Here is a 115343-nt window from a genome sequence, read left to right as displayed (position 1 = left end):
TCCAAACTTTAAAGGTAGGTTCGTTGGGAACACACAACCTTCTTGGATTGGCAAGGGAAAAAAATGCAAGAATACTTATTGCCTCCACCTCTGAAGTCTACGGAGACCCACTTATACATCCACAAACAGAAGAGTATTATGGAAACGTAAATACTATTGGTCCTCGTGGGGTTTATGACGAAGCAAAACGTTTTCAGGAATCTATTACCATGGCGTATCATAGATTTCATGGAGTAGAAACCCGGATAGCCCGAATTTTTAATACATATGGGCCACGCATGCGCCTTAATGACGGGCGTGTTATACCGGCATTTATTGGACAAGCTTTACGTGGAGAGGATCTCACAGTTTTTGGAGATGGTATGCAAACACGTTCCTTCTGTTATGTAGATGATGAAGTGGAAGGATTATACCGCTTGTTATTAAGCGATTATACGCTTCCAGTAAATATAGGCAACCCAGAGGAAATTACCATTCTTGATTTTGCAAAAGAAATTGTAAAATTAACTGGAACCGAACAAAAGATTGTTTTTAAGCCCCTGCCGCAGGACGATCCCATGCAACGAGAACCAGATATTACAAAAGCCAAAGAAATATTGGGATGGGAACCTAAAATTTCCAGGGAAGAAGGAATGAAGAAAACATTTGAGTATTTTAAAAATCTTTCAAAAGAAGAACTTTTTAAAAGTGAACACAAAGACTTTTCAAAGCATAATAGGTGATAATTAAATGTTTAGAAGTGGAAGATATTCAGGATTTCTTAGGCCTATTTCATACGGAATAGATCTCTTCTTTATCCATTTTTTTGCTTTTGAATTTTTCAACCAACCCTTTCCCTATTTTAATTATGTTGTTTTTTTAACCATTGCTTGGCTGATACTCTCTTTACGTTCAGGATTTTATGAGATTTATCGTTTTACGCACTTATCAAAAATAATATCACTAATAGGCAAGCAGAGCATTGTTTTTCTTTTGATTGTTTTTTCATTTTTCGGTTTTTATAATGAATTGACAACAGCTGCATCCACAATTTTTAAATACATACTTCTAGTAATATTATGCATTACTATTGTAAAACTGGGGATTTATTTTCTTCTTAAAAGATACCGCTTACATTTAGGGGGCAATGTGCGCAGAGTAGTAATTTTAGGTCTAAACCAAAAAACAGATCAGCTACGAAAATTTTTTACTACTAATCCGGTTTATGGCTATAAACTTTATAAAACCTTTGATTTAAAAGGCCCTAATAAAGTTACCATAGAAGAATGTATGGACTATATTCTGAAAGAAGAAATAGATGAGGTATACTCTTCCGTGGCCGAAATCAATAACAAAGATTTATTAAAGCTTATTGATTTTGTTGACAACAACCTCAAGGTCTTAAAATTTCTTCCAGATAATAAGGAAATATATAGTAAAAAACTGGACTTTACATACTACGGAGTACTTCCCATACTTTCAATGCGAAAAATTCCTATGGATGAGCCTTTTAATAAGTTCTTAAAACGAAGTTTTGATATAATGCTTTCGCTCTTTGTTATTGTAGGTCTTTTATCTTGGCTTACGCCAATTCTTGGATTGTTAATTAAATTAGAATCAAAAGGGCCTGTATTCTTCAAACAAAAAAGAAACGGGCTAGATTATAAGGAGTTTTATTGCTATAAATTCCGCTCCATGAGACCAAATCCAATGGCGCATCTGGAACAAATAAGAAAAGGGGATGAACGCGTAACACGGGTAGGAAAAATCATTAGAAAAACGAGTATTGATGAACTGCCACAGTTTATTAACGTGCTAAAAGGCGAAATGTCTGTTGTAGGCCCAAGGCCGCATATGGTGAGCCATACACATATGTACGCTGAGCGCATCGATAAATTTATGGTTCGCCATTTTATCAAACCAGGGATTACGGGATTGGCGCAAGTCAGCGGTTTTAGAGGCGAGGTTGAAGATGACAACCATATTATTAACAGGGTTAAATATGATATTTTTTATCTCGAAAACTGGAGCCTCTTCCTTGATATTAAAATTGTATTCCAAACCATCTACAACGCACTTCGTGGAGAGGAAAAAGCCTATTAAATATTTTCAATTGAAGTAGTAAAGCGCTCAAACTGTTTGTGGAAATCAAAAGCAGAAACCGAATTCCGTTGGACATCCTCTTTCGGAAAAAGTTTTAAGTCCGTTACGGAAACGGTATTTATAAAATCCTGCAACGCCTTCAAATTATTTACTGGAACAACCCAGCCCAAAGATTCCTTTTTTACGATTTCCCCGCCTTCTCCACCCGCTGCATAAAGAACAGGTAACCCCAAGCGTGTATATTCAAATATTTTTGAGGGCACGGAACCGTAAATTCGTTTTATTAAAGGAATAAATGCAATGTCATAATTTTGCAATTCCCTGTGCAGTTCATCTCTGCCCAATTCACCGTAAAAGTGAATATTCTCTTTCTTTAACTTTAGAATTTTTTCCGTTTCGGGCCCTGCACCATAAATATGCAGGCTCACATTTTCGGAAAAAGAGATTCGTTGGCATATTTCAAAAATTCCCTGCGCAACTCCCAATAAACCTGCATAAACGATTTTAATTTCATTGGAAGACTCTATTTTTTTGATTAGCGGAGGATCGAATTTTGGAACATTTCGATATATAAAAGTAGGCTTACCTACATAACTTGAAATATGCTGAAGAATCTCTTCTGATTGACCAACAATTATATTGGCATTTTTGTAACAGAACTTTTCCATCTTTTGCAAAAGGGAATAATAAGCTCCTTTTTCTAAAAGCCCCATTTCCAAACCAGCCAAAGGCCAAAGGTCTGAAACATTCAGGATTATTTTTTTGGAAAACAATTTCCCCAAACAAACCGCGGTAAATCCCACAAATACCGGGGAATATTGGATAAATATTTTTTTAGGGGTTTTTGAAAAAATAAAGAATAAAATCAAGCTGAGCGAAAAAGAAATCATAGAGAGCAACCTCACAAATTTGTTGGCAGAATTGCTGGGCCAAATCCACAATCGTTTTATTTTTCCGAAGGAGGTGTTTTCCGTTGTAAAGATTTTACCTCTGTATTCCTGAAAAACGTTACCAGTTGGATAATTTGGCAAGGGACACACAACTGTAACCTCGAAACCATCGTTTCCCAATGCCTCTGCAAGGCTGGACATCCTATTGGACGCTGCACCCTTTTCAGGAGGAAAATAGTTGGTTATGAGTAAAATTTCATTACGCATAATGAATTTTTAATAAGATGGAAATAATCCTATCTGATGCCATTCCATCCCATAATGGAATAGTTTTGCTGTTTGGCCACTTCAAATTTTTGAGTTTTTGAAATGCTTCGGAAATTTTAATCTTATCATTTCCTACCAGCATATTAGTCCCCAAACTGCAGGTTTCTGGTCGCTCTGTTGAATTTCTAAAAGTTATGCACGGAATATTCAAAATAGAGGCCTCTTCGGTTATACCTCCAGAATCGGTTAAAATAGCGTTGGAATTTTTCAATAAGTAGATGAAATTTAAATACCCTTGCGGTTTAACGAAATGGTAATTTGGAAATTCATTTCTCGTTTCCTGCAAAATTTGTTGTGTTCGCGGATGTACTGGAAAAACAATAGGCACATCACCGGCATGTGCCGATATATCGTTCAATAATTCAATAAATGAACCGGCTTCATCCACATTTGAGGGTCGGTGGAGTGTTAGCAAATAATATTTTTTTGGCGCTAAATTTAAATCGTCCCAAAAAGCTGGTTTTTTAATTCGATTTATATTTTGCAACAGGGTGTCGATCATTACATTTCCCACGAAAAAAATATTCTCTTTTAAATGGCCGGATCTTATTAAATTTTGATTTGCAATTTCCGATGTAGTGAAAAAATAATCCGTAATACTATCGGTTACCATTCTATTTATTTCTTCGGGCATTGTTATATCGCCACTTCGAATTCCAGCTTCAATATGAATTAAAGAAATATTCGCTTTTTTAGCGGCAATTGCACAAGACATTGTAGAGGTTACATCTCCTACAACCATTACAAAGTCAGGTCTATTTTCTACCAACTCTTTTTCAAAAGCTATCATAATACCCGCAGTTTGTTCGGCTTGTGAACCACTTTTTATATTGAAATTTTTATGAGGATGCGGTATTTGTAATTCCTCAAAAAAGGTGTCGCTTAAATTAGGATCATAATGTTGCCCAGTATGTATTAATCTGTAGCTTATAGGTTTATTCGAAGTACTTAGATTTTCTATTGCGCGGATAATTGGAGAGATTTTCATAAAATTGGGTCTTGCGCCTGCAACAATAGTAATTTTCATATTTAATATTTTAACGTTCAACCAACGAAACAAACTGTTTCAATTTACCACTTGCAGTTCTGTCCAACTGTTCTTTTCTTTGGAAGCTAAAAGTTAATCCCGGTTCTAAAAACTGCGTAACTGTTTGTGCTATGGATTGCTTCTTTTCTTCGGTTAACTTTTCTTTGCTCACATAGTTTATTTCAAAAGTATCAATCTTTGTTTGAATTACTTTAAACTCCTGAATATTCCCGCTTTCCTCCATTATTTTTTTGGTAATCACATAAAAAGTCATTCCAGCAGCTTTTTTTCCGCTTGGCAGGATTGCGAAATCATTTGTTCTTCCGGTCAGTTTTTTAAGAATTGGCTTTTTAAAAGTGCTTTTTTCGCTCAGTGAACCGTAATCGCCAATTTCATAACGGATAAACGGATGCGCTTTGTTGTGCAGCGAAGTTATCACAATGCGTCCTTCTTCGCCCAATGGCAACGGCTTATCGGCTTCGTCCAATATCTCCACAAAAAGTGTTTTGGAATCCACTTCCCATTCGCCGTAAGGGTTGGTAAAGGCAATTACTCCGGCTTCCGAGCAGCCGTACTCATTCACAATTGGAACGCCCAACTGGTTTTCAAGCAAAATTTTATCAACCTCAAAAAGCATTTCGGATGTAACGATACACACCTTCAGCGTTGGACAGACATTTTTTAAGATTGTGTTCTTTTCCTTCAAATATTTCGCAAAGAGCACAATGCTACTGGTATAGCCGTTAATGTACTCAAAAGGTTTTTGTTTATAGACTTTCAACATTTCATCGAGAGCCTTTTCCGAAAGGTCATTTATTGAAAACCGATGCCGTTTGGCCAAAAAGTCCTTCATCCGCACCGTTTTATTTTCAACGGTATCCAAAGGAATTCCGTAATAACGCGCCTGCAACGAACTGTTGAAATCTATGCCGTACCACCCAAACCGCTCCATGTGGTAAGCCCACGTAATGGCGTGGCTGTACTTGTCCTTCGCAAAACGGATGGGATTGCCACTGGAGCCCGAGGTTTTGTTTGTGTAAACATTTTTTTCCGAAAAACCCTTTGAAAGTCGCTCCTTCAGCGGAATTTGATAATCTGCTTTTTTCAAAATAGGCAGCGATTCCCAAGTTGAAAAATCGCCCTTCACTTTCTGGCGATAAAAAGAGTTATTTTTTAAATGATAGGTTGCAATTTCAGCCCTTTTCGCTTTCAAAAATGCTTCGTAGTCTGTTTCATTTATTTTGGAAATTTGAAGCAATTCTTCCTTGGCCCTTTTAATAGGGAAACGTTTCAGAAAAAGGGAAATATCGAATAGTCTCAAAAGATGTTTTTCAATTTAAGTTGAAACCTAAAAATTCGCAAAGTCAAATTCGCTTCAAATAAATTAGCGGTTCAAGGTACAAACAATTATTTTTGACACCGAAACAAAACATCTCAATTATGAATATTCTCATCCTTGGTTCCGGTGGCCGCGAACATACTTTTGCATATAAAATTTCAGAAAGCAACCGCTGCGAAAAACTTTTTGTAGCGCCCGGAAATGCCGGAACTGCTTCCATTGCAACAAATGTGGATTTAAAGGTAACCGATTTTGGGGCGGTGAAAAAATGCGTTGTTGAAAATAATATTGAAATGGTTATTGTTGGTCCCGAAGACCCCTTGGTACACGGCATTGCTGATTATTTTACTGAAACTTCGGAATTGCAAAATGTAATGCTTATAGGTCCTTCTAAACGCGGCGCTTTGCTGGAAGGCAGTAAACAGCGCGCTAAGGAATTTATGATGCAGCACAACATCCCCACGGCAGCCTATGAGAGTTTTACTGTGGAATCACTGGAAGCTGGAAAAGCATTTTTGGAAAATTTGAATCCACCCTATGTTTTAAAAGCAGACGGATTGGCCGCTGGAAAAGGAGTTTTGATTTTAAAGGATTTAAGCGAAGCCAAACAGGAGCTCGAAAACATGCTTACGCACAGCAAGTTCGGCGAAGCGAGTTCCAAAGTGGTAATCGAGGAATTTTTGGACGGAATTGAGTTGAGCGTTTTTGTACTTACCGATGGAAAAAATTACAAAATCCTTCCCACGGCAAAAGACTATAAACGCATCGGCGAAGGTGATACGGGCTTGAATACTGGTGGAATGGGCGCCATTTCCCCAGTACCATTTGCAGATGGAGTTTTGATGAAAAAAATTGAGGACCGAATCGTGAAACCAACCGTGGACGGTCTTTCCGAAGAAAAAATAGATTATAAAGGCTTTGTTTTTATAGGTTTAATAAAAGTGGATAACGAACCCTACGTGATAGAATACAACGTGCGGATGGGAGACCCCGAGACGGAGGTTGTTTTACCGCGCATTAAAACCGATTTGGTTGATTTGTTGGAAGCTACCTACTGTCAAAACTTGGGCAATTTCAATATTGAAATTGACGCTCGGGCCGCAACTACCGTCATGCTGGTTTCCGGAGGCTATCCCGAAGCTTACGAAAAAGGAAAGGAAATTTCAGGTTTGGAAAATGTGGAAGGCTCCATTGTATTTCACGCGGGCACAAAGCTTGAAAAAAACGATAAAATTCTTACCAATGGCGGCCGTGTTTTGGCTATAACTTCCTTGGATGATGATTTCAGAAAGGCGCTAAAAAAATCCTATCAAAATATAGAAAAACTATCTTTTGACAGGATGCAATATCGTAGTGATATAGGTTTTGACCTATAATTAAATTACGGATTTTCGTCGTACGTGTAGGTAACCTCAGTATTTTCGTTATAGTCTCGAAGTTTACCTAGCCAATATATGAAGGCTGCCGCACCAATCAACAAAAATATCCACGAAAAAATATTGGCAAGCCACCAGCTGTCAAGCTCAAGCTTCATCAAGGCATCGTAGGGAATAAAAAGAAAATCTTCAAAAAGGGAAGCTATTCCTTCCCAAAAACCTTTCCAAGTCATATCTTTAATCTTTAGAAGGCAAAAATATAAAAATACCCCGTATGCTGACAAGCTTTTTTGGAAAATCTAACCCCATTAACTATTTAATTCTCGGTGTTTTTATAATTGCAGGTTATTTATTGGGTGCAATATCGCACAGCGAAATATTTATCACGCCTTCCCTCTTGCTTACCCATTCTGCTTTCGTCATTTTCAGCGTGCTGATTATGTTGCTGTTGGATTTTATAATCAGAAAAAACCATCTCACCCAAAACAATACCTACGCCATATTTTTCTTCACCTGTTTTCTTACCATGTTGCCGGTAATATTTCTTCAGCATAAAATAATATTGGCAAACGCCTTCCTTTTGTTGGCTTTGCGCCGCTTGATGAGTTTGCGAAGCGATAAGAATTCAGAAAAAAAAATTCTCGACGCCAGCATTTGGATTACCCTGGCTTCCCTGTTTTATTTTTGGAGTCTATTACTCTTCGTTCCACTGTGGATTGCCATCGTGCAGAAGCCCAATTCTACCTATAAACAAATGCTGGTTCCCATCACGGGATTTTTGGCGGTTTTTGTCATAAATACAGCGTACCAAATGCTTGCAACCGATACGTTTTCCTGGTTTTTGAACTGGAAGGATGAGGTTGGTTTTGACTTTTCAGCCTATAATTCGGCTGCCATTTTGGTTCCCGTCACCATTATACTCGCATTTTATATTTGGACCGCTGTATATCGAATTTTAAGAATCTCGAAGTTGTCGTTAAAGGAAAGACCCAACCACCTTTTGCTGCTGTATGTAAGTTTTACCACTCTGTTCATAGCACTGGGAGCTCCTGAAAAGACTGGGGCTGAGCTGTTTTTTATTATGGCGCCCGTTGCGATAGTAAGTGCCAATTATATTGAAAGCCCCGAAAAGGAACAATATCGGGAAAAGGATATGGCCGAATTTTGGTTTAAGGAAATCATGCTGTGGTTGGTTGTGATTTTGCCGTTTGTATTTCTGTTTTTATGATTGCGGTGAATCTCGAAAATATTGAAAAAGAACTAATGCGCAGGCTTCCGTACCATTACAGTTGGGGCCAAAAGCAAAATGATAAATGGGACCGCTATACCAACTTTATTTACAGCACACAGGAGTGGGCGGAGTTAATTTTGAGAATGAAGCAGGCAATTGCAGAACATAAACTCGATAAACGAAGTTTGTTCAATTACGCCGCCAATCGCTGGTACAATTTCTGGAGCGCCGTGGCGGTGGAACATATTTTTTCTGAAACTGAAAATATAAAAATGGTAGCCCAAACCAAAGATTCCGAAAAGGATTTTTATCTCTTCGGAATTCCCTTTGACCATAAAACCTCCGTCTTTCCAAAACACTTCAACAAAACCTTTGAATACGCCCAAAATCATAAAAATGAATTGATAGAATGGCTCTACAAAAATCAAAGCGCCCAAAAGCGGCACCATTTCAAAAACCGTCTATTCATTGTGGTTTATACTGAAAATGGCGAACATTGGAAATTGAAGGCTGAAATCGGTTTGCTAAAAAATGCTATTCAAAAATATATTGCTACTTTCCGGCCGGAACAGTTGCAATCATTTACTTTTGTTGACGGACAGCAAACTTTAAGCGATATTATCTGGGTTTCCAAATGAATTACATAGGCTCCAAACACAAACTCTCCTCCTTCATTTTTGAAACGGTAACCGAAACCTGCGGAAATGACCTTTCGCAAAAAACATTTTGCGACCTTTTTGCAGGAACTGGAATCGTAGGCAGAAACTTTAAACCACACGTAAAACAAGTGATAGCCAATGATGTGGAATATTACAGCTATGTGCTGAACCGAAACTACATCGGTAATCATATTGCTTTTGATTACGAAGAATTCATAAATGAATTGAATTCGCTGAGCGGAAAAAAAGGCTTCATTTTTGAAAATTATTCCGAAGGAGGAAAAGCTGGAAGAAACTATTTTACTTTAGATAACGGACAGAAAATTGATGCGATTCGGATTCAAATTGAAGCTTGGAAAAAAACCTCAAAGATCACGGAAGACCAGTATTTCTTTTTGCTCGCTTCACTTTTGGAAAGTGCCGATAAGGTTGCGAACACGGCTTCGGTTTATGGCGCTTATTTAAAACACATAAAGGCTTCCGCAGCAAAAAAACTTGTCGTAAAACCCGCTGTTTTTCAGCAAACGGAAAATTCGCATCAAGTATTTCAACAGGACAGCAATGTGCTTATAAAGAAAATTAAAGGCGATATTCTCTATCTGGACCCGCCCTACAACGCAAGGCAATATGGCGCCAATTATCATTTACTGAATACTATCGCAAAATATGATACCTTTGTACCTAAGGGCAAAACCGGCCTGCGCGATTATTATAAAAGTGATTGGTGCAGGACCGGGGAAGTCCTTAAAAGTTTTGAGGAATTGATTGAAAATGCACAGTTTCCATACATTTTTCTGAGTTACAACAACGAAGGATTGATGGGCCAAAAGGAAGTGCAAAGGGTAATGGAGCGTTTCGGGAAATACACGTTGAAAACCAAAAAATACCAACGTTTTAAAGCAGATAAAACCGAAAACCGAAACCACAAAGCCACCGAAACTTTTGAGTATTTGCACATTTTAGAAAAGCATTTCGGCTCCGCTCAATGATCGGTGTCTGAGCGGAGCCAAAGACACAAATAAAAAATAACAATAAACAATAGATAATGTTCTCAGACAAAGCCAACAAAATCTTCGCAGAAGTTATAAATAAGTACCACGAGATAAACACTGTGGACCAAGCCTTCAGCAATCCGTACGACAAGGATTCAGAACTTTTAGAACATTTGCTGTATCGCAAATGCTGGATAGACACGGTGCAATGGCATTATGAAGACATCATCCGCGACCCGAATATTGACCCCGTTGCAGCACTGAAACTCAAGCGACAAATAGACGCTTCCAATCAGGACCGCACCGATATGGTGGAATACATTGACAGCTATTTCCTTGAAAAATTCAAGGACGTAAAAGTGAAGGACGATGCGACCATCAACACCGAAAGTCCCGCGTGGGGCATTGACAGGCTTTCAATTTTGGCACTGAAAATCTATCATATGAACGAAGAGGCTACCCGAACCGATGCTTCCCAAGAGCACCAAATGGCTTGTAAAGCAAAATTGAACGTGCTTTTGGAGCAACGCGTGGATTTAAGCACCGCCATCAATCAATTGTTGGATGATATTGCCCACGGCAGAAAGTATATGAAAGTCTATAAGCAGATGAAAATGTACAACGACGACGAGCTAAACCCGGTGCTTCGCGGAAAGAAATAATATTATTTTAAACCTAACAGGTTTTGAAAACCTGTTAGGTTTTTAGAAATAAAATGCCAAAACCCACCCACATACTGGTAATCCGCCTCTCCGCCATGGGAGATGTGGCAATGACCGTTCCCGTACTTCGCGTTTTGGCGCAAACCTATCCCGAACTAAAAATTACGGTGCTTTCCCGCCCATTTTTCAAACCTTTTTTTGAAGAAATTCCCAACCTCGATTTTTTGGAAGCTGATGTATATGGCGAACACAAACGCTTCGGATTGATTAAATTGGCAAACCAAGCAAAGGATTTGGGAATTGACGCCGTAGCAGACCTTCACAACGTAATTCGTTCCAAAATAATAACGAAATATTTAAAGTTTAAGGGAATTGAAACCGCAACTATTGATAAAGGCAGAGCGGAAAAGAAAGCCTTGATTGCTGCCAAAGGCGAAAATATTTCACAATTAAAAACTACACATCAACGCTATGCAGATGTTTTTGAAAAGCTCGGTTTTCCTTTAGATTTAAACACATTTACCGTCCCGCCCCAAAAACGGTTGACGCCAAAACTCAATGGCCTGATTGGCGTAGAACCAAAAAAACTCATCGGCATTGCTCCCTTTGCCGCCCATCAAAGCAAAATGTATCCTTTAAGCTTAATGGCTGAAGTAATCCGCGAATTGGATAAAACCGACAAATACCGTATATTTCTTTTTGGTGGCGGAAAGAAGGAAATAAAGCAACTTCAACAACTTGAAAAGCCTTTCGCCAACGTTACCAATGTGGCCGGAAAACTCACTTTTGAGGAAGAACTCGCGCTGATTTCAAATCTGGATCTAATGCTTTCCATGGATAGCGGCAACGGCCATTTGGCGGCTATGTATGGGGTGCCGGTTGTTACGCTTTGGGGCGTCACGCACCCTTATGCGGGATTTGTCCCTTTTAATCAGCCGGAAAGCAATCAATTAATGGCTGACAGAAAAAAATATCCATTAATTCCAACATCCATTTACGGCATTAAATATCCTCCCAATTATGAGTTAGTGATGAATACGATACCACCTGAAACAGTGGTATCGAAAGTGGAAGAGGTTATATAGTTACCACACTAACTAAACTAATTTGGTCTTCAACTTGACAACGGCTCCTAAATCATTTATATTTACAAGTCTTTAACCCTACCAACTTCTTCTTTTACCTTACTGCTGTGGCTACCCGCCAAAAAAAGAACAAGAAGATATTTTGGAATATTAGCCACACCATTATAACTATATGCCGACTGTATGCTGACTGTATGTCGACTCTATGCCGACCCAACCCCATAGATAACTTATATATACTCCCAAGATTCTTCGTAAAATGCCTTTTCTCAGGTGCCATTATATGTTCGCCTCTCCCTTGAGTTCTTTTCAAAATCAAAATATAGGGATTAACCATTTGAAAAACCTATTTTAGAACCTATAGAAGAAGAAGGTTTGAATGAAATATCAGCTTAGCTATTAAACGACACAGGAACCCTGCCCAAATTTTTTTGGAATTTGGAATTTCAAAAATTTGGAATTTCAACCTTTACACATCATCATAATCCACAACAACTTTCGCAGTTGTAGGATGCGCTTGGCAAGTAAGTATCAAACCATCCGCAATCTCGGCTTCGGTGAGGATTTGGTTTTTGCGCATTTCGGCCTTTCCTTCTTTTAGGCGGGCGATGCAGGTACTGCAAATTCCGCCTTGACAGGAATACGGAGGGTCTAAACCTTCATCCAAAGCAGCTTCGAGAATGGATTTTGTTTGCGGCATTTCAAAAACTTCCTCTTCGTCATCTAGAATTACCGTAATGCTGGTATTGCCGTCGTGTTTTTCAACCAAAAGCCCTTTTTCGGCAGTAGAGAAAAGCTCGTGATGTATTTGTTTTGAATTGATTCCGTTGTGCTTCAAAGTTGCGGAAACTTCGTCAATCATCTGTTCGGGACCGCACAAATAAAAGGCTTCAAAAGTTATCTGCCCGTACTTATTTTTCAGGTAAAAATTAACCAGGGAGCGACCTATTCTTCCAAATTGCGCATCGTCCCACTTTTCTCGACTATAGACAAATTCAACATCAAACCGCTCCGGAAATTTATCCTGCAACTGAACAATTTCGTCATAAAACATGGTTTCCTTTTTATTCTGATTGCCGTAAATAAGTAAAAAAGAACTTTGTGGCATTTCTTCCAAAGTGCTTTTTATCAACGAAATCACGGGGGTTATCCCGCTTCCTGCGGCAAAGGCCACGTAATTTTTAAGGTTTGGCTCCAAAATAAATTTTCCCGTGGGCGGCATCACTTGCAGCGTATCGCCCGCTTTCAGGTCTTTGTTTGCATATTCTGAGAAGGCGCCTTTTTCCACTTTTTTCACGGCAACCTTCAACAGGCCGCTTTTGGGTGAGCTACAAATGGAATACGCCCGGCGCAGCTCCTTGCCGTCTTTTTGATGTTTTATGGTAATATATTGCCCAGCCTTAAATGCAAAGGTATTTTTTAGATTATCGGGAACTTGAAAGCTGATAGAAACTGAATTTGGAGTCTCTTTTTTTACTTCGGAAACGGTAAGCGCATGAAATTCGCCCATAATTGTGAAATTTTTCTGCAAAAGTACAAAGGAAATCAAGGAAACAAAGCTTCAGCGCCCTTAATATGAAGCATTTTTTCGGCGTTTGGGTAAGCAGATATTAAAAAGAAATGTATTTTTACCGCTCTTTAGTGATTCTACATACTAAAATAGAACCTTTTAAGTTTGAATATTATATAAATCGAAACCGTTTTGAAGGGCACATATAAAATTACGCTATTTTTTCTCGCTGTTTTATTTTTCGCAGCGTGTTCACGCAAAAAAAATACATTCCTAAACCGCAACGTTCACGCGGTTACTACTGAATACAATACGCTATACAATGGCGAAATGGCTTTTACGGATGCCAAAGAACAACTTGCCTATGGATTTCGCGATAATTTTTGGGAAATATTACCCGTAGAACGTATTGAAATCAAAGAGGCTGAAACCAAAGCTCCTGGAGCAGCCAAAGGTGAAGGCGCAGGAGGCTTTAACCGCGCCGAGGAAAAGGCGGCAAAGGCCATCCAAAAACACTCCATGTACATTGATGGCAAGGAATACAATCCACAGATAGACGAGGCCTACATGTTGTTGGGGAAAGCACGTTACTACGACGGCCGTTTTATTCCGGCACTGGATGCCTTCAATTTTATTTTGGATCGCTACCCCACCAGTAACAATATAAATGTTGCAAAGGTCTGGAAAGCTAAAACCAACATTCGCCTAAAAAATGAGGAATTTGCTATAGAGAATCTCCAAAAAATGTTTGACCAAGCAGAATTGGAAGAAGAGGAAATCGCAGATGGCGCCGCCATGATGGCGCAGGCTTTTATCAATCTTGATTCGTTGCAGCCAGCGTTGGAATACATTAAAATTGCTACTGAAAATGTAAAGGATAAAGAACTAAAAGGAAGATATACTTTTATAAAGGGTCAAATTTACAACCGCTTAGGAGAAAAGGACAGCGCAAACATTGCTTTTGATGAGGTAATTGATATGAACCGCAAAACTTCGAGGGCTTATTTGATCAATGCCTATTTAGAAAAAGGAAAGAACTTTGACTATGAAAAAGGAGACCGATTAGCATTTTTAGAACTGTTGCAAGACCTTGAAAAAAATCGTGAAAACCGCCCGTTTTTAGATAAAATCTACAACCAGTTTGGCGATTATTACCGCAACAGCGACAGTATAGAAACTGCAGTAAAATATTATAACAAATCTATCAAAGCTTTTAAACAGGATAGAATTCTTCAGTCAGTAAATTATCAAACCCTTGCAGAAATAAACTTTGACAATGCAAAATATAAAACTGCAGGAGCCTATTATGATAGTACGCTTACTTTTCTTGAGGCTAAAAGTCGCCAGTGGAGACGCATTACCAAAAAACGCGAAAACCTGGACGATGTTATCAAATATGAAGACATAGCAACAACAAACGACAGTATCCTGAAATTAACTAAAATGAGCGAGGCAGAACAGCTTGCTTATTTTACAGATTATACAACAAAACTAAAAGAGCAGGCCGTAAAAGATTCTTTGGAAGCGGTTAAAGTTGAACAAAAAATAGCAAATAAGGAGTTTTACGAAAAAGGAAAAACTGCCGCGGGTCCTAACAAAGGAAGCACCTTCTACTTTTATAACACCTCAACCGTTGCTTATGGTAAAGGAGAATTCAGAAAAGTATGGGGAGACAGAAAGCTAGAGGACAATTGGAGACTTTCAAGTAAAAGAACCTCTTTGATTGACAAGGATGATGAGATAGCCAACATTACGCCAATTGCAGAAAACGAACTGTACAAACCACAGACCTATATTGCGAAAATCCCTACTGAACAAAAGGTAATTGACAGTTTGGCAAAGGATAGAAACTTTGCGTATTATCAATTAGGATTGATTTATAAGGAAAAGTTCAAAGAATACAATCTTGCGGCCAATAGACTCGAAAAACTGCTTACCTACAATCCCGAAGAGCGATTGGTAGTGCCCGCAAAATACAATTTGGTAAAGATTTACGAAATTTTGGAGAACCCTTCATCAGCAGACAAATACCGAAATGACGTGTTGACAAACCATGCCGACACGCGTTATGCCGAAATTCTCCGCAACCCAAATTCACAATTGCCCACAGACGAATCCAGCCCTGAGTACAAGTACAAGCAATTGTATAAGGAGTTTGAAGCAGCAAAATATGCCGAAGTTATCCAAAAAGCAGATGAATATATGATGATATATAACGGCAATGAAATTGTTCCAAAATTTGAATTACTAAAAGCAACCGCCATCGGTCGTCAACAAGGTTTTGAAGCCTATAAAAAGGCATTGAATTTTGTTTCCCTTAACTATCCAAGTACCGAAGAAGGAAAACAAGCACAACAAATTTACAGCAACACCTTGCCTCTCCTGGCCGTTAAGGATTTTGTACCGGAAGAAGAAACCGATAACTGGAAATTAGTTTACAAGTTCAATAAAGATGATGCCGAAGGAGCACAACAGTTAAAGGGAAAACTTGATAAAGCAATAGAAGATCTCCGTTATACAAACATGACAACTTCTATGGATTACTACGACCCCCAAACCAGATTTGTGATTGTTCACGGGCTAAACACAAAAATGGGCGCTCGTGGTTTTGGTGATGTGCTAAAAGAAAAGAAAGAATATAAAATCAAACATCCATTCTTTGAAATTTCATCTCCAAATTATAAAATCATTCAAATCCATAAAAACCTGGACGATTATTTACAGCAGGATGTAACCGAATAAACGCTACTAACAAACCGAACGACAGAATAGTAACCTTTTAAACCCACTGCTATGTTTTCAGACAAAAAAGAAAAGCGCATTGCTGCCGAACCCGGCTCTGCCCAGAATAGAATTAATGAAGGTACAAAACTTAAAGGCGATGTATCTTCCACTGGATTTTTCAGAATTGACGGCACGGTGGAAGGTACCGTAAAAACCCCATCAAAAGTAGTTTTGGGCAAATCAGGCGTCATTATAGGTAACCTTACCTGTGAAAATGCCGATATCGAAGGCAGGTTTGAGGGCAATCTTCAAGTTTCGGGAACGCTCTCTTTGAGGTCCACTGCGGTAATTGAGGGCGATGTAACCGTTGGCAAACTGGCCGTGGAACCTGGAGCTACCATGAATGCTTCTTGTGTAATGCAGGATGGCCTTCCGAAGAATACGAAAACGGAACTCAATTCCAGCGTTGATGCTTCCAAAACTCCTTCCTATGACCGAAAGTCGAAGGTCGGGAATGCAGTAGAATCTTAAAACCCGGTCTAAATATTTATTGTAAATGTCGGATAACAAGAACAACCTTCGTAAATGGGCCGTCTTTTCCGGCATTGCAATACAGATGGGCGTAACCATTGGTATTGGGGTATATGCTGGCCGAAAATTGGACGAAAGTTTTCCAAATAAATACTCCGCCTATACTATCATATTTTCGCTTCTCGGTGTTTTTATTGCGCTTTACGCCGTTATCAAACAACTTCAGAATATGAACAAAAATGATTGAAAGTTTTGAAATTGGATAGATTTTATAAAATTCCCGCGCGATTAATTCTTATTACCCTTCCGCTTTTTTTTGTGCATAAACTGGCGGTTGAGAGCCTTTCGGAAAATTTTGTTTTTTATTATGCCGTCTGGAAAATATACCTCTTCCATTTTATAGTGGCGCTTAGTATTCTTTCCGTACTCTTTCTAATAAGCAAAAAAGCTCCAAATTATGTGGGCTACGCTTTTCTCGGGTTTGTTTTGCTGAAGATGGTTGCCGCTGTGGTGTTTTTAATTCCACTCATCAAAATGGAAAATGTTTCAAAAATACCCGATTTCATTTCTTTTTTCATTCCATATTTTATCTACCTCTTTTTGGAGATCGTGCTCACCTTAAGGCTTTTGAAGCAATCTGCAGCTTAAAGACACACAATAATTTTCAGAAAAATAAAACATTTACATCTCCCCTTTTTTTTATGGTTAAAAGTTGTACTTTTGCACAAATTTTAACGAGCACAATATTTTATAGTTATTAACATATGAGGCTTACTCAAACACTTATCGGTAGCTTAGCATTAATGTTCTTTTTATTGATGCCCCTAAAAGGTACCGCCTCGGACCCAAACCAAAATGATGGCGACGGAAAATTTGACCCGAAGGAATTAATTAATAGTCACGTATGGGATTCGCACGAATTTCATATTGCAGACTGGTCCGGACACCCCATAACCTTGGCACTCCCAGTAATCCTTTGGACAGAAAATGGCCTTACTATTTTTCCCTCCTCAGAATTTCATCACGACAATAGCGGAACTACCGTGGTAGAGGCCAACGGACAAGAGTTTGTTAAGTATAGAGAGCATATTTTTTATGCCGATCGTTTTGATAAGGAGAAATTTGAGTCGGCCAGTACTATGGGGCGACCTTTTCTGTATGAGGACAGACCTTTGGATTTCTCCATTACAAAAACGGTGTTTTCTATGATCTTGGTGTCCCTTCTTTTGATTCTTATATTCGGTTTTGCCGCACGGTCTTATAAGAAAAACAAAAAAGCGCCCAAAGGTATTTCTGGACTTTTGGAACCCGTTATTCTTTTTGTTCGTGACGAGATTGCAGTGCCTAATATCGGTACTCACAAATATCAAAAATACATGCCGCTGTTATTGACCATCTTTTTCTTTATTTGGTTGAATAACCTTATCGGCCTTATTCCATTTTTCCCGTTTAGCGGAAACGTGACAGGAAATATTATTTTCACATTGGTGATGGCGGTTATTGTTTTCATAGTTACCATTTTCAGTGGAAACAAATACTACTGGAAACACATTCTTGCGCCAAATGTGCCAAAAGCATTATACCCTATTATGATCCCGATTGAAATTATTGGGATGTTTACAAAACCCTTTGCACTTATGGTTCGTTTATTTGCGAACATTACCGCTGGGCATATTATAATTTTGAGCCTTGTGGGCTTGATTTTTATTTTCGAAACTGCCGCCATTTCGCCGGTGTCAATAGCATTCGTACTTTTCATGAGCGTGCTGGAACTTTTGGTTGCCGCACTACAAGCCTATGTATTTACCTTGCTTGCGGCCCTGTTTATTGGTCAGGCAGTAGAGGAGCATCATTAATTATTGTTTAATTATTTTAAAACGTTTCAATTATGACAGGAACATTAGCAGCAGTAGGAGCAGGACTGGCCGTAATCGGTGCCGGAATTGGTATTGGTAAAATCGGTGGTTCAGCAATGGACGCTATCGCAAGACAGCCAGAAGCTACAGCAAAGATTCAAACCGCAATGATTATTGCAGCGGCCCTTGTAGAGGGTGTTGCACTTTTCGCAGTGGTTGTGGCATTGATTGCCTAATTTTTAAAATACAACATTTCGTGGCGGTTGGCCACGAAATGTTGTTTTAAACAAAGAAGTTTTTAAAAAAAATATCATCAAATGAATATAGTAGCACCAGAGAGTTTAATATTTTGGACCACCATCATATTTTTATTGCTTTTGTTTCTTTTGCGAAAATTTGCGTGGAAACCAATTTTGGGCGCCGTAAGATCTCGTGAAACATCTATAAACGATGCATTGGAAGCCGCCGAAAAGGCCAAGCTTGAAATGCAGAACATGCACGCAGACAATGAAAAACTGCTTCAGGAGGCCCGCGCAGAACGCGAGGCAATGATGAAGGAAGCCCGCGAGCTGAAAGCAAAGATGATTGCTGATGCCAAAGAAGATGCCAAGCTGGAAGCAGACAAAATGGTAGCCCAGGCACAAGCCGCTATCGAAAGCGAAAAGAAAGCCGCCATTGCCGAGTTGAAACAACAGGTAGCGAGCCTTTCTTTGGAAATAGCAGAAAAAGTTGTGAAGCACGAACTTTCTGACAGCGATAAGCAAATGAAGCTTGTAAATGAAATGTTGGGTGAAGCCAAATTAAACTAATTATTCAATGAGCAGAGCAGCGATACGATACGCGAAAGCAATTTTGCAGAAAGCAAACGAAAACAACACAGAAGCCGTTGTTTTTGGCGATATGCAATCTGTTTATAAAACCATTGAAGACAGCCGCGAATTGCAGGCCGTTCTTCAAAGCCCCGTAATTAAAGCCAACGATAAAAAAGATGCGCTTTTGAAAATCTTCAACGGGCAGTCAGAGGCTACGCATTCGCTAATCAATATTTTAATAGCAAACAAGCGCGCTTCCCTGTTGGGCAGTGTGGCAAAAAGCTATGTGGATATTTATAATGACCAGCAAGGAGTAAAAGCCGCAACAGTAATTACGGCCGTACCGCTTACTCCAGAAATAGAAACAAAAGTATTGGCAAAGGTGAAGGAATTAACCGGCAGTGATAAGGTAACACTCAAAAGTGAAATCGATTCTGATATCATCGGAGGTTTTATTCTCCGTATGGGCGATATTCAGTATAACGCGAGTATCGCAAACCAATTAGGAAATTTAAAAAGAGAATTCAGTAAATCAATATAATAAGGAAATTAGGTTTAGTCTAACGTCTAAAATCTAACATCTAATATCTAAAAAAATGGCAGAAGTAAAACCAGCTGAAGTATCAGCAATATTAAAGCAACAACTTACAGGTTTTGAAGCAAACGCTTCCCTAGATGAAGTAGGAACTGTTTTGACCGTGGGTGACGGGATTGTTCGTGCATACGGACTCTCAAACGCCCAGTACGGCGAATTGGTTGCCTTTGAAAGTGGTCTTGAAGGTATTGTATTGAACCTTGAGGAAGACAACGTAGGTATCGTACTTTTAGGACCTTCAAAAGAAATTAAGGAAGGTTCAACCGTAAAGCGTACCCAGCGTATTGCTTCACTTAAGGTAGGTGAAGGTATTGTAGGTCGAGTGGTAAACACCTTGGGCCAGCCTATCGACGGTAAAGGTCCTATCACTGGTGAAACTTACGAAATGCCTTTGGAGCGTAAAGCGCCGGGGGTTATTTATCGTCAGCCGGTAACCGAGCCACTTCAAACTGGTATTAAGTCTATCGATGCAATGATTCCCGTGGGCCGTGGCCAGCGTGAGCTTGTAATTGGTGACCGTCAAACTGGTAAATCTACAGTTTGTATCGATACCATTATAAACCAAAAAGAATTTTACGATGCAGGAAAGCCTGTATATTGTATCTATGTAGCCATTGGGCAAAAAGCTTCAACCGTTGCGAATATCGCGCAGGTTTTGGAAGAAAAGGGAGCTTTGGCCTACACGACCATCGTTGCCGCAAACGCATCAGATCCTGCGCCAATGCAGGTGTATGCTCCTTTCGCAGGTGCTGCAATTGGTGAATATTTCCGCGACACTGGTCGCCCAGCGTTGATTATTTATGATGACCTTTCAAAACAAGCAGTTGCTTACCGTGAAGTGTCGCTTTTGCTTCGTCGTCCACCGGGACGTGAGGCATACCCTGGAGACGTTTTCTTCCTTCACTCAAGATTGTTGGAGCGTGCCGCTAAGGTAATTGCCGATGATGATATTGCAAAGGAAATGAACGACCTTCCAGATTCATTGAAAGGCCTGGTAAAAGGTGGTGGATCATTGACCGCTCTTCCTATTATTGAAACACAGGCGGGTGACGTTTCGGCATACATCCCAACAAACGTAATTTCGATTACCGACGGGCAGATTTTCCTTGATGGAGATTTGTTCAACGCTGGGGTTCGTCCAGCTATTAACGTAGGTATTTCGGTATCGCGTGTGGGTGGTAACGCACAGATTAAATCGATGAAAAAGGTAGCAGGTACCTTGAAACTGGATCAGGCGGCTTTCCGTGAGTTGGAAGCCTTCGCAAAATTCGGTTCCGATCTTGATGCTGCAACCTTGAACGTAATCGAAAAAGGAAAGCGTAACGTAGAAATTTTGAAACAATCTGAAAACGATCCGTACACGGTAGAAGATCAAATTGCAGTTATTTATGCAGGTTCCAAAAACCTGATGCGTAACGTGCCTGTTGAAAAAGTAAAGGAATTTGAAAGAGATTACCTAGAAATGTTGAACGTAAAGCACAGAGATACGCTAAACGATCTTAAAGCGGGTAAACTTACAGATGAAGCAATAGATGTAATGACATCTGTTGCAGCAGATCTTTCAGCAAAGTATAAGAAGTAAAAATCTCCGTGCCCTCTGTGCCTCTGTGGTTTTTTTTACCACAAAGACACAGAGAACACAGAGTAGCTTAATATAAAAACATGGCTAACTTAAAGGAAATTAGAAACAGAATATCAACCGTAAGCTCAACGATGCAGATTACCAGTGCCATGAAAATGGTTTCTGCCGCAAAGTTGAAAAAGGCCCAGGATGCTATTACGGCAATGCGCCCCTATTCTGAAAAACTTACCGAACTTTTGCAAAACCTAAGTGCCACGCTTGATGCCGATACCGGCAGCAAATATTCAGAACAGCGCGAAGTGAACAAAGTCTTGGTGGTTGCCATTACCAGTAACCGTGGTTTGGCAGGAGCTTTCAACTCAAATATAATTAAAGAAGCACGTAACTTAGCTGCCAATACATACGCAGGAAAGCAAGTGGATTTTATGACGCTTGGGAAAAAAGGAAATGATATTCTGAAAAAATCCGGGACCGTTATTGAAAACAACAACGCTATTTTTGACGAACTTTCTTTTGAGAATACTTCAGAAATCGCCGAAAAATTGATGCTTCTTTTTTCCGAAGGGAAATACGACCGTATTATTGTTGTATATAACCATTTCAAAAATGCTGCAACGCAACTTGTAATGACAGAACAGTTTTTGCCAATTTTGCCTCCAAAGCCAATTGAAGGTCAGGAAGCAAAAACAAGTGAAACTTTCTACATTTTTGAACCTTCAAAAGAAGAAATTGTTGAGGCGTTGATTCCAAAGAGTTTGAAAACCCAGTTGTTCAAAGCCCTTCGCGACAGTGTTGCGAGTGAGCACGGCGCACGTATGACGGCTATGCACAAAGCAACAGACAATGCGACTGAACTTCGCGATGCGTTGAAACTACAATACAACAAAGCACGTCAGGCTGCAATTACCAATGAAATCCTTGAGATTGTTGGTGGTGCTGAAGCTTTGGCTGGATAGCATATAAAAATTTCAATTAAAAAAAGCCTTTCGTTTTGCGGAAGGCTTTTTTGTTGTGGAATATTTGTAATTTTAATGAATGATGAAAAATTTAAAAAAAATAGTAGCACTTTTAACTGTGTCTTTGTTTTTACTCAGCTTTTCCAATTGTGGCGGGGCAAAAACAGACGATTCAAAAATGTCTTTTGAACAAAATCCTCCTTTTAAAATTTCCGAAGCATACTACCAAAATTGGGTTGCAGGCGTAAAGGACGGCGGCTCAGGCACCAATATACATATTAACTTCAGCAATATTCAGCAAGATGTTGTGGTGCAAAATATCTACTTTAGAAACCATAAACTAGAGGCAAAAGGCAATGTAAACGAACCAAATCAATTTGTAGGCTATCTTAAAAATGAGGCTCAACGCGATGTTGTGATGGATTCTGACCCGATGAAGGAAGCGCAAAATACACTGTCCAAAAAAAATCCTTTTCAATTGGAGGATAGTGAAGCTGTGGTGGAATATTGGTTCGGCGGAAAAAAGAATTATTACAAAATTTCCGATCTTACACAAAAGGAGATGATTCCCTATCCGCAGGCGAATCCAAACCAACATGAATAGTTATGCAGACTATCAATCTGGAAGAAAAGTTTTCAACCTTTAAAAAACATTGGCACCCGCACCAAATAGCCGTTGTGGACAATATGCAAGTGCTTTTGGCGAAGTTGAAGGACGAATTTGTATGGCACAAGCACGAAGAAGAAGATGAGTTGTTTTTTGTGCAAAAGGGCACTTTGGAAATGCACTTCCGCGATAAAGTTGAAATCGTTTCCGAAGGTGAACTGATCGTGGTTCCAAAAGGTGTGGAACATTGCCCAAAAACGCAGAATGGCGAAGAGGTACACGTGCTTCTTTTTGAAAAACTTTCCACAAAACACACTGGGAATGTAACTTCGGAAAAAACCTTTTCCGAATATCCTAAAATCTAAAAACCACAAATACACGAATTATTAGCCCTAATAATTCGTGTATTCGTGGTAGAAAAATATGAAAATACTTCACTTAGACAAAAACCATCCGCTTCTGCTGGAAAAACTTTCCGAAGCAGGATTTATAAATGATGAAAACTACAAAACTTCAAAACCTGAAGTAGAGGAAATTATTTCCAATTACGAAGGAATCGTGATACGAAGCCGTTTCAACATTGACAAACAATTTCTCGATGCAGCCAAAAACCTGAAATTTATTGCCCGAGTGGGCGCCGGTCTGGAAAGCATCGATACCGAATATGCCGAAAAACTGGGGATTAAATTAATCGCCGCGCCCGAAGGCAATAGAAACGCCGTGGGCGAACATGCGCTCGGGATGCTTCTTTCGCTATTCAACAACCTAAATAAAGCCGACAGCGAAGTTAAAAATGGCCTTTGGAACCGTGAAGCCAACCGCGGGATAGAACTGGACGGAAAAACCGTTGGAATCATCGGTTACGGCAATATGGGCAAAGCGTTCGCAAAAAAACTTCGCGGCTTTGATTGCGAAGTGCTCTGTTTCGACATAAAAGAAAATGTGGGCGATGAAAACGCAAAACAGGTTTCATTGCAGAAACTTCAACAGAACGCAGATGTTTTGAGCCTCCACACCCCGTGGACGCCGTTGACGGACAAAATGATAAATTCAGGTTTTATCAATTCGTTTTCAAAACCGTTTTGGCTCATAAATACCGCTCGCGGTAAAAGTGTGGTCACGGCCGATTTGGTTTCGGCATTAAAAGCTGGAAAAATCCTCGGCGCGGGATTGGATGTTTTGGAATTTGAAAAACTATCTTTTGAAACGCTTTTCGATTCTGATAATCTTCCTAATTCCTTAAAAGAATTGTTCGCGATGGACAATGTAATTTTAAGTCCGCACATTGCCGGCTGGACGGTGGAAAGCAAAGAAAAGTTGGCAACGGTTATTGCGGAAAAAATAATTGATAATTTCAAAAAATAATATAAATGAGAAAAAGAGTCACGGGCATTGGCGGCATATTTTTTAAGACCAAAAATCCCGATAAAACTAAGGAATGGTATAAAAACCATTTGGGACTGAACACCGATAATTACGGCTGTACTTTTTGGTGGCAGGACGAAAACGGCAACAAATGCTCAACGCAATGGAGCCCATTTAATGCAGACACCAACTACTTTTCGCCAAGCGAAAAAGAATTTATGGTTAACTACCGGGTGGAAAACTTGGAAGAATTACTGAAAGTTTTAAAAGAAGAAGGTGTAACAATTGTGGGCGAAATGCAGACCTATGATTACGGAAAATTCGGCTGGATACTTGATCCCGATGGAAATAAAATTGAACTTTGGGAACCTGTTGATAGTGCATTTCTATAATTTTTTATACATTTAAAACACGTTAAAAATCAACTAATTAATATTATGGAAGAACAACAAAACCAAGGGTATGACAGTACCCAACAGCAATCACGAAATACCGCTAACGAAAGCTGGAATCAACCTTCACCTCAATACAATCAAGAAAACAAGAAAGTTTTGGCGGGGATACTTGGTATCGTTTTAGGGGGATTTGGAATTCATAAATTTATTTTGGGATACACTCAGGAAGGCATTATTCAAATAATAATTACGGTTGTTACTTGTGGAATAGGCAGTATCATCGGTTTAATAGAAGGAATTATTTACCTCACAAAAAGTGATGAGGAATTTCACCAAACCTATCAGGTAGGTAAAAAAGGATGGTTTTAAAAAAAATAGGCCTTTGGAATTTTTTTCAAAGGCCTTTTAGTCGTATCACATTAAAGGAAAGATAAATGAGCAACTACGGCGCAATCCCCAATTTAATTTATAGCGATGCCGATGCTGCGGTTTCTTTTTTGAAAAAAGCGTTTGGATTTAAGGAGCATGGGGTTTATAAAGACGATAAAGGCAAAATATTTCACGCACAGCTAATATTGGGCAAGGCTTTGGTAATGATAAATCCATTCAATCCCGACACCGCATTTGGTAAAATGCTGAACCTTCCCAAAAATCTTAAAGGCTACAATACCCAAACGCCTTATTTTATAATCGAGAATGTTGATGAACATTATCAAAAAGCAAAAGCGAATGGTGCCCAAATAGTGATGGACATTAAGGATGAAGACTATGGCGGCCGCGGTTACAGCTGCAAAGATCCCGAAGGAAATATTTGGGGCTTTGGAAGCTATAACGCTTTTTCAGAAAAGTAAAATTTTAAAAAATAAAGCTATGAGAATCACCCTTTCCGTAATTGCCGCAATGTTGCTTTGTATAGGTTGCAAAAATCCAAAAAATGAAGAAATTTCTTCAGAAAATGTGGAAGTTACGACCAAGGAGTTATGCTTCAGAAATGAATATTCTTTCCCAGACAGCGCCGAAAATATCGACGTGCTAAACCTTGACCTGCAAATAAAGGGCGATTCGGTAACGGGCAATTACAATTGGCTGCCTGCATTAAAAGACCAGCGTAATGGAACATTGGAGGGGACAATTCAAAATAAAACCATTAACGCAACGTACCGATACCTGCAAGAAGGTATGGAAGATACAGCCCAAATAACAATCGTGCTTAAAGACGATAAGGCAATTGTAACGGGAGACAATCCCGAATCAGGATTAGATACGGAGGTTGCAAAAATTGATTGTAACTCTAATTAAGGGTTCATGTGATTGTAGAAGATTTTGAATTTTCCTTGGAGCCCGGCCAGCTAATTCTCCTGCTTAAGTACTGCTACAATTTGGGGCACATCTTTCTTTTCAAAGAAATAAATGGTTTTTACCAAATATTTTAAAACCCAGCTTTTTTGATGGATTAATTTGTCGGCAAGCGTTGCAATTATAGTATCACGGGTTTTTAGTTCTTCGTTTTTGTTGTGCGAAAAATGATACTGGTTGGCGAAAAGCCATGCGCCGTCCCGTGCTACATTTATACTGAAACTAACCAGCTTGTCCTCACGACCTTTTCCAAACCTATCCAACAAACCGAACAAGGGCGATACCGAAATAATCTTGGCTTCCACATCTGCGATCATTGAACCGAGAATAGCATTTATTTTATTGAAATCGTTCTCAAAATCCATCAACTCGCCATCATCGCCCACGGTTTCTGCAACGGCAATTCCCAAATCCAGATTGATATGCGCATTGATGCCCAACAGCAGATGCTGCATAATCAACAAATTTCCCTTTTTTGCAGCTTCAAAGGCTTTTTTCCAACTTTTAGTAAAAGGTTTATTATTGCCTAAACATTCGTAAGCCTCAATATATCTGTTCGCGAAGAGCACGTCCAGCTTTTCCATGCGCGGGTTGTTTTCGAATTCATTGTTGAGAATCCCCTCTTTGATGCGAACGGTAACTTTTCTGTAAAGTATGGGGAAATAGGCCATACAGGAACTATTGGCACATTCCAATTCGATAATGTTGTCCAATCGCGCTATAACCTCATCAATAGTTTTTGCAGCCATATCGAACAAATTTTATAATGGATTAATCAGGATTTACTTTTTCGTTTGAAGTTTCCGTATCGGCACCATCGCCATTTTTATCTGAATATTTCTTTTCAAGCTCTGCCTGAAATTCCTCCATCACAGGCTTTACCGTACTTTCGGGCAAGTCTGCTATTCGGATGTACATCAAACCGTCCACCGCATTGTTGAAAAGGGGATCTACGTTAAAGGCCACAACCTTTGCATTCTGTTTGATATATTTTTTGATAAGTACCGGCAACCTGAGGCTTCCCGGCTCCACTTCGTCAATTATTTTATCGAATTTATTGAGGTCGGCCTCGCTTTCGTCAAATATGAAATCCTTGTCAGCATCTTTCAGTTTTACCTTGTATTCCTTCTTTGGGTTGATGTATTGCGCCACATACGGATCGTAATAATTCGATTTCATAAACTCTATCATCAAACTTTTTGAGAATTCCGAAAACTTGTTGCTGATGCTCACACCGCCAATTAAATAACGGTGTTCGGGATAGCGCAGGGTAGTGTGGACAATTCCTTTCCAAAGAAGAAAAAGCGGCATGGGTCGCTGTTGGTATTCCTTTATGATGAAAGCACGGCCCATCTCGATGGATTTGCTCATCATTTCATACAGTTCGGGCTCGAAACGAAACAGATCCTGCAGATAAAAACCATTGATCCCAAAGCGCGGAAAAATCTCCGAACCGAGCCCCATCCGGTAAGCTCCGGCCATTTTCTGGGCATCGTTGTCCCACAAAAACATATGGTGGTAGTAGCTGTCAAACTTATCGAGATCGGTGCTGTTATTAGTACCCTCGCCAACTTCGCGGAAGGTGATTTCACGTAGCCTTCCTATTTCTTGAAGTATATAGGGAATGGTATTGGCACGCGCCAAAAAAACCTCATAATTTTTGCTGATAAGGAGACGTTTGTCGTCCTGCCGAAGCTTTTCTATTTCTGCTTCCATCGCTTTTAGCGGAATGGGTCCGGCAATTTTCTTCGGCGGTTTCGGGAATTTCAAGGTCTTCGGAATGTTGTCCAATAACTTTTTCTTTTGAAATGCATTGGAAAGCATATATGTCTTCTTCCGAAGAAATTCGGTAAACACAGGCAGTGCCTCGTGTTCTTTTTGGTCTTCCATAGAAATAGCGTTCCCAATCCTAACTTTTATCAGGCGCTCTTTCTGCGTGAGCAGTTCCGAAGGCAATTTGGCAGTGCGCAGGGTGTCGCTCATTTTGGCCAAATGATAGAAAAGCTTGCTGTTCTTAGCGTGAAAATAGATAGGCACCACGGGTATTTCGGCTTTTTTTACCAATTTCATCGCGGCTTCTTCCCAAGGCTTGTCAACCAATAATTTTCCGTCTCTGTACGTTGAAACTTCCCCTGCGGGGAAAATTCCCAAGGGGTGGCCTTCCTGCAAATGTTTCAGCGCAGATTTAAAACCGATAATACTCGATTTTACATCCTTTCTCTCCTCAAAAGGATTTACGGGCATTACATAGGGTTTCAGTGGTTCAATACGATGCAAGAGAAAATTGGCAACAATTTTGAAATCGGGACGATGCTCCAGCAGTAATTTTAAAAGAAGAATTCCGTCAATTCCGCCCAATGGGTGGTTTGAAATAGTTATAAAAGCTCCTGTTTTTGGTATTCTTCGCAGGTCTTCCTCCGGAATTTCAAACTTGATTTCAAACTCCTCAATAAGTGCATTGATAAAATCGAGATCTTTTAAATGCTTTTTTTTGTCGTAAATTTTGTTGAGGGTGGTAATGTTTAAAACCTTCATCAATGACCAGCCCATAAAAGTGCCCAGAAAGCCAAATTTATCGACGTTTATTGCTTTTGCAACTTCCTTAGCATTGACTAATCCCATGAAATATTTTGGTTGTTTGTGTTCAACAAATATAACGAATGCAAACGATACTATTCCTTAATAACCAACTGCACCGTCTCCTTACTTTCCTGCTTTAAAAGCACGTTTTTATTTTCTGCAAGTGTCTTTACCTCAGCAGGGTTAAAATGGCGGATGGTGTAAAGCGTCACGTTTTCGTTCCATTTTACGCTGAACTTTTCGCGAAGCTTTGCTAGCAATTCCTCCAAATTGTTGAATTTGTCGTTCACACACACCGAAAAACTGATGGCTGAGTTTTGGATCATTTCAACTTTCATTTTATACTTATGAAGCCATTTAAAAACGTCGCCAATATTGTCTTCCATCATAAATGAAAAGTCCAATGACGACAGTGAAATGAGCACCAAACCCTTTTTCAAAATAAAACACGAAGTCTGCGGATCGAGCGTAACGCCCTTGCCCACGCAGGTTCCGGGAGCGGTTGGGTTTAAAAATGATTTCACAAAAAGTGGAATTTCCTTGCGCTGCAATGGCTGCAGCGTTTTTGGGTGTATTACCGAAGCACCGTAAAATGCAAGTTCAATCGCCTCGCGGTAGCTTATGTGGTTCAACAATTGGGTTTGGGTAAAATAGCGCGGATCGGCATTCAATACCCCGGGAACGTCTTTCCAAATGGTAACATTTTCGGCATTTAGGCAGTATGCAAAAATTGCCGCCGTGTAATCACTGCCTTCGCGACCGAGCGTGGTGGTAAAATTATTGCTGTCCTCGGCGCCCAAAAAACCTTGGGTTACGGTTATTCCTTTGGGGCTGACTTTATCTGAAATTTTCTTTTGCGTCTTTTCCCAAGCCACGTTTGCATCGCGATAGTTGGCATCGGTCTTTATGCACTGTCGCACATCCAGCCAGGTATTTTTGATTCCGTTTTCGGAAAAATATGCTGAAACTATTTTTGAAGAAATAATTTCGCCGAAGGAAACAACTTGGTCATAAACAAAAGCATGGTTTTTGGATTTATTGGTTTCCAAAAAACGCTTCAGTTCTTTAAAGGTCTTGTCCAATTCAGCAAAGGCAGGATGCGAGGTAGCCGAAAATAGACCCGTGAGAATTTTATAGTGAAAATCATATACGGAATGCAAGGCGTTTTTTACGTCGCCCGTTTCAGAAAAGTATGCCTGGACCACCTCTTCCAAGGCATTGGTGGTTTTTCCCATCGCGGAAATAATTATTACCAGATCTTTTTCCCCCGTTTGCGCAATAACGGAAACTACATTTTTAACGCTTTCGGCATCTTTTGTGGACGCTCCGCCAAATTTGAATATTTTCATAGGCATTTCATAAATAAAAAGCTTACCACGAATACACGAATGTTATTATAAAAATTTATTCGTGTATTCGTGGTCAAATTTATTTTACATTTGATTTTTCAATATAATTTTTTAGTCCCTTTTCGTCCATATGTACTACGCGCCAAGTCTTTAAAATATCGGCACCGCTGCGCTCATAAAAACGAATTGCGCCCTTGTTCCAATCCAAAACATCCCAAGCCACGCGCTTTAGACCGCGGTCATAGGCAAACTGCATGACTTCTTTGTAAAGCGCTTCGCCAATGCCTTTGCCCCGTTCGGATTCCTGTACGATTAAATCTTCCAAATGGAGGGTGCGCCCTTTCCAGGTTGAAAAACGAAAATATATCAAAGCTGCGCCAACAATTCCATTTTCCGATTCTGCAACAAAGCACGTAAACAGTGGATTTTTACCAAAACCTTCGCGCTCCAAATCTGCCACTGAAATTTCAACCGCATCGGGTTCTTTTTCAAAAACGGCAAGCTCTTTTATGAGTTCCAAAACTTGCGGCATATCTTCTTTAACGGCTTCTCTAATTTTCATAATCGTTTCAATTTCAACTTCACCTTCGATTTCGATTTCGATTTCGATTTCAGTTTGGTTTTCCCTGCGCAAATATCGGTTCAATTTCTTAAAAATCCCGATATTTGCGTGAAATTCAGGAACCCCTACAATCCCATGGCAAAAATAAATCAATCCCTCGGCGAGTTTATAATTGAAAACCAAAGCGAGTTCAAATACTCTTCAGGCGAACTTTCGCGATTAATCAATTCCATCCGTCTGGCGGCAAAAGTGGTAAACCACAAAGTTAACAAAGCCGGATTGGTCGATATTTTGGGAACCGCGGGAAACAGCAATATACAGGGCGAGGATCAACAAAAGTTGGATGTTTTTGCAAATGAAGTTTTTATAAATACGCTCACTAATCGTGAAATTGTTTGCGGAATTGCCAGCGAGGAAGAGGACGATTTTATCACCATAAAAGGCCGAAACGAAAAGAACGACAATAAATATGTGGTGTTGATGGATCCGTTAGATGGTTCTTCAAACATAGACGTGAATGTTTCCGTAGGAACTATTTTTTCTATTTTCAGAAGAATTACACCTTCGGGAACTCCCGTAACCATTGAGGATTTTCTTCAACCCGGCATAAATCAAGTAGCTGCTGGGTATATAGTTTACGGCACTTCCACAATGATTGTTTACACCACGGGCCACGGCGTTAATGGTTTTACTTTGAATCCTGCTATTGGCACCTACTATCTTTCGCACCCTAATATGAAATTTCCAGAAAATGGAAAAATTTATTCGGTAAACGAAGGCAATTACGTACACTTTCCGCAGGGCGTGAAAGATTACATTAAATACTGCCAGAAAGAGGAGGATGACCGTCCGTACACCTCGCGATATATAGGTTCTTTGGTTTCCGATTTTCACCGGAATATGATAAAGGGAGGAATCTATATTTATCCTAACACTTCAAAAGACCCGAACGGAAAACTTAGGCTGCTGTATGAGTGCAACCCTATGGCAATGATTGCAGAACAGGCCGGTGGAAAGGCCAGTAACGGTTTTGAGAGAATACTCGAAATTAAACCCACCACCTTGCACCAGCGAGTTCCTTTTTTCTGCGGAAGTACAAAAATGGTCGAAAAGGCGGAGGAATTTATGAAAGCCACTTAACTTCAGAGGAGAATTTCCAAAAATGTAAATAACAAAAAAGCTCCATTTGTGGAGCTTTTTTTTGTGTTTGAGAAATAGTTCCCTTTCGGGAGTTAGGACTCTTATTTTCTATTCAGCAGATATCGATAATCTTCAAAGCTTAATCCTCCACTATAGATTGCAATCGATCTTTTTATTAAATCCTGTGCAATCTCTGCGGTAAAGCCAAGCCCGATGGCGTATTTCTCAATCAAGAAACGCTCGTGGTCATCAATCTCGTGATCGGCAAAAATAATTTGAAACAAATCGTGCATACGTTCCAATCGTCTTTCGGAAGAGTTTGGCGGATTTATCGGATATTTCCCCGGATTCTTTAAAACGGCAGTATATTCATCTTCATCAATATCCAATTTGCGCGCAAAACGCTTCAACATTTTTTCCTCTTCTGGGTTCAATTCCCCATCTATGGACGCCATATTTGCTATAGAAGCAAAGTGCCCCAAATTTCGGGTATGTTCCCCGCTTTCGAATAAATCTGTAAATGACATAATTTGGTTTGTTTAAGCTACAAATATAAAACTTGTTAACGACAATTGCGAGCAATGGGAAGCAATCTGCCCAAGTTTTTTCAATAATTTTTAAAGGCCATTCACCCTAAACTTTTCTTAATTGGAAAGAAAAATCAGCCCAAAACCTTATTTTTAAACTGCTATTGAAAAGAAATAAATGAAGCAACCACTACTGGTCTTTAACGAGAAGGGCATTTACTGCCAAAAAGCCGATGTTTATATCGATGCTTGGCGGCCCGTAGATAAGTGCATCGTTACCCACGGCCACGCCGATCACAGCCGGTGGGGACATAAACAATACATTACACACACCAATAATGTTCCCATAATTAAACATCGTTTGGGCGAAATTTCAGTAACAGGCAAAGCTTGGAACGAGACATTTACTATAAATGGAGTGAAATTTTCACTGCATCCCGCGGGTCATATTATTGCTTCTTCTCAAGTTCGCGTGGAATATAAAGGGGAAGTCTGGGTTTTTACGGGTGATTTCAAAACCGAAGATGATGGCTTAGCTGAGGTTTACGAACCCGTAAAATGCCACACGTTTATTACGGAGTGTACTTTCGGTTTACCAGCATTTAAATGGGAGCCGCAAACGGAAGTTTTTAAGGATATAAACGAATGGTGGGCAACCAACAAGAGTGAAGGCAGAACCTCAATTCTTTTCGGTTACAGCTTGGGGAAAGCACAGCGTTTGCTGAAACATTTGGACACTTCCATCGGAAAAATATACACCCACGGCGCCGTTGAAAATATGACGGAAGTAGTTAGGGAAAATTATAAACTACCCAAAACTACTTTAATAACGCGCGATACTTCCAAAGAAGAAATAAAGGGAAATATAATCGTCGCCCCACCGAGCGCCCACGGCAGTACGTGGATTAGACGTTTTGTGCCGTACGTTACCGCTTCCGCCAGCGGCTGGATGACCTTTCGTGGCGCGCGAAGAAGACGCGCAATTGACCGCGGCTTCGTTTTGAGCGACCACGCCGATTGGGAAGGTTTGCTTTCGGCAATTGATGCCACGGGCTGCGAAAAGGTAATCGCAACGCACGGTTATACGGATATTTTTGCGAAATATTTAAGGGAAGAATTAGGCTACGACGCAAGAACAGAAAAAACGCAATACGAAGAAGAAAGCGCTGAAGTTGATAAAAAAATTGAAAACGAGGATTAAGCTGTGAAAGATTTTGCCCAACTCATAAAAAAGCTCGATAGCACCAACAAAACCAATGAAAAGGTTGCTGCGCTTACTCAGTATTTTCAAAATGCGAATGATGCGGATAAACTTTGGACCATCGCAATTCTTTCACATCGAAGACCAAAACGTCCCGTAAATACTACACTTCTTCGGCTTTGGGCAACTGAAATCAGCGGGATTCCGCTGTGGCTTTTTGAGGAAAGTTATCACATTGTTGGCGATTTGGCGGAAACTATTGCTTTGATTTTGCCAACTTCCGAAGAGCATTCCGAAAAATCACTTTCAGAATTTGTTTCAGAAATTATTGAACTCCGAACCCTTCCCGAAGAGGAAAAAAAGAAATATTTGCACGACAATTGGTTGGCGCTTAATTATTTTGAACGCTTCGTTTTCAATAAAATATTGACCGGGAGTTTTAGGATTGGCGTAAGCCAAAAACTGATGACCCGTGCACTTTCAAAAGCTACGGGAATAGATGAAGATATTTTGGCGTACAAATTAATGGGCGATTGGACGCCCGAAAAAACAACCTATAAAAAGCTAATTCTCGAGCAAAACGATGAAGATTATCTCAGCAAACCGTATCCGTTTTATTTGGCGTATGCGGTGGAGGATAATTTTCAGGAGGATTTGGGGCCCATTTCAGATTGGAGCTTTGAGCATAAATGGGACGGCATCCGCAGTCAAGTAATTATCAGAAACGATGAGGTTTTTGTGTGGTCGCGCGGTGAAGAATTGGTAACCGATAAATATCCGGAATTTCAAAATTTTCTAAAGGAAATTCCCAACGGAACTGTGATTGATGGGGAAATTTTGCCTTTCGGCGAGGGCGAAATTCAAAATTTTAATACGCTTCAAACCCGCATTGGACGAAAGAATATTTCAAAAGCACTGCTAAAGAAAACGCCCGTGATTTTGAATGCCTATGATTTGTTGGAATGGCAGGGCGAGGATATTCGGCAAGAACCATTTTCGGAACGGAGAAAAATTTTGGACGGATTGATTCAAAAGATAAATTCCGAAGAAATAGGAATCTATCTGAGCGAAACAATGAATTTTGAAACTTGGGAAGCCGCCGCCGCAGAGCGCGATCTTTCCCGGGAAAAACGCAGCGAAGGCTTGATGTTAAAGAGAAAGGATTCGCCTTATTTAGTGGGCAGAAAAAAAGGCGATTGGTGGAAATGGAAGATAGATCCCTTCACAATCGACGCAGTATTAACTTACGCCATGCGCGGCCACGGAAGACGCGCCAATCTCTATACGGATTACACGTTTGCGCTTTGGGACGAGGGCGAATTGGTAACTTTTGCCAAAGCCTATTCCGGACTGACGGATGCAGAATTTCGGCAGGTTGACGCATGGATAAAACGGAATACTTTGGAGCGTTTCGGTCCCGTACGCAGTGTAACGCCTCAGCACGTTTTTGAAATTGCCTTTGAGGGAATTGCCGAGAGCAGCCGACACAAAAGTGGGATTGCCACACGTTTTCCACGGATTCTTCGTTGGAGAAAAGATAAGCCGATTGCCGAAGCAAATACACTTGATGATTTAAAAGCGCTAATCCCAAAATGAAACAATCCGAACTCATTTCCATCGCCGAGGATTGGTTTCAATCAAAAAATTGGAAGTCATTTCCCTTCCAACAAAAAACGTGGAAAGCCTTCCTCAACGGTAAGCACGGTCTGTTGAATGCCCCAACCGGAAGCGGAAAAACCTATGCCCTTTGGGTACCGATTGTGCTTCAATATTTAAAGGAAAACCCCGATTATAAAACGAAACATAAAAAAGGATTAAAGGCAATTTGGATTACACCTTTGCGAGCACTTTCCGTAGAAATTCAGCAAGCGGCACAACGTTTTGCGGACGATTTGGGAACGGGTTTGACCGTTGGGATCCGTACGGGCGATACTTCGCAGAGCGAGCGCGCAAAACAGAAACGCCAAATGCCCGATTTGTTGATTACAACGCCCGAAAGTCTAATGCTTTTATTGGCTTCAAAGGGTTACGATAAAACGTTCAAAACGTTGACCGCAATTGTGGTTGACGAATGGCACGAACTTTTGGGAAGTAAACGCGGCGTGCAAATGGAACTTGCCCTTTCACGTTTAAAAACAGTTTCAAAAGAGTTGCGGATTTGGGGAATTTCCGCAACAATTGGCAATTTGGAGGAAGCGCAGGATGTACTTTTGGGAATGGATTCTGAATTCAGAAAAAATGCAGTCTTAATTAAATCCAATCAAAAGTCAAAAGTCGAAGTCCGTTCCATCATTCCGAAGAAAATGGAAACCTTCCCGTGGCGTGGGCATTTGGGGCTGCATCTTTTGGAAGAAATCGTTCCCATCATAAAAGCCAGCAAAACCACGCTTATTTTCACAAATACCCGCGGGCAGTGCGAAATCTGGTTTCAGAAAATATTGGAAAAACATCCCGAATTCGCGGGCGAGATTGCGATGCACCACGGCAGCATTGGAAAAGAAACACGGCTTTGGGTGGAACAGGCCATCCGCAACGAATCTCTGACGGCGGTAGTTGCAACTTCAAGTCTGGATTTGGGAGTAGATTTTGCGCCTGTGGAAACCATAATCCAAATCGGCGGACCGAAAGGTATTGCGAAATTTCTGCAACGCGCTGGCCGAAGCAATCACCGTCCGGGGGAGCCTTCGGTGATTTATTTTTTGCCCACGCACGCGTTGGAATTGTTGGAAGCTTCAGCTTTAAAACGGGCCGCTTCCGAAGAAGTTGTTGAGGACCGCATTCCGTATTTGCTCAGTTTTGACGTGCTTATTCAATATTTGGTTACGCTTGCGGTTGGCAACGGATTTTTTCCAAAGGAAATTTTCCCCGAAATAAAAAGCACCTTTTGTTTTCAGGGAATTACGGAAGAACAGTGGCAGTGGTGCCTCAATTTTATTACGTTGGGAAGCCAAAGTTTGCAGGCCTACGACGAATACAAAAAAGTGGAAGTCACGCCCGAAGGCCTTTTTAAGGTGGAAAGTAGGCAAATCGCGATGATGCACCGGCTGAGCATCGGCACCATTGTGAGCGACAGTATGATGCTCGTGAAATACGTTTCGGGCGGATTTATTGGTACGATTGAGGAATGGTTTATCAGCAAAATGAAACCCGGCGACACCTTTGTTTTCGCGGGTCGAACTTTGGAATTGGTCCGCATTCGGCAAATGATGGCGCAGGTTCGGAAGTCCTCTAAAAAGACTGCAAAGGTTGTCAGTTTTATGGGCGGGCGGTTGCCGCTTTCTTCACAAATGAGTAAAATTCTGCGGGAAGAATTGCAAAGTGAAGCCGACCACAAACGAAACACTCCGGAATTAAAGGCGCTGAGCCATATTTTTGACAGGCAGGAACGCGAAAGTATCGTCCCGGGCGAAAATGAATTTTTGATTGAAACCTTTAAAACCCGCGAGGGCTATCACGCACTTTTTTATCCGTTTGAGGGGCGATTTGTACACGAGGCAATGAGCAGTTTGCTGGCGTACCGCATCAGTTTATTGTCGCCGATAACCTTTTCTTTGGCGTACAACGATTACGGTTTTGAACTGTTGAGCGACCAATATTTGGACATCCAAACCGTGATTGACAACAATCTTTTTTCTTCGGAATATATTTTTGACGACCTTCAAAAAAGTTTGAATGCTACGGAATTGGCACGTCGAAAATTTCGTGATATTGCAGTTATCAGCGGCATGGTTTTTCAGGGCTACCCGAATAAAGTGATTAAAACGAAACATTTGCAGAGCAATAGCCAATTGCTTTTCGATGTATTTCGCGATTATGAGCCCGACAATCTTTTGTATCTTCAAGCCTATCGGGAAACCTTTGAGCATCAATTGGAGGAAGGCCGGTTGCGGTTGGCTTTGGAGCGCATTAATTCACAAAAAATAATCTGGAAACAATGCGAAAAACCCACGCCTTTCAGTTTCCCAATCATCACGGACAGGCTTCGCGAAAAGCTTTCTTCGGAAAAATTGGCGGATCGGATTAAAAAAATGACTTTGCAATTGGAAAAATGATTCAAAATATTTCAATTAAAAATAACGACTTCAAATTACACCCCAGCGGCGCAATCTATTGGGAGGACAAGAAAATGCTGTTAATCGCCGATGTACATTTGGGAAAAGTGGCACATTTCAGAAAACACGGCGCGCCCGTTCCGGCAAATGCAGCGTACAAAAATCTTGAAAAACTTACAGAGATAAGCAACCATTTTCAACCTGAAACTATCTGCTTTTTGGGCGATCTTTTCCACAGTAAATTGAACGAGGAATGGCAGGATTTTGAAAAGTGGACGGAATACACAAAGGCGGAAATAATCCTGATTTCGGGCAACCACGATATTATTCCACAATATTTATACGAAGAATTGGGAATTAAGGTTTTTGACGAATTGTTGCTCGACGATTTTTTGTTGACCCACCATCCCACCGAGATTAAAGGTGCCTTCAACCTTTGCGGCCACGTGCATCCGGGGATAAAAATGAAGGGCGTGGGCAGGCAGTATTTGCGGTTTGCTTGTTTTTATAAAACCCTTAACAGCCTTATTTTGCCCGCTTTTGGTAACTTTACGGGAAAGCACATTTTAAAACCTTCGGAAATGGATACCGTTTTCGCAATTGTGGATGGGGAGGTGATTTGTGTTTCGAAGAAATAAATGTCAGGTCGAGCGCAGTTGAGACCTATGCTTACAACTAAAGCTATGGGTTTTCGACTGCGCTCGAACGGCTTCTGCAATAAGATATTATGAAAAAAACACTACAAATAGCAAACATCATCGTTTTCGTGACAATGGTTTTCGTCAATTATTTGTCAAACACGGGTGCGATAAATAATACCACCATCGGCGATGTTTCCGATGCTTCCAAAAATCTTTTTACGCCTGCTGGATACGCCTTCTCCATTTGGGGTTTGATTTATCTGCTACTGTTGGGTTTCATAATCTACCAAAGCCGAAGCCTCTTCACCAAAGTGCGCGATGATGACTTCATTTTAAAAACAGGATGGTGGTTTGTGCTCTCCTGCTTCGCCAATATAATGTGGATAACGTTTTGGCTTTACGGATTTATGGAATATTCCATCCTCGCCATTTTCGTGCTGCTCTTTTCCCTATTAAAAATCGTGATGAATAACCGGATGGAGCTTTGGGATGCGCCAATCTCTGTCATTGCCTTCCTTTGGTGGCCCTTCGTGTTTTACAGCGGGTGGGTTACTGTGGCAAGCATCGCCAATGTTGCGGCCTATTTAACGAGTATTGAGTGGGATGCTTGGGGTTACAGTGAAGTTTCGTGGGCGGTAACGATGATTATCATTGCAGGAATAATAAATTTGGTAGTAACGTGGCGACGAAATATGCGCGAATTTGCATTGGTGGGAGCATGGGCTTTGGCAGCGATTGCTGTTGCTAATTGGGAAGTAAGCCAAACAGTTGCATATGCCGCCATTGCTGTTGCAGCAATTTTATTTGTCAGCAGTGGCTATCATGCATTTAAAAATCGCGATACAAGTCCAGTAAATAAATGCAAGGAATATTTAAACAGATAATTTCGTTTTTCGTAATTCCGAAATCGTATTTCGTTATACCATTCCTTTTATGTCATTCCCCCAAGTAGGGTACGCAAAAATCATTGCCTTAATATTCTCAGTAGTTAGTTTTCCACACATGGCGAGTACGAATAGATTGATCATTTCTCCAGCTTCGGAAGCGATTATATGCGCGCCCAAAACAATATTTCGTTTTTTGTCCACGATCGTTTTATAGGCGTAAACGTCGTCATTAATACGTTTAGCATTGAACCACTTCGGGACGCTTTTATATTCTACTACAAAATCATAACCTTTTTCCTTTGCCTCTTCCTCAGTTAAACCGATGGAAGCAAGCTGCGGAATGGTAAAGACCACAGAAGGTACTGGCGGAAAATCCATTTTTGTGTGGTTTCCATTTCTGATATTCAACGAAACTATCCGCGCTTCCTGAGATGAAGTTGGCGTTAATGGTAAAGCCCCACTTGCCGAAACATCGCCACAGGCATAGACAGATTTATTAGTTGTATTCTGAAGAAATTCGTTCACAGAAATCCCCCTTTTTTCAAACGCGACATTTCCCTTTTCCAAATCCAGGTCGTCGATGGATGGCACGCGGCCGGCGGTATTGAAAACCATTCGGGCGACAACGGATTCGGTTTTACCATTCTTTTCATAAGAAACGCGAAAGTTTTTCTGAAGTTTTTCCACTTCGGAAACCTTTGCGTTGAAAATAAATTTAATCCCGATTTCTTCCGAAGCTTTTGTGAGGTGCGAAACAATATCGGACTCAAAAGGCCCGAGCGGACGATCCCCAAACTCAATTACCGTAACTTTTGCGCCGCAGCGGGCGGCAATGTGGGCAAACTCCATCCCAATATAACCCGCGCCAACAAACACGATGCTTTCGGGCAGTTCTTCCAATTCCAAAAAATCGTCGCTCACTTTTAAATGTTCCCTTCCGGGAATTTTCAGTTCCATCGGTTTTTGCCCGGTAGCGATTACAATTTTCTTCGCTTTCACCGTTTTTCCCTCTACCGAAAGTGTGTTTTCATCCAAAAATTTCGGCGATTGGTGAAACATTTCAATTCCGGCTTCCTTCAATTTTTTTTCGGTGGAGGCGGGCACAGCATCGGTAAAAGTTGATTTAAATTTTTGAAGATGTTTCCAACTTATTTTTGGAACGGAAATAATTCCATTCCCTTTTAAATTTTCTGAAAGCTGCACCGCTTCGGTAACACCCACCAAAACTTTTTTCGGGTCGCAGCCTCTATTTGGGCAGGTTCCGCCAAATTCTCGGTTATCCGCAATCGCCACTTTCATTCCTTTTTCAGCACACTCAAACGCCACAGTTTTTCCGGCGGTTCCGGTTCCTATTACAAAAACATCGTATTCTTTTATTGCCATAAACCGAAAATAGAGAAACGCCCAAGTTATTTGTGTTAGCAAAATGATAAAGTTGAATTTTGCAGTTTGAAAAATAATAAAGCGTACTATCTTTGCCGTCCCGATGAGCAAAACACTCGTTACTTCGCTATATTCACGGTCTTCGCAAACACGAAAACTGCGGGATTCTATTGCTTCATCCGAAAATAAAATTCAAGTTTCTGGCCTCGTTGGCTCATCGCTTTCACTTGTAATTGCTGAAACTTTTTCTACTTCGGAATTGCCTTTTCTTTTAATTTTTAATGATAAAGAAGAAGCTGCCTATCATTTAAACGATCTCGAAAATCTTTTGGGCGACCAAAATGTGCTTTTCTATCCTGGAAGTTATCGGCGTCCCTATCAAATTGAAGAGACTGATAACGCCAATGTTTTGTTGCGAAGCGAGGTTTTAAACCGAATAAATTCCAGAAAAAAACCGGCGTTGATTGTTACCTATCCCGAAGCACTTTTTGAGAAAGTGGTTACTCGAAAGGAATTAGAGCGAAACACCCTGAAAATTGCAGTAAACGACCAACTTTCCATCGATTTTGTAAACGAGGTTTTATTTGAGTACCGCTTCAAACGCACCGATTTTGTTACCGAACCGGGCGAATTTTCAGTACGTGGGGGGATTTTGGACGTGTTCAGTTTCAGCAATGATGAGCCTTACCGGATTGAATTTTTTGGCGATGAAGTGGACAGCATCCGAACTTTTGATGTGGAAACGCAACTTTCGTTGGAACAGGTGAAAAAAGTTTCCATTATCCCGAATGTTGATGCTTCGACTGCGCTCAGCATGAAAATGAGTTTTCTGAAATATATTGCTTCAAAAACAGTGGTTTTTCTTAAAAACGAAGAACTTTTCAGCAGCGCAATTGACAATCTTTTTAAAAAAGCTACGGAAGCTTTTGACGCAATCAACTCAGAAATAAAACGTGCAGAACCTTCAGAATTGTTCTGTACTTCGGAATTATTGAAAGCACAACTATCCGAATTTACAACGGTCCATTTAAAAAATAACAAAACTCCCCTCCCCTCGGGAGGGGCAGGGGGTGGGCTTTCGATTTCATTCAATACCAAACCCCAGCCGTCATTCAACAAACAATTCAATTTACTGATTGAAAACTTGAATGACAATTCCGAAAAAGGCTATAAAAACTATATTTTCTGCAGCAGCGAGCAGCAGGCAAAACGATTCCACGATATTTTTGAAGATGCCCAGCAAAATGTTGAGCAGTTTGAAACCGTTGTATTTCCACTCTTTCAGGGGTTTATTGATGACGATTTAAAAATTGTTTGCTACACCGATCATCAAATTTTTGAACGATACCACAAATTTCAACTGAAAAACGGTTACGCCAAAAAGCAGGCAATTACATTAAAGGAAATCACCAATCTGGAAGTGGGCGATTACGTAACGCATATTGACCACGGCATTGGGAAATTCGGCGGCTTGCAGAAAATTGAAGTGGAAGGGAAAATGCAGGAAGCCATCAAACTTTTTTACGGCGAACGCGATATTTTGTACCTCAGCATCCATTCGCTGCACAAGATTTCAAAATATAACGGCAAGGATGGAAAAGAGCCCAAAATCTACAAATTGGGCAGCGATGCGTGGAAAAAACTGAAGCAAAAAACCAAAACCCGCGTAAAGGAAATTGCCTTTAATTTAATTGAATTATACGCCAAACGCCGCACGCTGAAAGGTTTCGCCTTCGACCCGGACAGTTATTTGCAGGCTGAATTGGAGTCTTCCTTTATTTACGAAGATACGCCGGACCAAAGTACGGCCACGGAAGAGGTAAAAAAAGATATGGAAAACGAGCGCCCGATGGACCGTTTGGTTTGTGGCGACGTAGGCTTCGGAAAAACGGAAGTCGCAATCCGTGCGGCTTTCAAAGCGGTTGACAATGGCAAACAAGTGGCAGTTTTGGTGCCGACGACTATTTTGGCATTTCAGCATTTTAAAACATTTTCCGAACGACTTTCGGAAATGCCCGTAAAAGTTGATTATCTCAACCGATTCCGAACCGCAAAAGAGCGAAAAACGGTTTTGGAGGAATTGAAAAATGGCAAGCTCGATATCGTTATTGGTACACACCAATTGGTTAACAAGTCCGTAGAATTTAAGGATTTGGGTCTTTTGATTATTGATGAGGAACAGAAATTTGGCGTAGCGGTAAAGGACAAGCTCAAAACTATCAAAGAAAATGTGGACACGCTCACATTAACCGCGACGCCCATTCCGCGTACGTTGCAGTTCAGTTTGATGGCCGCGCGCGACCTTTCAGTAATAACCACTCCGCCGCCCAACCGTTATCCTGTGGAAACACACGTGATTCGTTTTGGGGAGGAAAGCATTCGCGATGCGGTGCGTTATGAAATTTCGCGCGGCGGACAAGTTTTCTTTGTTCACAATAGAATAGAAAATATAAAAGAAGTCGCCGGAATGCTCCAACGTTTGGTGCCCGATGCGAAAATAGGTATTGGTCACGGGCAAATGGACGGAAAGAAATTGGAGGATTTAATGCTTCGATTTATGAACAATGAATTCGACGTTCTCGTTTCCACAACCATCATTGAAAGTGGACTGGACGTTCCAAATGCAAATACAATATTTATTAATAATGCCAATAATTTCGGGCTTTCAGACCTCCACCAAATGCGCGGTCGCGTGGGCCGGAGCAACAAAAAAGCGTTCTGTTATTTCATCACGCCGGAATATTCTGCGATGACGGATGAAGCCCGAAAAAGGATCACTGCTTTGGAACAATTTTCAGAATTGGGAAGCGGGATTAATATTGCGATGAAAGATTTGGAAATTCGTGGTGCCGGCGATTTGCTGGGCGGCGAACAGAGTGGATTTATAAATGAAATTGGGTTTGAGACCTATCAAAAAATTCTTGCGGAAGCGATTGAAGAATTGAAAGAAAAGGAATTCAAAAATCTTTACGAAGAAACCGAGGGCCCAAAGAAAAATTTCGTAAAAGAAATGACCATCGACACCGATTTTGAATTGCTGTTTCCTGACGATTACGTAAACAATATTACCGAAAGGCTCAATCTGTACACCAAACTGAACGAGCTGAAAAATGAAGCCGAACTTCAGAAATTTGAAAAGGAATTGCTGGATCGTTTTGGGGAAATGCCAAAAGAAGCGGAAGATTTGCTGAACAGCGTTCGCATAAAATGGATTGCCATTTCCATGGGTCTTGAACGCCTTGTGATGAAACAGAAAAAAATGGTGGGTTATTTTGTGGCAGACCAGCAAAGTGCTTTTTACCAAAGTGCCGCTTTTACCAAAGTGCTGCAATACGTACAAACCCATCCCCAAAAAGTAACGATGAAGGAAAAACAAACCCGTAACGGCTTGCGGTTGTTGCTTACTTTTGAAGGTATTTCTTCCGTAGATAAAGCACTTAGAGCTTTGGAGCCCTTTAGCGAATAACCCCTTTAAAATCAACGAATGTCGGGTAAATGTCGGGTGAAATTCACTTGAAAATATTGCACTATCTTTACTGTCATCGTACTATTGCTTCATCAATTCAGAAAAAATGAAACAACCAGAACTCGGTCGGAAAATTTTAGAACTCCGAAAGCAAAAAGGCTTAACACAGGAAGAACTTGTGGAGCAGTGCAACATTAACGTGCGGACCATTCAACGTATTGAAGCTGGCGAAGTAACGCCCCGAAGTTTTACGTTGAAAACAATTTTGAATGCCTTGGGCGAAGATTTGGAAAACTTGCAAGAATCCGAAACTTCCCCTTTTGAAAATTTCAATTTAAAAGAGATTGGCTTTTCTGTTTTTTACATAAAACTGGCTTGGATTTGCGGTATCATTTATTTCCTTTCCGGTTTCGTGGAATTTGCCGTGGACTATGCCCGATTTCAGGAAGATGAATTGATAATTCCAAAAGCCGCATATATCAGTATGAAATTTATTGTAATGCTTGCCTATATTTATTTCCTATGGGGTTTTGTTTTGAGCGGCAAAATTTTCAATAATTATTTGTTGAAAATAGGTGCTTTCTTTTTAATTGGTACAACCATTTTATTTTACGGGTACGATATGGCTTCACTCTACTTTGAACCATTTTACACTGAATATGTTATAACAATACAATCCATTTTCTGTGGGATTGGCGGTATTATTTTTGGTTTGGCAGTGATGCGATTGGAAAATCCCTTTGGTAAGATCCCAGGAATAGCCGGTGGTTTTGAAGTTGTGAGCGGAATCCTATTTGTTATAGTTTTTATGGGATGGCTGGGGCTTGCCTTTTTGATTCCCGCTATGATTTTGCAGATAATTTTGCTCTATAAAATTGAGGAGTTTTTGAAAAGTGAAGGCACGAAAGAAATAACATGATTTAGACTTTTGAAGGGATTTCTTCGGCGGATAAAGCGCATTAACTTTAACAAAGTTTAAAACTTTGTCAAAGTTGGGTTTGAATCAGGATTAAAAATGATAAAAGGCATTTTCAAAATGCTCCAGCTTTTCTACTTTTTGGTTTTTTAGAATAGCAATTATATCAAACCGTACTTCCGCATTCAGCTCGTTTGAAATGATATATTCATTGGCGGCCTTTACCAAAAGCTTGATTTTTGAAGGGGTTACAAAACTCTGCGGATCGCCGAAAAAATCGCTATTACGGGTTTTCACCTCAACGATGACAACCGTGCCTTCTTCCTTTTGGGCGATGATGTCTATTTCGGCTTTATCAAAATAAAAGTTTCGGCGCAGGATTTTATAACCGTTGCGAAGCAAATATTGCGCGGCTATTTCTTCACCTATTTTTCCGAGTTCGTTGTGCGTTGCCATTAGATTAAAGTACCAAATTTCAAGCACCAAATTCCAAAAGCCTTTTGGAATTTGGGATTTATTTTTTTTGGAATTTCTTAAAATTTCAAGACCACTTTATTTGTTTCAATTTCTAATTCCACCTTTCTGCCAAAAATTAAAGCCCGATTATCTTTAATATGCCCAGCGGGAAAATTTGCAATTACAGGATAATTGTATTCTTTTACCAAATCAACTATTATTTCCTCTGCTGTTTTTCCAAAGTACACTTTATTGTCTTTCATCTCCGTCATTCCGCCAATGATAAGAGCTTTCAGGTTTTTCAAATAACCGTTTCGCTTTAAATTCATCATCATTCTATCAACGTGATAAAGCATTTCGTCCAAATCTTCAATAAAAAGAATTTTGCCATCGGTTTTCATTTCCGAAGTACTTCCACAAAGCGAATACAAAACCGAGAGGTTGCCGCCAATTAATTCTCCTTTCAAAATTCCGAGCGGAGCGACGGAATCTGTCCGTTTCATTTCAATACTATATGCTTCCCCGAACAAAACTGTCCGAATGGATTCCCTGGCTTCCTCTGTTTTATTTTCAATCTCCAAACACATCTGCGCGTGCAATGTTTCAATCCCAAAATTATGAATGTGCGAATGCAAAACCGTAACATCACTATACCCAACAATCCATTTCGGACTTTTTTTGAATGCTGAAAAATCCAGTTTATCAATAATCCGTACCGTTCCATAACCGCCGCGAGCGCACCAAATTGCTTTTATTTTTGGATTGTCCAGCATTTCTTGAAAATCTGCTGCACGCAAAGTATCGCTTCCCGCAAATTGGTTTTCCTCGGCGCCGATGGTTTTCCCCAAAACGGCTTTTAAACCCCACCTTTCCAGTAATTGGATTGCAGGTTTCAATTCTTCTTTTGAAATTTTCCGAGCCGTGGAAACAATGCCAACCGTATCGCCCTTTTGTAGTCTTTTTGGTGTAATCATGAATCTATTTAAAACCACAAATTACTACATTTATGTGTACTTTTGTGCCTGCCTGCCCATTTTGGCAGGTTTTCAAAAAAAATTATGGATCAGAACCCGAATAGATATACAATTACGGCCGCTTTACCCTACACAAACGGCCCTGTTCACATTGGCCATTTGGCGGGCGTTTATGTGCCGGCAGATATTTATGCACGTTACCAACGACTTCAAAACAAAGACGTTGCATTTATCTGCGGAAGCGATGAACACGGCGTTGCCATTACGTTGAAAGCGAAAAAAGAAGGAATAACACCGCAAGAAGTGGTTGATAAATATCACACAATCATCAAAAAAAGTTTTGAAGATTTTGGGATTTCATTTGATAATTATTCGCGCACTTCGGCTGAAATCCACCATAAAACCGCTTCGGAATTTTTCAAGAAAATGTATGATGCCGGTCAATTTATTGAAGAAATTACCGAGCAATTGTTTGACGAAGAGGCTAATCAATTTTTGGCGGACAGATTTGTAATAGGAACCTGCCCAAAATGTGGTCATGAAGAAGCATACGGCGACCAATGTGAAAACTGCGGAACAAGTTTAAACGCGACCGATTTGATAAATCCGCGAAGCGTAATTTCTGGAAATAAACCCGTTTTAAAAAAAACAAAACATTGGTTTTTACCTTTGGATCGCTACGAAGATTTTTTAAGGGAATGGATTCTCGTTGACCATAAAAAAGATTGGAAAACTAACGTGCTTGGCCAGTGTAAAAGCTGGATTGACGACGGTTTGCGCCCGCGTGCAGTAACCCGCGATCTCGATTGGGGCATTCCCGTTCCGGTGGAAGGAGCAGACGGAAAAGTGCTTTACGTTTGGTTTGATGCTCCCATTGGCTATATTTCATCAACCAAGGAATGGGCGGCGCGCGAAGATAAAAATTGGGAAGATTATTGGAAGGACGACAATACCAAACTCCTTCATTTTATAGGGAAAGACAACATCGTTTTCCATTGCATTATTTTCCCTGCAATGCTGAAAGCGGAAGGCAGTTATATTCTACCGGAAAACGTTCCCGCAAACGAATTTTTGAATCTTGAAGGCAACAAAATTTCAACCAGTAAAAACTGGGCGGTTTGGCTGCACGAATATTTGGAGGATTTTCCGAACCAACAGGATGTGTTGCGATACACTTTAACCGCAAATGCCCCGGAAACAAAGGATAACGATTTTACTTGGGCAGATTTTCAAGCGCGAAATAATAATGAATTGGTTGCCATCTTCGGAAATTTTATAAACCGTGTAATGGTTTTGACCGATAAATATTACGACGGAATCGTACCCGAACCCGCTGCGTTTTCAGAAATTGACGAACAGACTTTAAACGAATTGAAAGCCTATCCCGCAGTGATTGCGAGTTCAATTGAGCGCTACCGTTTCCGCGAAGCGCAGGCAGAATTGATTAACGTGGCCCGCCTCGGAAACAAATATCTAGCAGACGAAGAGCCTTGGAAAACCATAAAAACCGACGAGGAGCGCACCAAAACAGTAATGTATGTTGCACTGCAAATTGCATCGGCTTTGGCTATATTAAGCGAACCGTTTTTACCATTTACTTCAGAAAAACTTAAAAATATGCTCAATGTCAGGTCGAGCCCTTCGACTGCTCTCAGGACAGGCTCTGTCGAGATCTCGTTAGGGTGGAATGATGTTTCTTCAAAATCAGAATTGCTGAAACCAGGCCATAAAATAAATAAAGCCGAATTGCTTTTCAGCAAAATTGAGGACGAACAAATTCAACAACAATTAGATAAACTACAAGCGAGTAAGAAAATGAACGAAGCAGCAAACAAAAAGGTTACGCCACAAAAAGAAACGATTCAATACGACGATTTTGCAAAACTAGATATGCGCGTTGGAACCATAATTGAAGCCGAAAAAATGCCAAAAGCAGATAAACTTTTGGTGTTGAAAGTTGATACAGGAATTGATGTGCGGACCATAGTGTCCGGAATTGCCGAAAGTTTTAAACCCGAAGAAATTATCGGTAAAAAAGTAACCGTTTTGGCAAACCTGGCACCCCGAAAACTGCGCGGAGTGGAAAGCCAAGGGATGATTTTAATGACTGAAAATACTGATGGGAAACTTGTTTTTGTTAACCCTGGGGAAGATGGGGTTGAGAATGGGGCGACGATAAATTAACATTGTAATAAATTTTAATAAATGACTTTTAGAATCTCAATTTTACTTTTCTTATTGTTAAGTTATTTTAATTGTCTTTCACAAAAGGAAGTTTTGTCTGTGAAAATTGACGATAATACCTCAATGTTGCCTAGAAAAAAGAAAGGTTTTAATTTTTTAAATACGACAAACGGAGATTTGGTAATTGTAATGATTGATAATAAAATGGGGTTCGCCAATCTATTCGATAATGATTTTAATGAAAAAGGGGCCATAACATTTGATCCTTCAAAACATGAGAATATACTAGGTTATAAAATCATTGGGAACACTTATGAAATTTTATTTTCCAATAATTCCAAGAAAAAATTCCTTGTATTAAGCATCAATTTCGATTCTAAAAAGGTTTCAGAAAAGGAATTCAAATTTGATTTTGATGATGAAAAATACCTTGAAACAGTACATTACAATAATCAGTTGTTTTTGTTTACTTCAACTAAAGAGAATGTTTTTATTATAAGAGAATTAGGCGAGAATGGATTTGAAACATTAAAGTCTTTTCAGATTGAAAATCGTATTGAATCTTTTTTTGATAATGTATTAGTTAGTTTAGACCCAACTAACTCCGACGGATTTTACGATGAAAATAGAAAGCAAAAACTTTTAAAGCGAGAGCAATTATTTGGAAGTTTAAAATCAAATGTCACCAAAATTGATAATCGTGTTCCAAATGTAATTGAGCAAACAGCTCAAAATAACAAGCTTTATCAAAAAGATAATTTGATCTACCTAACTATTGAAGATGATGAAAACCTTCAAACAATATTCTATAAAATAGATTTAGATGTCCTGAGTATGGAACAGGCAATTTATGAATATCCTAAAGGTAGAATCTGGGATTTCAAAAAATATAATTCTTTTATTCTGGATGATAAAATATTTCAATTGGGAATTAATAAGGATGAAATGAAAATCTATGTTAAAAATTTTGAAGGCGAAATTTTAAAAGAATTTTATATTGAGAAAAACCAACCAATAAAATTTAAAAATTCCCCAATCATTCAGGACGGAGAAACTTTTCTTCCTTTTGTAAACCATCGTGAATTGGAAGAAACTTCTCAGTATTTACGTAAGGTGTCATCAGGCAATATTGGGATTACTGGTTATAGGGATAACAATCTATATCATTTAACCATTGGTGGTTATATAGAATTAAATGGAGGCGGTATGGGCATGATGGGTGGTAGTTATAATACCACAATATCTGCATCCGGAGGAGTTCCAAGTGTTTCAACCACATATATTAATCCTACTTTTTATTCCTATTCGACCTATTCATCTACAAAATCCACATTTTTTAACACGCATCTTGATGCTGATTTTAATTACGTGTCTAAAGAAACAAGCGAGAATATTTTTGATAGAATTAAGGAATTCAAAAAGGGACTTCAATACGAATCTGCTGAAGATGTTTTCATTCACGATGATAAAGTATACTTTTCATATTATAATTTGAAAGAAAAATTATTAAAGATTATTGAAATGTAATGATGTTAATTTCTTACATAACCTCCCAAACCCAGCTTCCCCAAAATAGTGTTGAGAACACCGTAAAACTTTTAAACGAAGATTGTACCATTCCCTTCATTTCCCGATACCGAAAGGAACTGACAGGAAATTTGGATGAGGTTCAAATTGGCGAAATCGTAAAATTCAAGGAACAATTTGAAGCACTGGAAAAACGAAGAATTGCCATTCTAAAATCCTTGGAGGAGCAGGAAGTTTTATTTGAGGAACTTCGGCAGAAAATTGAAGAAGCAAGGGATTTGATTGCTTTGGAAGATTTGTATTTGCCTTATAAAAAGAAGCGCAAAACAAAGGCTGATACTGCCCGCGAAAACGGTTTGGAGCCCTTGGCGAAAATTATAATGAGCCAAAACGCTACTGATGTTTCTTCAATTGCATTGAAATATGTAAAAGGCGAAATAACTTCCGAAGAAGAAGCTTTAGAAGGCGCCCGCCATATTATTGCCGAATGGATTAATGAGCGAACCGATATCCGGAATATGCTTCGAAACCAATTGGAACGTTTCGCAACCATTTCCACCAAAGTGGTAAAGAAGTTTGAAGATGACGAAAAAGCCCAAAAATTCCGAGATTATTTTGACTGGAATGAACCTTTAAACCGAATTCCTTCCCATAGATTATTGGCGATTCTTCGAGCGACTTCCGAAGGATTTATTCGCCAAAAAATAGAAATTGATGACGAAAAAGCTCTGTATAAAATTGAAGAACGCATCATAAAATCAAATGATGCGGCTTCAAAACAAATAAAACTAGCTATTGAGGATAGTTATAAACGTCTATTGTTTCCGGCACTTTCAAACGAAGCACTTTCCGCTGCTAAAGAAAAAGCAGATGAAAGTGCAATCAATGTTTTTGCAAAAAATCTAAAACAACTCTTGCTTGGTTCGCCGTTGGGAGAAAAGCGCGTTTTGGCAATCGACCCAGGTTTTAGAAGTGGCTGTAAGATTGTATGTCTTGACGCACAAGGAAATTTGCATCACAACGAAACCATCTTTCCGCACGCGCCAAAAAACGATACTTCCACCGCAATGAAAAAGATAAGTTCGCTGGCCGATGCACATAAAATTGAGGCAATCGCCATTGGCAACGGAACCGCTTCGCGCGAAACAGAACAATTCGTAAAACGAATCCAATTCAAAAATGCAATGCAGGTTTTTGTGGTGAGCGAGGCTGGCGCCTCCATTTATTCGGCTTCAAAAATTGCGAGAGATGAATTCCCGAATTACGATGTTACGGTTCGCGGTGCAGTTTCCATCGGTCGCCGTTTGCAGGACCCGTTGGCGGAATTGGTGAAAATTGACGCTAAATCCATCGGCGTTGGGCAATATCAACACGATGTGGACCAGTCAAAACTTAAAAGTTCGCTGGATACAACGGTGGAATTATGTGTAAATGCAGTAGGCGTAAACATAAATACCGCCAGTGTTCCGCTGTTGAGTTATGTTTCGGGCATCGGTCCAAAACTGGCGGAAAATATTGTGAATTATCGCGAGGAAAACGGCGCATTCAATTCTCGGGAAGAAATAAAAAATGTACCGCGTTTGGGCGGTAAAGCCTTTGAGCAGGCGGCTGGATTTCTTCGTATAAAAAATGGAGAAAACCCGTTGGATGATTCTTCCGTTCATCCCGAAAGTTATGCGGTTGTTTCAAAAATGGCGAAGGACGAAGGGGTGAAAATTTCAGAATTAATAGGAAACAAGGCACTGCTTCAAAAAATAAATCTCGAAAAATACATTTCAGATAAAATCGGGCTTCCCACTTTAAAAGATATTATAAAGGAACTTGAAAAACCCGGACTTGATATTCGTGAGGAAGCCAAAGTTTTCACTTTCAACCAAAACATAAAAACCATCAACGATTTACGCGAAGGCCAATTGCTGCCCGGAATTGTGAATAACATCACCAATTTTGGCGCCTTTGTGGACATTGGAATTAAGGAAAGCGGCCTAATTCACGTTTCCAACCTATCAGATTCATTTGTAAAAGATGTGAACAAGCACGTGCACCTTCACCAGCAAATAGTCGTAAAAGTGCTCGATGTGGATGTGGAGCGGAAGCGCATTCAACTAAAACTTCACCAACTGGATACGCGTTAATTAATCTTTAATGTCTGCCTAAATCATCAAACAATGGTTTTTAAAGACTAATTTTGCGGCTTTAATTTTACCTCTCCAATTTCACAGTTATGACAAAGCCCAGAATTGCCCTTGTCATTGGAATAATTTGTATTTCCATTTTCCCCATTTTGGTGAAACTCAAGTTGTCGCCCGCCATCGTTTCGGCATTTTACAGGATGGCAATTGCCGCGGCAGTGCTGGTTCCGTTTACTTTTTTGTCGGGAAAGTTCAAAATTCCTTCGGTAAAATTGCTTTTCCTCACGATGCTGTGCGGCGCTATATTCGCCCTTGACGTAGCGGTCTGGAACATTTCCATCCAGGAATCCACCGCTACACAGGCTACATTGCTAACCAATCTTTCCCCGGTTTGGGTGGGTATTGGCGCGTTTTTCTTTTTAAAGAATAAACCTACGCGAAACTTTTGGATTGGAACGGTCATCGCGATTTTTGGGATGATAACCTTAGTGGGTTTCCACTTTTTTGTGAATTTAGACTTCAATCTCGCCTTTGTTTTCGCAATTCTTTCCGGTGTGTTTTATGCCATTTATATGCTGGTAAGTAAGTTTGTGCTTTACGACATTGAGGTGCTGCCTTTTATCACCTTAAGTACTTTGACCTCTGCAGTTTTTCTGGGAATACTTAGTTATTTTATGAACGAACCGTTTACGGGTTTTGGGGAAATGGGCTGGATTTCGTTGATAATTCAAGGGTTGGTTTGCCAGTTGGCGGCTTGGTTGCTCTTGGGGTATGCAACCAAACATATGCGTGCAACGCGGGTTTCGGTAAGTTTGCTGGGGCAAGCGGTCTTGACCACAATCTTCGCGTGGATGTTTATAAATGAAGAAGTAACTCTGCAAATGATTGTTGGGGGAATTATTCTTTTGTTCGGAATACGGGTAACTTTCTATTCTAAAAAAATCCCGATTATTGGCAAAGAGGGAGAAACGGCTGAAATTATTTCAAATGACTAGATCAATTTGGTTGAAATAATTTTCACGGGACACGCTTTTGCGGCGAGTTCGCAAGTTTCAAATTCGGCGTTGTCCGCAATTTTTAAGGTGAAAAATCCTCGTTTTTCCTCGGAATGCAGTAGAACTGATTTACCGTCCTTTTTAGACATTCTGAAATAGGCCGGAGCCAGCTCCACGCAGTAATTGCATCCGATGCACTTGATCCGTTGCAGGGTTACCACGACCATTTACGAAGCGACTATTTTATACAGTTTGTCCGATGGGCGTATTCTAAACGGCGTTGGGATGGTGCAGGAATCGCCTTTTTTTGCCGTGGAAAGCGACTCATCATTTACAAGCATTTCCGAAAGCTCAAACTCTTTGGCGCCGGTAGTTGGGCCGGTAACTAAAACTTTGTCGCCCAAGTTTAAATCGTAGGCTTCAATTTTGAATTCGGCGATTTTGGTTTTCGGGAAATAATGCACGCCCCGGCCAATATATACCTTTTTCTGCGTGGCCTGCGAGCCGTCGGTATTGCTCCACTCGCCCAGCTTTTGGCCCAAATAATACCCGCCCCAAAATCCGCGGTTATACACTTTGGCCAATTCGGCCATCCACTGTTCCACTTTTTCTTCGGAATAGCTTCCGTCGTAATACGAATCAATGGCTTCGCGATAGGTTTTGGTTACGGTCGCCACATATTCCGGAGCGCGGCCACGGCCTTCTATTTTTAGAACCTTTATGCCAGTTTCGATTACTTGGTCCAAAAAATTGACGGTGCAAAGGTCCTTGGGCGACATCATATATTCGTTGTCCAATTCAATCTCAAAGCCCGTTTCCTGGTCGATTACGGTGTATTTTTTTCGGCAATTCTGCTTGCATGCCCCGCGGTTTGCAGAGGAGTTGTAGGAGTGAAGGCTTAAATAACACTTCCCCGAAACGGCCATACAAAGCGCGCCGTGGCCGAAAATTTCCACTTCCACCAAATTGCCGGAAGGTCCTTTTACCTGTTCTTTTTCAATCTGTTCGGTAATTTTCTTTATTTGCCGCAGGCTCAACTCGCGACTCATCACCATAGTATCGGCAAAGAGGGCATAGAATTTTACGGTTTCAATGTTGGTGATATTTATTTGGGTTGAAATGTGAATTTCCATCTCAATTTGCCGGGCATAGGCAATCACGGCTTGGTCCATCGCGATAACGGCAGTCAAATCCGCGGCTTTGGCGGCATCCAAAAGGGTTTTTATCAGCGACAGATCGTGGTCGTATATGATGGTGTTCAGCGTAAGATAGGTGCGCACGCCTTTCTTTTTGCAACGTTTGCCAATCTCGGGCAGGTCGGCAATGGAGAAGTTAATACTGGCACGTGCCCTCATATTGAGTTGTTCAACACCAAAATAGACGGAGTCTGCGCCATTGTCCAACGCGGCCTGTAACGATTCAAAATTGCCCGCTGGGGCCATCAGTTCTATTTTTCCGGAAGAGGTCATCTGCTTTAAAAATTGAAAATTGCCACAAAAGTCGGGCATCGCTTCTTTATAAAATATGATATTTGTTAGGTTTTTTTAAGGCTTTAATTGCAACTTAGCAGTTATTAAGGAAAAATGGGAAAGAAGAAAAAGGAAAAGAAGCGGACTCTCAAAGAAGAGTGCTGCGAAAAGTACTTAAAAAAAGGCGAGCATAAACGCTGCCGGCGCTGCCCTTGTTTTGATTTTCCGGAAGAGAAGCGCCAACAGCGGTTCAATATTTTAAGATTGCATTTCTAAATATAGGGCCATCTTTATTTTCCAATAAGGCAAACGCTCTTCAAAATATTCGAAATACGGTTTTAGAGCATCGGGGTTTTCCAGTTTAATTTTGGCATCTTTTATTTGCTGAATCTCTTCGGAAGAAATAAGTTGATACAGGTCGATTGTCGCTCCGGCTTCGTGCATTTTCAGCAAATGGCCATATACCGAATCTTCTAAAATTCCCCGTCTTTCAGCTATTTCCGAAGGTAAAAGATTTTCCTCCGTAAACATTTTAAAGCTCTTTTCATGCGTAGGCAACTCATTTTCAAGTCCGTCCAAATGCCGATTGATCACTTTTAGGAAATCGTCGGCATATTTTTCGAGTTTCGCCGTACCCACACCGGATACTTCGGCAAAATCCTCTCGGGTGCGCGGCTTTTTGTGTTCCATATCTTCCAAAGTGGCGTCGCTGAAAACTACAAAAGCAGGTTTGTTTATTTCCTGTGCCAATTTTAACCGGAGTGCTCTAAGTTTATCAAAAAGTTCGGCACGTTTCCGTGGCGCCCGTTCGATCTTTACTGTTTCAATTTCCTGAACGAAGTTTGCCAAACGGACTTTTTTCCCTTCAAACAAAACCCTTTTGGCCTGCGGCGTGAGCACCAACCGGCCGTTTTCGTGGAAGTAAACTTCGAGGACTCCTTGGTTCAGCAGTTGGATTACGTAGTGCTGCAGGTCGCGCCAGGGAACGTCTTTTGCGGCGCCGTAGGTCTTTATTTTTTGATATCCTTTGTCGAACACTTGGGCATTTTGGGATCCGCGCAGCACGTCCAAAACCATTCCGAGGGCTTCCTCTTCCTGCAAACGGGCCACTGCTGAACAAACTTTTTGGGCGATCAGCGTTCCGTCAAAATAGTTGGGCGGTGCCTTGCAGATATCGCAATTGCCGCAATCCTCTGAAATGTGTTCGCCAAAATAGCCGAGCAGGACTTTTCTTCGACAACTAAGGGCTTCGGCGTATTGCTGCATGCGTTCCAGTTTTGCCAATTGGTATGCTTCGTTATCGGCGCCTTCGGCAAATTTCCGCAACATTACAATATCGCCAAAACTGTGGAAGAGGATGGTATGGGCAGGCATCCCGTCGCGGCCGCTACGGCCAATTTCCTGATAATAGCCGTCTATATTTTTCGGCATGTTATAATGTATTACCCAGCGTACGTTGCTCTTGTCGATGCCCATTCCGAAAGCGATGGTGGCGACAATGATGGGCGAAACATCGTTGGTGAAATTTTCTTGGATCTGCGTCCGTTCTTCGGAAGTCAAACCAGCGTGGTAAGCCTCTGCTTTGTAGCCTTTGGCCGTAAGGGTGGCGGCCAGCTTTTCGGTTCCCTTTCGGCTTAGGCAATAAATGATGCCGCTTTCGTCCCGATGGTTTTTAAGGAAATCGAAAATCTGTTTGTTTCGGTTTTGGCCGGGGCGGACGTCTAAATAAAGGTTGGGCCTATCAAAGGAAGCTATAAATATTTTGGCATTGGGAATAGCGAGCTGCAGGGCAATATCTTCCCGCGTTGCGCGGTCTGCCGTGGCTGTTAGGGCTATCAAGGGAACGTTTGGAAATTGTTCTTTTAACCTTTTAAGTTGTGTATAGGCGGGCCGGAAATCGTGGCCCCAACTGGAAATACAGTGTGCTTCATCAACCGCAAAAAGACCGATTTTTATTATCTTCAGAATAAAATTCAATTGCGGAAGACTCTCGGGCGCTACATATATCAATTTTAAATTTCCGCTTTGTAATTCCCTTAAAACTTGCTGTTGTTCCCCGTACGGTTGCGAACTGTTGAAAAACTGCGCCGGAATGCCGTTTGCTTTTAGAGCATCCACTTGGTCTTTCATCAGAGCGATCAATGGCGAAATTACGATGGTCGTACCTTCCAAAGCCAAGGCCGGCAATTGAAAACACAACGACTTTCCGCCGCCGGTGGGCATTATGGCGATGGTATCGTTTTGGTCCAATACATTGTTGATTATTTCTTCTTGGTTCGGAAGAAAGCTGTCGTATCCGAACTGCTTCTTTAGCAGTTCGAAAATGGTGGGCTGGGCAATAGTTTCCATTTTGTAAAAATAGGGATTGATACTTAAAAAATAAGCCCCCACCAAATGGCAGGGGCTTGGTTAGCCAGTCATTTATTTACTCCCCAGCATGACCAGCTCGTTGCAAAATACTTCGGTGATATAATGTTTGTTGCCTTCCTTATCCTCCCAGGAACGATTGGTAAGTTTTCCTTCAATTACAATTTCCTGGCCTTTGGTTATGTAATTTTCGACTACTTTAACGAGGCCACCTTTCACCACCACATTGTGCCAATAGGTACGTTCCACTTTTTGGCCGTTTTTGTCTTTGTAACTGTCGTCCGTGGCCATGGAGAATTTTGCCATTTTGTTGCCATCGGCGAAGGTTACGATTTCTGGGTCTTGGCCCAATCTTCCAATCAACTGTACTTTGTTTCTAAGTGCGTTCATGATTTCTAAAATTTAATATTAAACAATTGATACTATCGAATTTCATTTTATTCGACAGGACAAACGTACGATGGCTTCCAAATTTTAGTTGGTTGTTACTTATTTACTTTCGTTTATAGTTGTTTGTAAGCGTTTGAAAACGAATATATTGTTGAAAATCAGAAATATAAATAATTAGATAATTATAAAAATTTCTGTACTTTAAAATGTTCAAAAATCACTTCTTTTATAATTCACATAAAAAATCCGTTATGAACAGCAGCAGATTGGAAGCTTTTAGCGATGGAGTACTCGCCATAATAATTACAATTATGGTCTTGGAGTTAAAGGTGCCGCACGGAACCGAGCTTAGTGATTTGGCGCCCGTGTTGCCCGTATTCCTCAGTTACGTTTTAAGTTTCATCTATGTGGGAATTTATTGGAACAACCACCACCACATGATGCACGCCGTAGAAAAGGTGAGCGGGGAAATACTTTGGGCAAATCTGCACTTATTGTTTTGGCTCTCGTTGATTCCTTTTGTTACGGGCTGGGTGGGCGAGAACCATTTTGCCGAACTGCCCATGGCGATGTACGGTGGCGTGTTGTTAATGGCAGCGATTGCTTATTTTATTCTTCAGAATAGAATTTTGGCCGTTCAGGGAAAGGATTCCCTGAACGGCCAAGGCTTTAGGAAAGGACTTAAAGGGAAAAGCGTCGCCCATAATTTATAGCGTCGCAATTATTTCTTCATTTTACAATCCATTGATTGCGGGAACGCTGTATGTTTTGGTAGCGTTGATGTGGTTGATACCCGATAAAAGGATAGAAATTATTTTTAAAGAAAAGGAATAGTTACCAAGTTTGGCCTTTCAATTTCATTGCAGCTGTTAGTACATCGCGTTGGCTAATCTGTCCCACCAATTTTCCGTTTTCAATAATCGGGAAGCGTCGGTGTTTTGATTCCAAAAACTTATTGGCAGCATCCAGCACGTTCATTTCGCCATCAATAGTATCTACATTTTTAATCATGTGTTGTTCCACTTTCACATCTTCCATGGGGTGGTTGTGGTAGCGGCAGTCACTAAGCTGTTTCATACAGTCACCTTCGGAAATAATGCCCACCAATTCATTTTTATCATTTATAACGGGGCCTCCGGAAATTTTTTTCTTCAGAAGAATTTCAATTACCTCAAGCACCGATTGCTCAGGTTTAAAAGTAATGAGGTTGCGCGTCATATAGTCTGAAACTTTTATTTTTTCCGAAGAACCTTTTTGGGGCTTGGCCCGTCTGCCCATAAAACTTTTAATTCCCATAGTATCAAATTTTTGCGAACTTCTAATATAAGCAATTTTATTAAATTAGGTCATGGGGTCGCCAAGTTAATGCCAAATAGCGCTAAAACTCGACTTGCTGAATAATTAAAAACCATTAACTTAAAACAATTTAAGTTGTATTTTTAACTCCCGAAACTTCCCAACCATGAAAAAACTTGGCGCTGTTCTATCTCTCCTGCTAATAATTGCCGCGATATATTATAGTTTTTATGGATTGACCCCGCATTATAAAGGTGATGAAACTGCTCCTGCGTCTGAATTTTCTGTGGACCGAGCGTTGCGGCCTTTAAGTGAAATTTCAAAAAAACCACATTATTTAGGTTCCGAAGGACACGAAGAAGTACGGCGGATTTTAATTTCAGAATTGCGGAAATTGGGGCTCGAGCCTCACATCCAAAAAGGCTTCAGTTTAAATCCCGAATCAAAAACGCTGGACAAACCTATAAATATTGTCGCTCGTTTAAAAGGTTCGGAAGACGGAAAGGCGCTTTTACTGCTTTCGCATTACGACAGTGCGCTTGTTCCTTCCTTTGGCGCGAGCGATGCGGGAAGCGGGGTGGTTACCATCTTGGAAAGTGTGCGGGCGTATTTGGCGTCCAGGCAACTGCCCAAAAACGATATCATTATTCTCTTTAGCGATGCCGAGGAAATTGGCCTGGACGGCGCAAAACTCTTTGTGAACGAACACCCGTGGGCAAAAAATGTGGGCTTGGTGCTCAACTTTGAAGCGCGCGGCAGCAGCGGCCCCAGCAATATGATTTTGGAAACCAATGGCGGCAACGCCAAACTGGTAAAGGAATTTATAGCGGCCAACCCAGATTTTCCCGTGGCTTCCTCGTTGATGTACAGCGTTTACAAAATGCTGCCCAACGATACCGATTCCACGATTTTTAGGGAAGATGGTGACATTCCCAGTTTTTTCTTCGCCTTTATTGACAGTCATTTTAACTACCACACCGCCAACGATACCTTTTACAATTTAAGCCGAAACAGTCTCGCCCACCAAGGCAGTTATCTGCTTCCCCTGCTGCATTACTTCGCCGATGCCGATTTGTCAAACTTGAAGGCCGAAACGGATGATGTGTACGTAAACCTTCCTTTGGTAAAAATGGTGAGCTACCCGTTTTCGTGGATTTTGCCAATGCTCATCTTGGCGGCGTTGTTATTCCTGTTTCTAATTTTTTACGGATTCCACAAACGAAAACTGAACGGAAAGATGATAGCCCTCGGCTTCGTTCCATTACTGCTTTCTCTTATAATCTGTGGCATTGTGGGTGTTTTTGGGTGGAAGCTGATTCTTGCGCTCTATCCGCAGTATTTCGAAATACAACAGGGCTTTACCTACAACGGGCATTGGTATATTACTTTTTTCGTTTTTCTCTCTTTGGCAATTACGTTTGCGATTTATAAAAAATTCACCAATAAATTCAATGAACCTTCATATTACGTAGCGCCATTACTTTTTTGGTTATTGATTAATGTTGCGGTATTTATTTTTCTGAAAGGAGCCGCCTTTTTTATCATTCCCGTGTTTTTTGCGTTGCTTTCGTTTTTCGTCATGCTACGGCAGGAACGGCCCAATCTTTTGGCGATGGCATTATTGGCGGCGCCCTCACTGTTTCTTTTCGCCCCGCTTATTCAGTTTTTCCCCGTGGGGCTGGGCTTGAAAATGTTGGTGATAAGTTGTGTTTTCACCGTTCTGCTTTTTGGGTTGCTTTGGCCGGTTTTTGGATATTATAAAATGAAAGGGCTGCTTTCAACTGTATGTTTGCTGCTCGCGATATTATTCTTCGGAATTGCGCATTCAAAAAGTGATTTTTCCGAAGAGGGAAGAAAGCCAAACAGCCTGGTCTATTACAAAGACGCCGATGCCGATAAAACCTATTGGCTCACCTATGATAAGGAAATTGACGAATGGACACGGCAATATTTGGGCGAAAATCCCGAAGATGCGTCCAAAATTTTAGGCGATGTAGCCTACAATAAATACGGCACCAAGTTTAGCTTTGCGAATGCGGCGCCGCAAAAAACCATCCCCGATTTTGAGGTGATTTTGAAAGCGGACACCTTGGTTGAAAATCTTCGGAAGGTGAAGTTTATCATCGTTCCAAAACGGAAGGTGAACAAGATTGATCTGTATGCTGAAAATACAGAATTTCAATCCTTAATTTTCAACGGAAAGGAAATGCCCGCTTCCCGTATTTCCGAAGATTACCGCGGCACAAGGAACAGTGCGCTCATCAACTATTACGTTTCCGAAAATGATTCCTTAAAAGTGCAATTTTCCGTAGCCGGGGAAGCTCCAGTTACCTTTAAAGTCATGGAATATTCCTTTGATTTGATGGACGATGCACAATTCAACATAACAAAACGGCCTGATTATACTATGCCGAAACCTTTTGTAATCACCGATGCCGTGGCTGTAAAGCGTACTTTTTCAGTAGATTCCTTAAGAGTGAAAGTTATTGATACATTTCAGACTAATCTATAAAATAGTTTGATGTATGAATAAAACAATTGCAATTGCGGGCTTGGGATGGCTTGGGCAACCTTTGGCCTATCGCTTGACAACCTTGGGCTACGCCGTAAAGGGCTCGGTCACTTCTATTGAAAAAGCCACTTTACTGCAGCAAAACGGCTTTGATGCCTATCCCGTGGAAATTTCGGAAAATGGAATCGAGGGTGAGGTGCTGGCCCTGCTCAAAAATGTGGACTATTTACTCATTATGATCCCGCTCGGGCTACGCAAAAATACCGGCGCAGATTACGTTTTGAAGATGGTCCATTTGCTTTCGGCCATAAATGAGTCTGCAGTAAAGAAAATTGTTTTGGTAAGCAGTACTTCGGTCTATGATGATTCTCAGGGAAGGGTGACGGAGCGCGACGAGCCCAAACCCGAAACCATCGCCGGCAAGCAATTGCGGCAAGTTGAGGAATTATTTATGAATGCCGAAGGGTTGCAGACTACCGTAGTACGTTTTGGCGGCTTGATTGGGGGCAGCAGAAATCCCGTAAAATATTTGGCGGGACGCAAGGATTTGGCAGATGGCAATGCGCCGGTAAATCTCATCCACCGGGACGATTGTATTAATATTTTGGTTGAAATTTTAAAGAAAGATGCTTTCGGAACAGTATTTAATGCAGTAAACCCGAACCATCCACAAAAAGCGGAATATTACATCCAAAAGGCAAAGGAGCTTGGGCTGGAAGCTCCCACTTTTGCGGAAGCGGTTTCAAACGAAACTTTTAAGCAAGTGGATTCTGTCAATCTGAAATCTGTTTTGGATTATTCGTTTAGAACTTCTATTTAATAAAAAAAGGAGCTTTTTACAGCTCCTTTTATTTCAATTACATATTTTGAAAATTACCAAATACGAACTCTGTCTTCTGGTGCAAGATACATTGGGTCGCCTTCCTTTATGTCAAAAGCTTCATAGAAAGCATCCACATTCAGCAAAGGTTGCGTAGCGCGAACCATTCCCGGTGAGTGCGGATCGGTTTTCACTTGGTTGCGTAAAGCCTCATCTCGAGACTTGGTGCGCCACACCGTGGCCCAGCTCATAAAGAAGCGCTGTTCTGGGGTAAAGCCGTCAATATTATCTGGACGGCCGTTTTCCTTGTAAAAACGTTGCAAACCGTCGTAGGCACCCAATACCCCGCCAAGGTCGCCGATGTTTTCACCCAAAGTGAATTTACCGTTGATGTAAACGCTGTCCAAAACCTCTACATTGCTGTACTGTTCTGCGAGCTTATCACCGCGCTCGGTAAAGTTTTTAAGATCGGTCTCCGTCCACCAGTTTATCAAGTTTCCATTGGCGTCAAAGCGCGAACCGCTGTCATCAAAGGCGTGCGAAATCTCGTGACCGATAACTGCGCCAATTCCACCGTAATTTACGGCTTCGTCTGCTTTGTAATCGTAAAAGGGAGGTTGAAGGATGGCCGCCGGGAAAACGATTTCATTGTTAAAAGGGTTGAAATAAGCGTTCACGGTTTGTGGGCTCATGCCCCATTCGGTACGGTCCACGGGCTCGTCTATTTTTTCAAGGTTGTCCTTCAGGTTCCAAGTTTGCACGGCTACCATATTGTCATAATAGGTGTTGCCTGGTTTCACCTCCATAGAAGAGTAATCTTTCCACTTGTCTGGATAACCCACTTTTACGGTGAATTTATCCAGCTTTTCAATAGCCTTAACCTTTGTGCTGTCGCTCATCCATTCCAAGGCGTTGATACGGTCCTTGTAGGCTGCAATCACATTTTCAATCATGGATTCTGCCTTTGCTTTTGCCTCTGGCGGGAACATTTCATCTACATATAATTTACCCAAAGCTTCGCCTACGCTACCATTAACCGTGGCTAGCGCACGTTCGTCGGCGGGCTTTTGTTTTTTGGTTCCTTTCAAGGTTGTTTCGTAAAAATCGAAATTGGCCTTTTCAATTTCAGTAGTCAACATTCCTGCAGAACTGTTTAAAGTGGACCAACGCATCACGGTTCGCCAAGTATCAAAATCTGGTTTTGAGAACATCTGCTTCAGGGTTTCCATATACTTTGGCTGCATCACGATAACTGTGTCCAGTTTTTTGTCGATGCCCATTTGCTCAAATGCCTTTTCCCATTGAATCTGAGGAAGCATTTGTTGCAATTCTGCAATGCTTCGTGGGTTGTTGAAGTTTCTGAAATCGCGGCTGGCCACTTTATCCAATCTTGGGGTGGCAAGCTTAGTTTCAAATGCTAAAATAGTTTCAGCCTGCTTACGGGCAGATTCTTCGCTATCGCCTAAAAACTGTAGCATTCTGGTTATATGGTCCACATACTGCTCGCGGATTTTTACCGAAGCGGGGTCTGTACTGGTGTAAAAATCACGATCTGGCAATCCCAAGCCGCCAGGGGTAATGTATGCGGAATTGATTGCACTATTGTTCGGATTAGAAAAGGCAGCAAGACCCAGGAAAGGTTGTGACACAGCAACGGCATCTTCAGCCATTAATTTTTGAAAATCTTCCATGCTATTCATTTCAGCAATCTTTTCAAGTGTAGGTTTTAAAGGTTCAATACCAGCTTTGTCCCTTGCGATCGAGTCCAATTTAGATTCATAAATCATCAAGGCTTTGGCTTGGTCGGTATCGGGAGCGTATTTTCCGCTTTCCTTGGCCTTTGCCAAAATGTTCAGCATGTCCTTGCTGGTTTTTTTGCGCAAAATGGTGAAGCCGGCCCAACTGGTTTCATCGTCTGGAATCTCATTGTTCTTCATCCAGTTGCCGTTCACATAGTTGTAGAAATCGTCTTTCGGACTTACGGTAGTGTCCATGTTTGCAAGGATAATTCCGTGGGGCTCGGTGTCTGCCACGGCCACTTCGGTTTTGTCCTTACAGGCGGTTGCGGCAACTGCAATAACGGTAAAGGCCACAACGGGTTTTAAAAAATTAGTCTTCATTTTATGGTTTTTAATTAAGGTATTTGTTGATTTTAAAATTATACTGAAAGCATAAGTTGCGCTTTTAGTGAGTTTGTTACATATTCTTATTCTTTTTATCCTGAAGCTCTAAGTTTATGATGGAATCCTTATAGCGTTGCTGTTGCTTCAGTTCCTTATCCTCATCTTCCTTTCTTGAGAAATCTATTTTGTCTTTCTGGAATTTTTCGTTTAACTGGACAATCAGATTATTTACCGCTCCATTCATTTCTTCCAAAGATTGCTGCACCTTTAACGAATCAATAGTAGCTTGGTGCGACGCCTGAAAAAGTAGGGCAGATCGGGTTTTGAGCACCATCAATCGGCTGTGGATAGGTTTGGTGTTTAGCGTATCGGGGACGTTGCTGAAAAGTGAATCTGCATATTCCTTTAAACGTTCGGAACGGTTGCGCAAGTCTTGGTAATTGCTGCCGTTTGCATTTTGCGCTTCGGCTAAAAAATCTTCCAAAACTCCCCAACGTACGGCCTGTTCTTTTGCTGGAGGCGAAAGTGTGGGAAAATTGTAGTTTTTGTCTCCAAAAATTATGGAGGCATCATTGGTTGGCGTTTGTTTTTGGTTTTCTTCGGAAGCATTTCCGCAGGAAAAAACAAAACCGACAAACATTAAAAGGGGAATAAAAAACTTCATAAAGAATAAAAGAGGCACAAAGATACTGGTTATTAACCAAATGGCACATAAAATTTTTAGGTGTTGAAAGCATTGATAATATGTATATTTACACTTCATTTTTTGAACCAGCAAACATATGAAAAAGCGAATTTTGATAATAGGCGCCTGCGGCCAAATAGGGACGGAATTAACGCTATACCTTCGTAATAAATTTGGAAACCATAAAGTAATAGCCAGTGACATTCGGGAGGGCGAAGAGGAGTTGATGAAGAGCGGCCCGTTTGAGATTTTGGACGCAATGGATTACAACGCTGTGGAAGAGGTGGTAATACGCCACGAGATAACAGACGTTTATTTAATGGCGGCGATGCTTTCCGCTACGGCGGAAAAATTTCCTATGAAAGGTTGGAACCTGAATATGAATTCACTTTTTCACGTATTGAATTTAGCCAAAGACAAGAAAATTGAAAAGATATTTTGGCCTTCCAGCATTGCTGTTTTTGGACCCTCCACTCCAAAAACGGACACGCCACAGCGCACGGTGATGGAGCCCACTACTGTGTACGGAATTAGCAAGCAAACGGGAGAACGCTGGTGCGAATATTATTACAATCGTTACGGAGTGGATGTTCGCAGCATTCGTTATCCAGGGCTTATCAGTTATAAAACCCTGCCTGGCGGCGGCACTACAGATTATGCGGTAGATATTTACCACAAAGCATTAAAGCACAAAAAGTATATCTGTTTCCTAAATGATGAAACAACTTTGCCCATGATGTTTATGGGTGATGCCATAAAAGCAACCGTTAATATTATGGAGACTGAAAAAGAAAAGATAAAAATTAGAAGCTCGTACAATCTCTCTGCCATGAGTTTTAATCCTGAGGAAATTACCGAAAGCATCCAAAAGCATATCCCCGAATTTAAAATAAGTTATGATCCCGATTTTAGACAAGCTATTGCAGATAGTTGGCCACAAAGTATCGATGATAGCGAAGCACGGGAAGATTGGGGTTGGAAAAGCGAAATTTCCTTGGATGAAATGACCGAAATAATGCTCACCAATTTAAAGGATAGGTATTAGGATTATTTATCCTCGTCAAATATTACTTCCAAAATATTAGCGGTTCCACTTTTTCCTTCGTTTGAAATGTATAGGGTGCCATCTGAGGCGAAAGTAATTCCCTCAGGCTGGGGAAATGACTCCTCATACAACTTATGCAATTTTAGAAGTTTCCCGTTGCTGTCCATTATCAATACTTGCGGATTCTTTCCTTCCAAAATATAGAAATGCCCTGTTTTTGGGTGAATAGCAATGTCTGAAGGGAAAAAATTTGAAAAGAGGTCTATATCGTCATCTGCATCTTTTGATTTAAAAATTGGGGCATCCAAAGGAATTTTCAATACTGGCAAGGAATTGGATTTTTTGGTTTCGAGGTCAAAAGCATAAATTCCCTTATAATCTTTACTATTGGGATCAATGTCCTTTACCGCGAAAAGTAAGCGATTGTTGGACGTATCGGCCACTACCGATTCCATATTGTTTCTTCCAGAGAAGGGGAGTTGATATTCGGTTGTTTCAAAATTGTTACTGAGGTAATTTTCAACTTCAAAGAGAAGGCCGCTGCTTTCCATAACGTATGCAATGCTGTCTGCGGTGGTTATTGCTTCGTAGTCGCCAGATTTCCCAAAGGATATTTTTTTTTCAACAAGGTTCGTTTTTAAATTATATATAAAAATTATTCCTTCTTCGTCCTGCACGGCAGCAATTTTATCTTCGGAAATCCACCTTATACCAGAAATTTCATTTAATTCTATGGGCATATCCCACTTTCGTACAATAGTATAGCTTTCGTTTTCCAAACGGGGATTAAGCGCAGGATTTTCAAAAGCGTACCATAGAATTCCTACAAAAGCGAGAACCCCAACAATTATTATAAAAGCAAGTCTGTTTTCGTTCATGATTTTTCAGTATAAACACATAAATTAAATGAAATAATAATTGGTGTTCCTTAAAATTTTTATAAAAAATTGATTCGCTGTTTTGAGTTGGAGCAAACAAATAATGTTGTAGCCTCACCAAGAATCGAACTTGGATCTAAAGTTTAGGAAACTTCTATTCTATCCATTGAACTATGAGGCCATAGTGTAACACCCCAAATTTAACTATTTTAAGATGATTGCTGAAAGTAATTTAATCAATAGCAATTTAGTATTACTACTTTAGGCGATTGCGAAGCATGCATAGTACTCCAATTTCTTCTTTTGACAAATTTTCTGCTTTTTTAAGCAATTGGGTTATTTCCTTTTTGAAATACTTTAAAGTGCGGCCTTCGGTATAATCTTCAATTACGCGAGGGTCAATATAGCTGCTTCGCGCCACGGCGGGAGTGTTGCCCAAGGTTTCAGAGACCCTGTTTACGGCTTCTTTAATATTCTTGTCCAATAATTTTTGATCTTCCTCTTCAACTACCCCGAGCTCATCCAGGGCAATGGCCGCAATCATTGTACCTGCCCAGGTTCTAAAATCTTTTGCGGAAAATTCTTCGCCCATCACTTCGTGAATGTAGCAATTTAGATCATCGCTCTTCACATCTATAATATTGTTGTCCTCATCCAGATATTTGAAAATCTCATAGCCCGGCATATCATCTATTTCTTGGACAATCTTGGCAAGTTTTTTATCAACCACGTGCTTTTCCTGTTCTTGTCCAGATTTTCCATTGTAGGAAAATATGAGCTCATCGCCGTTTATAGTGAGATGCTTACTGCGCATGGTGGTTAAGCCGTAGGTTGCGTTTTCTTTGGAATAGGCCTCACTGCCCGGCCGAAAAAAGGCCGATTCTAAGAGACGGACCATAGTGGCCAGGACTTTTTCACGATTTAGCTTTCGTTTGCGCAAATGCTGGCCGGTAACACGCCGCATATGCTCCAATTGGTTGGCAAAATCTATAATCCGATCGAACTTTTTGGCATTTTGTCTCTCGGTGTATTTAGGGTGATAAATATATTGTTTGCGGTCCTTGTCATCTCGGCCTGTTACCAAAAGGTCGGCATTTTGGTCTTCACTTATTTCTACATTGGTCCAAGCCGGCGGGATGACGAGGGACTTTATCCAATTGCGAGTTTCTTTATCTCTGATGGTTTTGCCCTTTTCATCTTTATAGGTAAAGCCTCTACCGTGTTTTTTTCTTTTGTACATGACAATTTTTTGGTATTAAAATTAAGAGAAATCCATTTCAGTATTTAACTCTTTAGGAATCTATTAAGAAAGGATTTCCTGAGATATGAATCTAATAGCGTGGGAGTATCTATGGAGTATCCATAACTTATAGTCGCCTTAGGGTCGGCATACAATCGGCATAGAGTCGGCATAGAGTCGGCATACGGTCGGCATAGAAAGGTTGGGTTGGATTAAGAAAAGGAATTGCCAACACCAGTGCAGTGGCGCTAATATACGCAACTACGGCTGCCAAAGTCAAGGGAAAACCATAATTTACTATGTTTTTTTTTTGATATGCATCTCGAATGCCAATAGGGGGTGAAGAATTGTGGCCGATATATAACCGGAAGAGTTTTTCTGAAAGCAATATGTATATACAATATTCCATATAAAAAACGAAAAAAGCCCAACATAACAGCTGGGCTTTTTGCTCCTCTTGGGTTTTTTTCGATGCGCTCCTAGGGTTGCTTACTTGGGACAAACTTATCGCCCAATACACTTAACCTAAAACAAAAAAACCAGCCTAATTAAAGACTGGCTTGTTTTGCTCCTCCTCTTGGGCTCGAACCAAGGACCCTCTGATTAACAGTCAGATGCTCTAACCAACTGAGCTAAGGAGGAATTTCGCTTTAGCGGTTGCAAATATACCTATTTTTTAATTCCGTCAAAATAAAAAATGAAACTTTATCAAATTTGTGGCAGATTTGTGGAGAACAATATTTTGGTTCAAAAATCTATAAACCTTCTATTTCTTTGAGGAGCAATTTGTTTGCAGCAGTTTCGCTGTTTTCTAAAACTGTCTTTGCTTCCTCTATTTTATTTCCCTTTAAAAGGGCAAGGGCCAAGTAGAATCTTATTTCTTCAGAAAAAACACTCTTGGATTCTTTTTTGGCCAATTGCAGATATTTTTCGGCTTGGCGCGCGTTGCCATTTGCCAAATTTGCAACCCCGAGAAAATATACCACCGTATCGTTGTCGGGATGGGCGGCGTAAAGAGATTCCCAACGGTGAATGGCTTCAGCATATTCCTTGCGTTTGTAGTTTACCATTCCATGGTAAAAGTCGTAATCTGAGGAAGTCCCCATAGTTGTGGGCAATCCGGGATCGGGTTTAAAATTGGAAGAAAATACTTTTTCGGGAGAGTTGCTATTGTTTAAAATTGCCCAAGTGCTTACGCCAATCAATATTACAAGCGAGGCGGCAAGTGCAAGCCACTCACGCGATAGCCATTTTTTCTGGGGGTCCTCTTTTATTTCGGCGTGATAAGCATCCAGCGTATTTTGGAGGTTCTGTTCCTCAATACCTTGCATCACGGCTCGCTGTTCTTCCACCATAAGACGAAAAGCGGCGGAGCTATCCATGCGGCTATTGAACTCGGCAAGCTCATCTGTGTCCAGTTTGCCCAGCAAGTATGCGTCTATCAGCTCTTGGTTTGCTTGAGTGTTCTCTATTTGGTTATTTGAGTCCATTGGGGATTGTTTGGGTCATTTTTTTTAATTGTTCCTGACAGCGATATTTTGCGTTGCGGGCTGAAGCCTCATCCATTTCCAATATTTGGGCTATTTCTTTGTACGGTTTCCGTTCAAAATAAAACAGCCTTAGCAAGGTCTGGCAACGTTCGCTTAGATTGCCTATGCAATCCATGATTATTTTCACTTTTTTGTTGTTTGATTCTTCAATGTCTATTTCCGGCTCTTCAAATTCTATATCACGATTTATAAAGGTTGTGTTCTTATATTTCACGCTGCGCACCTGGTCCAGCCATTTGTATTTCGCAATTTGAAACAGATAGCCGTTAATGGCGGTCTCGCTCTCTGCGGAAAACCGGTCGTTTTTAATATTTCGCCACATGGCTACGAACGCCTCCTGGTACACATCCTTGGCCTGCTGCTCGTTCCCGCTGTTTTTAAGTACGTAGCGCTTCACCTTTGCAAAGTTGGTTATGTATAAATCCTTTAAGGTGGCAGCATCATTTTGTTTGATGAGTGCTACCGTTCGGTTAAATGGCAAATCGTCTAATTTTTGGATATTTTGCTTCTGCATGGGTTGTAAAACAATACAGAAAGATACAATTTATCTGCAATCGTTTTGTGATTTTTGAACAACTTAGGGTAAATAGCTCTTTTTTTTCGTTTAAATGAACACTTCCTTCTACCTAATATCGTGCAAAAAGTCCAAAAATTGCCTTTGCCATTTTCGAATACATCGGAAGGGACACCGAAATGTCATCGCAAAAGTCCAAAAAAATACTTCGGTTAAATTGCCGAAGTATTTTTAAAAAAGTTTTATAATAGTAGGTTATTATTCAAACAACCAACGGTAAATATCGTTTCCGTTGGCAAAGAGTACCAAGGCTATCAAAATGAAGAACCCAACCATTTGGGCATACTCCATAAATTTGTCGTTTGGTTTACGCCCAGTAACCATTTCATATAAAAGGAACATTACGTGCCCCCCGTCCAAGGCCGGAATGGGCAGAATATTCATAAAAGCAAGTATAATGGATATTAAAGCCGTGGTCGCCCAAAAGCTTTGCCAGTCCCAAGCATCGGGGAACAGGTTGCCAATGGCACCAAAGCCTCCTACTTGCGTGGCTCCCTTGGCGGTAAATACGTACTTAAATTGTTTTACGTAATCTTTTAAGGTATTGTAGCCGAAACTGATTCCGCCCACAACGCTTTCACCCAATGAATACTTGATTTCGGTTTTACCCACTTGGGAAACAATATCCCTGCCAAATGAATTAACCCCAATAATCCCTTTTTCATTGGGGGTTACACGCAAGGTGTCTATTTGGTTTTCCCGGGAGACAACGATGGTGTTTTCTTTATCTTTTAAAGTAAGATTTTGAAATTCATCATAATACTGAACGGATGTTCCATTTACAGCAATAATTTTATCATCTTTTTGCAAACCGGCCTTGCCAGCGGGATGATCTGCAAGAACGGTATCTATAATTGCCGAACGACGCGGTGTAAATGGAAAATGTGTGTCATTCTGAAACATTTTTGTGCCTGCATCCTCGGGAACCGAAATGGTTTCAACAGTGCCATCGCTGTGTTTCACTTCCACTTTTGAAACATCGCGCAGAAATATATATCTGTTAATGTCCATTACATCCTCTAGCGGTTCGCCATTAACACTTAGCACGTGGTCGCCGTCGCGGAAACCGTATTCCTTAAATTGCTCGGTAACCGCAAAACCCTGTGGGATATCTTCATTGGTAGTAATATTTCTTCCGTAGAAATAGAGAATTCCCATATAAATTACAAACCCCACGATAATATTTACCGTTACACCCCCAAGCATGATAATCAATCGTTGCCAGGCCGGTTTGCTTCGGAATTCCCACGGTTGCGGCGGCTGTGCCATCTGCTCCTTGTCCATGCTTTCGTCTATCATTCCAGAAATCTTCACATAGCCGCCCAATGGCAACCAGCCGATTCCATAAACGGTTTCGCCGATTTTCTTTTTAAAGAGTGAAAATTTTACATCAAAGAAAAGATAGAATTTCTCTACACGGGTCTTAAAAAGTTTTGCGGGAATAAAGTGTCCCAATTCGTGCAGCACGATCAATAATGATAAACTTAAAAGAAGTTGTATAGCTTTAACAGCAAATGGACTCATAGTTTTTTAAATAAATATTTTATAAAAAGCTCAATTTTAAAATCACTCATTACCAAAATCAAGCCTAAATTTTTTTGCTTGCCAGTGACAGGTTCAGCAAAAAATCGCACAAAAGTAACCTTTTAGAACGTGCAAAAAAAATAAGCGGGTAGGTTCCCGCTTATTTATTATTTTTTTAAAAGAACGTTTGTATGGAAAAACGTTTTATTCCTTTACGATTCTTTTGTTGAGAACGCCTTCCGAAGTTTCAACTTGAAATATTAAAATTCCTTTTGAGAATTTCGAAATATCAACCGTTTCTGAATATTTTTCAGAATATAACAATTGCCCCAAAGTATTGTAAATATTGATGTTTTGAACATTTATAGAAGCTGGTTTTTCAAAATTGACTATTCCCGAAGTTGGATTTGGATAAATATCAAATTGTTGGTCCAGTGTAAAATCTTCGGTTCCCAAAACCACATTGTTGCTGCGGGAAATTAAATGATAGTCGGGATCAAACTGAATATTTTGTACCGTAAAGCCCACGGCTGGCTGAAATGCTTGGTTGTTTGTAGTGTTGTCCAGTACAATATCCAAGGTTTCTCCCTGCGTTCCGTTTATCCGCAATGGAACGGGAGCCTCAAAAAATGAAACCGATGGATGACTCTGAGTTTGGGAAATCTCCACATTTATATTCGACTGCCCGCCAGCTTGATTCCATCTAATAGTATATCGCGGATAGCCTTCGCCGTATATCCAATCATTAAAAAATTCCGAAAGATCCTCACCTCCCGCAGCGGCTTCCATATTTCTGATGAGGTCTGGGGTTTTTGCGTATCCGTAAGATAAAGCCGGATCTGCCAAATAATCCTTCAAACCTTGAAAGAATATGGCATCGCCCAGTTTTTTGCGAAGCATGTGCAGTACCATAGAGCCTTTGTTATAGCTTAACCTGCTGCTGAAAATTCGATTGACCGAAGTTGTGTCTTGCGCTGGCACATAGACTGAGCCATCCGGGGAGTCAGTAATGGAGCCAATCTTATCCTGTCTCCACGTTCTAAAATCTGATTCGCCATCAAAATCCTCAATTACAAGTCCCGAAAGATAGGTAGCAAAACCTTCATTTAGCCAAATATCCTGCCAACTGCCGCAGGTAACCTTATCGCCGAACCATTGGTGACCAAGTTCGTGTGCAATCAACCCACGACTAAAGCTGCCCATAAACGAAACCGTTGTGTGCTCCATGCCGCCACCCCAGCCAAACTGTGCGTGGCCGTACTTTTCGTTGGCGTAGGGATAGGGTTCAAAAAGATCCGCAAATAAATTCATAATATCCACTGTTATTGGAGTACGCGATTGTGCGTATGAAATATCTTCTGGATAAATATAATTTACTATTTCAAAAGGATTTCCGTTGTTGGCAACCGTATGTGAATATACCGTGTAATTGGTTACGGCTATGGCAATTAAATAAGCGGGAATAGGGTATTGGTGTCTATAATGGGTGGTTTTATTGCTTCCGTTTATGGTTTGGCTTATTTCCAGCCCATTTGCTACGGCTATATATTCTTCATTTGAAGGATTAAAACGGGGAGTAGTAATATATACATCTATCATATCAATCTTATCGTTCAAATCCTGTTTGCACGGCCACCAAGCCTTTGCGCCAAAAGGCTCCGAAAGCGTCCACATTACGGGGTCGCCATTGTGGGTGTCTGTTTCAAAGGAACCAAAACCTGAACTTACGGGGTTGCCGGAATAACTTACCGACAGCGAATCCAGAACGCCCTGTGCCTGCATTTGTGGGAGGGTAATTACAACCTCATCATCGTTGTTTTGGGTAAAACTAAGTGGCGTACCGCGTTGCATAACTTGTGATACGATCATATTGTCCACAAGTTCAAAAGTCACGGTATTTAAATTTTCCTTTGCCACAAAATGCGAAGTGACGGTTCCTGTAATAAATGCCTGGGCAGGATTCACGGTAAATTCCAACCGGTGGTATTTTAGGTCATAATTTCCCGTGTTCAGGTTTACGGGTTTGCCAAACCAACCTGTTGCGGCTTTTGCTTCGGCCTCGCTAATATCTTCTTGAAAATTCTGTGAAAAAGAAAAAAAAGAGATTAAAATTAAAAGAGGGAGTATTAGTGTTTTCATTGTAGAAAATCATTTTGATTACAATTCGGTTAAAAAAGAATATCATTCTAAAATTCGGATGTTAAATGTATTCATTTTGAAAGTTTTGCAACTTATTTTTGCAGCCAATTATATGCCTTCAGTCTAAAATTTAACGCAATGCTTACTTTCTTCAAAAAATATAAATTCTTAGCAGTTGTTTTATTGGTGCTTTCCATCATTATCATTTCTGTAATATATCAAATATTGAAGCCGAAAGAAGTGCTAAAAATCTATCAGCCGGCAGATGTTTCAACAGAACTTGTGGACAGCACGCTTCAATACGTGAAGAAATATCATACTATTGCAGATTTTAGCCTTACCAACCAAAACGGCAAAATGATTACCCAAAAAGATTACAGCGATAAAATTTACGTGGCAGATTTTTTCTTCACTACTTGCCAGACCATTTGCCCTATCATGACAGACCATATGGTGAAAATTCAAGAAGAATTGAAAAACGATAATGAGGTCTTGCTTCTTTCACATACCGTAACCCCAGAGATAGACAGTGTTGCACAACTTAAAAAATACGCAATGGAAAAAGGTGTGGATGATGCCAAATGGAATTTAGTAACTGGCGATAAAAAGGAAATCTACGATCTCGCAAGAAAATCGTATCTCGCGGCAAAGGATGTTCCCTATTCCGAAAACGCTCTGGTACATACCGAAAATTTTGTACTTGTGGACAAAAAGAAGCGAATCCGTGGTTTTTACGACGGTACAGATCCCGAGGCCATTGAAAAATTATTGGCAGATATCCAAATTTTGAAACAGGAAGATTAATTTCTTGCAGGTTGAAAAACGGCAGTGCCTAAAAAATCTCAAAAGGTCTTTTCCCACGTCCTTTTTTTCCTTTACTTTTGCCTTGTTTAAAATCAATCTAAATAAAAAGATGGTTATTACTATTGCTTCACTTAAAAAAGGGCAACGCGGCATTATCAAGGAATTTTCAATAGATGTTGTTCCCTTAAAGCTATTGGAGATGGGCTGTTTGCCCGGTAATGAGGTCTCTTTGGTACAAATGGCTCCTTTCAATGATCCGCTATATTTGAACATCAACGGAAGCCATCTTGCCATTCGTAAGGAAACGGCCAGCAAGATTGAAATTGAATTGATATAAATAATAATGGCAAAGCACATAAACGTTGCACTTATTGGAAACCCAAATACCGGAAAAACCTCTGTGTTTAATCGGCTCACGGGGCTGAACCAAAAAGTGGGGAACTATCCCGGAATTACTGTTGAAAAAAAACAGGGTACCTGCAAATTTGGCCGAGCCTGTAAAGTCCACATTCTCGATTTACCGGGAACCTATAGCCTTAACGCTTCATCACTAGACGAAAATGTGGTAATAGAACTGCTACTTAACAAAAACGATAAAGACTTTCCAGATGTTGCGGTAGTAGTTGCCGACGTAGAAAACCTTAAGAGAAATCTACTACTTTTCACACAAATAAAAGATTTGGGCATCCCTGCCATTCTTGCCATAAATATGTCTGACCGTATGAAACGGAAAGCCATAACATTAGATATACCCTTGCTTGAAGAAAAGTTGCAAACCAAAATTGCACTTATCAGCTCACGCAAAAATCTTGGTTTTGATTATTTAAAGGAATTGATAGAAAACTACAATCAGCTTTCCACAAAACCCTGCTTGAACGCTTCGAGGATTTCTCCAGAATATTTTGATCGTCTGCGAAAAGCATTTCCCAATCAGGATCTTTATAAATTATGGTTGGTAATAACCCAAGACGTCAATTTTGGTAAATTGGACCGAAATGAATTAAAGGGGGTAGCTTCCTTTCAAACCGAGTCGGTGAGCAATCTGAAAAGACTTCAGCAAAAGGAAACGGTAGCGAGGTATCAGTTTATAAATGAGACCTTAAAGCAGACCCTTCATATAGATACTGCAAACGCAAAGGATTTAAGAAGCCGCTTGGATCGTATCTTGACCCACAAGGTTTGGGGATATGTTATTTTCTTCGGAATTCTACTCCTTATTTTTCAAGCTATTTTTGATTGGAGTGCGTACCCCATGGATTTTATAGACAGCACCTTTGCATCTTTAAGCGAATGGACCAAAAACACATTACCGGCAGGGGATTTTACAAATTTGATAGCTGAAGGAATTATTCCGGGACTTGGCGGAATCGTTATTTTTATTCCGCAGATTGCGTTTCTTTTTCTCTTCATTTCAATTTTGGAAGAAACAGGCTATATGAGCCGTGTGGTCTTTTTAATGGATCGCGTCATGCGCCGTTTTGGGCTCAGCGGAAAAAGTGTGGTGCCGCTTGTTGCGGGAACTGCCTGCGCTATTCCAGCAATTATGGCTACCCGTAATATTGAAAATTGGAAGGAACGATTGATAACCATTTTGGTTACACCTTTCACAACCTGTTCAGCGCGTCTGCCCGTTTATTTAATAATCATTGCTTTGGTAATTCCCGATACACGTGTTTTGGGAATTTTCAGCCTGCAAGGGCTTACCCTAATGTTTATGTATATTTTAGGATTTGGAGCGGCTATATTTTCTGCCTATTTGCTCGACAAAATTTTGAAAATACGGAGCAAAAGTTTTTTTGTAGTTGAAATGCCCAATTATAAACTTCCCTTGCCTAAAAACGTAATTATTACCGTAGTTGAAAAAACCAAAGCCTTTGTTTTTGGAGCAGGAAAAATAATTCTTGCTATTTCGATAATTCTATGGGTAATGGCGTCTTATGGTCCGGGAAATTTTAACGACGCTGAAGAAATTATCACTAACGAATACGCTTCTCAAAATCTTTCAGAAGAAGAAATTGAGATGCATATAGATTCCTATAAACTGGAACATTCCTATATAGGAAGAATAGGCCACGCTATTGAACCTGCCGTTAGGCCATTAGGGTACGATTGGAAAATAGGAATTGCCATTGTAAGTTCTTTTGCCGCACGGGAAGTTTTTGTGGGTACCCTTGCAACCATTTACAGTGTAGGAAGTGAGGAAGAAGAGACAATTAAAAATAGAATGGCTGCGGAAATAAACCCAGTTTTGGGCGGTCCACTCTTCAATTTTGCAAGTGGAGTTTCGTTACTGCTGTTCTATGCTTTTGCAATGCAGTGTATGAGCACCTTGGCAATTGTAAAAAAAGAAACTAACAGTTGGAAATGGCCTATGTGGCAGCTGTTCGTTATGAGTGCCATTGCCTATGTGGTAGCATTGGCAGCCTATCAATTTTTGAAATAGAATAAATTATTTTGTTATGCAAACATTACTCGTCTTGGCAGCCTTTATTGTAGCAGTGTGCTTTCTTGTAACGCGCTTTGTTTGGAGTCCATTTGAAACCGCAAATAAAAAGAATAAACCGGGAGACCATTCTGACTGTGGCAAATGCAGTTTTCGTTAACTTCGAAGGAACAGTTTGGTATAGTGCTCTTTCTAGATAGCTATAGTTGTGGCTTGAAATTCTTTAGACTATCTTTGCACTATGCAAACAATATTGGTATTAATAACGTTTTCCATTGCAGCAGGCTTTTTGCTTAAAAAGTTTGTTTGGAACCCAATTTTTGAATCGCGCCAAAACTCAAATGGCACGCTTGATGGCGGTAAAACCAAATGTGGCAAAAAAGATTGCGGCTGTCATTAATTACTTATTCTTCTCTTCGCAAACCAACAATACATAATTATTGATATTGCCTGCGCTCTCCGCAGTAGGATAGGGCTTAAGTGTCAATCCATTGATGGCAAAGTTGGCCGAGCTATAAAGATTAGTGTTTTTTTCTTCTCCAGATCTTACCTCCCCAAAGGTTAAAAGCTTTTCTTCGGTTTTTCCATTTGCGGTAACCTTCGCCTTAACAATGGCACGTCCGGCCCAGATACAGTCCACGCCTTCGGGACAACGGGAGTCTTCCATTACTTCCATAAATTTTATGGAAACACCTTTTAAAACTACGGTTTCCCCTTTGGGAACTTTTACGGCTATTTTAGGGGTCTCTGCGGAATCTTCCTGTCCAAAAGCAAAAGTTGAAAATAGAATTATGATTGCTAAGAGTGATTTTTTCATTAGGTATAAGTTTTTTCAATTTTAAAGATACTATAAAAAATAGTGCCAGAAAACTGGAGAAGCAAAATCGCTTTGAGAAATTTCTGTATTGTAAAAAATTCCAAAATATATATTTTATCCTCGGAAAAGAAAGAAATCTTCTTTCATCGGCTCAATTTTTTCATCTTTATTGTTGATTATGTATTCCAGCGATTTTTCGGTGAAAGCCAATCCCTTTTCTGTTAAGGAAACCACCTGGTTTTCTATTTCCACGAGATTGTTTTTTTCGGCTAAATCCAATACAGATCTAGCGCGAACTGCCCGCCAATTAATATGCTCTTGCAGGTGGTTTATATGCCTCTCACTTTCTTCCTCATGTCGGTTTAAGTGTAACAGAAAAGTTATGAGCGAAACCTCGATGCGTTGTTGTTTTTGACGATACAGAACAGATATTAGGCCTTTTTTGGGAGCAAATAAATAAACCAAAAGAAAAACCACTCCCAAAGTTGTAGCTATAGATCCAGAAATGGAGGCGTCAAGAATATTGGCGACCCAATATCCCGAAATTGCCGAAAACACTCCAAATAATATTGAAAGCCAAATCATTTTTTTCAAGTCTTCAGTAAGCAAATAGGCCGTAGCTGCGGGAGCTATCATTAAAGCCACAACCAGAATTGCTCCCACGGCATCAAAGGCTCCCACCACGGTCACAGAAGAAACCGACATCAGCCCATAATGCATAACCACAGGGGAAATACCCAATACTGAAGAAAGCCCAGCATCAAAAGTGGTTACTTTTAATTCTTTAAAAAATAATATTAGCAAGCTTATTGTAATAAATAAAATGCTTCCCATTACCCAAAGTGATTTTGGTCCCCAATCTGCGCCTCCCACCATCAATCTATCAAAAGGGGCAAAAGCAAGTTCACCCAATAAAACAGCGTCAACGTCCAAGTGCACATCGTTTGCATTTTTTGCAATTAGTATAACGCCTATGCTAAACAAAACCGGAAAAACAAGACCGATTGCCGTATCTTCCTTAACCAGTCCCGTTTTTTGGATAAACTCTACCATTACAACAGTAATAACACCTGTTAATGCTGCCAAAAGAATTAATAATGGGGAATTTAAATCCTGTGTAATGAAGAAACCAATAACGATACCCGGAAGAATGGAATGGCTAATGGCATCACTAATTAGAGCCATTTTCCGAAGCACCAAAAATACACCGGGAATTGCACAGGCTATAGCCACAATGGCTGCAATTAGCTGTATCTCTATCTGTGGATTACTCATTTATGGGTTTTTGATTATACATTTCCTGCGCTTGTTTATAACCTTTTGGGGTCATTGCCCATTGTTGTCCATCAATGGCTATCCATCCTTCATTTTCTAACTTTTTAAGTGAACCTTTTGTAAAACCGTAGAAATTATTCAAAATACGAATAGCGTGCGGATGCGAAATATTTTCATGCTCTTGCGCAATGCCGTACATAAACTGAAGGGTTTTCATCAGTTTTAGATCTGTACGATTTTTTCTAAAACGAATCTCCCGAAACAAAAGCCCTCTCTTGTGCGAAAATATAAAGGAGAACAAAACGAACACTCCTGCAACCAATACAATTACGGGTCCGGTAGAAAGATTGTTTTGACTGGCGCTTATGGCTGTTCCGAAGACGCCTGAAAGAGCCCCAAATACAGCTGCCAATAATACCATAGTGCCCAGGTTATTTGTCCATTGACGGGCTGCGGCTGCAGGTGCAAGTAGTATTGCACTCATTAAAACTACCCCCACGGTTTGCAGCCCCAGGACGATAGCCAAGACAATTAAAAAGGTAATCAAAACATCAATAAATTTTGTGTTGAAGCCAAGGGTTTTTGTATAATCTGCATCAAAAAGGAGTATTTTGAATTCCTTCCAAAACAGAACCATTACAAAAAGTGAAATTCCGGTTACGATAATCATCAACCGTACATCACTTTCCATAAGGGTTGCGGCTTGGCCAAAGAGGTATTTATCCAGCCCAGCCTGGTTGGCGTTGGGTTGTTTTTGAATAAAAGTGAGCAGCAGCATTCCAAAACCGAAAAATATTGAAAGGATTAATCCGAGTGCCGTATCACTTTTTAAATGTGTTTTTGTAGTAATTCCCCGAATCCAAAATGTTCCTATTACACCACTAACCAATGCACCCAATAATAATGTTCCTGAATCTTTAGCGCCGGTAATTAAAAATGCCAATGCAATGCCGGGAAGGGCCGCGTGCGAGATGGCATCACCCAGCAAGCTTTGTTTCCGAAGTACCGCAAAACTGCCCAACATACCACAAATTGCGCCCAATACCGCCGTTCCCAGCGTGATGGTGCGTAGGGTGTAATCTGTCCAAACCAGTTCGAAGTATTCTTGGATATTCATCTTTTATTTTGAAAAAATCTACTAAAATTTTAAAGTATCGTCTACAGACTATTTATTAACCGCTACTTTGTAATTAATCCCATAAGTCTTGGTAAGATTGTCATCATTAAAAATATCTTTTACAGGCCCCGTGGCTATTTTCTTCACATTTAAAAAAGTTACCCAATCAAAGTATTCTGGGACGGTTTGTAAATCGTGATGAACCACGACTACCGTTTTACCGGCTTTTCGCAGTTCCTTTAAAATATTGATTATGGCAATTTCGGTTGTTGCATCAACCCCCTGAAAGGGTTCGTCCATAAAATAAATGGAAGCGTCCTGTGCCAACGCTCGGGCCAAAAACACCCGTTGTTGTTGCCCGCCGCTCAATTGGCTTATTTGTCTGTTTTTATAAGCAAGCATATCCACTTTTTCCATGGATTCCAAGGCAATTTTTTTCTCCTTCTGTCCGGGCCGTTTTATCCAACCTAAATTTCCATAAGTTCCCATCATAACCACATCAAGCGCGGTGGTGGGAAAATCCCAATCCACACTGCCTTTTTGCGGTACATAGGCGACCAGTTTCCTTTGTTTGGAGTAGGGTTTTCCATAAATGGAAACAGTTCCGGCAATGGGTTTAATAATACCCAAAATAGTTTTGATAAGTGTAGATTTTCCCGCGCCGTTTGGCCCAACGATTGCCATTAAAACCCCTTCCGGCACAGACAGGTCAATGTCCCACAATACTGGCTTATAATTGTAGGCCACGGTAAGATCATCTATCTGTACTGCAAGTGTTTGATTGTCCATTTTTATACTGTTTGTTTCCTTATTTTAGAGCGTTTACAATTGTATTTACATTGTATTTGAACATCCCAATATAGGTGCCTTCCTCGGTTCCGGAATCGCCCAGTGCATCACTGTAAAGTGAACCGCCGATTTCAACATTATGGTTTTTTGAGAGAACCGCTTGCTGAAGCGCCTCAATGGTACGTCTGGGAACCGAACTTTCTACGAAAATGGCTTTTATGCTATTTTGAATTATAAATTCTGAAAGATTTTGCACGTCTTTTACGCCTGCCTCGGTTGCCGTGGAAATTCCCTGCAATCCCACTACTTGAAAGCCATACGCTTTTCCGAAATAATTGAAGGCATCGTGCGCAGTCACCAAAATGCGCTTTTCTTCAGGCAATGTTGCAATAGTGGATTTGATTTCAGTTTCTAGGGCATCTAGTTTTTGTTGATATTCTTTGTTGTTTTTGGAATAGTTTTCTGCGTTTTCAGGATCTGCTTTTGAAAGCTCATCAGTTACAAGGTGCGCAAATTGCTTAAAAAACTGAATATTGAACCAAACGTGGGGATCGTAGTTTGAAGCGAAATATTCCGAAGGGATCAATTCATTTTTCGGCAATTTATCTCCCAAAGAAACAGTATTTTTTTTACCCTCCATTTTTTCAAAAATATCCACAAGTTTTCCTTCCAAATGTAAGCCGCTGTAAAAAATAATATCAGCCTCATAAAGTTTTGTAACATCACCCTCACTAGCTTTATAAAGATGCGGATCTACGCCTGCACCCATCAAACCTTGCAGTGAAATGTTTTCGCCGCCAATTTCAGAAACCAAGTCGGTCAGCATAGTTGTGGTTGTAACAACTTTTAGTTTACCATTGTCCTCGGACACAGTTTTACAACTGAAAAAGAGACCCAGTATGCTTAAAATTATAAATTTATTTATTTTCATTTTTAGTTGAATAAGGATTAAATCAAGACCCTCTAAAGCAAGGGCTGTACAATTGAATAAAGCATTAAAGTGTTTGCACAAAGAGATTTTCGGCTACTGTTTTTGAAATAAAAAACTGTTCGTTGCCTACTTGGATTATCATGGAGCCGTCAAAAAATTCCTTGCCCAGCACAGTGATTTTTGTACCAATGCTGATTTTTTTCTTATCTAAATACTGAAGAAAGTCAGCGCTGCTTTCCTTTACACCTACACAAACGCCCTTTTGGGTTTTTTCTATTTCTGAAAGTAATTTTTTCTCCGTGCGTTTTAAAACTCCGTGCTTATCGGGAATAGGGTCGCCGTGAGGGTCAAAATCGGGGCTGCCCAAAAATTTATCGAGGCGGGTGATTAATTCTTCCGATTGAATGTGCTCCAACTGTTCCGCTATTTCGTGGACTTCATCCCAGTGGAAGTTTAATTTTTCCACTAAAAAAACTTCCCATAAACGGTGTTTTCTAATAACATTTGCCGCAATTTTTTTGCCTTTTTCGGTTAATTGGGCACCTTTGTAGCGTTTGTAAACTACCAGTTTTTTCTCTGCCAGTTTTTGAATCATATCGGTCACGGAAGAGGGTTTGGTCTCCATACTTTCCGCAATCGCGTTGGTACTTACTTCACCTGAACTTTCATGCTCTAAATGAAATATTGCCTTTAAATAGTTTTCTTCGGCTAATGTAAACATAGGCACAAAGGTAAAAATATTTTTACATTAAGCTATGTTTTATTTTTAGTTAAGCCTAAAAATAAAGAAACAAATAGCTTTTTATTTAAGTGATATTTTTTAAAAAGGAATAATCTAATTTGTGAAAACGCCTAAAATCCGCGCTCTTTCTGAAGTTGTTCGTAGGCTTCCTGCACTTTTTTAAACTTTTCCTCACCTCCTTTTTGGTGTGCTTCGTCCATATGCTGCAGTTTATCGGGATGGTATTTTTTTACCATTGTTCTGTACGCGGTCTTAATTTCAGCTACGGTTGCTGTTCTGTCAATTTCCAAGATTTTGTAAGCACTGTCGGGATTTTTGAAAAACATCGCCTTAATACTTTCAAAATCCCGTCCGTAAACTCCCAAAAAGCCTGCAATTCGGTTTATCTCGTTTACCTCGGCCGTTGAAACACTTCCGTCCGCATTCGCAATGCTGAAGAGGAAATGAAGAATCTGCAATCGGCTTTCGTAACGGGTTCGTTGTTGTAATAGTGCACAAATGTTTTGGGCAGATATTTCGCGTTTTTTTATTACCTCATTAAAAATTCGAAAGGTAGCATTAGCGCGATCGCGCCCATATGCCTGCACAAAATACTGGCGAACGTAATCCAGTTCGGTCTGGCTTACATTTCCATCGGCTTTTATAACCAAGGAGGCTAAGGAAAGTAGGTTTAACTCAAAATCTGCTGGAGTAACATGTTGTTGCGATGTGCCAAAGGAAGTTTGAAACCTTCTACCCTTAACGCTCAGGTTATCCAATAAGCTTCCCAAAATAAACCCAACAATAGCACCCGGAAATCGATACACAAAATAACCTAGAACGGCCAATAACCAACGAAGCATGAAATTGTAATTTTTCTTTTTATAAGCCGACAAAGGTAACTATTTAAAATTCCAAATCTCAAATTCCATCCCGATAGCTTTTGGGACCAAAAGAGGGCTGTTTAATTAGTTTAAGATTTTTTGAAATTTGAGGTTAAACACTTATTTGGAATTTGGAGCTTGTAATTTGGAATTTCCTATCTAGTTATTTGGAATTTTTCCCTTTCAAAATTAGTATCTTTGCATTCACAATTTAATACACTTTAAAATACAAATATTATGTACCCACCCGAACTAGTAAAACCAATGCGCGAAGACCTAACAAGAGTAGGTTTCTCTGAACTACATACAGCAAATGAAGTGGAAGAGGCATTGAAGAAAGAAGGAACCACCCTAGTAGTAGTAAACTCCGTTTGTGGTTGTGCGGCTGCAAATGCGCGTCCCGGTGCTGCAATGTCTTTAGACAATTCAAAAAAGCCCGATAATCTGGTAACCGTTTTTGCGGGCGTTGATCGCGAAGCGGTAGATGCGGCAAGAGCCAACATGGTTCCGTTTCCACCAAGCTCACCTTCTATGGCATTATTCAAAAATGGTGAATTGGTGCATATGCTCGAGCGTCACCACATTGAAGGCCGCCCTGCACAAATGATTGCCGAAAACCTAAAAGGCGCGTATAACGAATATTGTTAAGTAACCAAACAGGTTATGATACAACTCAACAAACCCTTGACCGTTGTTATTGGCATACTCGCTTTTGGCGCACTTGCCTTTAATATTTATGAAGACCCCAAGGTTTCCCATTTATTTGGAAAGGAAATAAACGATTGGCTTTATAGGGCATTTTGGCTCTTAATTGTCGGATTGTGTGTTTACAATTATATTTACATAGACCGAAATACGTTGAAGAACAAATCGAAATCTAAGTTGAAATCGAAAAATTAATTTTTCGATTTTGAAAACAGAAATAGTCGAACACGAAAAACCGTCTTTTTAAGGGCGGTTTTCTTACTTTTGAATGGAAATGATGGCATTCTCTAAAATAATAAGTTATCCCTTTACGATATTGTTTTACTTACTCTTTGGTATTACAATCGTTATTTTCCATCCCATACAATGGATTTGCTTTAACTGGTTTGGGTACACAGCACATAAAAAAAGTGTTGACTATTTAAACTGGACACTGCTTCGCTGTTTAAATGTGCTGGGGACCACATTCCATATCGATATCAATACCAGCATCCCGAATAATGTTCCCATAATCATTGTCTCAAACCACCAAAGTATGTGGGATATTTCGCCCATTACTTGGTATTTGCGGAAATACCATCCCAAGTTTATTTCTAAAGTGGAATTAGGGAAGGGAATTCCTTCCGTTTCCTATAATTTGAGGCACGGCGGCTCTATTTTGATCGACAGAAAAAACCCGAGGCAAGCTATTGTTGAAATGGTGAAGTTTTCAAAATACCTTCAGAAATTTAAGCGAAGCGGCGTTATTTTCCCCGAGGGAACGCGCAGCAAAACAGGTGTGCCCAAGCCTTTTCGAAGAACCGGATTGCAAACGCTCTTTAAAAAAGTGCCCGATGGTTATGTTATTCCCGTTACCTTCAATAATTCCTGGAAGTTACAACGCTGGGGGATGTTCCCGATGCAAATGGGCGTCCGTTTGGAAATGACCGCGCATCCCGCAATAAAAATAGCAGATTATGAAGTGGAAACGCTGATTGACAAAGTGGAAGAAATCATCACTTCAAAAATCCATAAATAATGGCTTCATTTTCTTCGGAAGAAATTATTCAGAAAACTATCAACTTTGTTAAAAACGAATTGCAAAACGCCGAAGGTGGCCACGATTGGTTCCATATTGAACGGGTTTATAAAAACGCTTTGCTCATTTCCGAAAGTGAAAAAGTTGACAGAACCATCGTTTCGCTCAGCGCATTGCTCCACGATATAGCCGATTCCAAATTTCACAATGGCGATGAAACCGTTGGCCCAAAAAAAGCGAGCCAGTTTCTAAAATCAGAAAACATTTCCGAAGAAACAATCGATCATATCGTGAAAATTATTGAAAACGTTTCTTTTAAAGGCGGAAATAAAAACCAGGAATTTCATTCAAAAGAATTAGATGTTGTGCAAGATGCCGATAGGCTGGACGCGCTGGGGGCGATTGGAATTGCACGTACTTTCAATTACGGAGGTTTTAAAAACCGAAAGCTTTACGATCCGGAAATTAAGCCGAACATGAATATGACGCCTTCGGAATACAAAGCATCCGATGCGCCGACAATCAATCATTTTTACGAAAAACTGCTACTTTTAAAAAACCGGATGAATACCGAAACCGGACGAAAAATTGCAGAAGAAAGACATGCTTTTATGGAAACTTTTCTGAAACAATTTTATGCTGAATGGGAAGGTGAAAAATAAATTTTTAAAACAACTTCATCTGCGGATTTTTAAGTTGTAAAAAATGAGAAGCATCAAGCGGTTCTATTTTTCGGTCCTTTAAATACTTCTTTTTTGCAATCGCCATCGTGTCTTTCACTTGTTCGCTGATGGTCCCCTCGCCTTTCATGCGTCTTCCCCATTGGCTGTCGTTGAGGTTTCCGCCGTGGCATTCCGCAATTTGGTTTAAAATACGTTCCGCTTTATCTGGAATAGTTTTGGATGCCCAATCTTTAAAAATTTCAGCAATTTGTCCATTTAGTCGCACAATGGTATATCCCACGTCCACTGCGCCGAGCTCCGCTACTTTTTTAACTAAAGGAAGAATTTCATGACTATTTAATGAAGGAATTATCGGCGCCATCATCACCCGTACAGGAATTCCATTTTCCGAAAGTGTTTCCACAGTTTTCAGTCGTTGTTTGATACTCGCCGTGCGCGGTTCCAGCAATCTACGTGTGTCTTCGGAAAGGGATGTGATGGAAATGTTTGCTGAAATAATATTCAATTTTGTCATCTCCTTTAAAATATCCAAATCGCGGAGAATGAGAGAATTTTTGGTAATAATGCCCGTTGGGTGTTTCCATTTCAGCATTACTTCCAAACATTTTCGAGTGATTTGCAGTTTGCGTTCCAGCGGTTGGTAGCAGTCCGTATTTCCCGAAAAAATGATGGTGTTTCCCTGCCAATTTTTCGAAGTTATCTTTTCTTCCAAAAGTTGTGGGGCATTTTTTTTAAAAAGAATATTTCGCTCAAAATCAAGGCCGGCGCCATAACCCCAATATTCGTGACTGTTTCGTGCATAACAATACACACAACCGTGCTCGCAACCTTGATACGGATTTGCCGAAAAACCCATTCCAACGTCTGGACTATCCACTTTATTTACAAATGTTTTCGGAAAAACTTCAATATAATTTGTTTTGTTTTTATCTGTCTCTTCGCCTTCCGCTTCACAGAAATTAAGATATTCATCCAATACTTCGTGGCTGTTCTCGAAGAAGCGGTTATGTATATTTTTCTGGGCGCCACGGCCTTTTAAAAAATCTGCGGACATAAAAAAAATTTGAAGATTGGATTTCTTCAAAGTTAATTATTATTTGGAGTAAATCCTTTTTTCATTGGAATAAATCCATAAAATTTATTTTATGCTTTATAAATTCCTCCTGTTTCGCGCAGTTTTAAAAGTCGGTTTTGGTGGATGGAACGTGTAAAGCGTTCGCCACTTTTATAATAGACACATTCCACAACACTGTCATTATTAGTTATTCCGGTAATGGGGTCTTCTTTTGAAATATATTTCAGTATTTCCATTTTAGGCGAATCGTTTTTGCCTTTAATTTTTACCCAATCTCCGGGCTTAAATTTTCTAGTTATCATAATCTTCATTATTAATGGTTCCACATCAAAAAAATGATATTAGCAACTTCTATTTTAAAATATTAATAGCTTGCTATGTTGGAAAGAAAAGGGCTCCAAATGAGCCCTAAGATGTTTAGCCAAGAAATAATGCTTAGGAAATTTTGATATTTCTTGGGGGTTTTTGTTTTGCCTCTTCTTTCTTTGGAAGATGGATACTTAAAATACCCTCATTGTAATTTGCTTTAATCTTTCCGTCATCAACCGTTTCGGGAAGCGTGAAGCTTCGTTTGAAGGAAGAATAACCAAATTCCCTACGGGTGTAGTTTTGCTCTTTTGTTTCGTTTTCTTCTTCCACTTCGGTAGCGATGGAAAGTATTTGATTGTCCAAATCTATCTGGAAATCTGATTTTTTTAGTCCAGGGACAGCCATTTCCACAAAATAAGCATCTGCGGTTTCTTTAATGTTTACTTTTGGTAGGCTCATTCCGGTATTGAAATTCTGAGAAAATACGGAAGGTAAATCCCTGTTAAAAATGTCTTCAATCCAAGAGGACAAAGTGGGGAGGGTTGAAGAACGGTCAGTATTTGTTCGTGTCAAACCTCCATTTTTAGGAACATTTACTAAGGTGCTCATAATAATTAAGATTTAAGTTAAACAATTAATTTATTTGAAATTGGACAAAAGAAATGCCAAAATCGCTCTGCTAATTTTCATTGAAAAAAATTTAAAAATTTTTAACAAAAAGAATGCTTTAAACGGTTTTTGCAATAGAATTTCACCGCCATTTTGACATTGAAAAATGACTTTTTTTCAGAAATTATATGTATTGATTAAAGCTTTTTTAAATCAGGAGGACAATAGTTAATTGGACATTGCTTTAATAAGTACATTCTTCCCGCCAACAACTGGAATTTCAATTGTAGTTTTGTCCAAATCAACGGTCAAAATAGTTCCCGGTTCTGGCAAAAGGGTGAATTGGTTATCACTCGAAAAAATCATCAAACCAATCTGCTGCCCTGCTGGAATTACTTGATCATCCGGAATTAAATCGAAGGACATTTCATAAAACTTTCCAGGCTCCAACGGCTCACTTTCAGTAATGGATTTATAATTCTGTGGATCTGCCCAACCGCGTGTGATAATATTATCAGTAATTTTTGCATTTTTATCTTTGTTCCAAGGCAAGGAAACCATCCAAACGGAAAGATTTGCCGCGGGCTTGCTGCTGGCCAATTTAATATTCAGTTTAGAAAGTCCCGAAAGATGTAAATCTTCCTTTAAAATAGGAGTTGTGAATAATAATCTATGAATGGAACCTGAAAGTTGTGCAAGTGAATCACCAGAAAAATTATAGTCATCTCTCAACATAGCATGTAATTGCACAGTACTCTTTTTTTCGAGCGACAAAATTCCATCATTTGGTGAGGTGGAAATGGGATAAAGTTTAACTAATTCCGCATTTGGATTCGGGTAGTTTGGGTATGGTGTAGGATTATCGCTTTTATCATTTTCCCTAACAATCCAAGCTTTTGGGCCTTTTTCAATATCATTTTCAATTCCGAAGAGATATTTCGTAAACCATTTATTCATCATGGAAAGTGGCGGCGGCCCCCCGTGACCGTATTGGTGATAATAGATTTTTACTGGAAGCCCCATTTCTTCTGCAGCCTTATAAATTCTATAACTGTGCTCAGGCATTACATTCCAATCATTAAAACCGTGCGCCATAAACAGCGCGGCTTTCATTGGTTTCATATCGTTTAAATAATCACGGCTTGCCCAGAATTCATTGTAATCACCCGTTTTTCTGTCTATGCCATTTTTAATTTCGGTATCGCGATACACTTTATTGTTATGTGCCCTTTTTGATTCGTCGCCACTGTGGATGAAATCGTAAAGTACGTCAACATCTTCTCCTAAATACCCACCAGGCGAGCGTACCAAACCGTTGCTTCTGTAATAGTGATAATATGAAGTGTTTGGGGCAATGGGAATGATAGCCTCTAAACCTTCAACGCCCGTAGTTGCAGCTGCCAGTGGAATGGTTCCGTTATACGAAGTTCCCGTCATCCCAACTTTTCCGGTGGTCCAATATGCTTTTACCTCTTCCGTCCCGTCGGGAGTTGTATATCCTTTTGCGCGGCCGTTCAACCAATCGATAACTGCTTTTGGAGCCAACGATTCATTGTCACCGCCAACGGTCGGCGAGCCTTGTGAAAGCCCTGTTCCCGGCGAAGAAGAGTGAACTACGATATATCCACGGGTAACCCAGGTTTTAATCTGTGAATTGGAAATAATAGGGCGTTTTCCTGTTCTCGTTACCGAAGGATGCACAATGTCTTTTCCCACCGCACCCAATTCGTGATGGACATCATAAAAAGCGCCTTCCACATTTGGTGCAACGCCTGCAAAATAAGGGCTTGATTCATAAATTACAGGAAGTTTTAAACCATCTTCTGTTTGTTTGGGTCTTGTAACGTCAACGTGCATGCGGTCTGGCCTGCCATCTCCATCGGTGTCAAAAGTAGTTTCAACCCATAAATCTGTTCGTATCCAATCTTGTTGATTTTCAAAAGCTGGAACTATTTGGGCTTCGCCGTCCTTAAACCACGGTTCGGCTTTATCTTGGGCCAGTAAAGAAAAATTTAATAAAAAAACGGCAAGTAATAGGAAGTAATATTTCATAACTAAAGAATTAGATATTTGGAAAAAGCAACTTAAATTATTCAACCTTGGTTAGAACTATGGAATTTCTATCTGTAAAATCTTCCGGTCTTAAATCCACAAAGTTAATTGCAAACTGAATCGAGTTTGGCTCTAAGTATTTAGCAATACAGTACAATGTGCGTTCTTCATTGGTCACTAAATTTTTGAGTACAAAATCGACCGTTATTGGTTCTACTTCGGTATTTATCTGATAGCTTAGTGATGCTTTTTCGCCTTTTATTGTGAATTGTTCTCCGCCCATAAGCTGCCCACCTATTTCTATAAATGCAAAACCATCTTCTGCAAAAGTTATAAAGCCAATTTCTCCATTATCTTCACCGCTCCATTTGCCAATAAAATCTGTATGTTCCATTTTTTGGGCAATTGAAAACAAGGGAATGAGCAATAGTATGACAAAAATATATTTCATTTTCATAAGCAATCTTTTTAATTATTTTCCAGGAAATTCAGCCTTTCTTTTTTGAAGAAACGCCTGCGTTCCTTCCTTAAAATCTTCGGTGCCGAAGCAATTGCCAAACTCTTCTATTTCCACTTCAAATCCGTTTTCACCATCTTCAAAGTTTGCATTGATTGCCCGAATTGCGGAAGCGATAGCTACGGAAGAATTCTTCATAATTTTTCCTGCAATTTTGTTGGCGAATTCCATCAATTCCTCAAGAGTAGTTACGTGGTTTACAAGGCCGTATTGCAGGGCTTGGTTGGCATCAATCATTCCGGCGGTCATGATCATTTCCATTGCGCGACCTTTGCCTACCAATTGTGGTAAACGTTGCGTGCCGCCGTAGCCTGGAATTACGCCCAGTGAAACTTCGGGAAGCCCCATTTTTGCGTTGTCGGAAGCAATGCGGAAATGTGCCGCCATAGCCAGTTCAAGCCCGCCGCCCAAGGCAAAACCGTTTACTGCCGCAATCACGGGTTTTGAAAAATTTGCCACAAAATCGAACAGCAATTCCTGCCCCTTAGCGGCAAGTTTGCCACCTTCTTCCACAGAAAAATCTGCAAATTCGCTGATGTCAGCGCCGGCAACAAAAGCTTTTTCACCGCTTCCGGTAATAATGACCACTTTTGTTTTTGCTGCATTTTCAGCTTCTTCAAGCGCATTGTGCAATTCTTGAATTGTTTCGCGGTTCAGTGCATTAAGTTTTGAGGGACGGTTGATGGTAATGGTTGTAATGCCGTTTTCGGTTTCGGAAAGTATGTTTTGAAATTTCATGTTTAATTCTTTTTTTATTTGTGGAAATTTTTCTGCCACGAATGCACGAATATTATTCTAAAATATTTTTATTAATGGTTATTTCACAACCAAAATTATTTAAAATTCGTGTATTGGTGGTTACATTCACAAAGCTACTAAAAACCTTAAAGCATTGCCGGAAACGAAACTTTAAAAATGGTTTTTTCCTCGGAAGATGCCAGCGTTATCGTTCCGCCATATGTTTCCACAATATTTTTTACCATTCCCAGTCCCAGCCCCATGCCGCTAGTTTTTGTAGTAAACTGGGGTTCAAAAATAAAGATTTTGTTTTCTTCGGGCACACCTATTCCATTGTCTGTGACAAGTATATTCACAAGGGTTCCTTCCGTTTTGACTATTACATCAATTCGTGGCTCTGCAGGATTTTTTTGCTCAATGGATTGAATGCTGTTTTTTACTAAATTAGTGACCACGCGAATGAGTTGTGTTCTGTCAAAACGTGCGCGCACTTCCTCTTCCTCAGAAAAGAAATAGATATAATCTTCATTAAAAATATCCAACGCCAGCTTGCTTATTTTCACAACATTCAGTGTTTCGTCCTGTTGGGCGGGCATTTTTGCATAGGTTGAAAACGCAGAGGAAATTGAGCTTAAGGTGTCAATTTGCTGAAGTAGGGTGTTTGTATATTCCGCCATTTTTTTATCAATCTCGGGGTCGTTGCAATCAAATTTGCGTTGAAAACTTTGCACGGTAAGTCGCATGGGCGTTAGCGGATTTTTAATTTCATGCGCTACCTGTTTTGCCATTTCGCGCCAAGCGGTTTCCCGCTCACTGGCTGCCAGTTGCGCGGCACTGTTCTCCAACTCATCTATCATTCCGTTATACGAATTTATAAGTAGGGAAATTTCCTGTGGCGTGTCACTGATATGGATTTTTTTGTTGCGGGTATCAAATCGGGTTTCGGAAAGCTTTTCACTAATTTCCTTTAAGGAGCGGGTAATGTATTTTGAAAGAAAATACGAAATTGCAATTGCGGCCATGAGCATAAAAAAATAGGCTATGCCCAATCTGTAAAGGTATTCGGTAAGTTCTTTGGTGATAAAACCGTCATCTTCAATATAAGGCAAATTAAGAATCGCCAAAGGCTTAAAATAGCTATCGGTTATGTAGGTGTATGAAGATTGATATTTCTGTCCGCCTTCTTCAAACTCCTTTATGTAACTTTTTGTGGGAGAATTTTGAAGCATTTCCAAAGCAAAATCGGGCATTTTTGGCGAAACCGTATCCTTAAAAAAAGAAGGTTTTGAAGATTTTAGCAGATTTCCGTCAAGGTCATACAGAAAGATTTCAAGGCTGTGGATGTCTTTTATTTCGTAAATTTTATCTTTAAAGATCAGCGGAATTTGAGCAGTTTCCACTGGATAGGTTGTGGTTTTTAATATGTAGTTGATATTTTCGCGAATGGCGGCTTCCTTCCGCAATAAGCGGTCGCGATGGTAATCCTGCGCTTCTTCCTTATACTGAAAAACCGTAACGATGGCGATAAGTACCGAAGCTCCCAAAACCAAAAGGAACATAGAAAGGAAGATGCGGGTGCGAAGCGATTTTTTGTAAAAATACATTTACATTGTTTTGAAGAAAGAAAGATAGCAATAATCGAACCTAAACGGAAAATTCCAAATAACAAATACCAAATTCCAAAAAAATGTCATCCCGAGCGCTCCCGAATGTTATTTGGACGAAGGAAAAAATTCCAAAAGACGAAGCTATTTCTCCCGAATGCGTTTATAAATTTTATAACCCATCATTAATAAAATTGCAAAAACAATAATGCCTATAGTACCATAAATCCAATTGGTTCCATCTTTTAAAATCACCAAAAACACTACGGCAAAGAGAATGATTGTGGGTGCTTCATTAAAAAGGCGCATATAGTTTGACGAATGTTTCACCACCCCTTTTTGCAGCTGTTTATATATCTCGTGACATTTAAAGTGATAAATAAGCAATAATATTACAAAGCCGAGTTTTACTTGCATCCAAGCGTCTGCCAAGAAAAATGTGCGCATTAACAGCAACCAGATTCCAAAAAAAACAGCCAATATCATACTTGGCCAAGTAATAATGTTCCAAAGTCGGGAAGCCATTATTTTCAGTTGATTTCCCAGAATTTCCCTTTCAGGGGAAGGTTTTTCGGAAGCCTCAATTTGGTAAACAAATAGGCGAACAATATAAAAAAGCCCTGCGAACCAAGTAATAATAAATATTAGGTGAAGGGATTTTATGTACGGATAGTATTGTTCCATTAACAGCTCAGTTTTTTTAAAACTTGGGCGTAAAGATACCTAATAAATAAAATAATGGTTGTTGGCAATTGTTTTTGAAACTCAATTTTTTATAAATTTCTTCGTAATGTTTCCTTCGGAAGAAGAGATGGTTATAAAATACATGCCCGATTTTAAATTTGAGACATCAATTTCATTTGAATTATTGTTTACCGAATTCATTACTATTCTCCCATTAATATCTGAAATGGAAACAGAATCGAAATTATTGGTAGTGGATTGAAGGATCAATTTGTTTTGGGCGGGATTTGGATAAATCCTTAAATCGGCCAAGCTGTTTTCGGGAGTTGATAACAGCACGTTTGTGAAGTGGGAGAGAAAGCCGGGGGCGTATTCCCACTGAAGATAATCATTTCCGTCATTTCCCTCATAAACACTGGTATCCAGAAGCATGCCGCCTTGAAGTTCATACAAGGCGTATTCCGCTTGGCCTGGCGCGCAATTGCTTTCGTCATTCATAAAATTATGGGGCTGCAAGAGAAACGCATAAATGTCTCCATTTCCCAAAATAAATCCGCCGCTGATGGTTGCACAACTTTCAATGCCGGTAAACGTAAAATCTGGGTTTATGGTTATTTGGGGTGGATTGGGGCCGCTATAAAAAATAGGATCACCCATATCTCCTTCCTGCATAAAGAGATACCAGGTTTGAAACAGCATTGGGTTGGCTATAGGCGCAGGTTCGGTGCTATAATAGGCTGTATTATAATTTGCGTCCCGTAGCCTTAAAAACTTAAACCCATTGTTTTCCGAATAATAATAAGTGAGCGTTTTGGGATCGAGATTTGAATTTGTCAAGACATCATAAAAGTATAAATCTTCGTAATAGCAATTAGGGTCTGTGCAATCATTTAGTGTAACGCCCGGATTGGAAAAGGCAATGGAATTTCCACTGAAAATTGCTTCAGCAGAAAATATATTTGAAATTCCATTGGCTTCAACAGCATAGTTTCCGGAGTTATCAGTAATGGTAATGTTTGGATTTTCCCCATTGGGGGTCAGATATTCATTTCCGTTATATAAGGATTTCAAGCGGAAGGTTTCGTTCAATAATCCAGCGGGTTGGGAAATTGCAGTGTGAAAGCAAATGAAAGCTACGAGAAGGAGTACTATTTTTTTCATCTGTATATAATATTTGATAAAGCGGAAGATGGAATGCCCACATTATTCATCTTCGGGGGTTTGAAATATTTTAATGGGCATTTCATAATTAAAAAGATTTGGTATTTGAAAGATACCAAAAAATCCTTTTTAATCGCGAAGTGTCTTCCGAATTTCCCGATTCAAAAAATAACCTGTTACAATGGTTGAAAGCACATCGGCTGCCGGAAAGGAAATCCAAACGCCAAGTTCGCCAAAGTAATGTGGCAGTATAAAAATAAGCGGAATAAAGAAAAACCCCTGCCGTGTCAGCGTAAGCAAAAGCGCCGGCACTGCCTTCCCGATGGCCTGAAAATAGGCCGAGCCAATTAACTGGATGGCTATAATGGGCGTTGCGGCAAATACCCAGCGCATATAGTGCGGGGTATCTGAAAGTATATCGGGATCGTTCGTAAATACGGAAACGATCGCTTCGGGAAAAACCATTATTACCATAAAAATAACAAGGCCCAAACCGGCTGCATACATAATGGCTTTGTTGATACTTTCCCGTACCCGCGGAAATTTATGGGCGCCGTAATTATAGCCCGCAATGGGCAAAAACCCTTGGGTAACCCCCAAAACCGGGAAGAGCGCAAACATCAACATCCGGGCAATAATGCCGTAAGATGCCACGGAAGCTTCGCCGCCAATATCGAACAGGATATTGTTCATCAAAAGGTAGGTAATGCTAACAACAGCCTGTCGCGCAAGGGTTACGAAACCCAGTGCGGACATCTCCTTCAAAATGGGGAAATCGAGTCCAAAATGCGGTAGGCTTATTTTTAGTTCCGATTTATCGCTTAAAAAAAACCACAGCACATACAGAAAACACAAGCCGTACGAAATAGTGGTAGCCCATGCGGCACCCGCCATTCCCATATCCAAATGATAGATAAGAATATAGTCTAAAACAAGATTACCTACGGAAGGGATAATCATCGCAATCATTGCGAACTTAGGCTTTCCTTCGGCACGGATTACGTTGTTTCCCATCATACACAACGCCAAAAGGGGTACGCCGTAAAGAACGATGCGATAATAGATTTTTGCAGGTTCAAAAATGTCGCCTTTCCCTCCAAAAGCCGGAATGAGTTCATTTATGAAAATCAACCCAAAAACCACCATTGCAGTAGTAAGCAAAAGCGTTAAAGTAATTTGATTTCCGAAGGTTTTAAGGGCGCGCTCCTTGTTGCCAGCTCCTAAAGCACGAGAGATTATTGAAGAACCACCAATACCAATAGCCATTCCCAATGCAGCTATAAAAAACGAAACAGGTAAAACTACATTTATGGCGGCAATGGCAATGGAACCAATCCAGTTGCCCACAAAAATGGTATCCACCAGAATATTCAGCGACATTACCAAAATTCCAATAGATGCGGGAACGGCCTGTTTTATCAATAAGCTTCCAATGGAATCTGTGCCCAATGTGGCGCTTTGGTTGGGCTTCATTAGGCAATTGCGGTTTTTACATCTGCAATGCGCCATTGGTCAATCCAGCTGGTCAAGACTTCGGACCAATCATCACGGTCGTTTAAACAGGGAACAACAGTAAAATCCTTTCCGCCCGCTTCGTGAAAAATTTCTTGACCCTCCATTGCTATTTCCTCTAAGGTTTCAAGGCAATCACTTACAAAAGCTGGAGTTACAATCGCCATTTTTTTGGTTCCTTCAAGTGCCAAACGCTCTATGGTTCTATCGGTCGGCGGTTTCAGCCATGGATCAAAACCCAATCGAGATTGGAAGGCGTTGGAATATGTGCCTGGCTTTAAGTTCAGTTTTTCGGCAACCAAAGCAGTGGTCTTTAAACACTGGTGGCGGTAGCAAAACTCGTGCGCCGGCGAGGGCGTTATGCAGCAACTGCCATCAATCTTGCAATGGTTTTTGGTAATGTCGCGCTTATAAATATGTCTTTCCGGCACACCGTGATAGCTAAAAATTAGATGTTCGTAATCTACATTTTCAAGTTTCTCCGAAATACTTTTTGAAAGCACTTCAATATATTCTGGCTTGTTGTAAAATGCGGGGAGTGATGTAATTTCCAAATGCGGAAAAAATTCATTTTTAAGCTCTTCCACTTTCACGTCAATGGTTTCTGTGGTTGCCATTGCAAATTGTGGATAAAGGGGAATGGTTAAAATTTCATCCACGCCTTGATCTACCAATTCCTGTAGTCCTTTTTTTAAAGTCATACTTCCGTAGCGCATTGCCAAAGCAACGGGAACGGTTGTTTTTTCCTGAATTTTTTTCTGAAGTCTTTCTGAAATAACAATCAAGGGTGAACCCTCGTCCCACCATATTTTTTGATAAGCTTCGGCAGATTTCTTTGGGCGGGTATTCAAAATAATTCCTCTTACTATAAAGGAACGCAGCCAAAATGGAACGTCGATGACCCGAGGATCCATCAAAAACTCATCGAGATATTTTTTAACGTCTTTTGGATTGGTACTGTCCGGCGAACCGAGATTTACGAGGAGGACTCCTTTCATAACTTTGGAAAATTTTAGGCAAAATTACTCTTTTATAATACAATCCTCAATACAGACTATATTTAAAAACAATGACACAATTTTTATTGCTTAAGCATTTAGCCCCATCAAAAACTTTTTTGGCGTTGTGCCAAATCTTTTCTTAAAAGCGGCAATAAAATGGCTGGAGGTGCTGTAACCCACTTTTAATCCTACCTCGTTCACGTTGTGAGAACCCGTGGCTAAAAGTTGGCGTGCAACTTCCATTTTATAATCAAATAGAAAACTAAAAACAGAATCGCCATAAACTTGTTTAAACCCCTCTTTCAATTTGTTTAGTGGTAGGTTTATCTCGTCTGCCAATTGTTGCAGGGTTGGGGGTTCGGCCATTCGGGCGACCATAATCTGCTTGGCTTTTTTTATTTTGGAAACATTGTCTTCATCTGCCAAAAATGGGCATTGCTCTACATCGGCATCTGCTGGGCGGTTGAAGTATAAGCTTAGCAATTCGTAAGCCTTGGCCTTAAAATACAATGGTTTTATGGTTGGGTGTAGGTTGTAATTCATCAATTGGTTCAGCACTACGGCCATAGATGGCGAAATATGGCCATCCTTATAATACTTTCGGTCTTTGTTTTCTTCACTCAAAAAAGTGATGTAATTGGCTTCCGTAGAAAAAAGACTGTGGAATTTATTGATGGGAAGCAATACCGAGAGCACCCACGAATGCGGGTTAAGCGACAGATCCAGCGGCAAATCGCGTTGCGGATTATAGAGCAACAACGAATTCCCTTCCTGTATGGACAGTTTGTAATTTCCTTTGTTAAAAACAAAGGAAGCCGAGCCCTTTATACAGAAATGAAACTGGATGAAATTGGAACTCACTTCCCGCTTAAAATTTTGGTTCTCATCGGTTTCACTGTTGAATTTTAAGATGAAAAACCCGGGTGAAATCGTTGTTTCTTCATAAAAACCTATCTCCTTGGCGGGTAAACTTTGAGCGACATTTTTTGATGCTTCCATATCAATTCTGAATGCTTTCTATTTAGAATAGTTCTAAATTAAATAGTGTTAACTTTGTCCTGAAACCGCGAATTTAGGGGTTAAAATATGATAATTGTCATATTTTGCCCTTTTTTAACAGCCAACGACATAAAAGATACCGCTGGCGTTATTTTTTAAAAAACAATGCGCTTACATTTGCTCCTGTTTTATATGGAAAACTTGAAAACATATTCTGGCCAATCCCTCGAAGGCAATTTTTACGCCATCGGCCTAAACTACAAAAAAGCAGATGCCGAAATCCGTGGCCACTTCAGCATTAGTGATATTGCGAAGGAAAAAATACTCCTTCAGGCCAAAGCAGACGGCATTCCTTCCCTTACCGTAATTTCCACTTGCAACCGCACCGAGCTTTACGGCTTTGCACAGCATCCATACCAAATTATAAAATTGCTCTGCGAGCACACCAACGGCACGGTGGAGGAGTTTGAAAAAGTAGCCTATATTTATAAAAACCGCGATGCCGTATCGCATCTATTTACGGTTGGTACGGGGCTGGATAGCCAGATTTTAGGCGATTTTGAAATTATAAGCCAACTGCGAAATGCTTTCCGCGAGTCCAAAAAACACGACATCATCAATCCGTTTATGGAGCGTCTTGCCAATGCGGTCATCCAGGCCAGCAAGCGTATAAAGAACGAAACGGAGATTTCCTCCGGCGCTACCTCGGTGAGCTTTGCGGCCGTGCAATACATAATGTCGCGCGTGCCCCATATTTCCGAAAAGAACATATTGCTCTTCGGCACCGGGAAAATAGGAAGAAATACCTGCGAAAACCTGATCAAGCATACCAAAAACGACCATATCACTCTTATAAACCGCACCAAGGAAAAGGCCGAGAAAGTGGCCGGCAAATTCAATTTGGTGGTAAAGGACTATGCCGATATACAAAGCGAAATAGCCCAGGCCGATGTGCTTATCGTCGCTACCGGCGCGCAACAGCCTACTATTTCCAAAGAGCTTCTGTACTTGAAGAGACCATTGCTTATCCTGGACCTCTCCATTCCGAAAAACGTTTCCGAGGACGTCTTGGAGAACGAGTTCGTTACCCTTGTGCATATGGACCATCTATCTGCGGTAACGGACAATACCCTTGAAAAACGGGCGGCCCAACTTCCGCAGGCGAAGAAAATAATAGCCGAAATAGAAAAGGAATTCAATCAGTGGGCAGACAACCGAAAGTTTGCGCCTACCATTAAGGCCCTAAAAAGTAAGCTGCTGGAAATCAAGGAAGGTGAAATTGACTATCAACGCAAAAAGATTGATGGTTTCAACGAGGCCCAGGCCGAAATAATCAGCGACCGTCTTATCCAAAAAATAACTACACATTTCGCCAATCACCTAAAAGGCGAGGAAGGCGCTGCCGAAAGTATAGAACTCATCCGAAGGGTTTTCCAACTTGAAACTGCCTAATCTTGAAAAAAACAATCCGAATTGGCACCCGCGACAGTGAACTTGCACTTTGGCAAGCCAACACCGTAAAATCCAAACTTGAGGCTTTGGGCTATACCACCCAGCTGGTTCCCGTAAAGTCCGAAGGCGATTTGGTATTGGACAAGCCTCTTTACGAAATGGGCATCACTGGCATTTTCACCAAAACGCTGGACGTCGCAATGATAAAGGGCACGGTGGACATTGCCGTGCACAGTATGAAGGACGTGCCCACGCAATTGCCCAATGGCATCGTGCAGACCGCTGTTTTGGCGCGCGCCTCTTCCGAAGATATTTTGGTGACAAAGAATGTAATAGATTTCGAAAAACCATGCACGATTGCCACCGGAAGTTTACGCCGTCAGGCACAATGGTTAAATCGATATCCGCATCATAAAGTTGTGGATTTACGAGGAAACGTAAATACCCGACTTCAAAAATTAAGTGATAATGACTGGCAAGGTGCAATTTTCGCAAAAGCTGGTTTACAGAGATTAGGATATGTGAGCGAAGCGCACATAATAAGCCCCTCCTTTGGAGGAGTTGGGGAGGCTTTAGACTGGATGCTTCCCGCCCCGGCACAGGGCGCAATGGTTATTGTAGCTTTGGAAAATGATGATTTTTCCAAGGATGCCACTTCAAAATTAAATGATCCCGCTTCCGAAATCTGCACCCATATAGAACGTGAATTCTTAAGAACCCTCGAAGGTGGCTGTACCGCGCCAATAGGTTCGTTTGCTGAAATAATTGAGGATAAGGTCCTCCTTAAGGGCTGCCTGTTTTCTTTGGACGGAAAGGAAAAATTGGAGATTGAAAAGGCTGTGGACAAAACCGATTACCTACATTTTGGAAAGGAATGCGCCTTGCAGATTTTGAAAAATGGCGGCAGCGAATTGATGGCGCAAATCAAGAGCCAGATCAATAAGTAAGTATTTTAAATTTCATTGAAATGAAAAGCGTTCTCTCAACAAAAAAATTGAGTCCTTCTCAAAGGGAACTGCTCGTGAACGCCGGAATTTCTCTCGTAGATTACAATGCCATAAACATTGAATTTGTTCCTTTTAAAGCCCCGAATACTGTGGAAAATGCTATTTTCACAAGTCAAAATGCTGTGAAGGCCTATTTAAATGAAAAAGACCAACTCCCCTCTACTTTGGAAGGAGAGGGGTCGGAGGTGAGGATGTTTTGCGTTGGTGAAAAGACGAAATCACTTTTGGAAGAAAACGGTTTCAAAGTGGTCAAAATGACCGAATATGCTTCCGAATTGGCTTCGTATTTAGTTGAAAGCCATAAAAATGATTCCTTTCACTTTTTCTGCGGAAACATCCGAAGCGATGAAATTCCCTCAAAATTGAAGGAAAACCATATCGCTTTTGAAGAAATTGAAGTATATAAAACAACGTTGAATCCGAAAAAATTTGCAAGGCAGTTTGATGCAATCTTGTTTTTCAGTCCAAGCGGCGTGCGAAGTTATTGCGAGGAACGAAGCAATCTCATTAATGATGAACCAACATTCGTTTGTATTGGCACAACGACTGCTTCCGAAGCAAAAAAATATACCGAAAACGTAGTAATTGCAAATGCCACAACCGTGGAAAGCGTAATTGCCAAAGCTGTGAAAATATTAAAATAACCAGACCCCAAAGGTTTATAAACCTTTGGGGTCTTGAATCAAAACTTATGAAACCTATTAAAAACGATTTATTCCTAAAAGCCCTCCGCGGCGAAACCGTGGAGCGACCGCCTGTTTGGATGATGCGCCAGGCCGGAAGATACTTGCCCGAATTTCAGGAGATAAAAGCGAAATACGACTTTTTCACCCGCTGCCAAACCCCGGAACTTGCAAGTGAAATTACCGTGCAGCCCATCCGCAGATACGGCATGGACGCTGCTATTTTGTTTAGCGATATTTTGGTAATCCCGCAGGCGATGAACATCCACGTAGAGATGAAACCCGGCGTTGGCCCATGGTTGCCGGATCCAATCCGCTCGAAAAAGGATTTGGAACGCGTAATTATGCCGGACATCAACCAAACCCTCGGCTATGTAATGGAAGCCATAAAGATGACGAAAGAAAAACTGAACGACGAAGTTCCGTTGATCGGTTTTGCAGGGAGTCCGTGGACCATTCTTTGTTATTGCGTGCAGGGGCAAGGTTCCAAAAACTTTGATAAGGCGAAGGAGTTCTGCTTTACCCAACCCGTATTGGCCCACGAACTGCTTCAAAAAATTACCGATACCACCATTTTATATTTAAAGGAAAAGGTAAAAGCCGGCGTAAATGCCGTGCAGGTTTTTGACAGTTGGGGCGGCATGCTTTCGCCCACCGATTATCAGGAATTCAGCTGGCAATATATGCAGCAAATAATCGATGCGCTAAAAGATGAAACGCCCGTTATCGCCTTTGGGAAAGGTTGCTGGTTTGCATTGGATACGATGGCGAAAAGCGGTGCATCGGCTTTGGGTGTGGATTGGACTTGTTCGCCTAAAAACGCACGTTATTTAACAGGTGGAAAAATTACTTTGCAAGGAAATTTTGACCCAACGCGGCTTTTCAGTCCGCCTTCAGAAATTAAAAAGATGGTAAAACAGATGATTGATGAATTCGGGAAAGACCGTTATATCGTGAATTTGGGCCACGGAATCCTGCCAAATATTCCACTGGAAAATGCAGGTGCTTTTATTGAAGCGGTGAAGGAATACAAACAAGAATAGATGCTATATCGGATTGTAAGAAATCTGGATTTTGGGCAACTCTTTGGGTTGCTTGGTCTTTTTCTTAGGAATCCGATGTACACCTTTCCGACCATTTTTGCCACGAAGAAATGTATGGCAATTGCAGAAAGAGAGTACGGCAGCAAGCATCATTTGGGAAATCCGGCAAATGCATTCCGGCATGCACTTTGGGTAATTTTGATAACCAAAAAGTGCCTGAACTGGCAAAACAACGAACAAAAGGCAAAAGCTTGGGCAAAGCAGTTTACCGATTGGCACGAGGATTTTTCGCCCAACAAAGCGTTGGAATGCGCCATGGATTTGCACAATAATGCAATGGGTTTATTTTATTTCGAGCAGATAAAAGACAGAAACGAAGCAGAAACGGTTTCATTTTTAAAACAAAAAGCTTCGGAGGCGGTAAAGATTTTAACGGTTGAAGAAGTTAAAAGTATTAAGGATAAATTAGTTTATATCGATTGAAAAAAACCTCACAGGTTTCAAAAACTGTAAGGTTTGGATTCAGAATTATGGTCAAAAACATTCTAAAAGGCATAAAAGCATACGCAGGAACTTTCAAGCTTATTGGGCAACTTGGACTTTGGAAGTACTTCGGCATTCCGATGGCCATTAGTTTTTTGACCGCTGTTTTAATTGGGTTTTCCGCTTGGGGCTTGAGCGATAATCTGGGAGCCTTTATTTCAAAAATCTGGTTTTGGGAATGGGGCGCCGAAACGTTCCGGACTATTAGCGATTTTATTGGCGCATTAATTATCATTGCTTTTGGAATTATTCTGTACCGACATATTGTAATGGCCTTGAGTGCGCCCTTTATGAGTCCCGTTTCGGAAAAAATTGAAAAGCACCTTTTTGGCGAAAATCATTCCCACAGAAATACGTCAAACGCGGAACAGCTTTGGCGGGGCATCCGGATAAACGTTCGAAATTTGTTGATGGAGCTATTGCTCACACTCCCAATAATCTTGATAGGGTTTATACCCGTTGTGGGAATAATTTCTTCGGTACTTTTGTTTTTGGTGCAAAGCTATTACGCCGGGTTCGGGAATATGGATTATACGTTGGAACGGCATTATAAATATGCCGAAAGTATCGAGTTTGTTAAAAGAAACCGCGGCTTGGCCATCGGCAACGGCATGGTTTTTATGCTGATGCTGTTGATTCCGGTGATTGGAATTATTTTGGTGTTGCCCCTTTCGGTGACTGCGGCGAGTACGGAGACTTTAAAGGTTTTGGAAACGACCAAGCAAATTGGTTTTAATAGAGATTTGGATAAAAATTAAAAGATACCCGCCCGAGCGGGCATTTGTGATGAAAAAAAAATTTGTAGCATATATAAAGAATTTGCAGAATGAAATCACTTCCGCTTTGGAAAAAATTGACGGAAAAGCAAAATTCAAAGAAGACAAATGGACACGTGCCGAAGGCGGCGGCGGCCAAACCCGAGTGATTGAAAATGGCGCCGTTTTTGAAAAAGGCGGGGTAAATATAAGCGAAGTCCACGGGAAATTGCCCGAAAGTATGCAGCAATATTTCGGCGTAAAGGATGCCGATTTCTTTGCTTGCGGCCTCAGTTTGGTGCTTCACCCAAAAAGTCCGATGGTGCCAACGGTTCACGCAAATTGGCGTTATTTTGAAATGTACGATTCCGAAGGAACAATCGTGGATAGTTGGTTTGGCGGCGGACAGGATTTAACGCCCTATTATTTGTTTGAAGAAGATGCCAAACATTTTCATCAAGTCTGCAAAACTGCTTGCGATAGGCATAATCCGGATTTTTATGAAACTTATAAAAAGCGCTGCGACGAGTATTTTTGGAACGCGCATCGCGAAGAAGCGAGAGGAATTGGTGGTCTTTTCTTTGATTATTTAAAAGAAACGGACACGATGAAAATGCAGGATTGGTACAATTTCGTAACCGAAGTTGGCAACAGTTTCTTGGAATGTTATCTTCCCATTGTTGAAAAAAGAAAAAACCTTCCCTATTCCGAAGCAAACAGGACCTGGCAGGAAATACGGCGTGGGCGATATGTTGAATTTAACCTCGTGCACGATAAAGGAACGCTTTTCGGCTTAAAGACCAATGGCCGTATCGAAAGTATTTTGATGAGCTTGCCGCCCCACGTTCAGTGGCGCTATGATTTTCATCCCGAGAAGGGAAGCGAGGAAGAAAAGCTTGTTGAAGTTTTAAGAAAGCCGAAAGATTGGGTTTGAATTGGAGTTAATTCTAACAATTTAATGTCACGAAAAAAGGCAAATAAAAGAATTTTCGAAATACTCCATGCTTTTGGAGATGATGGGCAAGAGAAACGCCCTGTCACCCATTGGTTTTATTTTGAAAAAAGAAAGGATTTGAAGCTTTTTGAAAGCTATGCTTGGGATATTGGATTTCAAACTTCGGTTAAACACCTTCGAAAAAGAAAGAATTATGATAAGCTTTTACTAATTATCTATAGGGTTGAAAGTGTAAACAAAAGTTTTATTGATTTTGACACTATGGAATTTTTTGAAATTGCAAAAAAGTATAACGGTATATATGATGGATGGGAAACGCCCATCGAAATGGATTAAGCAATTATTTCCAAATCAAAGCCTTTTTAGAGCCCACATTGTTTGTGTTTTGGTAATAATGAAAACGCGCTTTCAACAATAATTTTCTTCCTTCGGGATTTCGGGTGAAAGTGAGGATAGCCTTGCCATTGAATTTTTTCCAATACTTGAAAAACAGCTCTGCGTCACTTTTCCGTTCAGCAAATATTTTCGGCACATTGTAATAATCTGAAATTTTTAGCAGTTTCCGGAACCATCCGGCTTGGGTAATAATATAACGCGGATTTTCAACCGGCGCGATTATTTCCTCCAAATAATTTATAAAGAGAAGACTTTCCTTAACCGTTGCGCCCTGTAAATAACAGGAAATAGCCCCTTGGTCAAATTCTTCAATGACAACTTTAAGTTTGGGTGCTGGAGTTTTAATTAATTCTTTTTCAACCATCGCTGCTTTTAGCGCTCCGGCAAATTTAAAAAGCTGTTTGTCCCTTCGTCCGAATTGAATATATAATTTCAAAGCTTTTATGGTTTTAGGAAGAAATAAGACTGCGAGTCCGCCAAAAACTGCGTAAAAAAAGTAAAGAATTCCTTTGGAAAGAAGATTCGGAAGATTGTTTATAAAAAGTTCGGGCAATGTAATTAACACCAAAGCGGAAAGTTCCACGAAAGCATATTTCACCAAATCGTGATAATACAGTTTTTTCGATTTTTCCGAAATTGATTTTTCATCAAAATTCACTTTTAGCTCGCGAATTAAAACATTTCCTTCTTTCAAAGCTGTTTCCCAGCGCTGTTTTACGTTTTTTCGGTTTTGGGAAAGTGACTCCATTTTTTTATTTAAAGCCGCTATTTCAGAAAATCCGTTCGCTATTCCCAATCGATCTATTCCGTTTTCTATGAAGGTTTTTCCTTGTAGCGAAACGCCGCAGAAGGCATCAAATCTGCGGCTTAAGGTTTCTATGTCTGCTCCTCCCGATTCATTTGTAGGGTCCACACAGGCAATATGCCAAATATTTGCAACTTTCCCGGGCTGCAACTGGTTTACACGAATGGCCCGCCCCCGCATTTGGTTGGAAGTAACAAATGAACCAACAAACGAGGCAAGGACCAAAGTGTTGATTGCCGGCGCATCCCAACCTTCGCCCAAAAGCGATTTGGTGCCAATAAGCACTTCAATAAACCCTTCCTCAAAAAGTTGGGTCATGGCGCTTACCATTTCCTTTTTGCCGCTCACTGTTGGGTTTATGACTATGTATTCCGTATCCCAAAGAATGGATTGCGTAAAAGCTTCCGCAGAAATTTTGGCAGTCAATTCGTCCACCAGCGAATTGTGGATTAAAATCAAAGAGCCCGTTAAAACAGCTAATTTATCTTTCTGAAGTTTTAAAGATACATCCCTTTTTATCGCATTCCGAAGATGTTGAAATATAGGAACCACACCCAACTTATTTATTTCCGAAAGAGAATCGCCGTATTTAAAATCGAGAAATTCCTTTCGAATGTAATCTGAAAGAATAACCATCCGCAATGAGCTACCGAGACTTTCAGCTTCAATTTTGGTAATTTTCACAATGCTTTTAAGCTTAGATGGACTCTGCGAAAGCGAACGGTATAGGTTGTTTTCGCCTACAAGATTGACGCGTTTTTTATCAAAAGCCCCAATTTTTCGAAGCTCTTTTTCAATTGAATATAATATTGCTTCGTTTTCAAGATGATTTTTCCTTTCGTCAACCAAAAGGGGCTGCAATAGCGCTTCCACCCATTCGTAATTAAACGAGGGAAAACTCACATTTTTAGGTTTTACGCCCAACAATTCAATCTTTTCATGAGGAATTTTAAAAGCAATTGAATTCAAATAAATAAGTATCGCCGAATAGAAATCTGGATGCTCGTAAATAGCTTCCAAATTCGTTTCCGTATTCGCAAAAAAAGGATGTTTCAGTATAAAATTCTGGAAATGTTCATTCGCTTTTAAATCTGAAACAAACTGAATCAATTGCTCGCGATATTTTATGATGTAGCGAATCTGTTCCTGTTCGGGTTTGGAAAAATAAATGTAATCCTGATGCGGACAGAGATTGCCTTCCTTTACGAGTTCTGGCAGGCCGATTTCCATATCAATCGGGCCGCAAAGTTCAAAATACTTGGCTATTTCACTTGGTTCACTATCGTAGGGAGGCGTTGCGGTAAGCGAAATTAAAGTGTGTTTGGGCAATTGTTTTAAGCTGAAAAGCGGCTTCCACCATTCGTTTTTTAAGTGATGGGCTTCGTCCAAAATAATGTTTTCAATTCCAGCATTTTCAAAAAAATGGAGTAGTTTTTCTTCGGAATTTTCCAATTCATTTTTAAAAAAAGAATGCAGGGATTGATAGGTTGAAAAAGTAATCGTTTCCGGATTTTTAATGTTGAAGGAAACCGAAATTGAGTTTTTATCTTTCACAAAACACTCCAGCATACGCTCGTTCCATTGGTTTCGGATGGTTAGGGTAGGCGATAGAACCAGCGTTTTTTTATTGATTCTCCGCATCATTTCCAACCCCAGAACCGTTTTGCCCGAACCCGGCGGAGCCACGACGTGAAGATGATTATCCTCTAAATAAACTTGAAAATCCTCCAAAAACCGCGCTTGGTAGCTGCGCCAATTAAATTTAAAAAGAAGTGAGGATAGCAGGTTCAATTTATGGAAGGCTCAGATTATAATAGTAAATTTGCAACGCCAAAAATAAGGCATTTCAACGAGTTGAAAATCCTGTTATTGGTTTAATAATATTACTGAATTGATTTTTGAATATAGGGTTTCAGATTTATCAAAAAATCTAAAATCTAAAATCTCAAGTCTAAAATTTTAAGAGCTATGTACCCACTAAGAAGAAACCGAAGACTGCGAACCAACGAAAGTATGCGAAACCTCGTCCGCGAAACCATTATAAGCCCCAATGATTTTATTGTGCCACTTTTTGTGGTGGAAGGAAAGGGCGTAAAGGAGGAAATTGCCTCGATGCCGAACTATTACAGGTTGAGTTTGGATAATCTTCAAAAAGAAGTAAAAGAACTTTGGAAACTCGGTTTGAAGTCGGTTTTGCTTTTTGTGAAAGTTGATGATAAACTGAAGGACAATAGCGGAAAGGAAGCCTTAAATGCTGATGGATTGATGCAACGCGCCATAAAAACGGTAAAGGATGCAGTTCCCGAAATGATTGTGATGACCGATGTGGCCCTGGATCCGTTTTCAGTATATGGGCACGACGGAATTATTTCCGAAGGGAAAGTTTTAAATGACGATACCAATGCGGTCTTAGCTGAAATGTCCCTAAGCCACGCCATTGCGGGTGCGGATGTAGTTGCGCCCAGCGATATGATGGACGGACGCATTTTTGAAATCAGAACTTTACTGGAAGACGAAGGTTTCTGCGATACTGCGATCATGGCGTACAGCGCCAAATATGCTTCGGCATTTTACGGACCATTTCGGGATGCGTTGGATTCTGCTCCAGTGGATGTGAAGGATATTCCGAAGGATAAAAAAACCTACCAAATGGACTACGGAAACCGTGAGGAAGCCATCCGCGAAACCTTGATGGACATTGACGAGGGCGCAGATATTGTGATGGTAAAACCCGGACTTTGTTATTTGGACATCGTCCGTGAGATTAAGGATGCCGTAAATGTTCCCGTGGCGGTTTATCAAGTAAGCGGCGAATACGCGATGCTAAAAGCAGCGGCCGAAAAGGGTTGGATAGACCACGATGCCGTGATGCTGGAACAAATCACCGCCATTAAACGCGCCGGTGCCTCAATGATTGCGAGCTATTTCGCCAAAGATGCTGTAAAACTGATTAATTAGCAAAATTTTATCTTTCCGAATTCATTTTTCGCATACATTTGCGGCGTGAAACATGTTGAAAAACATATAAGTAGGTTACTGGTCTCGATTGCCGTTTTCCTGGTTTTCGGGAATGTGGCTTTTGCCGCCGAAACCTTTTCCGAAAAGAGCAAGAACACCGTTGTTTCTGAACTTCAGAAGGATGACCACAAGCCTTTTGTTTTTAATGAAATTTCTATTGGGGAGGTTTCGCAAACGGTTTCGCAGAATGAATATTTGGGGCTCGGATTGTTTGGAACATTTTATTCCAATCAGGATTTTTCCTTTGTCCGCGAATCTTCTTTAATCAATTCGTCCTTTACCCTAAAGGACAAACGGGAGCTAATCTTCCGGCATCTGTTTCCTTTCCATTTTTTTTGGTGATTTTTTGAGCATGCTTCGGCTTGTTTGGATTGTTTTCCAAGCATTTTCTTATTCAAATTTATTCACCTAAAATTTATTCATCATGGAAATGAACACCACCCTAATTGGGATAATTATATTGTTATTGATTTTTGTGCCCGTGGGTTATTTAATCCTTAATACCACCGGGCAGGACAAAAGAGCAAAGAAAACCGTATCGCAACTGTCGCAGACCAAGGGCATACAGGTAAAAAATATTGAAGTGATAGGCAACTGCGTAATTGCTGTTGACGAGGCTTCAAAGAAACTAGTTTACACCTCAAAGACCAATCCCAGCGCAGACTTTAAGGTAGTGGATATGGCCGAGGTGCGCGACTGCCGGGCCAAAAGTATCAAGCAAAGTGAAAAGACACTGGATTGGGTAGGGCTGGAACTGCTTGAGAAAACGGGCAGGGTAGAAATACCTTTCTACATAGAGAACGACGAAGAGGGCTATACCAAAGACCCTTTTGTTTGTCTGCAGGACGCAAAGCGGTGGGAGGGAACGCTGAGGCCCTTGCTGAAGGCTTCGTAAAACCACTTTTTAAGAAAACCGTCCATTGTGGCGGTTTTTTTATGCAATTAACAAAGTGTTACGCATAAATCAGTTTATAAATCTTTATTTTAGATGAAAATTTTTAAAACCAACTATGACCTTACTGATTGTTTATGCGGTGCTTTCCATTTTCTTCTCCTTTTTGTGTTCTATCCTTGAGGCAGCGCTACTTAGCTTTACGCCCACTTATTTACGAATGAAGGCACAGGCGGGAAAGGGCTATGCCACAACCCTTACCAATTTTAAAAAAGATATAGACAAGCCGCTGATTGCAATCCTCACCCTAAATACCATTGCGCACACCGTAGGTGCCATTTTGGTTGGGGTACAAGCTGAAAAATTGCCTTATAAGGTAGAGCTATGGGGTATGAATCTGGTAGGAATTGTCTCTGCAATAATGACGATGCTTATATTGGTGGTTTCTGAAATTATACCCAAAACCATTGGCGCTACCTACTGGAAGAAACTTGGTCCGTTTACGGCTATTTTCCTAAAACTAATAATTATCCCGTTAAAATATACGGGAATTCTGTGGCTGCTGATGCTCATTACGCGCTTGGTGGGCAAATCGGCTCATGTGAGTACGATGAGCCGTGAGGAATTTATGGCCATAACCGATGCCGCCGAGGAAGAAGGGGTTTTTGAGGAAAGTGAGACTACCGTTATAAAAAACCTACTTGTTTTTAAGAGCGTGCACGCCAAAGATGTAATGACGCCTTTTACCGTTGTTACTTTGGAAGATGAAACCAAGAGCCTTGATGAATTTCACCAAAACCATAAGAGCCTGCGTTTTTCCCGAATACCGGTCTATAAAAATAAACCCCACAACATTACGGGGTTTGTACTTCGTGACGATGTGCTTGAGGAAATTGTGGAAGATCGCGGCGATAAGCTCTTAAGCGATTTAAAACGGGAGATTTTTGTGGTTTCGGCAGAAAAACCCATTCCAGAGCTATTTGAAACCTTTATTAAGCAACGCGTTCACATTGCATCGGTGGTTGATGATTTTGGAAATACCATTGGCGTTGTTACGATGGAAGATATTATTGAGACGCTCCTGGGCCTTGAGATTATGGACGAAAGCGATAGCATTGAGGACATGCAGTTACAGGCTCGTAAAAATTGGGAACGTCGTGCAAAGCGGATGGGAATTGAGATTAACAGAGATATAGAACTAGAACGGGGCGATGATGAACAGGAGCCATGATGATTATGTTGATACTCCCATAGGGATATTAATGCTTTCCTTTAATGAAAAGTTTGAATTGGTTTCGGCTATTTTTCCTAAGGATGAAATAACGCTTCCCGTAGCCAATGGTTTGGGAAGTGTGAAAATTCAGCGTGTGAAGAAACAATTCGAGGAATACTTTAACGGCACCCGAAAAACTTTTGATATACCGCTTTCGCCGGAAGGAACCGAATTTCAAAAAAAGGTTTGGACGGAATTGTTGAACATACCCTACGGAGAAACTACCACCTATCAACAAATGGCGAACAAGTTGGGCGACCCAAAAGTAATCCGTGCGGCTGCCTCGGCCAACGGCAAAAACCCGATTTCCATAGTTATTCCCTGCCATCGGGTTATTGGCAGTGATGGTTCGCTCACAGGCTATGCCGGCGGTCTGCACCGAAAAAAATGGTTACTTGAACACGAAAGTCCTTCGCCCCAACAATCCCTGTTTTAGATGAAACGTTTTTTAAAGTTTTTAAAGTGGATTCTAATACTGCTTATTGTAGCGGTATTAGGACTTTATATCACTGGATACGGATATATTTTAAAGGGAATTTGGGTAGTCTATCTGCACGGCCACACCACTGCCTATATTGACGATTTTGAATTTTTTGAAACAGAAGAAATTCCTGCTAGTACCATTCCACAACCTTGGCCTATCCATAAAAAGTACAATACTGTTGAACCTACCCAAGCTCTTTCAAAAATGAACGATACCTTGGGAACCGTTGCATTTTTAATTATAAAAAACGACAGTATCTGGTTTGAAAAGTATTTTGACGGCTTCACGAAAAACTCGCAGACCAATTCCTTTTCCGTGGCGAAGAGTGTTACTTCTGCTTTGCTGGGAAAGGCAATAAATGATGGATATATAAAAAGCTTAGACCAGCCCGTCGGCGATTTTTATCCGCAGTATGCCGGAACCGGAATGACAGTGGGCGATCTTTCTTCCATGGCTTCGGGGCTAAATTGGGACGAATCGTATTTCAATCCGTTTGGGATGACGGCGCGGGCATACTACGATGCCGATTTGGCCAAAACTATCTTGAAATTGAAAGTGGTAGATACGCCCGGCGTTCGCTTTAAGTATTTAAGCGGAAATACGGAGCTTTTGGCAATGGTAATCCAAAAAGCAACAAATAAAAAGTTGGCGGATTATTTACACGAAAGTTTTTGGCAACCCATGGGTTTTGAAAATCCAGCACTTTGGCAGGTTGATGATGGTGAAAACAGATTGGTAAAAGCCTATTGCTGTATCGGTAGCAACGCTCGCGATTTTGCGCGATTTGGAAAACTGTATAAGGATTACGGCAAGTGGAACGGCCAGCAAATTTTGGATTCAACTTTTGTGGCAAAATCCATAACCTCGCGATTTGCGGAAAGTCCCGAATACGGTTATGGGTTTTGGCTGAGCGATTATTTGGAAAAGAAAATTTTTGTGATGCGCGGTATTCTTGGACAATACGTAATCGTAATTCCCGAAGATGATTTAATTATCGTACGCTTGGGGCACAAACGCGGCAATAAAACCGATTTGCCTTTTAGCAGTGATTTTTATGTTTATGTTGGGGAGGTATACAAAATGCTTGCTCAAAATCAATAATTTTTTCGTAGCTTTAAACTTCTCCCCGATTGCAATTTTCAAATTATGATTAAGCGTATAAACTTGGAACATATTCTGTTTCTAGATATTGAAACCGTACCACAGCACAAAAATTTTGATGAACTGGACGATACCTCAAAAACACTTTGGGAGCTGAAAAGCCAATACCAACGCAAGGATGAAATTTCTGCGGAAGACTTTTACGAACGCGCCGGCATTTGGGCAGAATTTGGGAAAATTGTCTGTATTTCTGTAGGCTATTTTGTGATAAAGGGAAATGTCCGAAATTTCCGTGTTACCAGTTTTCACGGCGATGAGATGAAAATTTTAAAGGATTTTAAAACATTACTGGAAACACACTTCAATAAACCACAGCATTTGCTCTGTGCGCACAACGGGAAGGAATTTGACTTTCCCTACATTGCCAGACGGATGATTATTAATGGTATCGATATTCCTTTCAAATTAGATCTCTTCGGAAAAAAACCTTGGGAAGTTCCGCATTTGGATACGCTGGAGCTTTGGAAGTTTGGAGATTATAAAACATTTACATCCCTTAAATTGATGGCGCACGTTCTGGGCATCCCTTCGCCAAAAGATGATATTGACGGCAGCCAGGTTCGTAGTGTTTTTTATGAAGAAAAAGATATTGACAGAATCATCATTTATTGCGAAAAAGACACTGTTACCGTTGCTCAGATTTTCTTAAGACTTCGCAATGATGAAATTCTAAATGAGGATGAAATACTATCCGTTTAAACTGCTGGTTGCGTATACCTCCACTCTTTAAGGATTTCAGCATAAAATTTAGTAGCTTTACCAGCTATACTCAAATATAATATTATGACAATTTCAAAATTCATCCCAAAATCATTTTTGATTCCTATGTTTATTGCACTTCCTTTTTTTATTTCGTGTAAAGACAAAGAGGTTTCTGAAGAAAAAGCAACTGAAACTGTTCAGGAAGCAACGCTTGAACAAAAGAAACAAGCCCTAGAGAATGTTGCCCCTACTTCCTCTTCATCAAATAGTACAGCAAATACCGGCGGCGGTGCTGTAAATCCCCCTCACGGACAACCGGGTCACGATTGTGCCATTCCAGTGGGTGCGCCTTTGAACGGAGCCTCGGGAAGTACCAATGCCAACCCCACGACCAATAAAGCGAATGCCGTGCCGGCATCTATTTCTGGTAAAGGTGTAAACCCGCCCCACGGGCAGCCAGGCCATAGATGTGATATAAAAGTGGGCGATCCTCTATAAAAAGAATACTTATAAAAAAAACGGCCCGTTTCATTTTTGAAACGGGCCATTCTATTATCAATATTAATTAATTATTCTTTTATGAAACGTTTCATAAGCTTGTTGTTGTCGGTATTTACTTCAAGCATATAAACACCACTTTGCAATGATGAAACATCTAAGCTTTCAGTATAATTTCCTTTGCCAACAACCTGTCCCATTATGTTATAGATTACATAATCCTTTCCATTTGCCTCAACTAACGAAATATTTAACGTATGTTTTGCAGGGTTTGGATAGATAGACATTTCTGAACTGTTGAAACCTGTACCTCTAGAAATACCTTGGTTCACTGAATTACTGATGATCACGGTATAATCTTCCACTTCACCATACGTAAAAGTTTCACAAGAAGTTGGATTTGCGTTATACTTCATAGAAACGCGCATTCTGGTTGCACCCGAAAGTGCTGAAGTAGGTACGGTAAAACTTCCAGAAACTGAAGACGCAGTAGTTCTGGAGCGTGAGTAAACCTGCTCGCCAGAATCATTGAAATCGCCATCCTGGTTATAATCAATCCATACGCGGTATGCTTCACGATATACAGTACCCGTCCATCGTGGTGTAATGGTGATTGTATTGCTGCTTCCTTTGGTTAATGAAGTAGAAATACTTGTGAAATCTGCATACCCACCATTGTTACCGGAAAGATTGTTGATGCTTCCTAGTTGGACTCTATCTATGTATTCATCATTTGTATTGTTTCCTTGTGAAGTACAATAAGTAACCGTATTTGAAAGTGTGGTAACATTCACAGTATTGCTGAAGCCGGAATTGTTGCCAGCCGCATCGTGTGCACGTACTCTAAAGGAATAAGCGGTAGCAGGGGACAATCCAGTAATGTTTGCTGAGGTGCTTGTAACGCTTCCTAAGTTTGTACTGCCTTGGAAAACATCATAACCCGTTACGCCCACATTGTCTGTGGAAGCATTCCACGAAAGTGTAAGCGTGGTCTGTGTTACGTTTGAAGCTGACAGACTTCCCGGCGCAGTTGGAGCCTGCGTATCTGGTGCAGCGCCTCCCAAGTTGATTGTATAGTCTTCTACTTCACCATAGCTGAAAGTTTCACAGGAAGTTGGAATTCCATTGTATTTCATGGAAACCCTCATTCTTGTTTCGCCGCCAACAGTCCCAGATGGCACAGTAAACGTTCCACTGTTTGGAGTGTTTGTGGAAGCAGCTTTGGACCAAACCAATTCACCTGCATCACCAAAATCATCATCACCGTTATAATCAATCCACACGGCATAGCCTTCGCTGTAAACAGTTCCGGTCCAAGTAGGAGTTACAGTAATGGTATAAGCTGAGCCTTCATTTAAGGTAGTAGAAATACTTGTAAAATCTGAATAAAGTTGTGCGCCCGAAGCATTATTGATGGTGTTCAACTGTACGCGACTTATGTATTCATCATTTACATTGTTACCCTGTGAAGCACAATAGCTGCTTCCGCCACCACCACCGTATGGAGCGCCAACACCTACAGCATACCAAGCGTTTGTGGTTGCAATTTCCTCTGGGCTATCTGCACCATAAAGATCTCTTGCGGCTTGAATAGCACCATTTCTTGCATCGCTGTACTGTGAGTTTGAATTTAAATAAACAGTTAGGTTTCTGTAAGCAATGGCAGCTGCTTTGTCCATCCCGAT

Annotated in this window: 111 protein-coding genes and 2 tRNA genes (2 of these 113 cut by a window edge); 64 read left to right on the top strand and 49 right to left on the bottom strand. The window is 40.5% G+C overall.

Going from position 1 to position 115343, the window contains the following annotated elements:
• Together LS48_RS04345 and LS48_RS04340 are read left to right on the top strand one after the other, a co-directional pair.
• Nucleotides 1-722 carry the 3' portion of a UDP-glucuronic acid decarboxylase family protein gene (locus LS48_RS04345; RefSeq protein WP_062620311.1) on the top strand. The gene continues 265 nt to the left of window position 1, outside the view, so only the last 722 of its 987 coding nucleotides appear in the window; its start codon lies beyond the left edge, outside the window; it ends in the stop codon at nucleotides 720-722.
• Nucleotides 723-729: 7 nt separating this feature from the next.
• The gene (locus LS48_RS04340) at nucleotides 730-2082 is read left to right on the top strand and encodes an exopolysaccharide biosynthesis polyprenyl glycosylphosphotransferase (RefSeq protein WP_062620308.1); all 1353 of its coding nucleotides are present in this window, start codon (nucleotides 730-732) and stop codon (nucleotides 2080-2082) included.
• On the opposite strand, the gene LS48_RS04335 is transcribed toward LS48_RS04340, so the two are convergent.
• From LS48_RS04335 to LS48_RS04325, 3 genes are read right to left on the bottom strand one after another with little or no spacing between them, the layout of a single operon-like run.
• A complete protein-coding gene (locus LS48_RS04335) occupies nucleotides 2079-3239 on the bottom strand; it encodes a glycosyltransferase family 4 protein (RefSeq protein WP_062620306.1) in 1161 nt (386 codons plus the stop codon). The two genes, LS48_RS04340 and LS48_RS04335, sit on opposite strands and share 4 nt — an antisense overlap.
• The gene (wecB, locus tag LS48_RS04330; RefSeq protein ID WP_062620304.1) at nucleotides 3232-4326 is read right to left on the bottom strand and encodes a non-hydrolyzing UDP-N-acetylglucosamine 2-epimerase; all 1095 of its coding nucleotides are present in this window, start codon (nucleotides 4324-4326) and stop codon (nucleotides 3232-3234) included. The genes LS48_RS04335 and wecB overlap by 8 nt, the downstream gene beginning before the upstream one ends.
• 10 nt (nucleotides 4327-4336) lie before the next feature.
• Nucleotides 4337-5647, bottom strand: coding sequence for a phenylacetate--CoA ligase family protein (locus LS48_RS04325; RefSeq protein ID WP_062620303.1), 1311 nt, complete (start codon nucleotides 5645-5647; stop codon nucleotides 4337-4339).
• Between the two features lie 119 nt (nucleotides 5648-5766).
• Here LS48_RS04325 and purD point away from each other — a divergent pair, with 119 nt between their 5' ends.
• Nucleotides 5767-7041: a phosphoribosylamine--glycine ligase gene (gene purD, locus LS48_RS04320; RefSeq protein ID WP_062620300.1), complete on the top strand. Its 1275-nt coding sequence runs from the start codon at nucleotides 5767-5769 to the stop codon at nucleotides 7039-7041.
• Between the two features lie 5 nt (nucleotides 7042-7046).
• Here the strand turns inward: purD and LS48_RS04315 are convergent, their stop codons facing one another.
• Nucleotides 7047-7274 (bottom strand): DUF6341 family protein, encoded by a 228-nt coding sequence (locus LS48_RS04315; RefSeq protein ID WP_045080426.1) that lies wholly within the window; start codon nucleotides 7272-7274, stop codon nucleotides 7047-7049.
• Nucleotides 7275-7315: 41 nt separating this feature from the next.
• Between LS48_RS04315 and LS48_RS04310 the strand changes: the two genes are divergently transcribed.
• From LS48_RS04310 to LS48_RS04290, 5 genes are read left to right on the top strand one after another with little or no spacing between them, the layout of a single operon-like run.
• Nucleotides 7316-8269, top strand: a complete 954-nt coding sequence (locus tag LS48_RS04310) for a DUF6427 family protein (protein WP_062620299.1) — start codon at nucleotides 7316-7318, stop codon at nucleotides 8267-8269.
• On the top strand, nucleotides 8266-8910 hold the full coding sequence (locus LS48_RS04305) for a hypothetical protein (protein ID WP_062620297.1): 645 nt from the start codon (nucleotides 8266-8268) through the stop codon (nucleotides 8908-8910). Before LS48_RS04310 ends, LS48_RS04305 begins: the two co-directional genes overlap by 4 nt.
• Nucleotides 8907-9920, top strand: coding sequence for a DNA adenine methylase (locus LS48_RS04300; RefSeq protein WP_062620295.1), 1014 nt, complete (start codon nucleotides 8907-8909; stop codon nucleotides 9918-9920). Before LS48_RS04305 ends, LS48_RS04300 begins: the two co-directional genes overlap by 4 nt.
• A gap of 56 nt (nucleotides 9921-9976) precedes the next feature.
• Nucleotides 9977-10585, top strand: a complete 609-nt coding sequence (locus LS48_RS04295) for a DUF4254 domain-containing protein (RefSeq protein WP_062620293.1) — start codon at nucleotides 9977-9979, stop codon at nucleotides 10583-10585.
• Nucleotides 10586-10638: 53 nt separating this feature from the next.
• A complete protein-coding gene (locus tag LS48_RS04290) occupies nucleotides 10639-11670 on the top strand; it encodes a glycosyltransferase family 9 protein (protein ID WP_062620291.1) in 1032 nt (343 codons plus the stop codon).
• 469 nt (nucleotides 11671-12139) lie between these two features.
• On the opposite strand, the gene LS48_RS04280 is transcribed toward LS48_RS04290, so the two are convergent.
• Nucleotides 12140-13180, bottom strand: a complete 1041-nt coding sequence (locus LS48_RS04280) for a ferredoxin--NADP reductase (protein WP_062620287.1) — start codon at nucleotides 13178-13180, stop codon at nucleotides 12140-12142.
• A 192-nt stretch (nucleotides 13181-13372) separates the two neighbouring features.
• Between LS48_RS04280 and porW the strand changes: the two genes are divergently transcribed.
• The 17 genes from porW (at nucleotide 13373) to LS48_RS04195 (ending at nucleotide 25902) form a co-directional block, all read left to right on the top strand.
• Nucleotides 13373-15922: a type IX secretion system periplasmic lipoprotein PorW/SprE gene (gene porW, locus LS48_RS04275; RefSeq protein WP_062620284.1), complete on the top strand. Its 2550-nt coding sequence runs from the start codon at nucleotides 13373-13375 to the stop codon at nucleotides 15920-15922.
• A gap of 51 nt (nucleotides 15923-15973) precedes the next feature.
• Nucleotides 15974-16435 carry a bactofilin family protein gene (locus tag LS48_RS04270; protein WP_062620282.1) on the top strand — a complete coding sequence of 154 codons (462 nt, stop codon included), beginning with the start codon at nucleotides 15974-15976 and terminating at the stop codon, nucleotides 16433-16435.
• A 25-nt stretch (nucleotides 16436-16460) separates the two neighbouring features.
• Complete coding sequence (locus tag LS48_RS04265; protein ID WP_062620280.1) at nucleotides 16461-16682, top strand: AtpZ/AtpI family protein; 222 nt, start codon at nucleotides 16461-16463, stop codon at nucleotides 16680-16682.
• Nucleotides 16679-17083 carry a DUF6168 family protein gene (locus LS48_RS04260; protein ID WP_062620279.1) on the top strand — a complete coding sequence of 135 codons (405 nt, stop codon included), beginning with the start codon at nucleotides 16679-16681 and terminating at the stop codon, nucleotides 17081-17083. Before LS48_RS04265 ends, LS48_RS04260 begins: the two co-directional genes overlap by 4 nt.
• Before the next feature lie 116 nt (nucleotides 17084-17199).
• Entirely contained in the window at nucleotides 17200-18291 is a 1092-nt protein-coding gene (gene atpB, locus LS48_RS04255; RefSeq protein ID WP_045080438.1) for a F0F1 ATP synthase subunit A, read from the top strand.
• Nucleotides 18292-18323: 32 nt separating this feature from the next.
• Entirely contained in the window at nucleotides 18324-18527 is a 204-nt protein-coding gene (gene atpE / locus LS48_RS04250) for an ATP synthase F0 subunit C (RefSeq protein ID WP_045080439.1), read from the top strand.
• A gap of 81 nt (nucleotides 18528-18608) precedes the next feature.
• Nucleotides 18609-19100, top strand: coding sequence for a F0F1 ATP synthase subunit B (locus LS48_RS04245; RefSeq protein ID WP_045080440.1), 492 nt, complete (start codon nucleotides 18609-18611; stop codon nucleotides 19098-19100).
• Nucleotides 19101-19107: 7 nt separating this feature from the next.
• Nucleotides 19108-19644, top strand: a complete 537-nt coding sequence (gene atpH, locus LS48_RS04240; protein ID WP_062620277.1) for an ATP synthase F1 subunit delta — start codon at nucleotides 19108-19110, stop codon at nucleotides 19642-19644.
• Nucleotides 19645-19699: 55 nt separating this feature from the next.
• Nucleotides 19700-21280, top strand: a complete 1581-nt coding sequence (gene atpA / locus LS48_RS04235; protein ID WP_062620275.1) for a F0F1 ATP synthase subunit alpha — start codon at nucleotides 19700-19702, stop codon at nucleotides 21278-21280.
• 80 nt (nucleotides 21281-21360) lie between these two features.
• The gene (gene atpG, locus LS48_RS04230) at nucleotides 21361-22236 is read left to right on the top strand and encodes an ATP synthase F1 subunit gamma (protein WP_062620272.1); all 876 of its coding nucleotides are present in this window, start codon (nucleotides 21361-21363) and stop codon (nucleotides 22234-22236) included.
• A 79-nt stretch (nucleotides 22237-22315) separates the two neighbouring features.
• Nucleotides 22316-22840: a hypothetical protein gene (locus tag LS48_RS04225; protein ID WP_131807693.1), complete on the top strand. Its 525-nt coding sequence runs from the start codon at nucleotides 22316-22318 to the stop codon at nucleotides 22838-22840.
• 2 nt (nucleotides 22841-22842) lie between these two features.
• On the top strand, nucleotides 22843-23208 hold the full coding sequence (locus LS48_RS04220) for a cupin domain-containing protein (RefSeq protein ID WP_062620267.1): 366 nt from the start codon (nucleotides 22843-22845) through the stop codon (nucleotides 23206-23208).
• Nucleotides 23209-23266: 58 nt separating this feature from the next.
• Nucleotides 23267-24208, top strand: coding sequence for a 2-hydroxyacid dehydrogenase (locus LS48_RS04215; RefSeq protein ID WP_062620265.1), 942 nt, complete (start codon nucleotides 23267-23269; stop codon nucleotides 24206-24208).
• Nucleotides 24209-24213: 5 nt separating this feature from the next.
• Nucleotides 24214-24600 carry a VOC family protein gene (locus LS48_RS04210; RefSeq protein WP_062620262.1) on the top strand — a complete coding sequence of 129 codons (387 nt, stop codon included), beginning with the start codon at nucleotides 24214-24216 and terminating at the stop codon, nucleotides 24598-24600.
• Nucleotides 24601-24645: 45 nt separating this feature from the next.
• The gene (locus LS48_RS04205; protein ID WP_062620260.1) at nucleotides 24646-24972 is read left to right on the top strand and encodes a TM2 domain-containing protein; all 327 of its coding nucleotides are present in this window, start codon (nucleotides 24646-24648) and stop codon (nucleotides 24970-24972) included.
• 65 nt (nucleotides 24973-25037) lie between these two features.
• Complete coding sequence (locus tag LS48_RS04200) at nucleotides 25038-25454, top strand: VOC family protein (RefSeq protein ID WP_062620258.1); 417 nt, start codon at nucleotides 25038-25040, stop codon at nucleotides 25452-25454.
• Nucleotides 25455-25473: 19 nt separating this feature from the next.
• A complete protein-coding gene (locus LS48_RS04195) occupies nucleotides 25474-25902 on the top strand; it encodes a hypothetical protein (RefSeq protein WP_131807692.1) in 429 nt (142 codons plus the stop codon).
• Nucleotides 25903-25952: 50 nt separating this feature from the next.
• On the opposite strand, the gene LS48_RS04190 is transcribed toward LS48_RS04195, so the two are convergent.
• The 4 genes from LS48_RS04190 to LS48_RS04175 all read right to left on the bottom strand — a co-directional run bounded on the left by LS48_RS04190 (nucleotide 25953) and on the right by LS48_RS04175 (nucleotide 30450).
• Nucleotides 25953-26708, bottom strand: a complete 756-nt coding sequence (locus tag LS48_RS04190) for a DUF5995 family protein (RefSeq protein ID WP_062620254.1) — start codon at nucleotides 26706-26708, stop codon at nucleotides 25953-25955.
• A gap of 22 nt (nucleotides 26709-26730) precedes the next feature.
• Entirely contained in the window at nucleotides 26731-28581 is a 1851-nt protein-coding gene (locus LS48_RS04185; RefSeq protein WP_062620251.1) for a GNAT family N-acyltransferase, read from the bottom strand.
• A gap of 50 nt (nucleotides 28582-28631) precedes the next feature.
• Entirely contained in the window at nucleotides 28632-29888 is a 1257-nt protein-coding gene (locus LS48_RS04180) for an aspartate kinase (protein ID WP_062620249.1), read from the bottom strand.
• Between the two features lie 79 nt (nucleotides 29889-29967).
• A complete protein-coding gene (locus LS48_RS04175) occupies nucleotides 29968-30450 on the bottom strand; it encodes a GNAT family N-acetyltransferase (RefSeq protein ID WP_062620689.1) in 483 nt (160 codons plus the stop codon).
• A 135-nt stretch (nucleotides 30451-30585) separates the two neighbouring features.
• On the opposite strand from LS48_RS04175, the gene fbp reads away from it, so the two are divergent.
• Entirely contained in the window at nucleotides 30586-31590 is a 1005-nt protein-coding gene (fbp, locus tag LS48_RS04170; RefSeq protein WP_062620246.1) for a class 1 fructose-bisphosphatase, read from the top strand.
• Between the two features lie 101 nt (nucleotides 31591-31691).
• On the opposite strand, the gene LS48_RS04165 is transcribed toward fbp, so the two are convergent.
• Nucleotides 31692-32117, bottom strand: a complete 426-nt coding sequence (locus tag LS48_RS04165) for a tellurite resistance TerB family protein (RefSeq protein ID WP_062620244.1) — start codon at nucleotides 32115-32117, stop codon at nucleotides 31692-31694.
• Between the two features lie 178 nt (nucleotides 32118-32295).
• On the opposite strand from LS48_RS04165, the gene LS48_RS04160 reads away from it, so the two are divergent.
• From LS48_RS04160 to LS48_RS04140, 5 genes are all read left to right on the top strand, one after another.
• Entirely contained in the window at nucleotides 32296-33318 is a 1023-nt protein-coding gene (locus tag LS48_RS04160; protein WP_062620241.1) for a ligase-associated DNA damage response exonuclease, read from the top strand.
• 3 nt (nucleotides 33319-33321) lie between these two features.
• On the top strand, nucleotides 33322-34914 hold the full coding sequence (locus tag LS48_RS04155; RefSeq protein WP_062620238.1) for an ATP-dependent DNA ligase: 1593 nt from the start codon (nucleotides 33322-33324) through the stop codon (nucleotides 34912-34914).
• A complete protein-coding gene (locus LS48_RS04150) occupies nucleotides 34911-37370 on the top strand; it encodes a ligase-associated DNA damage response DEXH box helicase (RefSeq protein WP_062620236.1) in 2460 nt (819 codons plus the stop codon). Before LS48_RS04155 ends, LS48_RS04150 begins: the two co-directional genes overlap by 4 nt.
• Nucleotides 37367-38008: a ligase-associated DNA damage response endonuclease PdeM gene (gene pdeM / locus LS48_RS04145; protein WP_062620234.1), complete on the top strand. Its 642-nt coding sequence runs from the start codon at nucleotides 37367-37369 to the stop codon at nucleotides 38006-38008. The genes LS48_RS04150 and pdeM overlap by 4 nt, the downstream gene beginning before the upstream one ends.
• Nucleotides 38009-38097: 89 nt before the next feature.
• Nucleotides 38098-38895 carry a TspO-related membrane protein gene (locus LS48_RS04140; RefSeq protein ID WP_062620232.1) on the top strand — a complete coding sequence of 266 codons (798 nt, stop codon included), beginning with the start codon at nucleotides 38098-38100 and terminating at the stop codon, nucleotides 38893-38895.
• A 33-nt stretch (nucleotides 38896-38928) separates the two neighbouring features.
• Here LS48_RS04140 and LS48_RS04135 read toward each other — a convergent pair whose 3' ends face one another.
• Nucleotides 38929-40323: a dihydrolipoyl dehydrogenase family protein gene (locus LS48_RS04135; protein WP_317038832.1), complete on the bottom strand. Its 1395-nt coding sequence runs from the start codon at nucleotides 40321-40323 to the stop codon at nucleotides 38929-38931.
• A 61-nt stretch (nucleotides 40324-40384) separates the two neighbouring features.
• Between LS48_RS04135 and mfd the strand changes: the two genes are divergently transcribed.
• Both mfd and LS48_RS04125 read left to right on the top strand, forming a co-directional pair.
• On the top strand, nucleotides 40385-43747 hold the full coding sequence (gene mfd / locus LS48_RS04130; RefSeq protein WP_062620229.1) for a transcription-repair coupling factor: 3363 nt from the start codon (nucleotides 40385-40387) through the stop codon (nucleotides 43745-43747).
• Between the two features lie 106 nt (nucleotides 43748-43853).
• A complete protein-coding gene (locus LS48_RS04125; RefSeq protein ID WP_062620227.1) occupies nucleotides 43854-44666 on the top strand; it encodes a helix-turn-helix domain-containing protein in 813 nt (270 codons plus the stop codon).
• A 90-nt stretch (nucleotides 44667-44756) separates the two neighbouring features.
• Here the strand turns inward: LS48_RS04125 and LS48_RS04120 are convergent, their stop codons facing one another.
• The gene (locus LS48_RS04120) at nucleotides 44757-45119 is read right to left on the bottom strand and encodes a YraN family protein (protein ID WP_062620224.1); all 363 of its coding nucleotides are present in this window, start codon (nucleotides 45117-45119) and stop codon (nucleotides 44757-44759) included.
• A gap of 77 nt (nucleotides 45120-45196) precedes the next feature.
• Nucleotides 45197-46093 carry a S66 peptidase family protein gene (locus LS48_RS04115; RefSeq protein WP_062620222.1) on the bottom strand — a complete coding sequence of 299 codons (897 nt, stop codon included), beginning with the start codon at nucleotides 46091-46093 and terminating at the stop codon, nucleotides 45197-45199.
• A gap of 84 nt (nucleotides 46094-46177) precedes the next feature.
• Between LS48_RS04115 and metG the strand changes: the two genes are divergently transcribed.
• The 4 genes from metG to LS48_RS04095 all read left to right on the top strand — a co-directional run bounded on the left by metG (nucleotide 46178) and on the right by LS48_RS04095 (nucleotide 52931).
• A complete protein-coding gene (gene metG / locus LS48_RS04110; protein WP_062620220.1) occupies nucleotides 46178-48277 on the top strand; it encodes a methionine--tRNA ligase in 2100 nt (699 codons plus the stop codon).
• Between the two features lie 99 nt (nucleotides 48278-48376).
• Nucleotides 48377-49804, top strand: a complete 1428-nt coding sequence (locus LS48_RS04105; protein ID WP_131807691.1) for a hypothetical protein — start codon at nucleotides 48377-48379, stop codon at nucleotides 49802-49804.
• Complete coding sequence (locus tag LS48_RS04100) at nucleotides 49804-51939, top strand: Tex family protein (RefSeq protein WP_062620216.1); 2136 nt, start codon at nucleotides 49804-49806, stop codon at nucleotides 51937-51939. Before LS48_RS04105 ends, LS48_RS04100 begins: the two co-directional genes overlap by 1 nt.
• A gap of 89 nt (nucleotides 51940-52028) precedes the next feature.
• The gene (locus LS48_RS04095; RefSeq protein ID WP_062620214.1) at nucleotides 52029-52931 is read left to right on the top strand and encodes a DMT family transporter; all 903 of its coding nucleotides are present in this window, start codon (nucleotides 52029-52031) and stop codon (nucleotides 52929-52931) included.
• Here LS48_RS04095 and LS48_RS04090 read toward each other — a convergent pair.
• From LS48_RS04090 to LS48_RS04075, 4 genes are all read right to left on the bottom strand, one after another.
• Nucleotides 52928-53158, bottom strand: a complete 231-nt coding sequence (locus LS48_RS04090; RefSeq protein ID WP_062620213.1) for a ferredoxin — start codon at nucleotides 53156-53158, stop codon at nucleotides 52928-52930. The genes LS48_RS04095 and LS48_RS04090 overlap by 4 nt on opposite strands.
• Nucleotides 53159-54400, bottom strand: coding sequence for a peptidase U32 family protein (locus LS48_RS04085; RefSeq protein WP_062620210.1), 1242 nt, complete (start codon nucleotides 54398-54400; stop codon nucleotides 53159-53161).
• Nucleotides 54401-54658: 258 nt separating this feature from the next.
• Nucleotides 54659-56749 carry a DNA helicase RecQ gene (gene recQ / locus LS48_RS04080; protein WP_062620208.1) on the bottom strand — a complete coding sequence of 697 codons (2091 nt, stop codon included), beginning with the start codon at nucleotides 56747-56749 and terminating at the stop codon, nucleotides 54659-54661.
• Between the two features lie 72 nt (nucleotides 56750-56821).
• Nucleotides 56822-57157: a single-stranded DNA-binding protein gene (locus tag LS48_RS04075; protein WP_062620207.1), complete on the bottom strand. Its 336-nt coding sequence runs from the start codon at nucleotides 57155-57157 to the stop codon at nucleotides 56822-56824.
• Nucleotides 57158-57408: 251 nt separating this feature from the next.
• Here LS48_RS04075 and LS48_RS04070 point away from each other — a divergent pair, with 251 nt between their 5' ends.
• Nucleotides 57409-57870 carry a TMEM175 family protein gene (locus LS48_RS04070; RefSeq protein ID WP_317038831.1) on the top strand — a complete coding sequence of 154 codons (462 nt, stop codon included), beginning with the start codon at nucleotides 57409-57411 and terminating at the stop codon, nucleotides 57868-57870.
• Nucleotides 57871-57991: 121 nt separating this feature from the next.
• Here the strand turns inward: LS48_RS04070 and LS48_RS04065 are convergent, their stop codons facing one another.
• On the bottom strand, nucleotides 57992-58453 hold the full coding sequence (locus tag LS48_RS04065) for a CBS domain-containing protein (RefSeq protein WP_062620205.1): 462 nt from the start codon (nucleotides 58451-58453) through the stop codon (nucleotides 57992-57994).
• 166 nt (nucleotides 58454-58619) lie between these two features.
• Between LS48_RS04065 and LS48_RS04060 the strand changes: the two genes are divergently transcribed.
• Both LS48_RS04060 and LS48_RS04055 read left to right on the top strand, forming a co-directional pair.
• On the top strand, nucleotides 58620-60965 hold the full coding sequence (locus LS48_RS04060; RefSeq protein ID WP_062620203.1) for a M28 family peptidase: 2346 nt from the start codon (nucleotides 58620-58622) through the stop codon (nucleotides 60963-60965).
• Nucleotides 60966-60978: 13 nt separating this feature from the next.
• Nucleotides 60979-61785, top strand: a complete 807-nt coding sequence (locus LS48_RS04055) for an NAD(P)H-binding protein (RefSeq protein ID WP_062620201.1) — start codon at nucleotides 60979-60981, stop codon at nucleotides 61783-61785.
• Nucleotides 61786-61838: 53 nt separating this feature from the next.
• Here LS48_RS04055 and LS48_RS04050 read toward each other — a convergent pair whose 3' ends face one another.
• On the bottom strand, nucleotides 61839-63905 hold the full coding sequence (locus tag LS48_RS04050) for a M13 family metallopeptidase (protein WP_062620199.1): 2067 nt from the start codon (nucleotides 63903-63905) through the stop codon (nucleotides 61839-61841).
• A 76-nt stretch (nucleotides 63906-63981) separates the two neighbouring features.
• Nucleotides 63982-64548 carry a hypothetical protein gene (locus LS48_RS04045; protein WP_131807690.1) on the bottom strand — a complete coding sequence of 189 codons (567 nt, stop codon included), beginning with the start codon at nucleotides 64546-64548 and terminating at the stop codon, nucleotides 63982-63984.
• Between the two features lie 142 nt (nucleotides 64549-64690).
• On the opposite strand from LS48_RS04045, the gene LS48_RS04040 reads away from it, so the two are divergent.
• The gene (locus tag LS48_RS04040) at nucleotides 64691-65638 is read left to right on the top strand and encodes an NAD-dependent epimerase/dehydratase family protein (RefSeq protein ID WP_062620195.1); all 948 of its coding nucleotides are present in this window, start codon (nucleotides 64691-64693) and stop codon (nucleotides 65636-65638) included.
• Nucleotides 65639-65640: 2 nt separating this feature from the next.
• Here LS48_RS04040 and LS48_RS04035 read toward each other — a convergent pair whose 3' ends face one another.
• The 8 genes from LS48_RS04035 to LS48_RS03995 form a co-directional block, all read right to left on the bottom strand.
• A complete protein-coding gene (locus LS48_RS04035) occupies nucleotides 65641-66516 on the bottom strand; it encodes an SdiA-regulated domain-containing protein (RefSeq protein ID WP_062620193.1) in 876 nt (291 codons plus the stop codon).
• A 109-nt stretch (nucleotides 66517-66625) separates the two neighbouring features.
• Nucleotides 66626-66697, bottom strand: a tRNA-Arg gene (locus tag LS48_RS04030).
• Nucleotides 66698-66772: 75 nt separating this feature from the next.
• Nucleotides 66773-67756 (bottom strand): DNA topoisomerase IB, encoded by a 984-nt coding sequence (locus tag LS48_RS04025; RefSeq protein WP_062620191.1) that lies wholly within the window; start codon nucleotides 67754-67756, stop codon nucleotides 66773-66775.
• Nucleotides 67757-68324: 568 nt separating this feature from the next.
• Nucleotides 68325-68398: transfer RNA gene (locus LS48_RS04015), tRNA-Asn, on the bottom strand.
• A 113-nt stretch (nucleotides 68399-68511) separates the two neighbouring features.
• Entirely contained in the window at nucleotides 68512-69246 is a 735-nt protein-coding gene (locus LS48_RS04010; RefSeq protein ID WP_062620186.1) for a tetratricopeptide repeat protein, read from the bottom strand.
• Nucleotides 69233-69820: an RNA polymerase sigma factor gene (locus LS48_RS04005; RefSeq protein WP_062620183.1), complete on the bottom strand. Its 588-nt coding sequence runs from the start codon at nucleotides 69818-69820 to the stop codon at nucleotides 69233-69235. Before LS48_RS04005 ends, LS48_RS04010 begins: the two co-directional genes overlap by 14 nt.
• Before the next feature lie 258 nt (nucleotides 69821-70078).
• Nucleotides 70079-71404 carry an RIP metalloprotease RseP gene (rseP, locus tag LS48_RS04000; RefSeq protein WP_062620181.1) on the bottom strand — a complete coding sequence of 442 codons (1326 nt, stop codon included), beginning with the start codon at nucleotides 71402-71404 and terminating at the stop codon, nucleotides 70079-70081.
• 204 nt (nucleotides 71405-71608) lie between these two features.
• Complete coding sequence (locus LS48_RS03995) at nucleotides 71609-73543, bottom strand: M1 family metallopeptidase (RefSeq protein ID WP_062620179.1); 1935 nt, start codon at nucleotides 73541-73543, stop codon at nucleotides 71609-71611.
• A gap of 138 nt (nucleotides 73544-73681) precedes the next feature.
• Here LS48_RS03995 and LS48_RS03990 point away from each other — a divergent pair, with 138 nt between their 5' ends.
• The 3 genes from LS48_RS03990 (at nucleotide 73682) to feoB (ending at nucleotide 76790) form a co-directional block, all read left to right on the top strand.
• On the top strand, nucleotides 73682-74347 hold the full coding sequence (locus LS48_RS03990) for an SCO family protein (protein ID WP_062620177.1): 666 nt from the start codon (nucleotides 73682-73684) through the stop codon (nucleotides 74345-74347).
• A gap of 109 nt (nucleotides 74348-74456) precedes the next feature.
• Entirely contained in the window at nucleotides 74457-74684 is a 228-nt protein-coding gene (locus tag LS48_RS03985) for a FeoA family protein (RefSeq protein ID WP_062620684.1), read from the top strand.
• A gap of 6 nt (nucleotides 74685-74690) precedes the next feature.
• Nucleotides 74691-76790 (top strand): ferrous iron transport protein B, encoded by a 2100-nt coding sequence (feoB, locus tag LS48_RS03980; RefSeq protein WP_062620174.1) that lies wholly within the window; start codon nucleotides 74691-74693, stop codon nucleotides 76788-76790.
• Nucleotides 76791-77190: 400 nt separating this feature from the next.
• On the opposite strand, the gene LS48_RS03975 is transcribed toward feoB, so the two are convergent.
• The 7 genes from LS48_RS03975 to LS48_RS03945 all read right to left on the bottom strand — a co-directional run bounded on the left by LS48_RS03975 (nucleotide 77191) and on the right by LS48_RS03945 (nucleotide 83303).
• The gene (locus tag LS48_RS03975; protein WP_062620172.1) at nucleotides 77191-77607 is read right to left on the bottom strand and encodes a hypothetical protein; all 417 of its coding nucleotides are present in this window, start codon (nucleotides 77605-77607) and stop codon (nucleotides 77191-77193) included.
• 114 nt (nucleotides 77608-77721) lie between these two features.
• Entirely contained in the window at nucleotides 77722-78882 is a 1161-nt protein-coding gene (locus LS48_RS03970) for a metal ABC transporter permease (RefSeq protein WP_062620170.1), read from the bottom strand.
• Nucleotides 78875-79999 carry a metal ABC transporter permease gene (locus tag LS48_RS03965; protein ID WP_062620168.1) on the bottom strand — a complete coding sequence of 375 codons (1125 nt, stop codon included), beginning with the start codon at nucleotides 79997-79999 and terminating at the stop codon, nucleotides 78875-78877. The genes LS48_RS03970 and LS48_RS03965 overlap by 8 nt, the downstream gene beginning before the upstream one ends.
• Nucleotides 80000-80047: 48 nt before the next feature.
• The gene (locus LS48_RS03960) at nucleotides 80048-80788 is read right to left on the bottom strand and encodes a metal ABC transporter ATP-binding protein (protein WP_062620166.1); all 741 of its coding nucleotides are present in this window, start codon (nucleotides 80786-80788) and stop codon (nucleotides 80048-80050) included.
• A 19-nt stretch (nucleotides 80789-80807) separates the two neighbouring features.
• Nucleotides 80808-81719: a metal ABC transporter solute-binding protein, Zn/Mn family gene (locus LS48_RS03955; protein ID WP_062620683.1), complete on the bottom strand. Its 912-nt coding sequence runs from the start codon at nucleotides 81717-81719 to the stop codon at nucleotides 80808-80810.
• A 64-nt stretch (nucleotides 81720-81783) separates the two neighbouring features.
• Entirely contained in the window at nucleotides 81784-82440 is a 657-nt protein-coding gene (locus LS48_RS03950; RefSeq protein WP_062620164.1) for a metal-dependent transcriptional regulator, read from the bottom strand.
• Nucleotides 82441-82571: 131 nt separating this feature from the next.
• Complete coding sequence (locus tag LS48_RS03945) at nucleotides 82572-83303, bottom strand: TerB family tellurite resistance protein (protein WP_062620681.1); 732 nt, start codon at nucleotides 83301-83303, stop codon at nucleotides 82572-82574.
• Between the two features lie 258 nt (nucleotides 83304-83561).
• Here LS48_RS03945 and LS48_RS03940 point away from each other — a divergent pair, with 258 nt between their 5' ends.
• From LS48_RS03940 to LS48_RS03925, 4 genes are all read left to right on the top strand, one after another.
• Nucleotides 83562-83972 carry a BrxA/BrxB family bacilliredoxin gene (locus LS48_RS03940; protein WP_062620161.1) on the top strand — a complete coding sequence of 137 codons (411 nt, stop codon included), beginning with the start codon at nucleotides 83562-83564 and terminating at the stop codon, nucleotides 83970-83972.
• Between the two features lie 15 nt (nucleotides 83973-83987).
• Nucleotides 83988-84224, top strand: coding sequence for a hypothetical protein (locus LS48_RS03935; RefSeq protein WP_062620159.1), 237 nt, complete (start codon nucleotides 83988-83990; stop codon nucleotides 84222-84224).
• Nucleotides 84225-84306: 82 nt separating this feature from the next.
• Nucleotides 84307-85047 (top strand): lysophospholipid acyltransferase family protein, encoded by a 741-nt coding sequence (locus LS48_RS03930; protein ID WP_062620678.1) that lies wholly within the window; start codon nucleotides 84307-84309, stop codon nucleotides 85045-85047.
• Nucleotides 85047-85709 (top strand): HD domain-containing protein, encoded by a 663-nt coding sequence (locus LS48_RS03925; protein ID WP_062620157.1) that lies wholly within the window; start codon nucleotides 85047-85049, stop codon nucleotides 85707-85709. The genes LS48_RS03930 and LS48_RS03925 overlap by 1 nt, the downstream gene beginning before the upstream one ends.
• Before the next feature lie 4 nt (nucleotides 85710-85713).
• Here LS48_RS03925 and LS48_RS03920 read toward each other — a convergent pair whose 3' ends face one another.
• The 12 genes from LS48_RS03920 to LS48_RS03865 form a co-directional block, all read right to left on the bottom strand.
• A complete protein-coding gene (locus tag LS48_RS03920) occupies nucleotides 85714-86784 on the bottom strand; it encodes a PA0069 family radical SAM protein (RefSeq protein WP_062620155.1) in 1071 nt (356 codons plus the stop codon).
• Between the two features lie 89 nt (nucleotides 86785-86873).
• Nucleotides 86874-87107 (bottom strand): hypothetical protein, encoded by a 234-nt coding sequence (locus LS48_RS03915; RefSeq protein WP_062620676.1) that lies wholly within the window; start codon nucleotides 87105-87107, stop codon nucleotides 86874-86876.
• Nucleotides 87108-87240: 133 nt separating this feature from the next.
• Entirely contained in the window at nucleotides 87241-87723 is a 483-nt protein-coding gene (locus LS48_RS03910; RefSeq protein WP_062620152.1) for an Hsp20/alpha crystallin family protein, read from the bottom strand.
• A gap of 228 nt (nucleotides 87724-87951) precedes the next feature.
• Nucleotides 87952-89775: a Xaa-Pro dipeptidyl-peptidase gene (locus tag LS48_RS03905; protein WP_062620150.1), complete on the bottom strand. Its 1824-nt coding sequence runs from the start codon at nucleotides 89773-89775 to the stop codon at nucleotides 87952-87954.
• A 37-nt stretch (nucleotides 89776-89812) separates the two neighbouring features.
• A complete protein-coding gene (locus LS48_RS03900) occupies nucleotides 89813-90226 on the bottom strand; it encodes a hypothetical protein (RefSeq protein WP_076692413.1) in 414 nt (137 codons plus the stop codon).
• Nucleotides 90227-90247: 21 nt separating this feature from the next.
• A complete protein-coding gene (locus LS48_RS03895; RefSeq protein ID WP_062620675.1) occupies nucleotides 90248-91030 on the bottom strand; it encodes an enoyl-CoA hydratase/isomerase family protein in 783 nt (260 codons plus the stop codon).
• Nucleotides 91031-91176: 146 nt separating this feature from the next.
• Complete coding sequence (locus LS48_RS03890; RefSeq protein ID WP_062620146.1) at nucleotides 91177-92634, bottom strand: sensor histidine kinase; 1458 nt, start codon at nucleotides 92632-92634, stop codon at nucleotides 91177-91179.
• A gap of 144 nt (nucleotides 92635-92778) precedes the next feature.
• Nucleotides 92779-93318, bottom strand: coding sequence for a protoporphyrinogen oxidase HemJ (hemJ, locus tag LS48_RS03885; RefSeq protein WP_062620144.1), 540 nt, complete (start codon nucleotides 93316-93318; stop codon nucleotides 92779-92781).
• Between the two features lie 81 nt (nucleotides 93319-93399).
• A complete protein-coding gene (locus LS48_RS03880) occupies nucleotides 93400-94479 on the bottom strand; it encodes a T9SS type A sorting domain-containing protein (protein WP_062620143.1) in 1080 nt (359 codons plus the stop codon).
• 129 nt (nucleotides 94480-94608) lie between these two features.
• On the bottom strand, nucleotides 94609-95952 hold the full coding sequence (locus tag LS48_RS03875; RefSeq protein WP_062620142.1) for an MATE family efflux transporter: 1344 nt from the start codon (nucleotides 95950-95952) through the stop codon (nucleotides 94609-94611).
• Nucleotides 95952-96989, bottom strand: coding sequence for a ferrochelatase (hemH, locus tag LS48_RS03870; protein WP_062620141.1), 1038 nt, complete (start codon nucleotides 96987-96989; stop codon nucleotides 95952-95954). Before hemH ends, LS48_RS03875 begins: the two co-directional genes overlap by 1 nt.
• A 90-nt stretch (nucleotides 96990-97079) precedes the next feature.
• A complete protein-coding gene (locus LS48_RS03865) occupies nucleotides 97080-97991 on the bottom strand; it encodes an AraC family transcriptional regulator (protein ID WP_062620139.1) in 912 nt (303 codons plus the stop codon).
• A 192-nt stretch (nucleotides 97992-98183) separates the two neighbouring features.
• Between LS48_RS03865 and hemA the strand changes: the two genes are divergently transcribed.
• The 8 genes from hemA to LS48_RS03825 are packed head-to-tail and all read left to right on the top strand — an operon-like array spanning nucleotide 98184 to nucleotide 104765.
• Entirely contained in the window at nucleotides 98184-99443 is a 1260-nt protein-coding gene (hemA, locus tag LS48_RS03860) for a glutamyl-tRNA reductase (protein ID WP_062620138.1), read from the top strand.
• A gap of 2 nt (nucleotides 99444-99445) precedes the next feature.
• On the top strand, nucleotides 99446-100390 hold the full coding sequence (gene hemC / locus LS48_RS03855; protein WP_062620137.1) for a hydroxymethylbilane synthase: 945 nt from the start codon (nucleotides 99446-99448) through the stop codon (nucleotides 100388-100390).
• Nucleotides 100391-100410: 20 nt separating this feature from the next.
• Complete coding sequence (locus LS48_RS03850) at nucleotides 100411-101094, top strand: uroporphyrinogen-III synthase (RefSeq protein WP_062620136.1); 684 nt, start codon at nucleotides 100411-100413, stop codon at nucleotides 101092-101094.
• 47 nt (nucleotides 101095-101141) lie between these two features.
• Nucleotides 101142-102176, top strand: coding sequence for a uroporphyrinogen decarboxylase (gene hemE, locus LS48_RS03845; protein WP_062620135.1), 1035 nt, complete (start codon nucleotides 101142-101144; stop codon nucleotides 102174-102176).
• A complete protein-coding gene (locus LS48_RS03840) occupies nucleotides 102177-102659 on the top strand; it encodes a DUF6973 domain-containing protein (protein ID WP_062620133.1) in 483 nt (160 codons plus the stop codon).
• A gap of 47 nt (nucleotides 102660-102706) precedes the next feature.
• Entirely contained in the window at nucleotides 102707-103477 is a 771-nt protein-coding gene (locus tag LS48_RS03835) for an EI24 domain-containing protein (protein ID WP_062620674.1), read from the top strand.
• A 28-nt stretch (nucleotides 103478-103505) separates the two neighbouring features.
• Nucleotides 103506-104408, top strand: a complete 903-nt coding sequence (gene hemF / locus LS48_RS03830) for an oxygen-dependent coproporphyrinogen oxidase (RefSeq protein ID WP_062620673.1) — start codon at nucleotides 103506-103508, stop codon at nucleotides 104406-104408.
• Between the two features lie 24 nt (nucleotides 104409-104432).
• Nucleotides 104433-104765, top strand: coding sequence for a ribonuclease E inhibitor RraB (locus LS48_RS03825; protein WP_062620131.1), 333 nt, complete (start codon nucleotides 104433-104435; stop codon nucleotides 104763-104765).
• Between the two features lie 4 nt (nucleotides 104766-104769).
• On the opposite strand, the gene LS48_RS03820 is transcribed toward LS48_RS03825, so the two are convergent.
• Nucleotides 104770-107421, bottom strand: a complete 2652-nt coding sequence (locus LS48_RS03820) for a DEAD/DEAH box helicase family protein (protein WP_062620129.1) — start codon at nucleotides 107419-107421, stop codon at nucleotides 104770-104772.
• 177 nt (nucleotides 107422-107598) lie between these two features.
• On the opposite strand from LS48_RS03820, the gene hemB reads away from it, so the two are divergent.
• The 8 genes from hemB to LS48_RS03780 all read left to right on the top strand — a co-directional run bounded on the left by hemB (nucleotide 107599) and on the right by LS48_RS03780 (nucleotide 113658).
• Nucleotides 107599-108588, top strand: a complete 990-nt coding sequence (gene hemB / locus LS48_RS03815) for a porphobilinogen synthase (protein WP_062620127.1) — start codon at nucleotides 107599-107601, stop codon at nucleotides 108586-108588.
• Nucleotides 108589-108633: 45 nt separating this feature from the next.
• Nucleotides 108634-108990, top strand: a complete 357-nt coding sequence (locus LS48_RS03810; protein ID WP_045078838.1) for a hypothetical protein — start codon at nucleotides 108634-108636, stop codon at nucleotides 108988-108990.
• A gap of 88 nt (nucleotides 108991-109078) precedes the next feature.
• Nucleotides 109079-109543, top strand: a complete 465-nt coding sequence (locus tag LS48_RS03805; RefSeq protein ID WP_131807689.1) for a hypothetical protein — start codon at nucleotides 109079-109081, stop codon at nucleotides 109541-109543.
• Between the two features lie 115 nt (nucleotides 109544-109658).
• Nucleotides 109659-110771: a CNNM domain-containing protein gene (locus LS48_RS03800; RefSeq protein WP_062620123.1), complete on the top strand. Its 1113-nt coding sequence runs from the start codon at nucleotides 109659-109661 to the stop codon at nucleotides 110769-110771.
• A complete protein-coding gene (locus LS48_RS03795; RefSeq protein WP_235811007.1) occupies nucleotides 110752-111249 on the top strand; it encodes a methylated-DNA--[protein]-cysteine S-methyltransferase in 498 nt (165 codons plus the stop codon). The genes LS48_RS03800 and LS48_RS03795 overlap by 20 nt, the downstream gene beginning before the upstream one ends.
• Nucleotides 111250-112398, top strand: coding sequence for a serine hydrolase domain-containing protein (locus tag LS48_RS03790; RefSeq protein ID WP_062620119.1), 1149 nt, complete (start codon nucleotides 111250-111252; stop codon nucleotides 112396-112398).
• A 45-nt stretch (nucleotides 112399-112443) separates the two neighbouring features.
• Nucleotides 112444-113157 carry a 3'-5' exonuclease gene (locus LS48_RS03785; protein ID WP_062620118.1) on the top strand — a complete coding sequence of 238 codons (714 nt, stop codon included), beginning with the start codon at nucleotides 112444-112446 and terminating at the stop codon, nucleotides 113155-113157.
• Between the two features lie 84 nt (nucleotides 113158-113241).
• Nucleotides 113242-113658 (top strand): hypothetical protein, encoded by a 417-nt coding sequence (locus LS48_RS03780; RefSeq protein ID WP_062620116.1) that lies wholly within the window; start codon nucleotides 113242-113244, stop codon nucleotides 113656-113658.
• Between the two features lie 71 nt (nucleotides 113659-113729).
• Here LS48_RS03780 and LS48_RS03775 read toward each other — a convergent pair whose 3' ends face one another.
• On the bottom strand, nucleotides 113730-115343 hold the 3' portion of the coding sequence (locus tag LS48_RS03775) for a M4 family metallopeptidase (RefSeq protein WP_062620113.1). Its footprint extends 1431 nt past the window's final position; 1614 of the gene's 3045 nt are visible here — the last part of the coding sequence; its start codon lies beyond the right edge, outside the window; it ends in the stop codon at nucleotides 113730-113732.

It is taken from the genome of Aequorivita aquimaris (assembly GCF_001573155.1).
Taxonomy (GTDB): domain Bacteria; phylum Bacteroidota; class Bacteroidia; order Flavobacteriales; family Flavobacteriaceae; genus Aequorivita; species Aequorivita aquimaris.
The sequence above is the reverse complement of the archived record's forward strand: the minus strand, read 5'-3'. Positions and strand labels throughout refer to the sequence as shown.

Coding starts and splice junctions, on each gene's coding strand:
- LS48_RS04340 (WP_062620308.1), top strand. CDS start 730: ATGTTTAGAAGTGGAAGATATTCAGGATTTCTTAGGCCTATTTCATAC.
- LS48_RS04335 (WP_062620306.1), bottom strand. CDS start 3,239: ATGCGTAATGAAATTTTACTCATAACCAACTATTTTCCTCCTGAAAAG.
- wecB (WP_062620304.1), bottom strand. CDS start 4,326: ATGAAAATTACTATTGTTGCAGGCGCAAGACCCAATTTTATGAAAATC.
- purD (WP_062620300.1), top strand. CDS start 5,767: ATGAATATTCTCATCCTTGGTTCCGGTGGCCGCGAACATACTTTTGCA.
- LS48_RS04315 (WP_045080426.1), bottom strand. CDS start 7,274: ATGACTTGGAAAGGTTTTTGGGAAGGAATAGCTTCCCTTTTTGAAGAT.
- LS48_RS04310 (WP_062620299.1), top strand. CDS start 7,316: ATGCTGACAAGCTTTTTTGGAAAATCTAACCCCATTAACTATTTAATT.
- LS48_RS04305 (WP_062620297.1), top strand. CDS start 8,266: ATGATTGCGGTGAATCTCGAAAATATTGAAAAAGAACTAATGCGCAGG.
- LS48_RS04300 (WP_062620295.1), top strand. CDS start 8,907: ATGAATTACATAGGCTCCAAACACAAACTCTCCTCCTTCATTTTTGAA.
- LS48_RS04295 (WP_062620293.1), top strand. CDS start 9,977: ATGTTCTCAGACAAAGCCAACAAAATCTTCGCAGAAGTTATAAATAAG.
- LS48_RS04290 (WP_062620291.1), top strand. CDS start 10,639: ATGCCAAAACCCACCCACATACTGGTAATCCGCCTCTCCGCCATGGGA.
- LS48_RS04280 (WP_062620287.1), bottom strand. CDS start 13,180: ATGGGCGAATTTCATGCGCTTACCGTTTCCGAAGTAAAAAAAGAGACT.
- LS48_RS04270 (WP_062620282.1), top strand. CDS start 15,974: ATGTTTTCAGACAAAAAAGAAAAGCGCATTGCTGCCGAACCCGGCTCT.
- LS48_RS04265 (WP_062620280.1), top strand. CDS start 16,461: ATGTCGGATAACAAGAACAACCTTCGTAAATGGGCCGTCTTTTCCGGC.
- atpB (WP_045080438.1), top strand. CDS start 17,200: ATGAGGCTTACTCAAACACTTATCGGTAGCTTAGCATTAATGTTCTTT.
- atpE (WP_045080439.1), top strand. CDS start 18,324: ATGACAGGAACATTAGCAGCAGTAGGAGCAGGACTGGCCGTAATCGGT.
- LS48_RS04245 (WP_045080440.1), top strand. CDS start 18,609: ATGAATATAGTAGCACCAGAGAGTTTAATATTTTGGACCACCATCATA.
- atpH (WP_062620277.1), top strand. CDS start 19,108: ATGAGCAGAGCAGCGATACGATACGCGAAAGCAATTTTGCAGAAAGCA.
- atpA (WP_062620275.1), top strand. CDS start 19,700: ATGGCAGAAGTAAAACCAGCTGAAGTATCAGCAATATTAAAGCAACAA.
- atpG (WP_062620272.1), top strand. CDS start 21,361: ATGGCTAACTTAAAGGAAATTAGAAACAGAATATCAACCGTAAGCTCA.
- LS48_RS04225 (WP_131807693.1), top strand. CDS start 22,316: ATGATGAAAAATTTAAAAAAAATAGTAGCACTTTTAACTGTGTCTTTG.
- LS48_RS04220 (WP_062620267.1), top strand. CDS start 22,843: ATGCAGACTATCAATCTGGAAGAAAAGTTTTCAACCTTTAAAAAACAT.
- LS48_RS04215 (WP_062620265.1), top strand. CDS start 23,267: ATGAAAATACTTCACTTAGACAAAAACCATCCGCTTCTGCTGGAAAAA.
- LS48_RS04210 (WP_062620262.1), top strand. CDS start 24,214: ATGAGAAAAAGAGTCACGGGCATTGGCGGCATATTTTTTAAGACCAAA.
- LS48_RS04205 (WP_062620260.1), top strand. CDS start 24,646: ATGGAAGAACAACAAAACCAAGGGTATGACAGTACCCAACAGCAATCA.
- LS48_RS04200 (WP_062620258.1), top strand. CDS start 25,038: ATGAGCAACTACGGCGCAATCCCCAATTTAATTTATAGCGATGCCGAT.
- LS48_RS04195 (WP_131807692.1), top strand. CDS start 25,474: ATGAGAATCACCCTTTCCGTAATTGCCGCAATGTTGCTTTGTATAGGT.
- LS48_RS04190 (WP_062620254.1), bottom strand. CDS start 26,708: ATGGCTGCAAAAACTATTGATGAGGTTATAGCGCGATTGGACAACATT.
- LS48_RS04185 (WP_062620251.1), bottom strand. CDS start 28,581: ATGGGATTAGTCAATGCTAAGGAAGTTGCAAAAGCAATAAACGTCGAT.
- LS48_RS04180 (WP_062620249.1), bottom strand. CDS start 29,888: ATGAAAATATTCAAATTTGGCGGAGCGTCCACAAAAGATGCCGAAAGC.
- LS48_RS04175 (WP_062620689.1), bottom strand. CDS start 30,450: ATGAAAATTAGAGAAGCCGTTAAAGAAGATATGCCGCAAGTTTTGGAA.
- fbp (WP_062620246.1), top strand. CDS start 30,586: ATGGCAAAAATAAATCAATCCCTCGGCGAGTTTATAATTGAAAACCAA.
- LS48_RS04165 (WP_062620244.1), bottom strand. CDS start 32,117: ATGTCATTTACAGATTTATTCGAAAGCGGGGAACATACCCGAAATTTG.
- LS48_RS04160 (WP_062620241.1), top strand. CDS start 32,296: ATGAAGCAACCACTACTGGTCTTTAACGAGAAGGGCATTTACTGCCAA.
- LS48_RS04150 (WP_062620236.1), top strand. CDS start 34,911: ATGAAACAATCCGAACTCATTTCCATCGCCGAGGATTGGTTTCAATCA.
- pdeM (WP_062620234.1), top strand. CDS start 37,367: ATGATTCAAAATATTTCAATTAAAAATAACGACTTCAAATTACACCCC.
- LS48_RS04140 (WP_062620232.1), top strand. CDS start 38,098: ATGAAAAAAACACTACAAATAGCAAACATCATCGTTTTCGTGACAATG.
- mfd (WP_062620229.1), top strand. CDS start 40,385: ATGAGCAAAACACTCGTTACTTCGCTATATTCACGGTCTTCGCAAACA.
- LS48_RS04125 (WP_062620227.1), top strand. CDS start 43,854: ATGAAACAACCAGAACTCGGTCGGAAAATTTTAGAACTCCGAAAGCAA.
- LS48_RS04120 (WP_062620224.1), bottom strand. CDS start 45,119: ATGGCAACGCACAACGAACTCGGAAAAATAGGTGAAGAAATAGCCGCG.
- LS48_RS04115 (WP_062620222.1), bottom strand. CDS start 46,093: ATGATTACACCAAAAAGACTACAAAAGGGCGATACGGTTGGCATTGTT.
- metG (WP_062620220.1), top strand. CDS start 46,178: ATGGATCAGAACCCGAATAGATATACAATTACGGCCGCTTTACCCTAC.
- LS48_RS04100 (WP_062620216.1), top strand. CDS start 49,804: ATGATGTTAATTTCTTACATAACCTCCCAAACCCAGCTTCCCCAAAAT.
- LS48_RS04095 (WP_062620214.1), top strand. CDS start 52,029: ATGACAAAGCCCAGAATTGCCCTTGTCATTGGAATAATTTGTATTTCC.
- LS48_RS04090 (WP_062620213.1), bottom strand. CDS start 53,158: ATGGTCGTGGTAACCCTGCAACGGATCAAGTGCATCGGATGCAATTAC.
- LS48_RS04085 (WP_062620210.1), bottom strand. CDS start 54,400: ATGACCTCTTCCGGAAAAATAGAACTGATGGCCCCAGCGGGCAATTTT.
- recQ (WP_062620208.1), bottom strand. CDS start 56,749: ATGGAAACTATTGCCCAGCCCACCATTTTCGAACTGCTAAAGAAGCAG.
- LS48_RS04075 (WP_062620207.1), bottom strand. CDS start 57,157: ATGAACGCACTTAGAAACAAAGTACAGTTGATTGGAAGATTGGGCCAA.
- LS48_RS04070 (WP_317038831.1), top strand. CDS start 57,409: ATGAACAGCAGCAGATTGGAAGCTTTTAGCGATGGAGTACTCGCCATA.
- LS48_RS04065 (WP_062620205.1), bottom strand. CDS start 58,453: ATGGGAATTAAAAGTTTTATGGGCAGACGGGCCAAGCCCCAAAAAGGT.
- LS48_RS04060 (WP_062620203.1), top strand. CDS start 58,620: ATGAAAAAACTTGGCGCTGTTCTATCTCTCCTGCTAATAATTGCCGCG.
- LS48_RS04055 (WP_062620201.1), top strand. CDS start 60,979: ATGAATAAAACAATTGCAATTGCGGGCTTGGGATGGCTTGGGCAACCT.
- LS48_RS04050 (WP_062620199.1), bottom strand. CDS start 63,905: ATGAAGACTAATTTTTTAAAACCCGTTGTGGCCTTTACCGTTATTGCA.
- LS48_RS04045 (WP_131807690.1), bottom strand. CDS start 64,548: ATGTTTGTCGGTTTTGTTTTTTCCTGCGGAAATGCTTCCGAAGAAAAC.
- LS48_RS04040 (WP_062620195.1), top strand. CDS start 64,691: ATGAAAAAGCGAATTTTGATAATAGGCGCCTGCGGCCAAATAGGGACG.
- LS48_RS04035 (WP_062620193.1), bottom strand. CDS start 66,516: ATGAACGAAAACAGACTTGCTTTTATAATAATTGTTGGGGTTCTCGCT.
- LS48_RS04025 (WP_062620191.1), bottom strand. CDS start 67,756: ATGTACAAAAGAAAAAAACACGGTAGAGGCTTTACCTATAAAGATGAA.
- LS48_RS04010 (WP_062620186.1), bottom strand. CDS start 69,246: ATGGACTCAAATAACCAAATAGAGAACACTCAAGCAAACCAAGAGCTG.
- LS48_RS04005 (WP_062620183.1), bottom strand. CDS start 69,820: ATGCAGAAGCAAAATATCCAAAAATTAGACGATTTGCCATTTAACCGA.
- rseP (WP_062620181.1), bottom strand. CDS start 71,404: ATGAGTCCATTTGCTGTTAAAGCTATACAACTTCTTTTAAGTTTATCA.
- LS48_RS03995 (WP_062620179.1), bottom strand. CDS start 73,543: ATGAAAACACTAATACTCCCTCTTTTAATTTTAATCTCTTTTTTTTCT.
- LS48_RS03990 (WP_062620177.1), top strand. CDS start 73,682: ATGCTTACTTTCTTCAAAAAATATAAATTCTTAGCAGTTGTTTTATTG.
- LS48_RS03985 (WP_062620684.1), top strand. CDS start 74,457: ATGGTTATTACTATTGCTTCACTTAAAAAAGGGCAACGCGGCATTATC.
- feoB (WP_062620174.1), top strand. CDS start 74,691: ATGGCAAAGCACATAAACGTTGCACTTATTGGAAACCCAAATACCGGA.
- LS48_RS03975 (WP_062620172.1), bottom strand. CDS start 77,607: ATGAAAAAATCACTCTTAGCAATCATAATTCTATTTTCAACTTTTGCT.
- LS48_RS03970 (WP_062620170.1), bottom strand. CDS start 78,882: ATGAGTAATCCACAGATAGAGATACAGCTAATTGCAGCCATTGTGGCT.
- LS48_RS03965 (WP_062620168.1), bottom strand. CDS start 79,999: ATGAATATCCAAGAATACTTCGAACTGGTTTGGACAGATTACACCCTA.
- LS48_RS03960 (WP_062620166.1), bottom strand. CDS start 80,788: ATGGACAATCAAACACTTGCAGTACAGATAGATGATCTTACCGTGGCC.
- LS48_RS03955 (WP_062620683.1), bottom strand. CDS start 81,719: ATGAAAATAAATAAATTTATAATTTTAAGCATACTGGGTCTCTTTTTC.
- LS48_RS03950 (WP_062620164.1), bottom strand. CDS start 82,440: ATGTTTACATTAGCCGAAGAAAACTATTTAAAGGCAATATTTCATTTA.
- LS48_RS03945 (WP_062620681.1), bottom strand. CDS start 83,303: ATGCTTCGTTGGTTATTGGCCGTTCTAGGTTATTTTGTGTATCGATTT.
- LS48_RS03940 (WP_062620161.1), top strand. CDS start 83,562: ATGTACCCACCCGAACTAGTAAAACCAATGCGCGAAGACCTAACAAGA.
- LS48_RS03935 (WP_062620159.1), top strand. CDS start 83,988: ATGATACAACTCAACAAACCCTTGACCGTTGTTATTGGCATACTCGCT.
- LS48_RS03930 (WP_062620678.1), top strand. CDS start 84,307: ATGGCATTCTCTAAAATAATAAGTTATCCCTTTACGATATTGTTTTAC.
- LS48_RS03925 (WP_062620157.1), top strand. CDS start 85,047: ATGGCTTCATTTTCTTCGGAAGAAATTATTCAGAAAACTATCAACTTT.
- LS48_RS03920 (WP_062620155.1), bottom strand. CDS start 86,784: ATGTCCGCAGATTTTTTAAAAGGCCGTGGCGCCCAGAAAAATATACAT.
- LS48_RS03915 (WP_062620676.1), bottom strand. CDS start 87,107: ATGATAACTAGAAAATTTAAGCCCGGAGATTGGGTAAAAATTAAAGGC.
- LS48_RS03910 (WP_062620152.1), bottom strand. CDS start 87,723: ATGAGCACCTTAGTAAATGTTCCTAAAAATGGAGGTTTGACACGAACA.
- LS48_RS03905 (WP_062620150.1), bottom strand. CDS start 89,775: ATGAAATATTACTTCCTATTACTTGCCGTTTTTTTATTAAATTTTTCT.
- LS48_RS03900 (WP_076692413.1), bottom strand. CDS start 90,226: ATGAAATATATTTTTGTCATACTATTGCTCATTCCCTTGTTTTCAATT.
- LS48_RS03895 (WP_062620675.1), bottom strand. CDS start 91,030: ATGAAATTTCAAAACATACTTTCCGAAACCGAAAACGGCATTACAACC.
- LS48_RS03890 (WP_062620146.1), bottom strand. CDS start 92,634: ATGTATTTTTACAAAAAATCGCTTCGCACCCGCATCTTCCTTTCTATG.
- hemJ (WP_062620144.1), bottom strand. CDS start 93,318: ATGGAACAATACTATCCGTACATAAAATCCCTTCACCTAATATTTATT.
- LS48_RS03880 (WP_062620143.1), bottom strand. CDS start 94,479: ATGAAAAAAATAGTACTCCTTCTCGTAGCTTTCATTTGCTTTCACACT.
- LS48_RS03875 (WP_062620142.1), bottom strand. CDS start 95,952: ATGAAGCCCAACCAAAGCGCCACATTGGGCACAGATTCCATTGGAAGC.
- hemH (WP_062620141.1), bottom strand. CDS start 96,989: ATGAAAGGAGTCCTCCTCGTAAATCTCGGTTCGCCGGACAGTACCAAT.
- LS48_RS03865 (WP_062620139.1), bottom strand. CDS start 97,991: ATGGAAGCATCAAAAAATGTCGCTCAAAGTTTACCCGCCAAGGAGATA.
- hemA (WP_062620138.1), top strand. CDS start 98,184: ATGGAAAACTTGAAAACATATTCTGGCCAATCCCTCGAAGGCAATTTT.
- LS48_RS03850 (WP_062620136.1), top strand. CDS start 100,411: ATGAAAAGCGTTCTCTCAACAAAAAAATTGAGTCCTTCTCAAAGGGAA.
- hemE (WP_062620135.1), top strand. CDS start 101,142: ATGAAACCTATTAAAAACGATTTATTCCTAAAAGCCCTCCGCGGCGAA.
- LS48_RS03840 (WP_062620133.1), top strand. CDS start 102,177: ATGCTATATCGGATTGTAAGAAATCTGGATTTTGGGCAACTCTTTGGG.
- LS48_RS03835 (WP_062620674.1), top strand. CDS start 102,707: ATGGTCAAAAACATTCTAAAAGGCATAAAAGCATACGCAGGAACTTTC.
- hemF (WP_062620673.1), top strand. CDS start 103,506: ATGAAAAAAAAATTTGTAGCATATATAAAGAATTTGCAGAATGAAATC.
- LS48_RS03825 (WP_062620131.1), top strand. CDS start 104,433: ATGTCACGAAAAAAGGCAAATAAAAGAATTTTCGAAATACTCCATGCT.
- hemB (WP_062620127.1), top strand. CDS start 107,599: ATGTACCCACTAAGAAGAAACCGAAGACTGCGAACCAACGAAAGTATG.
- LS48_RS03805 (WP_131807689.1), top strand. CDS start 109,079: ATGAACACCACCCTAATTGGGATAATTATATTGTTATTGATTTTTGTG.
- LS48_RS03800 (WP_062620123.1), top strand. CDS start 109,659: ATGACCTTACTGATTGTTTATGCGGTGCTTTCCATTTTCTTCTCCTTT.
- LS48_RS03795 (WP_235811007.1), top strand. CDS start 110,752: ATGATGAACAGGAGCCATGATGATTATGTTGATACTCCCATAGGGATA.
- LS48_RS03790 (WP_062620119.1), top strand. CDS start 111,250: ATGAAACGTTTTTTAAAGTTTTTAAAGTGGATTCTAATACTGCTTATT.
- LS48_RS03785 (WP_062620118.1), top strand. CDS start 112,444: ATGATTAAGCGTATAAACTTGGAACATATTCTGTTTCTAGATATTGAA.
- LS48_RS03780 (WP_062620116.1), top strand. CDS start 113,242: ATGACAATTTCAAAATTCATCCCAAAATCATTTTTGATTCCTATGTTT.